Raw genomic sequence first — 115343 nt, forward strand, 5'->3', positions numbered from 1 at the left:
CCTTTGCACTCATAACGCATCCCCGCCATTCAGCGCCCGATCAGCAATGTGGCTCGCCGTGACATAGCCAAAAGTCATATTCGGCCCGTGGGTGATACCAGCTCCCGGATAGTTGCCCCCCATGATGCTGGCGCGATCGTTGCCCACGGCATACAACCCCTCGATAGTCGAGCCATCGCGCCTGAGCACCTCGCCGACCACGCTAGTGCGCACGCCGTCGAACGTACCCAGATCGCCCATAACAACTTTGACCGCGTAGAAGGGGCCGTTTTGCACTGGGGCCACACATGGGTTGGGTCGGTGCTCGGGGTCAGCCAAATAGCGGTTAAAAGCTGTTTTACCACGGCCAAATATAGGGTCCTCGCCGCGCACCGCGTCCCGGTTGTAGGCTTGTATCGTGGCCTCAAGTCCCTGCGAATCTATGCCCGCTTTGTCCGCCAGTTCTGCTAGCGTAAGGCCCTCGATCAAATAGCCATTGCGCAAAAAGCGGCCTATGGGCATTGGAGCGGGCTTGACATAGCCCATGCCGTACTTGGAGAGAGTGGCCTTGTCACAGACCAGCCACATGGCGGTTTCTGCCAATCCAACGCAAGCCTCTATCATGGCCACCCCTACGTCGTGGTAGGAGTTGGATTCATTGGTAAAGCGTCGACCGTTTTGCAGCACACCAATGACGCCGGGTTTGTAGCGATCCAGCAAATGGGGGAACACGCCCACTTCGCCGTCCCCTAAATCGACCTTACTCACAGGCATCCAGGCTGCTGCGTCTTTGAGGCGAATATCCACCATACCGCCAGCAGCCTCGGCCATTCTTACGCCATCACCGGTATTACCGACTGGCGTTGGGGACAGATGCTCGTGGCCCCGGCGCACATGTGGATAGGCTTGAGCAATACGCTTTGCATCGTGGGGAAAGCCACCAGCGGCTAGTATCACACCATGACGGGCAACGATGCGCCGCTCACCACCCTCCGTGGCTGCAAGGACGCCGACAGCACGATCACCCTCCATCAGCACCTGCTTGGCTGGCGTATTGGTCAGTATGGGAATACTCAGGTCCAGTGCTGACTGTGCCAAACGCGCAGCAAGCGCATTGCCACTGGTCACGTTGATGCCACGCCGGTACAGCAGCAACTCCTTCATGTGCGTCGCCAGTCTCTTCGAAACGTACAAGAACGAAGTCAACGATTTGGTAGCACGGAAGAAATGCTTGAGATCGGCATTAGATGAGTTGAACATCATGCCCATAAAGGTAATGGTCTTGAGCGGCGGCTTAAGCCGCTGCATGTCCTTGCCTAGACCGCGGATGTCATAAGGCTTGGCCAAGATAGAGCGGCCGATGTCCACGCCGCCTGCAGCGTCGGGGTGGTAGTCTGGGTAGAGCGTGGGCACAAACTGCATGGCCGTTTCGCGCTCAAAGAATTCCACCATCTTCGGCCCTTGCTCAATAAAGACGCTGACCGCAGCCTCGTTGTAGTGTTCACCGGTCTCGCCCATCAGGTAGCGACGAACGTCCTGCACCTTGTCTGCCATGTTCTGTTTACGGCCATGGCTACTGAGAGGGATCCACAACACGCCCCCTGACAGCGCAGTAGTGCCCCCGAAGACCGGCTCTTTCTCCAGCACAACCACATCCAGTCCGCGTTTTCGCGCCGTCACTGCAGCGGCTAAGCCAGCTGCGCCGCTGCCCACGACCACCACATCGCATTCGATTGCATTCGACATTGATCTACCTTCCTGATCAGCGTGCTTGGCTAAAGCCGGGGCGTGGCACCATGTCCATCAACTTGGACGACATGCCGCCATCAACCATAATTTCGGCCGCATTTACATAGCCTGCGCGCGGGCTGGCCAAGAAAGCCACTGCATGGGCGATGTCCTCGGCCTCTCCCACACGACCGCTGGCGGTAGCCGCAGAACGCGCCTGTTCCACACCAGGCTGTGCATAGAAATCGGCCGACAGCGGAGTGCGGATCATTCCGGGGCTGATTACATTGCTTCGAACCGCATCAGCCCCCCATTCCACGGCTAACTGGCGCGATAGCAGACACACGCCGGCCTTGGCAGCGCTGTAGGCACCACTGTGGCTTTGCGGAAAATGTCCAGCAATAGAAGCCACATGCACCAGGCTAGCGCCACCGTCTCCTCGATGCGAACGCAGCTGCGCACCAAAGGCCTTGGCAGCCAGCCAGTACCCCGTTAGATCAACGGACAGCACTAGATTCCAATCATCCAGCGTCAACGTCTCAAGAGAGCCAGCGCGTAACACGCCCGCGTTGTTTACCAGCGTATGGGCCGCACCCAGTTCGCTCTCTATTTGAGATGCAGCTGCCTGCAGTTGCTGCTCGTTCGATGTATCGCAGGCTACGGCGGCCACCTGTCGCCCCTGCGCTTTTAGTTGTTGCGCCAGAACCTGCAGCGCGTCAGCATTCTTGTCAATCAGGGCTAGGCGTGCGCCCTGCTTAGCCAGTACCTCAGCAACTGCGCGGCCGATGCCGCTGGCTGCACCCGTTACCACGCAAACCCGGTTCTGTAGTTGCAACCAGCCGGCTTGATCCGTTTCCATCGTCATAGCGACTCCCTTTGAATCCGAAGAATCGCATTCTCTGAGTCCCGGTACGCGAAGTCCTTTGACAATTCATGCAAACAACCGGACTTTTCGTGCGCAGTTATTTCATCACGGGTAATCCCTATAAGCATTACAGCGCATCAGATAGGACATTTCATGCATGACACGTCACTCTACTCCCAGCAGCCGCACGCGCCGTATCCCCAACTACGCAATGTATGGCGACAACGCGCCGGCGGGCGGCAGCAATATGTTTAACTTCGAGTGGATACCCGAGCGCTCCCCGTTGTATGGCTGGGAGATCGACCCTCACGAGCATCAGTCGCTAATCCAGATCCTGCTCATTACAGAGGGCCAGGGCAGCGCATTGTTAGACGATGTACGCTGGCCTCTGCGCGCACCAGCCCTAGTAGTTGTGCCCGAAGGCCGCGTCCACGGATTCGAGTTCAACCCACAAGTCAACGGGGTTGTGGTGACAGCAGCACAAAAACCGCTGGAGGCAATGGCACGGATAGTCATGCCCGATCTGCTGTCCACGCTGCGCAAGCCGCTGGCCATCAACCTGCCTGAGCATGGCCGCTACACGGCGGGCCTGATGCCGTTGTACCTAAGCATAGAGCAGGAATGGCGTCTGGCGGCGACGGGACAAGTCGCTGCAGGCCTTTCACTTATCACCGCGCTGCTGGTGCAGGTGGCGCGGCTCAATGAAACGCTGGGATCGGCAGCCTGGCCAGCACTTTCGCGCAAGTCTCTCCAGTTGGAGAAGTTCAGAAACCTTATCGATGAGCACATACGCCACCGATGGAGTGTGGCGCAGTATGCTGAGCAGTTGGGTGTCAGCGCGGGTCAGCTTTCCCGGCTCACTCGCGAAAGCTTGGGAAAATCTAGCATCGACCTGATTAATGAGCGTGTCCTCATCGAAGCACAACGCGAGCTGATCTACACCAACGCAAGCATCAAACAGATCGCCGATGGCCTTGGCTTCGAGGATGAGAGTTACTTCGGTCGATTCTTCCGTAAGCACTTGGGCGTGAGTCCACAGGCCTACAGAATGCAGGAACTTGAACGCCTATCGCAGGATTAAGAGACGTAAAGAAGCAGCCCTAAAACGGGGCTTTAAGAGGGACTGCATCAGGTCTACACGAACTTATCGTTGCACACAGAAGAGGTCTTCGAGCAGGGTGGACGTCGCTCCTAGAGGAAGCTCGCTTCAATTTTCAGGCACTGAATTTGGCATCAAAGCTCTTGCTTGACCAAGGACATGAACTACTTGTTCTCACATGGCTTGGGGATTCTGCCAACGAGACACTGGCTTGTTTTATGAACCAGCGAGGCTTTTCCGCCGCTCTCTCTGGCCCAGGCATTGAGGTGGTGAAAGGCTGTCATTCCATTGACGACATACTTGACGCACTCTTAGACGCAGCGCTCGTTGAGCAGCCATCGGCTAGCGATTTGCTGGAGGCGGCGAGAAATCTCGAAAGAGAGAAGTGGGACTGGGCACTACCTCCAGAACTGCTCAAGAAGCATACGCAAGTCTGAACCTAGACATTGAAGCAGCCAAGGAATGGGTGACCTCAAATTTCTCAGGAGGTTGAGGGCGGCCTCAAATCTCAAGCGCAACACTGAGAATAGAGGCTCCCATGAAACCTTCAAAGTATCAACAACTGAGCGAATCCGAGAGGTAGATGATTGCCATCTCTCTGCAGAAAAAAGCTCCACATCTGAGCGATCAGTTGCCAAGCGATGGATCGAAGCTTTTACAGGAGCCACATAAGGCGACATTGGGCGAGCGTCGGGTCGGGGTCATGTAGCGGTCGCTCGTAAGTCTGCCGGCGACTGACTCTAACCAGCCTGTACCTTCCGTTCGTGATCTCACTGTGCACGGCTGCTTCTGGCCGGTAGCACTAGTTCAAGTACCTCGCTGACAGCCGACTTCTCCGGTCATGCTCACGTATTAGGGTGTCTGTTTCCTGGCGCATCCGGGCACTCTCACTACCAGTCATGAGCGGCCCTTCACGCCGACGTAACTTTGTGGCACATCAAGTCTGGCAGCACTCAGGCGATGAAGCAGGACCTATTTGGAGACCTACCCCAATCCGGTCTTCAATCAGCGTGGACTCATTACCGAGTATCCAGCGACAGCACCTATGTCAGTTAGAAGGCGTAAAGGCTGTGCAGGTTCACGACCTCCCCCTCCTGCTTGCGCGCGAGAGCCGCAAAGTGGATGAGGTGTAGCGGGTGAAGAACAACAAGAGATCTGAGTATTGGCCGTTGAGCGGCAGTAGACCGCATGAAACTTGACGCACATCAAGAGCAGGCGTCCATCGGTAAGAGTCTCGAAAGTTACACCTGATAACATTGTTTTTCTTCAAACAAAAGAAGAAAAACCCTTGACAGAAACCTCCCAATCTTTCCAGCGCCGCAAGGATTTTCTCTGCCTCACCGTTCAGGACGAGCATGCTATGCGCAGCCTGCACGATGCCCTTGGCAACCAGGCACACGGCTTCGTGGAAGGCTTCTATCGTCACCTGCTTTCCTTTCCTGAGATGCGTGCACTGCTGCCGGACGACGAGGCACTGGACCGGCTCAAGGCGCTACAAATGCGTTACTTTGTCAGGCTCACGGCAGGTACTTATGACGAGGCTTATGGAGATGAGCGCCAACATGTGGGTTTGGCTCATGCGCGTATTGGACTATCGCCCGGCTGGTATCTGGGCGCCTACAGTCACTACCTCACCGAACTCCTACCGCGAATCACCAGGCTGCCCGGACTGACGCCAGAGCAGCGTAACGATGCAATCCAGGCATTGATCAAAGTGGTCTTGCTGGACATCGGACTGGCCATCGATAGCTACATCACACATCGCGATACGCTGATCGCCGAACTTCGAGACTACGGCGCAGCTTTCGCGCACCTGCCCCACGGCACGCTCGTGGTCACGGATGAGCTGGATGTGGTGTTTGCCAACCAGGCCTTCGCACAACTCGCAGGCCAAACACCAATGGCGCTAGCGAAAGGAGACCCGCTACCGGCCTTTATGGATGTAGGCAGCTTACCTGCACTGGTGAAGCAAGCGCTACAGCATCAACATGCCAAGGGAAGGTCGCAACTGCATTTCCACGCTCAAGCATTGGCGATCCCGGTTTCCATCACCGTCCACTCTCTGCAACAGCCCGACGGCCACGCGCAGCCACGGCTGCTGATCACCGTCGAAGATCTGCGCAAGCAGGAGCAACTCAATCGTGACTTGCTCAATGCCCAGGAGGTGGCCAACATCGGTACCTGGCTCTCATACTTTGACGGCAAGCCTTCCCTCACGCCTCAAGCGGCACGTATCCTTGGTTGGCCAGTAGGCCAGCCTTTCGAATTTGCCGATTTACTTGGCTGCGTGCATGCAGAAGACCGCGCATACGCAGATGCACAATGGAAAGAAGGGCTTGCCACCGGCCGTTACGCGTTCGAAATGCGCATCCAGGATGGAACCAGCGTCCGCTGGGTGGATGCGCTGGGCACGATCGAGCGTGACGCGACCGGCAAGCCGGTCCGGGGCTACGGCACGCTACTCGACATCACGGAACGCAAACGGACCGAACAGCGCATGAAGAAGCTGGCATTCTTTGATGCGCTCACAGGGTTACCTAATCGCTTTCACGGCATAGATTTGGCTCAACGCCTGCTCGACATCGCAGGCCAACGAGGTCAGCAGGCCACGGTGCTGTTCGTTGATCTCGACCGCTTCAAGGAGATCAATGACTCTCAGGGCCATTTAGTGGGAGACGACTTGCTTGCTGAAGTGGCAAGGCGGTGCGAACGCACGCTCGGAGGAGACGGTGTGGTGGCTCGCCTGGGTGGCGATGAATTTATGTTCGTGCGCACACTCGCCGAAGGCAACGATGCTATGGCTTTGGCCCATGAAGTCTGCTCAACATTGGCAAGCCCCTTGAGGGTGGACGATCTTTGCTTTGAAGTAAGGGCAAGCGTCGGAGTAGCCCTTTACCCCATGCACGGTCACAGCGTAGACGAGTTGCTCCAGCGTGCCGATATCGCAATGTACCAAGTCAAGACGCAAGGCGGCGGCAATTGCCAACTCTACGATGCACAAATGGGCCACCGGCTCCAGCGGCGCATCGCACTTGGAGCAAAGCTGGAGGAGGCTCTCGCGCAATCACGCTTGGAATTGCACTTCCAGCCCAAGATAGCCATAGACTCGTATGCGTTATACGGCGTGGAAGCGCTCGCACGTTGGCACGACGAAGAATGGGGCTGGGTGAGCCCTGCCGAGTTTATCCCCGTCGCTGAGGAGCGCGGCCTCATCATCGCGCTCGGCGACTGGAGTTTGGACGCAGCAGCTCGTCAGTGGCGTGCCTGGAGTTCTGCCGGCATAGCGCAGCCCCCTGTGATTGCTGTCAACGTATCGGCTGCGCAGATGATGAGTGACGCCTTCTCCGAGCGTGCCTTGGCGATCATGCGCACGCACGACGTGAGCCCACGATTTATCGAATTGGAGATTACTGAATCGGCTCTGATGCATGACCCAGCCAAGGCTAAGCGTGTTGCCTCCCAGCTAGTGGAACAGGGCTTCACGCTATCCATCGACGATTTCGGAACTGGCTACTCCTCCCTGGCGCGACTACAAAGCTTTCCCGTTTCTCGGCTCAAGATCGACATGTCTTTCGTGCGCGGCATGCTCAGCGAGCCTGGCAGTCTCGCCATCGTGACAGCGGTAATCGGCCTAGCCCATGCGCTGAAGCTACGGACGGTGGCCGAAGGTGTGGAAACACAAAGCCAACTCGAAAAACTGCGCGACCTGCACTGCGATGAAGTGCAGGGCTATCTTTTCTCGAAGGCTGTTCCAGCAGCCGAGTTGGCGCGCGACTGGCTGCCCCTTTAGTCCTTCCAAAAAACCATAAAAAAGAATGCCTTATGCGGATCAATTTGCCCGCCACAACCAATGAGTTCACGTTTCCAGAGAGAAGCACTCTGGTCTCAGTCACGGATACCAAAGGTCGTATCACTTACTGCAACCCCGCATTCGTTCACGTGAGCGGTTTCGCACACGAGGAGCTACTGGGCCAGCCCCACAACCTGATCCGCCACCCTGACATGCCTGCTGAGGCCTTCCGCGATTTGTGGCAGACCATATCGACAGGCCTTCCTTGGACGGGCCTCGTGAAAAACCGCCGCAAGAACGGAGATTTTTACTGGGTACAGGCCAACATCACGCCATTGCGTGACGGCGAGCAGATCACGGGTTTCCTGTCGGTGCGCACGCTTCCTGTGCGCGAACATGTGCTTGTCGCAGAAAGGCTCTATGCCACCATGCGTGCCGAGGCGGAAGCTGGATGTGCCGTCCATACGCTACACCATGGTGTCGTACTGCGCCAGAATCTGAGTGGCCGCTTGAAGCGGCTACTGGCTCCTTCTACGTTTGTGCGCCTGCTGCTGGTACTGATGCTAGCTGTAATGCTTCCGCTACTGCTCACGTGGCTGAATGTCCCCTGGCTAGTCACGGGCAGTGCGGCCTTGTTGGCAGTGGCTGTGTCGTCTTTTCTGACTCACTCGCTGGCTATCGCGCCGCTGCAAGAACTTGTGCACGATGCCAATCAGCTGGCCTCTGGAGACCTGTCGCACGCAGTGCGTACAGGTGCCAGCGGCAGCGTCGGTAATCTTCAACGCGCACTGTTTCAACTGAGTGTGAACTTGCGCACTGTGGTGAGCGACGTGCGCCAGGAGGTAGGGCACCTGGAGATTGCCGTGCAGGAAATCGCCAGCGGCAACCACAACCTGTCGTCCCGCACCGAAACTCAAGCCAGCAGCCTGGAGCAGACTGCCGCATCCATGGAGCAGATTAATGGCACAGTGCATAACAGCGCCCTAGCCGCCAGCCGTGGCGCCTGTTTTGCAGAAGAAGCTTCGAGCATCACACAACGCAGCAACGATGCCGTGCAGGCCGTGGGCCAGACCATGCAGAGCATCGCTGAATCTTCACGACACATTGAAGACATTGTGCACCTCATCGAGGGCGTGGCTTTCCAGACGAACATTCTCGCGCTGAACGCAGCCGTAGAGGCGGCGCGTGCGGGTGAGGCTGGTCGCGGCTTTGCTGTGGTGGCTTCGGAGGTGCGCACGCTATCTGCACGTACCACTCAGGCAGCACGCGACATTAAGCAGCTCATCGGCAATTCGGCCGAGCGCGTGGCATCGGGCGCCGCGGCTACAGGCGAAGCGCGTGAGCGCATGGCCCAAGCATTGGCAGCTGTGCAACGCGTAAGTGCTGTGCTGGGCGAAATTAGTACCGCAGCCGTAGAGCAGCAAACCGGTATCTCACAGGTCAACGCTGCTGTGGCGCACATGGACTCGATCACCCAGCAAAATGCCGCGATGGTGGAGGAGCTGGCCGCAGCTGCGCAATCGCTGCGAGGTCAAGTACACGGTGTAAGCAACTCAATGCGCCTATTCCGTCTCGAGCGCGGCGAAGCGCCTTTGTCGCAAGCCAATGCCGTGGAGCTGCGGCAAATAAAACGGCTTCGGTAAATGAAAGAATAGGCAGGGTTTGCCTATCTGACTAGAGACCTTCCAGCCTGCCCACCCGTTCGAGAAACAGATTGTCGATTTCTATCCCGAAGTGACCCAGTGCCCCCGGTGGGAGCCGATAAAAACTTCGACTGGTTTCATGCCGTAAGCCCAAGGCTCTCTCGGTATTCGATGGGACTGACCCCATCCAGTGACGGGTTTGAAGCGAAGAGCGGAAGTTCAGGCAGAGCCCCTTGCAACGTCTGGTATCGGCAACAGCGGGCACAGGCGGGCTCAAGCACAGCGGCGCCTATCAGCGGCCTCAAGCCGTCGTTCGGAAGTCTGCGGTGGTCGACTCCTTCTGGCCGAAAGTACGAGTTTGGCCCAGCGCCACATTGCAGCCGTTGAAGACGGCCACCTGACCGCAGTTTTCGGTGTGGCCGTCAGCGGCAGCTTCAAATCTCCGTCTGTTCAGAGATCTCAAGGGCATCGTCGACTTCGATACCCAAGTACCTCACTGTTGACTCCAGTTTCGAGTGGCCGAGCAGTAACTGCACAGCGCGCAGATTCTTGGTACGGCGGTAGATCAGTGTCGCCTTTGTCCTGCGCATCGAGTGTGTCCCGTACTCCCTACGGTCCAGGCCTAGCTCGTCAACCCAGTGACCGAGGATTCGGGCGTACTGCCGTGTCCTCAGATGTGGCGATTCGTGTAGCCTGCTTGGAAACAGGAAGTCCTCTGATTTCAGCCCAGCCAGCCTGATCCAGGCTTGCAAGGCGTCACGGGCAGCCTGCGTGATCTCGAACTGCACTGGACGCTGAGTCTTGTGCTGCATGACGACAGCGCGCGATGCCACCTGGTCGCCGTGGCATACATCCCGAACCTTGAGGGCGACGAGGTCGCATCCTCGCAGCTTGCTATCGATGCCTAAGTTGAAGAGAGCAAGCTCGCGTACCCGGCCTTCCATCTGAAGCCTTACGCGCAGCGCCCAGATGTCCTTGAGCTTGAACGGAGCCTTCTGCCCGACGATCTTGCCCTTGTTCCACGGCTCGCGATGAGCGGTATTACCTGTGTATCCCATGATGGTCTCCCATCGAGTTGAGGGGCACACAGGATGCGCTGGCTTCGACTCGCCTGAGCGACTAGCGATGCTCGACTGCCACAGCCTTATGAATGTCAGCTTCCTGGCGTAGCCATGAATTCAAGATTTCGGCCAGAACCAGCCGTTGGAGAAATTCCCACAGGCAGCCGCTTCAGGCTGGTTACTGCCGTTCAAGTCCGCAAGACAAATGACTGCTGCTACCGAAAGCAGTCATTGCATCAGGACTTTAGAGAAGGTCAGCTCTACCCTTTAAAGCTGACAGTGGAATCTGACCATTGCCAAGTGACTGCTTTGCCGTGTGCTGACCTGGTGCTATCGACCCAGAGCCGACGTTGGCATGGCTTGTTTGGCTGTCTGCTGTGAAGAACGTTTCAGAGGCCTATAGCCATGACCCAGCCCGACAGCCCGGCCAGCAGAACCACTAATGCTGGCGGAACGCGCCCCACAGTCAGCAGCCCGAATGACAGCAATGCCAGCCCAAAATCCGACTTGCTATGGATCGCGCTCGTCCACACCGGGTCATACAGGGCGGATACCAGAATGCCTACCACCCCGGCGTTGATGCCGGCCATGGCTGTTTGAATGCCAGCGCGATGACGCAGCCCTTCCCAGAATGGCAACGCACCTATGAGCATGAAAAAGGCGGGGAGAAAGATAGTGGCCAGCAGCGCTAGACCACCAATCCAGCCATGCAGCGGGCCGTAGGCGACTGCGCCAAGGTAGGCTGAGAACGTGAACAATGGTCCTGGCACGGCCTGCGCTGCACCGTAGCCAGCCAAGAAGTCGGCATTGCTCACAATGCCGCTAGGCACCACCGCAGCTTGCAGCAGTGGCAAGACAACGTGTCCACCGCCGAAGACCAGTGCGCCGGAACGATATACCCCTTCCAGCAGAGCTATCGTGGACGAGCCCGTGACTGCTGCCCACAATGGCAATCCGACGAGCGGTGCAGCAAACAACAGCAGTGCAACAATGCCCAGCTTGCGCGAAACCGGGTAGCTATGTGCCTGGCCACCGCCAGGTTGAGCTATCTTTAATTGCCACCATCCCAGCAACCCCGCCACCGCGATGGCGGCAACCTGTCCCAGCGCCGAGGGCAAGATCATGGTCAGCAGTGCTGCCAGAATTGCGAGTGCAGCACGGGGTCGATCTGGACACAGTGACTTAGCCATACCCCATACAGCCTGCGCCACGATGGCCACGGCGACAACCTTGAGTCCATGTACCCAGCCAGACTGCGCCAGACCCTGGTATTCAGCGATGCCGAAGGCAAACAGGATCAATGCAATAGCAGACGGCAAAGTAAAGCCCGCCCAGGCTGCCAGCAATCCAGACCAGCCTGCGCGGCCTAGCCCCAGCGCCATTCCGACTTGGCTGCTGGCCGGTCCGGGTAGGAACTGGCACAGGGCTACCAGATCGGAATAGCTGCGGTCATCCAGCCAGCGGCGGCGCTCGACAAACTCCGATCGGAAATAGCCTAGGTGAGCGATGGGTCCACCAAAGGAGGTCAGGCCTAGTTTGAGAAAGGCGCCAAAGACTTCGGCAGTCGTTCCCCGCGCGGGAGTGGTTTCGTGCGACAAGGTGTTGGTGGAATCGGTCATTTGTGCATTGCCTCCCCGGTGAACTCCCGGATGCGCTCCTTGGCCAGCGCCAAGCCTTCTTTGCCCTTGCTCGTGATCGTGTAGAGCTTGCGCACCGTGCGCCCTTCGCGCTCCTGCCGCGAGACAAGGTAGCCGTCCCGCTCCATCTTGTGCAGCATCGGGTAGAGCGTTCCAGGAGACAGGCGGTAGCCGTGATGAGCTAGCTCGTCGATCATCCATTGCCCATAAATTTCCTGTTCGGCAGCATGGTGCAGCACATGCAGGCGAATAAACCCGGACAGAAGGTCGTGGTGCTCTAGTGTGTTTGGTGTTGGTTTTTTTGTCATATCGAATGTCGATATCGAGATTCGATGATAACTCTTGCATGAGCACTTAGTGTGTTTGGCCGATGTCCCTTCTTCCGATAGATCACGCGGGCTTTAAGGTCTGGCTTCTTAAGGCTGGCAGTTGGAGCTGTATCAGTTGGATGTAACTAGGACGGTACGGTAGGGTCTTCTGCCCAGGGGCCCTACTTTGAAAGACTGCTAATCGCCGACAGCACCTATTGGCGGACGGAGGTAGCGGACGCCCAGTATTCCGAGGACAGTCTGTTAGCAAGGGGCTGCTAGTTACCTGAAAGCAGCCATTGGAGAAGCGACCTTCTTGGCGCTCCGAATGACCGCTATCAGGCAGTGACAGGTAGTTCGCCCTGCTGACATGAGCAGTAGCAATCGCTGCAACGCCGACATAGATCTACGAAGCTTGGACGACCGCAATGGGTCGATAGCGCCACTTCATAGCAGGTGAGAGCGGACATTGAGCCTCATCTTGGCTAGCTTGCCCTCACTGTCCGCAACTCACCAGAAACCAGCCAGTGAGGGTTAGCTGCCGATGTACTCGGGATGACTGCTATCTGGCTGAAACCGGCGGTTCGGGCAGCCAACATGAACTGCCGCAACCGCTGCAACGCCGACATAGATCTACGAAGCTTGGACGACCGCAATGGGTCGATAGCGCCACTTCATAGCAGGTGAGAGCGGACATTGAGCCTCATCTTGGCTAGCTTGCCCTCACTGTCCGCAACTCACCAGAAACCAGCCAGTGAGGGTTAGCTGCCGATGTACTCGGGATGACTGCTATCTGGCTGAAACCGGCGGTTCGGGCAGCCAACATGAACTGCCGCAACCGCTGCAAAGCTGACTTAGCTAAGAGAGGACCGCTTCAGGCTGGTTCACGCCGGTCCCATCCTCTCATCCTCCCCCTACATCTGGACAAGCTTCCTCGCAGGAGCTCGCTATTGCTGCGGCCATATCTTGGGGAATTCGTGTTCCTCGTCACGAGTTGTGGACATATATCTGCCCAGCAGATCTTCCTCCCCCGTGGCGGAGATGATGACCCCAGGCTGCTGCATGAACTCTTCCTTCTTGCGCAGGTACCTAACCAGGTCCGGCACGGTATCCAGCTCCTCAAGAAGCAGGTCGACAGTCATCTCATCGAGGACATGCACGAAGCGCCGGCTCTCAAGCGGGTAGCCTATAGTGAAGGGGTTCTCCGCGTGGTCGGTCTTCCCGACGAGTTGGTTGAGCAACATGAGGCTGCCGGAGCTTCCACCTCCGAAGAAATGTCGCGCTGGCAGGTGCGACCCTCGGGTGACTGCGATGAGGTAGTACCGTGCGACGCTCGCGTCGGGTAACTCAATGGGCAACGGCGCTTGGCAAGTCTTGTCCAGGAAGATTCGTTTGGGAAATGCCTTGATGAACTTTTCGGCTCCCGCCAGTTGCCGGACGGATTTGTCGATGGCGTTTCGATACCACCGTGGCCAGGCAACGGAAACATCAACGTTGCTCTGGTAGGCGCAGTCCTTGTCCGAAAACAACAGCACGTCGTTGCCAAAGACGACTAGGAGGTCGCAGAGCTCCTTGCCATCCCCCTTGCCGTTGGCTCGCCCCTCGTCGGTGAAGACATTGGGATAGCTCCAGAGGCTCAGAAAGGCCTTACGTGCCAACCCCGCCAGCGCTCGCTCGGAGGCCGTCGTACCGTCTGCTGATGCTGCCTTCTCCCATGCCGTCTCTTGTGTCATGGATGACTAGCCCCCCGTCAATGCGCTGGGTCAGCTGCAGCGGCGGCCGCGGCGGCTTCTGGTGGAGGCTTCTTCTTCCAGAACTTTGCGTAGGAGGGGCCTTCCGACTTAGGCGGGTACTCTGGCTCGGTTACCTTGATGGGCGTAGGCATTGGGAAGTCAACGCCGACCAAGATTGCCTCCCCTTGACCCAGCGTGGGAAGGAAGGCTGCTGCACTACCGTCAAGATTGCCGCAGGCCTTTTCGACGATGTCGCGGTCGCGCTCGTTTATAAGGCGGTGCACGATGAACATACCCATCTGGCTCAACACATCCTCAGGGATGTCACGTGGGCGCTGCGTCGCAAGCAAAGTCGTCAGACCGTACTTTCGACCCTCCTTCGCAATCAGGCCGAATGCGTCGAGCGACACGCGGTTGGCTTCGTCACCGATGGACTTGCTCAAGAACTGGTGGGCTTCATCGAGAACCACCACCGTCGGCATCTCTTGGAACGTTCCGCTCCGAGCCAAGCCTAGAAGATGTCGCCCGATGGCGTTGATGAGCAGCTCGCGCGCGTGGTGCTCGAATGGCAAGTCGGCCAAGCTGATTCTCAGCACGGCATCGTCAGACGCAAAGAACGATTGAATTTCTTCCGTCAGCGCAGCGAACTGCTCCGGTGCGAAGAGGCATCGAAGCGCTGGCGACCGGCTGATGCTGTGAATCTTGGACACCAACGTGTCGCAGTACCCCCTAATCCGCTCATCAGGGGCACCCCAGACTAAATAGTTTGGCTCACGCGCCGTGCCACCACTCTCGTAGACGCACTCTTCGTACACCTGCCTTGCCAAGTGCTTGATTACATACCTCGCACCCTGCGCCTCGACCTGGGCCTCGTTCTTGTTCACTAGATAGTTGAACGTCTTCTTCTCTGCGTTCGCTTTCACGTACAGATGAGGCTCGTTGTCGCCGTTCAAGATGTAGTTTAGTTTCAGGCTGCGCAGGGCTTCCCGTAGTTTCGGAACCTGGGCGCCAGGTGACGGCTGGAAAATCGCGAACAGGTCCGTTTCGGTGAGGTCCCAGTACGGGAAGGCAACAAATTTGCGTATGTCCTCCGCACTTTTTGGTGCGCCGCCGAGATGCACAGAGCGAACGCCATTGGTGAACGTGTGGAACTCGCCACTGGGGTCCACGAGAAGAACCTTGCCTCCAAGCCTGGCGGCTTCCTGAATGATGCGAGCGACGGTCCAGCTCTTGCCGCCCCCGGTCGCTCCCAGTACCGCGCAGTGACGGCCAAACAAGTGGGCCGGGCTCACGTTGACCATCGTGCTCGGGTCATGCGGAAGCGTGGCAAGCTCGACGGCTCCCGCGCTGGAGACGGGCTGCCCCTCGACGATGTGCTTCACAAGAAGCGGATGAGCCGAGAAAACGTGCTGCCCAATGCGGGGATGGAACGGAATCCCTGAGATGACCTTGGCGGTCGCCAGCTCGAGAGTCGTCAGGAGCTGGACAAACCCGATGGGGTTGGCGTCTGAGGGAGCGCCTAGGGAGGGCTCGGCCTTGAGCCGCTCGTTGTCGGGCAGCTTCACCTCGGTGATGCGCCCCAGTACGGCAACCCCTTCGCCCTCTATGAAGATGAACTCGCCGACCTGGCCGCCGAGCACTGCGTATCCTGAGTATTGCCGGGGAGCGACGCCTGCAGCCTTCGGCAGATTGATGCGAGCACTGTCCGGCCCCACGAAGGTGACCGCACCAATGTATCGGCTGGGGTCAAACGGGCTTGTTGCGAGCCTGCCGGTCATCCTGCCTCCCGCATCAGTCGGATGCGCTCGTAGTGCTGCTCGAGGTCGGTTTCCGCCGCAATGTCCGGCATCAACGGAACGGATTGCTCAAAGGTGGCGGAAATGAGCGCCAGGCGGGCATCGCCGTGTTCAATCAAGTACCTGAGCTTTGACAGGTAGGGGTGCTTCGCATCGTTGCCATCCTGGACACCCTTTTCCTTATGTTCCCATGGACCAAGGCCAGGGTCACAGACCACGACCTTGAGATGCAGATTGGAATTGATGGCCGACAGTATTGGCTCAGCCAAATGGTTGTCATTGAATCCAAATCCTAAGACGAGAAGGCCGGTATCCGGCTGCCGCAATGCAGTTTGGAATGCCGACATCATCTCGAGATACGGTTGTTCGAATGACAACTCGTATTTTGTATTTCGCGGATAGATAAGCAGCGGCGACTCAGAGGCGGGGTTTTTTTCAATCTCCCCAGATTTCGTGTTCTTCGTCCAATCTACAGAGCCGTGAAGCTTGTAGAGATGGAAGACGTTCGGAATGAAATCGTGACTGTCTGGGCTGCTTTCTCGTTTCACGATGTCGTACGAGAAGTAGAGCGAGTCGAAGACTTGCGGCGTTGTATGCGAAAAGCCGTCAACGATTACGTAGCGCCCTTTGCGCGCGGCATACTCGAAGCACAGGTCATAGTTGGTTGTAAAGACTTTTGTGCGCAGCTTTCGCGTGGACCGCCGAACCAACCGGCGAAGAAAGTCAGCATGGAGGCCGACCTCGTCTTCAACATCCAAGAAGCGCACGCAATCGCGAACCGTTTGCTCGGCGGTGGCGATGAATCCCGTTATCAGAGCTTTGTCGTCGCCGTCTCCAAGGAACTCTTCGGCAATCTTGCAGTGCGAGAGCAGCGCTTCGATGTTCTCTCCCTTGGCAGCGGGGAAATGCGTTAGCGCAATGACCTTCTCAAAGAGCTCCTCGCGGTTTTCCTTGCATGCGTTCCACAGGTCAGCCATCGTGGGAGCGATGCGCTTCCCAGGCTGTGCTGCGCGTGGACCAGACGCCCCTGGAACTTTCGGCAGCACGTTCACATGTAGGGATGTGCCGAGCCCTGTGAGAACGACAAGGTTGGTGCACCTGAAGCAGTCGGAAAGGTTGCGGTTGATTTCTGCAAGTGCTGGGTCGGGAATGGTGCGTCCGTTGCCATCCTCCTGAGGGTCTTTAACTTCGCGCCACGCTCCCCCATTCCTGTAGGTCAATACTTGCATATCTCAATAAGCGTAAAAAATATCCAAAGTTCCGCGGGCCCAGAGAGCACAACGCGAGCTTCTGCCGATAAACGCCAAATACCGCATGGTAAGGGGCATCGGAGAAATGGTCCCACTCGTTTGAACAACGATCCCCTGTTGCTAAGCGAGACCCCTGCGGTCATGCAGCTTGCATTTGTGCAAACGACAGCGCTGCAAAGTAGGCCTCATCCGGTGTGGCTTGACCATGTGCCTGATGAGGTCGCTCGGCATTGTAGAACTGCAAGTATTGCGCAATCCCACTGCGTGCGGCACGCACGCTGAGATCGCGACGCTTCTCGACGATCGCCTGGCAGTTGTCAACCAAACCCGATGACGGACACAGTTTCCATGAATCCGCTGTCAGTTATTGAGGCAGCAATTCTGGAAGACGGCAGGCTGCAGCTCTTGACGAGGGTGCTGCTTAAATTCCACGGAGGTCGATGACCGCTTGGTGTAGCGTAGCGGGCGCTCCCTACTGCGCGGCCACCGACAACAATCGCGGCAAAGAAGAAGTAGCTTGTAAGGCTGCCCACAGCTGTTCTCCATAGCGATCAAAGGACTGCGGACTCAAGAAATCTGTCGAACTTTAGATCCGAAGAATCGCAGAATTTTAGTGGTGCGACCGTTGATAACAGGGAGTTCTTCCTTGTTGCGCCATCCAATGAGTTCCTGGACATTAGATTGTCCAAACTCGGCGAGTTTGTAGTCCTAGAGTCGCCCAATTCTCGATGTTGGAGCGGAAGCGGCGTTTGCTGAAATGGCCTTTGACCATGAGCGCTTCAGCGCGCGCTATATCCCGATCAAAACGGAGGTAAGCGCGTGAAGTACAGTTCAAACAAAGAACTCGACCAACTGATCCGACAGCTGGTTCGCCAAGGCTGGAGCTTTCGTCATGGTCGCAAGCATGGACGACTCACCCACCCTGACGGATGGCCAACGATGACCGTGGCCAGGTCACCCAGCGACTGTCGTAGCTTTCATAATTTCCGTCATGATTTACGCAAGGCTACCTCATCTTCCATGCCTGACTGAGCCTGCGCAATCAGCCAGCAGGTACTGGACGCCAAGCCCCCAGCCATTTCAAAAACTACTTCGAGCAAATAGGCGACTCTTTTCCCCATTACCACTTCGTCTCAGTGAAGCCAGCCTCAGATTCGCCTATCAGCCCCGTAATACACGCATTGCTTTGCCATGTGCCACACCGTACTTTCGATATTGATCCAAAGCTTCTTTATTTGACCTCAAACAGATAATTTTACTAATACTTTTATATAGTAAAATTTTCTATATATAACACGGAGAAACCAGAAATGGAAGTTAGATTTAGAGTTGCTGATAAAGATCCAGGTCAATTAGAAGATATCCTCGAAGCTTTTAAAAAGAAATGCTCTGCAGATGATCTTGAACAGATATTAAAAAACATGCATGCATACGCTAACGAAGGATTAAATGGAGAAGACTCAACACACTCCAATTACCTTGCAAATTTAATTAAAGGGAAAAAAAATACATACCAAACCTATTTAAATTTCATGGGGATTTGTTTTTATTATCATGACAAAAAATTAACAAACTCTGCTTGGTACTATTATTCCAAGGCTGAATACTTCAAAGGAATTCATGAATCTTGGAATTATATTAAAAAACACGAAGATGCCATTTATTTTAATAAAAATGAAAAAAATAATCCAGAGAAGGAACTCAGTGATCTAGACATAGAGATATCTAATTTTTTACAAGAAAAAATAATGATTCACAGAAGCAAAAAACCGTTAACCCTAATTCATTTATCGCATTTTATCGAAGATTCATTACAAGACGTCTATCTCATAATGAAAAATCATCAAAACAAAAAATCCAGACCAATAACAGATGGAGCAATCAGAAGGAGTATACATAGAATAATTAGAGATGATTCAAAATTAAATCGTCTAATTATTCCAATTTTAAAGTAAGGATAGTATTTTTTGCTAAATGTTTTTTATTACCAATTGGTTGATATATACCCCTGGTATGTGTTATCAAAATTCATTAAGCAATTATCATTAATAAGAAGCATTTCTTTTCTTCCATATTTTAATACTTTCAACTTCCCCAATACCAGAAGATTCCTTATTGCGATATCTAAAATATCTGACTTTCTTAATGATTTAGGCCCATACCTAAGAAGCTCTCCTTTCTCAATGAATTTACTTCCTGTTCTTTGACAACGACCTTGAATATATCTTAATAGCAGATCCACATCTTTTTTTATTCTCACCTCCAACGATTCCTCTCCAAATATTCTTTTAGCCTCATGAAGATGCCATCTAACCATTTCAATAGATGATTGAACAGCCCATGGCTGGATTTTATCTCCAGGCTCAGTGAAATATTGAAGAACAGCTGCGATGCGTATCACCAATTCACCGCTTCTACGCATAAATGCTCTAATTTCTTCCCACTCTCCATGATGATTTAAAACAAAATCAACATTTTTAATATATTGCTCCCACAATTCACACGCACTTTGATCAAAACAAACAACCTCTCTACTGATTTCAGTATTTTCTAACTCTCTAGCATATTTTTTCATTAATTCTCTTACACGTTGATGAAAACCATGCCTTTCCAAATTTTCCTCATTCGCAGGCAGTGGATTCCATCTATAAATTCCAGTGTGTGCAGAGGCTTGCGAAATCAGCATCCGGGGCATCAGTCCAGACTCGACAAGTAAATCACCTTTCTTGCTAAAAAAACGCTCAAAAGTAACATCCTGAGTCAGCATGCATAAAGCAACTCGCCTATCGAGTAATCTTGTAGTTCCTTGAGTTCTGCTCACTTCATTAATGGCAGATCCATCAAAGCGTTTACAAAAGTATGGCATGTCTAATTTATTAAAAATCAGAGCAGCTTCATCCAATGCATAAAACAAAGAAGATGCACCCTCTTTAAATATATCAATGACACCCTTACTTGTTGCATCCTCTATCAAAAATTGATGGTGTATCAATTCCTGATTCTCCCAGCCGGGAAAAACATGCTCGCTTATTTTTCCTCGCTCAAAGTCTTCAAATCCTTTCATCACTTTTTTAAGGATACTGGACTTCCTATCTCCGGACTTTGCAATCACAAAGGAAAATAGGCTAGTTGGCATAATTTCACCATAAGGTGTTTTTACATCAGCTACACCTTGAACAGCTGCAGACATACCTGCAAGCATTACCGGCACAACCATTTCATAGGACGACTGAGTAGCTGCAACTACACGGTCTGCGAAATCTCGCAACATTGCTGGCAGCACATGGACTGGGTAAGGTGAATTCTGAATTAGATAGCTCATTTTTTAATATCCATTACTAAAACCGATGGACGATGATCTCTTTGGACCTGGTTTGTTTTTGGTGAGGTTTTTCATTTTTGAGCAGCCGAAGGTTCTAAAACTCTCAGGAGCTCTCAATTTCATCGTGACATCAAGCTTCGTAAGGTAGCTAGCGTAGGTGCTTAGAATTTTGATCAGTTCCTCATCTCGGTAATCTATATTTCGCAAATATTTACTATCACGTTTACACATACCGAGCACATTCCACACATAGCTCTCATCTCCACAGACATGGCGATTCCAATCATCCGTTATTGCTCTTGAGTGATAGTAAGGATTCTGATGCTTTGACCCATTGAGCGCAATGAGCCAATGGATATGCAGCCCTTTATGGTATCCACACTTAATCTTCCAGGCGTAAAAAGATAAATCCTTACCGAACATCTTTTTCAGTCTTTTCAGCATGAGATTTCTTTTAATATCAACAACTACAAATTCTTCATTAATTTCTTGCTCGGTTTTTAGCCGAAATGGCATACGTGGTTGCTCTATATAAAAGCCCCAATCTATTCGAAGCAAAACGTTTTTACAGTTGATCTCCCAAGACTGAAGTGCCACTTTCATCAACTGGTGATAACGCTCATTTGCATTTCTATAAAAGCTTTTTACTTCTTCACGCAACTCATCTTTATTCAAAGCATCTTTTATCTGTACAACAAAATTATTTAATCCATCAATAATTTCATCTGTACGCTTACCACAAGCCATTTTGAAGTCACGCTCTCCATAAATTACAGGCTCTATGAATCCGATACTTTCAACACTCCCACCATTAGGAGCGGTTGCGGCAACGAAAGCACTGTAGGTCAATTTCATTAAAGGACTGTAATTAATGATAGCCGCGTACTCCTCATCCCATCCCAGCAGTCTAGACTGACTGGCATGATTGAGAATATTTAATATCTGCTGTCCTAAACCTGAAGCACGAGCCCTATAAGTTATACCGCTCTTCTTCTTAAAGAATGGCATTCTTTGGATATCTAATGAAGCTATATTAGCTCCAATGCTGTAATACATTAATTTCTCATGATAGTTTCTTCTATCGTCATAGCTGATAGTAAAACAAGAATCTTGTTTATTCTTAAGTACAAATCTTTGCAGATCAATGAACTTATCTCTTGCGGACATAATAACTCTTATTTCATTAGTAAGTAATGATAGATACATATATGTATCTAGAATACCTAATTAAATTTATTTCTTATCCTGAGGGAATACGGTATAAAACCTTGGTATTTATCCAATATTCCTCACAAGAAGATTAAATTCTTGTGAAAAATTAATTCAGCGATTTAGTACCCCGTTTTATCAACTCGATGTAGTTGAAGACATCCTGAAGCACCCAGCCCACAGCCTTCTCCCCTAGCTTGATGGGCAGGGGAAAGTCCTTGTCGTAGTACTTTGAGGACTTGTTGATCTTTAAGTACACCGTCGAGCGCGAGATGCCCAAAATTTGGAGCAACTTGGGCAAGCGGATCACGCTCATGTTCAGGTTGAAAGTGTCTGCTGCAGGTGTGCTGGCTTGGTTGTCATGCGTTGTGATTTCGCTCATTTTTCACCTCTGTTTTCAATGAGGTGAATTTCACCGGCAATCTCAGAATCAGCCTAACGCGTGACTCAGTAATTTTTTACAGCTTCACGTCTCTTGACTTTCCAGAAAAAACATGAAATACATATAAGTCATTGTTTTTATTTATTTTTTCACAAATTGAACGTAATTTCTCGTATCAATCGAGATCGGGCGAATGGGGCAAATATTTAGTTCCCTTCCTCTGAGAGTGCCAGGCGAAGGACATCATTCGCCCAGCCAGGTTTTTTTTATTGTCAGCAGATCTGTAGGGTTTTTATAAAAAATATCCCTTCCTTCGTCTAGCTGGAATTTGCTCCAAAAAACTTTCTGAGACATAGCAAAACTGAACTCAAAAATTCCTCAATCACATATGACTTAGGCGAGCACATCCATAGTGAGCTCCACCGGAATAAGACAATGAAATCATTGACTTATCTACTCAAATACAGTCTCAGAGGAAATCTATGAATCACGATGCAAGCTGCCCTGCCTGCGGAAGTCGCAAGGTCGCTCAACGCAATTGGGCTAAGAAGCTTTTTGGTGTCTTGGGCACTGCGGCGGGTGCCACCGGAGGCTTTGCCGGAACGATCAGAGGCGCCCAAATTGGTATGACCGCAGGAGCCGCAGCGGGCCCTGCAGGAGCTACTGCTGGTGGTCTGGCCGGTGCTGTTTTAGGCGGAATAGCAGGTAGTGCAATTGGCTGCGAGTTGGGCTCCAGCGTCGGCAAGAAAATCGACCAGCACATGCTTGACAACTTGGTTTGCACATCCTGCGGAAATTCATTTCCTGAAAAATCCGCCTAATTCATCCCCTATTTATCGAAAGTAATCAACATGGCACATCTCGTAGAAACAATGGCCTATACCGGCCAAACCCCTTGGCATGAACTGGGTCACGCCCTGCCTGCTAAGCAAAGCATCGATGTCTGGGCGCAGGCTGCCGGCATGGATTGGCGTATTCAGGAAACGCCAGTACGTTACCTCGCCTCTGATGGTCAGTCTGGCCTTTCAGGTCTTTATGCCGAACCCAAGGAGTTTCCCGAGCAGAAGGTGCTGTATCGCAGTGATACGCAAGCTCCTTTATCTGTTGTGGGGAGTCGCTACCAGGTGGTGCAACCTCGTGAGGTGCTAGAGTTCTACCGGGACCTGACCGAAGTCGCTGGCTATGAATTGGAGACCGCTGGCGTGCTTAAGGCTGGACGCAAGTTCTGGGCTTTGGCCCGTACTGGCAAGTCGGCGGCGCTCAAAGGCAATGACGTGGTCAATGGCTATTTGCTGCTGGCTACGTCCTGTGATGGAACGCTGGCTACGGTGGCCATGCCCACGACGGTGCGGGTGGTCTGCAACAACACGCTGACGATTGCTTTGCGTGATGGTGTGGGAGCCGTCAAGGTGCCTCATAGCACGGCTTTCGATGCTCAGGCGGTCAAGCGCCAGTTGGGTGTGGCAGTCGGTCAGTGGGACAGCTTTATGTACCGCATGAAGACGCTGGCCGAGCGTAAGGTCAAGACCCATGAGGCTATGAACTATTTCCTCAAGGTGATCTGCAACACCGATCAGCATTCCGATATGTCTGTGGGATTGACTAATGAGCGTGCTCTCAAGAAGGTGCAGATGCTCTATGAGGGCCATGGCCGTGGTGCTGAGATGCATGCATCCAAGGACACGGCCTGGGGCCTACTGTGCTCTGTGACCGAGTTCATTGACCATGAGAAGCAAGCCCGCAGCCAGGACAACCGCTTGGACAGCGCCTGGTTTGGCCAAGGTGCCGTGATCAAGCAACGTGCTCTGGATCATGCGCTGCAGCTGGTGGCCTGATGGGTTGACGCCATAGCGATGACTGACTGCAGATCTAGTTGTCCGTGTTTGGACGCATCACACCGTTTTTACGCTTTCTTTTTTCCACCCAACCAAGCCACCTTTTGAGGTGGCTTTTTTATGCCCGCAATTGGCGGGCCAGGAGATTTCGATGTCTGTGCATGTTCTCAAGAATGGCAATCTGGATGCTGGCTCTACCGCTCCCCACAACGCCCCCAACAACGCTCCACGCACGCCCCGCAAGGGCGCTGCTTTGCGCCTGGTCTCCACCAAAGACCTGGAGCGAGATGATTGGCTGGAGGTGCGCTGTACCGGCATTGGCAGCTCCGATGCCGCTGCAGCTATTGGCCTGAACCCCTACCAGTCCCAGCTGGAGTTGTGGATGCAAAAGACGGGCAAGGGTGATCTGCTGCCAGTCTTCGATCCGAATGATGACACCAGCCCCATGTTCTGGGGAACGATGCTGGAGCCCATTGTGGCGGCTCACTACACCAAGCGCACAGGCAACAAGGTGCGCAGAGTGAATGCGGTTTTGCAGCATCCTGAGCATCCTTGGATGCTGGCCAACGTGGATCGTGAAGTGGTCGGCTCTTCGGAGGTGCAGCTTCTGGAATGCAAAACTGCAGGTATCCATGGCGCCCGCCTGTGGCGGGACGGTGTTCCCGAGTATGTGCAACTGCAGGTGATGCACCAGTTGGCCGTGACTGGTTATCGTGCTGCTGACGTAGCTGTGCTGGTCGGCGGTCAGGAGCTGCGAATCTTCCGGATTGAGCGAGACGAGACATTGATTGCTCGACTGATTGAAATGGAGCACGCATTCTGGCAAATGGTGGAGAGCAAAACACCGCCTGCTGGGGATGGTTCGGAGAGTGCAGAAAAAGCCTTGCGTAGTCTCTATCCCAACAGTGCAGGCGATGACGTAGACATGAGTGATGACCCAGAGCTCAATGCCGCGTTTGAAGCCTTGCTGGCAGCACGTGAGCAACTCGATTCTGCACAGAAGCAGGAAGCACGCCTGCGCCAGGCCATCCAGATCCATATGGGAGAAGCTGGCAAAGCAACGTTTGCCTGCGGCGGCAGCGTGACATGGCGGCGCAGCAAGGATGGCCAAGTGTTCAATACGGCGCAGTTCAACAAAGACCATCCAGAGCTGGCCAAGGCCTATATGACCACGCGGGCTGGCGCTCGGCGATTTTGCGTCAATGAAACGTGAGCGGTGACTCACGGCCCTTTTTTATCCATCCCCCTCTGCTCTCTGCGGTTCACAGCCCCAGAGAGCTTTCTTTTTTGGAGCAAGACATGATCAAAGGTTTGATGATCACCCCGCCTGTGATTGGTAGGATTTCGATTGGCAAGGTGGTGGAGAAGAACGGCAAGCGTCTGCCAGAAAAGGACGATGAGTTCACCATCACCACGCAGGTGCAGCAGCGAGGCCAGTGGGTGCTACACCCTTTGGATGAGGCCTTGCGCCAGAGCCAAGCACCTGGTCAAGTTTTCGGCGGCATAAAAGAAGGCGCAGAGCCTTCCGATGTGCAAAGTGAAACGTCAGCAAGCGCTACCCAAACTCGCACAGGCAAACGCTCACTCAAAGACAAGATGGGTGTGGCAAATACGCCAACGGCTGCACCGAGCACTACAAGGCGCAAGCTGCGCAGCATCCCAGTGCGGGTGCTGTTCAATGATCCAGATTTGAACCTCCGAGCTGATTACTGCATGTTTGATCGCAGCACAGCTCGCCCGCTGTGCGTCGGTAATGGCGAGAGTTGCAAGCGCGTGACAGATAAAGGTCTGGAGGAGTTGGCCTGCCCTGGTCCCGATACATGCCGGTTTGGCATGGGCTATTGCAAGCCCTATGGCCGCTTGAACGTGAGTATTGGCGATAGCGATGAGCTGGGCAGCTTTGTGTTTCGCACCACAGGCTTCAACAGCATTCGCACTCTGGCAGCGCGGCTGCAATATTTCGCTGCAGTCTCTGGTGGCAACCTGGCCTGCATGCCGCTGGAGCTCAAGCTACGTGGCAAGTCCACCACGCAGTCGCATCGATCGGCCATCTATTACGCGGACTTGGTGGTGCGTACTGGTGCCTCTTTGAACGAGGCCATTGGGCAAGCCCACACCTTGGCAGCTGAGCGCTTGGCAGCCGGGTTTGATCAGTCTGCCTTGGACGGAGCCGCACGACAGGGCTTTGCCAATGGCAACTTTGAAGATGCGCCCGATGAGGGGGTTGAGATTGTGGAAGAGTTTTGTACCGAAGAGTGCGAAACACCCACCGCCCCTGCTACAGCTGCAGCCAATGAGCACTGGCCCCCTATCGCTCAGGCCAGTCAGCGAAATGGTACGCATAGTCCGTATCCGTAAAAGCAGTGACTGTGACGACCGTAGCACTTAAAGCAGTGTTTCTACACACCGTGATCGCTATAACGGTGTGCTTTTGCACTGTGGCCAAGCATGCTACGAATCGTAACCATTGCGTCCCATGGCAAGCAAACCAATGACCAATGCAGACCGCTCTCCAGTGCTCAAGGCATTTGGGCAGGCCGTGCGTGAGTGCCGAAGCGCGCGAGGGTTTTCTCAGGAAGGTTTTGCGCATTACTGCGGCTTGGACCGCAGCTACATGGGTGGCGTGGAGCGTGGTGAGCGCAATGTGACGCTCGCCAATATGGAGCGAATCATCGCCGCCCTGCACATGAAGCCTTCCGAGTTCTTCCTGGCGCTAGATGCACATTTCCGAGATATCTCCGTGCAGCTGAAAACGGCACATCTCAGTGGCTTCGCACCGAACTTCTTGCAGGAAATCCCCAGGAAATCACCATGAAGCAAAAAAGCTGCATATAGCATTTCTTTTTGAGGCTTATGCAGATTTTAAATTCTTATTTAAGATCAAATTTAAATAGAGGGATACATGAAAAAGCAATTAATTCTTAGCTCGCTTCTAGTATTAGCTGGTTGCAACTCAGCTCCAGGCAATAACGATATTGAAAACTCTCTCAATCAAAAATTTTCCTCTTGTCAGAATATTCAGGTTGTAGACATTCATAAAACCAATGGATACGAGGAGGATGGCCTTTACAAAGTTGAATTCACCTACGGAATTAAACTCAAAGATCCAAGCACTTTAAAATCTATGAAAGAAGAGTATCAAAAAATAGCTCAAGACATGGAAACCTGGAAACAGGAAAGATATGATCTCGTACTTAGAATGGATGAAAATGATGCGGTCAAGGAAAATCTCAGCGATATTGTAGAAGGATCCATGCCAAAAACAGCGGCCTTTTCTGCAGATGGTAAATCTTCTTACTTAACAGAAGAAGAAAGTAGTCAATACAATTTGGCAAAAGAAAAATGGCGTCAAAGCCCTGAATATCTTAAGCACGAAGAAATAAAAGCAGAAGACACAAAACTATTCAATCAACTGAGAGAATTAGAAAACAAGATGCCTAAAGCACATATTTACAGTGCAACAAAGGAATATGTAATCTCTCACTATATCAAAGGTTGCCCTCACGAAATCACCTTAAATATTCTAAGAGGTCTTAATTCCAAGCGAAGCGCTGCTGGATCTAAAGAAGACCCAGAACAGTGGTTTCAAGAATACACCTTAGAAAATCAAGCCACCATTGCAATGAGAAAAACTGAAAAAGGCTGGGTAGCAGCCAAATAAAACAATCCCGAACTGAATTATCTCAGTTCGGGATTAAGTTAATTTTTTCTTTAATCAGTGAATCAAATAACTATTAATAAATTAATTTTCTAATACTTTCTCCATCAAGCCATTAACATCTTTGAATTTTCCGTAAACTGCCGGATTTTCGCCGACAGCCAAAGCTTCAAAGTGCGCGGCCCCGCACTTGATCTTGCCGCCCTCACGGTCACGCAGATCTTCTTCAAACAGGCTGCTTTTCGTCTCAACCACAAAGTACAAACGCTCTTGCCCATCGCGTTCGATCAGCACGGCCCAGTCAGGGTTGTAAGTTCCTAAGGGCGTGGGCACCTTGAACCAGCCTGGCAGTTTCGCGTAAACCCTCGCATCCTCATTTTTCTCTAAGGCTTTAGCAAAGTCACGTTCAACGGCAGAGTCGTAGACCACGTGCTGGTACATAGACTTCTGCGTGTCCTGCACCAAGTTCTTCAGGACGTATCAGGTCCAGAACCCGGTCAGAGCCGGCATTGCTGATGAACTTCATTGTTCCTCATCCCCCGATGATAAGTTTCTTATGATCTGATTATCAAACAGAGGGGACGCAGAGAACGGATGCCTTTCTCAACATTGATCAAGAAGCACATGCCAATGCACGGATGCATCCAAGTTTCAGCCTACACTCTGATGCAACGCAACCACATTGGCCCCACCATTACGCAGTCGATCAAGGCAGTCAACTACATCGAAATGTTCTACAACTCGCAGCGCCGTCATTCGTCGGCAGCGGGGCTATCGCCCATCGAGTTTGAACAGCGCTTTTCCCTCCGGCTCAAGAGTGTCTAGCCAAGCCGGGACGATTCAAGGCTTGCCGAAACGCCTTCCTGGCGCGCCACCAGCGAGACGCTCATGTCGGGCTCATACGTCTTGCGAACCAAGGCGGCCTTCTCGGCGGCCGACCAGCGCCGCCTGCGCTGGTCTCGGGTGATGACCTCAATCGTCTCTGTATACCTAGTCATACGCAAAGTCCTATGTCTATCTAGAAGATAAGCGATGGACCATGCCCGGAGGTTCAGGGGCTAAGGTATCTGTACAGGGTTGCGATGATCACCATTGGCTCGCGGATTTGCTGGTGGACGACCCGATCATGGAGACCTTCCTGCGCATGTCAGTCGAAATTTCCCTGTGTCTCAGGAGAGACCTTGGCTCCGATGAGATAGACAAGCGACAGAAGCGCTGAGCTTACGGCCAGCACGTGGGGAATGTCCTTCGGCGAGGAGCTGATGAGGGACACCACAGTGGGCATGATGCCGCCGAGCGCAAAACCGATGTTCCATGACAAGCCCGTGCCGCTCGCGCGCATCTTAGCCGGGAAGCGTTCGTTCAGGAATATCATCACTGGAGCGATGATCCCTCCCCCTAGCAGCGAGATGGCGGTGGCGATTAGTGTGATCTGCGAGAGCGAGGAAGGCTTTGCGATCAACATGAAAAGGTAGGGCAGGAGCACCAGGCACAGCACGCCAAGGATGTAGAAGGTCTTCTTGCGGCCAATGTTGTCGCTGAGGGCGCCGAAGGCGAGCGCGCCGACAATGGTGCCTACTGAACTGATCATGAGGATGATGGACGCGTTCTCATGCTGCACGTTGGCCACGAGCTTCAGCAGCGTGGGTAGATAGCCTGCGGTGATGTAATAAGTGGCTCCTCCGCCAAACGTGATGAGCAGGTTGATTAGTAGCACGTTGCGGTATTCGCCCGTGAATAGGGTCTTAAGAGGCGAAACCTGCTTTTCAGCGGTGTTCTTCTGCTGGGCACGTTCGGCCTGAAGCTTCTTGAACGAGGGTGTTTCGTCCAGCTGCTTGTACATGAACAGGCCGAAGGCCGTGCTGATAAGGCCCGAGAAGAACATGACGCGCCAACCGATCTGATCGAACCGATCTCCGGGAAAGGCAATGGAGAGCGCGAAGTAGACGATGGATGCCATGAGCGCGCCCATGCCTGCGCCGCCACTTCCTACTAGGCCTGACATGAGGCCCCGATGACGCGGAGAGATAGATTCGGTACCGATGGTGTGCGTGGACGCAACGATGCCACCCACGAACAGGCCCTGCACGATTCGCAGTGCCAGAAAGATCACTGGGGCAAGAATGCCGACCTGATGGATGGTGGGCAACAACCCGAACGCCGCGGTGCTCAGACCCACGCCCACCATGGAGATGAGCAGCGCACGTTTGCGGCCATGCTTGTCGGCATAGGCACCGAACACTGCGGAGCCGAGCGGACGCACAAGCAGCGCGACGGCGAACGAGGCATACACGGCGGCCAACGACAGTGTCGGTTTGTCGGACGGGAAGAACAGCCGCCCGATGATGGGGGCGACATACAGAAGAATGAAGAGGTCAAATAGATCCAGCGCCCAGCCGAACGTCGAGGCGAGACCAGCCATGAAGGCCTTGCGCGATGGGACAGAGACAGAATCGTGCACCATGCTGGCGGCGGCGGTTCGCGGTGGATTACCTGAAGTCGTGTTCATGATGTCTCCTTTATAAGAATGTGTTTGCCCACGTGCACCCGCATGTATGGGGCGCACGTGGGATGCAATCGGTCAGAGACCGATCAGCGGCCTGTCCACTTCGGCTTGCGCTTCTGGTGGAAAGCCTCGACGCCTTCGCGGAAGTCCTCCGAGCTGCGCAGGCGGCTATAGCAGTGGCCTTCCAGCTCGATGGCGATGGACAGTGGAGAGTCTTCCGTGTCGTTGAGCAGCTTTTTGGCGGTGCGCTGGGCCAGGGGCGAGAACTCCAGCAGTTCTTTCACGAGCTTGTCGGTAGTGGCTTCGAGCTGGTCGTCGGCAACGCATTCAACGACGAAACCCCAGTCATAGGCCTGCTGTCCCGAGATGCGGCGCGAGCGCATCACGATGTCCTTGGTGCGCGCAATGCCCACCATGCTTTGCAGGCGAGCGGAACCGCCTGAGCCGGGGATCTGGCCGAGCTTCTGCTCTGGCAGCGCGTATTGCGCGGTAACACTGGCAATGCGGAAGTCGCAGGCCAGGGAGATTTCGAAACCCACGCCGAAACAGTAGCCGCGATTGGCTGCGATGACCGGCTTAGAGCAGCGCGCGGGCGCGGCAATGTTCCAGGCGAGCTTGGAGACGTGCTCGGGGCTTGCATCCAGGAAGCCGCGGATGTCGCCGCCGCTGGAGAAGTGTTCGCCTTCGGCGCGCAGCACGATCACGCGCACACGGTCATCCTCGTCCAGCGCCTCGAAGACCAGGCGCAACTGGTCTCGCTGCGGCATATCGATGATGTTGTAAGGCGGGCGCTTGAGCACGATGTCGGCGCGTTGGCCTTCGGCATCAATGCTGACGTCAAAGCCATTGAGTTGTTCGAGCTTGGTGTGTGCGGCGTGGTTGAGAACTGGCATGTGAAGGATCTCCTTTAGAGTGAATGGGTGGTTACCTGGGAAATGGAATGGGGAAACTGGAGGAGCAGTGGATCGATCAGTGATGTTTCTGGTCACCGCTTTCATCGCGCTGGTATTCGCCCGCGGTCAATTTGCGGCGCAGGACCTTGCCGACGGGCGACTTGGGAATTTCGCTCACGAAAACGTATTCACGAGGGCGCTTGAAATTCGCAAGATCCGTGGCGCGGCAATAGCTGTCCAGCGACTCGCTGTCCACCGTGTTCTTGCGCTTGACGAACGCCACCACACGCTGGCCCCAGCGTTCGTCGTGCAGGCCGGCAACAGCCACTTCATCGACGCCTGGATGCAGGGAGAGCACGGACTCAATATCGACGGGCGAGATGTTCTCGCCACCGCTGATGATCATGTCGTCCACGCGGCCAGTGACGTGCAGTTCACCGTCTTCGTCCAAATAGCCCGTATCGCCGGTGAAGTACCAGCCGCCACGTAACGATTTCGCGTTGGCGTCCGGCCGATTCCAGTAGCCTTCGAAGGCTTCCTCGCTGGCGAGATCGGCAATGATCTGGCCTTCGCTGCCGCGGGGAACGAGTTCGTCCGGGTTGCTTGCATCTAGGCGTACCAAGCGCAGGCGCGTGTTGATACCGGAGCGCCCGGCACTTCCCGGGTTCTTGCGCGCATCTGGGTTGAAGGCAACCGTGTAAACCTCGGAGCTGCCATAGTGGTTGACGAACAGATCTGGCTGGAACGCTTCTTCCAGGCGTAGCAGCAGTGCATCGTGCATAGGGGCACCAGCAAAGCCGAGCTTGCGTACACTGGAAATGTTGGTAGAGGCAAAGCTGGGGTGGGCCAGCATGTCGTGATAGAGCGTTGGCACGAGGTAGAGATTGCTGATGCGCTCGCGCTCGATGATCTGTAGTGCCACCGCCGAGTCAAAGCGCGGCAGGCAGATGAAGCGGCCGTCTACCAGTGCCATGGACAGCAGCGAGCGCACGCCCATAGTGTGGTAGAGCGGCATGACTCCCAGCGAGCGCTCGCCCACGCCGTACAGGTTCTGAGCAACATGGCCCAACGCCGCAGCGCGTTCGTGGCGATGGCGGCGCGGAACGCCCTTGGGTTTTCCGGTGGTGCCGGAGGTGTAGAGCATGAGCGAGAAGTCATCTGCGTTGGCCATGGGCCCCGCGGCCCAGACTGACGAAGCGAGCAACTCGCTGTACGAAATATCGGCGGCCGGACCGACACTGGCGCTGACGTCCACACCGATCCGCAGCACCCCCTGCGCGGCTTGCGACTCGATAACCGCTTGGGCACTGACCTCTTCGAATACCACGGCCTTGGCACTCGAGTCGCTCAGGCAGTAGTCGATCTCTTCCGGCTTGGCGCGCCAGTTCATCGGTGTGACGACAACGCCAAGGAACTGGCAAGCCCAGTGCAGCGTGGCGAATTCCTGACGGTTCTGCAGCACGACGAGCAGGTGATCACCATGCTTGAGGCCCTGACTGGCGAGGCCCTGAGCCACTCGCAGAATCTGTTCAAGCCATTCGGCGTAAGTCAGACGCAAATCACCATCGATGATGGCAACAGCGTTGGGGCTGCGCTCAACGCTCTGTAAAAAGGTACGGCCCAGATCAAGCATCAGATATCTCCTTGAATGTTGTTCTTTGCGTTGCTGGCACGCACGGCAGCAACGTCTAGCACGGCCTGCACGATGGGCGTATAGCCGGTGCAGCGGCATAGGTGGCCTGAAAGCATGTCGCGCACCTGTTGTTCGGTGGGGGAGGACACGCGCGTGAGAAAGTCGGAGCAGGACATCAAGATGCCTGCTGTACAGAACCCACACTGCAACGCGTGGTGGCGCTTGAAGGCGAGTTGCAGATCGTTCAGTTGCCCGTCTTCGGCAAGACCTTCCACCGTATCCACCGCCGCGCCATCCACCTGCACCGCCAGCGTGAGGCAGGAACGCCCGGCGGCACCGTTGATGCGCACGGTGCAGGCTCCGCACACACCGTGCTCGCAGCCCACGTGAGTGCCGGTTGCACCTAGTTCGTGCCGCAGAAAGTCGGACAGCAGCGTGCGTGATTCAGCGTAGCCCGTGCGCTGCACGCCGTTGAGCGTGCAGGTGATCTCCATGCGCTTGGCCCCGCATTGAGCGGCAGGCTTTTCTTCGCGGATCGCCATCGTCTGGTTGTGGTGCTTCATGCTTTGTCTCCCTGTGCGCGCTGCGTGGCGGTTGCAATGCAGCGCACGGCCATTTGCCGCACCAAGTGGCGGCGGTATGCGGCGCTTGCGTGGGCGTCGTCCTGGGCTTCCAGCGACCAGGCGAAGTCATTGATGGCGGATTCCAGCTCCACCTTGGCGAGGCGCGGCCACTCGATGACGGTGGGCCTGTCGGCAACGCCGCCAACACCCAAGCGGATGGCATTGCCGGAAACCGCTACCGCGCAGGAGGCAATGGCGAAGTCACCGTGGCGCAGCGAGAACTCGTCGAATGCGTAGCCCACACCGCTCTCGGCGAGCGGATAGCGCACGGCAACAATGAGTTCATCGGCGGCGCGAGCCGTCATCAACATTCCCTGGAAGAAATCACTGGCCGAGACCACGCGTTGGCCACGCTGCGATGCGAGAACAACCTCGCCGCCCAGCAACGCAAGACACAGCGGCAGCTCGGCGCTGGGGTCCGCATGCGCGACGGAGCCACATACCGTGCCGCGATTTCGCACCTGAAAGTGCGAGATGAACGGAAAGGCGTGCGTGAGCAGCGGCACTTCAGCCGCGAGGCTCTTGCGCCATTCGACACTGGCCTGCGTTGCCGCGGCACCCACTTCCAGGTATCTGCCTTGCACCTTCACATAGTCGAGCGGAGCACAGCGCGATACGTCCAGCAGCAACTGGGGCTGCGCCAAGCGCATGTTGAGAACGGTGATCAGCGATTGCCCGCCCGCGAGGATGCGGGCGTCTTCGCCATGGCGTGCGAGCAGGTCGCAGGCCTGTGCGGCGCTCTCAAGGCGCACATAGTCAAATGCAGCTGGCTTCATGATTGGCCTCCCATGCTGAGCATTGCGAGCAGCTTCTTGAACCAGCCGCCCGATGAGGGGGTCTTGACTGCCTGGCCGCTGGCCTGCCGTCCGAGCTGCTCGAAGAGCTGGCCCAGCACGATCTTTGCCGCGCCTTCAAGCATGCGGCCGCCGACCGCAGCCACCTTGCCGCTTACTTCGGCGCTGTAGTCATAGTGCAGCCGCGTGCCTTCGCCATCGGCCTCAAGCAGCACCTTGCCGCTGCCGCGTGCACTGCCAAGCGAGGAATTGCCGACACCGGCCAGGCGCAGCGAATGCGGCGGATCGAGCTCGGAGAGCGCGATCTCGGCCTCGTACCGGGCCTTGATCATGCCCACGCCCACAGTCACGTCGGCGCGATATCTGTTCTCGCTAATCGCCTGCAGCGAGTGGCAACCAGGGATGACTTTGGCGAGTGCGTCAGGGTTGAGCAGCACGTCGAAGACGACTTGCGGCGGGGCTGCGATCTGCACGACGCCCACAGCCGACAAGGCCTTGCCCTTGCCTCCATTGCCACTTTGGTTCCCGTTGCTGTTGCTGCCACCGGATGGCGCAGATACGATATCCCTCGCTGCACTTGCCAGCGCAGCAGCACCGCTGGCTGGCGGATCGTCGAAACCGATCAGCGCCATCATCTTGTCCGGCGTGAGCGGCAGGCGCAGGTCGCAGGGGCCGAGAGTGGGCGCGAGCGCGTCGGCCACGGCATTGGCCACACACACCGGCGTGCTCATGTTGTTGCCTTCGCCCAGGCCTTTGGCGCCCAGAGGAGTGAAGGGCGAGGGTGTCTCCAGGTGGACGATGACCGGGTCCGGCACCTCGCAGGTGGTGGGTACCAGATAGTCGGCAAAGGTGCCAGACTGAAAGCTACCGTCCCCTGCGTAGCGGAACTCCTCCATCAGTGCTGCGCCGAGGCCCTGTGCGAAGGCTCCGCGAATCTGGCCATCGGCCAGCGCCGGGTTGAGCAGCTTGCCTGCATCGTGTGCGGTCACATAGCGGTCGACGCGCACGCGGCCCGTGGCACGATCGATCTCCACCGCGCAGATGTCGAATGCGAAGCCGTAGGCGGCAGAGGTATTGACGCGGTCCTTCTCGTCAGGCGGCGTCAACTGCTCGGGTGTCCAGAACTCGGTCACGCGCAGGCCCGCCGCCACTCCTTCAGGCATCTGCCCAGGAGCCCAATGCCCGCTGCTCGCAGCGCGGGTGAAGGGCAGCATCCGGGGTTGGCCTGTGGGGTCGCCCACCTTGCCGTCCGCGAACACAACGGCACTCGCCTCGCACGCCAATTGGTGTGCGACGATGCGCGCCACCTTGTCACGCAGCTTGACCGCCGCAAGGTACACTGTGCCTGCAACGGCGCCCGCAAAACGGCTGGAATAGTTACCTGCTGCGACGGACCAGGCATCCTTCTGCGTGTCGAAATCCACGTTGACGGTGATCTGTTCCGGCTTGAGGCCGAACACGTCGGCAACCACCTGTGCGCAGACTGTCATGTGGCCTTGTCCCGCAGGAGCGGAAGCAATCACCACGGTCACGCCGCCCAGCGGGTCGATGCCCACCGTGGCACTGGCGATCGCGCCATTCTTGGGGCCGGCCTTGGCACGTTGCTCTGCCGTCATCACCGTGCTGATGTAGCCCATGTTGGAGATGGACGGTTCCACAATAGCTGCGAAGCCGATGCCGTACAGGCGCCCTTCGGCGCGTGCCTCGTTGCGGCGCTCCAGCAGTTCTTTGAGACCACCTTGCTCGCTTGCCATCTGTAGCGCGAGGGGGTAGTTGCCTGAGTCGAGCAGGGCTCCAGCTGCGGCGCGATAAGGGAAGGCTGCAGGATCGACGAAGTTGCGCTGGTAGAGCGTGAGCGGGTCGATCCCCAACTCAAGGGAGATGCGCTGCATCAGCCGTTCCAGCGCAAAGTACACCTGTGGCCCGCCAAAGCCGCGCACCAGACCTGCTGGCGTGCGATTGGTGAGCACCACACGGTTGCGCACCTTCAGATTGGGAATGGCGTAAGCACCCGTGAGGCAGCCATGCATGCGGTAGAAGGTGGCCGGCTCGGGCGCTCGCAGATAACCGCCCACATCGTCAAATTGGTCATATGAGAGCGCGCTGATGCGGCCTTGCGAGTCCACTGCCGCCTCGATCGTGCACTTGCGCCCCGTGGCCGAAGTCGCTGCGACCAGATGTTCGAGCCGGTCTTCCACCCATTTGACTGGTGCCTTGGCCTTGCGCGAGGCAAGGCACATGAGCACTACGTAGGGAAACACGCTCTGCTTGACTCCGAAGCTGCCCCCTGAGTCGCGCGGCAGGCGGTGGCGCAGGCGCGTGCCGGGAATCTTGAGCGCCATGGCCATGACGCTGTGCAGGGAGTACGGCCCCATGAAGTTGGAGCACACATCGTAGCCCTCATCCCCCGCGAGATGTTCGGCGACCACCACGGCCCCTTCGATCGGAGTGCAGGAGTTGCGCGGGTAATGCACGGTGAGGCCGATGCGGTGCTCTGCGGCAGCGAAAGCAACGTCTGGCTCGCCGTAGGCGAAGTTCCGGTCGCTCACCACGTTGCTGCCCGCAGCGGGGTGCAGTACGGGAGCGTCTTCGGCGACGGCGGACTCGATGTCTGCCGCGACCGGAAGCACCTCGTATTGCACGCGGATGAGCTCCAGCGCATCTTCTGCCACATAACGATCCGTGGCCACCACGACGGCGATGGGCTCGCCCACATAGCGCACACGGTCCTGCGCAAGGCACCAGTGCTCCATGGGAGACTTCACACCGACTACGAAGGGCTGGGTCCAGCGACGCACGTCTGCGCCCGTGAGCACGGCGCGCACGCCCGGCAGTACCTCAGCATCGCTGGTATCGATGCTGACCAGGCTTGCGTGGGCGTGTGGCGAGCGAAGGATCGCCGCTTGCAACGTGCCGGGCTTGACCGCGAGATCGTCACCATAGGAACCGCGCCCCGTCAGCAGGGCTATGTCCTCAAGACGCTCCTGACGGCGACCGACGAATGGCCCCTCGATCACAGCTTGTGTTTGCGTGCTGCTCATAGTCAGCACCTCGCCTGAATCGGTTGTTCAGGCTGCGCGATGTTTGCGCGAGTGAGCCGCATTTGTCTTCCTCCGTGTTCTGCCAGAGCGCGGTTGGGACGCGTTTCTGGGCAGGGAAACTGCTTTCGAAGCAGATGGAGGAACGATAAAAGCCAAGCCCGTAAATACCGTTACCGGGCCGTCTGAAGAATTACCGTGGAGTCTGATTTTTTTGTGCTTTGCAGGTCGCGTGGAGCGATACGCGAAATGACTCCGCGGCGTGCTCAGCGCAGGTCGACCACGTCAACCACTCGTCGGTACTCTTTGGGCGTAGTGCCCAGATGCTCACGGAAGAATCGAGTGAAATGTCCGGGTGCAGAGAAGCCCATATCATAGGCCAGATCGGCAATGGCGGTTTCACCACTGGTAAGCGAATCAATCGCAGACTCCATCCGTAGCACGTTGGCGTATACGCGCGGAGTGAGATTGGTGCTTTTCTTGAAGAGCTCGAAGAAATGCGCGCGCGACAACCCGCACTCGGTAGCGATCACATCCATGTCCAGGTTCTGCCCAGGACTAGCCCGCATCATGGCAATTGCTTTGCGGATGCGCACATCACTCTGCTGAAGACGCAGGCCGCTCAGAAGCGATTGATAGCTGCGCCACTCGGAGTTGCGTTCTATAGTCGCGATCATCAGGTTGAACAACCGCTCTTCAATTTCCGTTGGCGACAGTTCCACCGACAACAGCATGTCGCGCGCCAGTGCATCTGCCGCACGACGTGCAACGACAGGCAATGCCACGCATGGCTGTTGGAAGAAGTGCGGGTGCGCACTCACCATGAGCGTCTGCTGAATGGCAGCAAGCCAATTAGGCTCTATGTACAGGGCCAAGATGACGGTGCGCTCCACCTCGATCCCGTTGTGGTTGTAGGAGTGAGGCTCCCAGGCGTTCACGAGAATGGCGCTGTCGTTGGTGAGGGGCTGCGGCTGCCCGCGCACTGAAAAAAATGTGTCAGCCCCATAGGCCTTAATCAATACATGGCAGTGGTGGTGCGCATGCGCAACCAACAGCATATTCATGTCGAGCAGCGCAACGCGACCAAACTTACCTTGCAAAATTCTGAGTGCTGCCGACATGAGCTATCCGAGAATCTGTTGGAAAGAAGTGCATGGCTTGGCGGCTTTTTACCTATTATTTTCCAGATATGGAATAGGTATTTTTACCAAACACATATAAGTGGCGTTCGCTTTTGAGCCTTGCCGAAATCTGTCCACAGCTTACTGAACCGCCCCTGGATTCGAGGAGGGGGGATGCGGACAAAAACTTGGACTACCAGGAGGTAGTTCATGTACTCATACGAAGACAGGATTCGTGCAGTTGAGCTTTACATCAAGCTTGGCTTGCGTGTCAGAGCCACGATTCGCCAGTTGTGGTACCCAACCAAGAACGCATTGAAAGGCTGGTTTCAGCACTACCTGAAGCATCAGGATTTGCCATAAAGCCAAGCTCCAAGAGCACCGAAATATTCGCTGCAGCGAAGGCAGGTGGCTATTGCTCATTACCTCACCCATGATCGCTGTATTGCTGCAACGATGAAGGCTTTGGGTTATCCGGGTCGAGGAACGTTGACTGCGTGGGTTCGGCAAGACTGCCCCGAGACCAGCAAGATAGTAGGCAGGTCTTGGCCGGCTACAAAGCCTGATACTTTGATGTGTGAGGGCGTGGTGCAACTGTGTACCCGTCAATCAACTGCACAGGAGATTGCGGACAAGTTAGGGGTGTGTAGGGGGACCTTGTACAACTGGAAAAATCACTTGCTTGGCCCTTGTGCCCCTGCCTCGATGAAACACAGTCCAAAGCGATCGCCAGTGTTGGCTGAAGCAGCGCTCAGGCGCCAAGTTGAATCATTGCGCCAGGATGTTCGGCGGCTGAAGATAGAACGTGAGCTTCTCAAGCAGGCCCATGAAATCTTAAAAAATGGGGCTGACATTGATCTGCAAAGGCTGGCAAACAAAGATAAGGCTGTGCTAGTTGAAGCGTTGCACGGGCAGTATGAATTGCCAGAACTGCTTTGCCTTGTTGGCCTTGCTAGAAGCTCGTATTTTTACCATCGTGCCCGGCTGAAGCTGGCTGACAAATACGTTGATTTACGCCGAAGCATCACAGAGATCTTCGACAACAACTACCGTTGCTATGGATATCGCAGGGTGCAGGCATCCCTGCTCAAGGAGTGCACGGGCATCTCAGAGAAGGTGGTTCGTCGGCTGATGAAGCAGGAGGGCTTGCTCGTAGCCAAGCCCAAACGCCGCAGATATAACTCATACCTTGGAGAGATAGGTGCTGCCCCTCAAAACCTCATCAATCGAGACTTCCATGCTGCTGCGCCCAATGAGAAGTGGCTTACCGACATTACTGAATTCCAGATTCCTGCTGGCAAGGTTTACCTGTCGCCAGTCATTGATTGCTTTGACGGGTTGGTGGTGAGCTGGTCGATTGGAACTCATCCCAACGCAAATCTCGTCAACACAATGCTGGATGCGGCCATTGATACTGTTCAAGGCAGCGAGAGCCGCCCTGTGATTCATCCTGATCGTGGAGCTCACTACCGATGGCCTGGCTGGCTCTCGAGGGTCCATGATGCAAAGTTGGTTCGCTCGATGTCTCGTAAAGGGTGCTCACCAGACAACGCTGCGTGCGAAGGCTTCTTTGGAAGGCTAAAGATGGAGCTGTTCTATCCTAACAACTGGCAATCAACAACGATTGAGCAGTTCATTGAAGCTGTCGATACTTACATTCGTTGGTACAACGAAAAACGTATCAAGGTATCTCTGGGACGTTTAAGTCCTGTGGAATACCGGAACAAACTTGGCCTAGCCGCATAAAACCAGTCCAAGTTTTTATTCGCACCTCCCCGCACCTCCAGTGGGTCAATTCTGGGTGGAAATCAACACCCGCTATGTGATTCTGCGGTAGAGCCTGTGGTAGCTTGGGTTTGCAACGGGATCGAGTTCGATGGATATATCCGGATAGTTGCCCCCGGATACGTGCACCCGATCTCGCCCAGCATTTTTGGCTTCGTAAAGAAGCCGATCGGCCTCTCGCAGGGCTTGATCTAATGGCGTGTTGCTGTCGAGCGCTGAAATCCCGAAGCTCAGGGTCAACGTGTAGCCTGATGGGAGAACTTCATTGTTCAAGCGGAGGTCGCGCTGGATGCGAAGGGCAATGGCCTCGGCATCTTTCAGTGAAATCTCCGTCAGCAAAAGCACAAACTCTTCCCCGCCGAACCGTGCGACAAGGTCGTTCTCCCGCACGCTGTCTTTAAGAGTCATTGAAACCAGTTGCAGAACCTCATCGCCGCGCTTGTGACCCCAGGAGTCGTTCACGTGCTTGAAGTGATCTATATCGCAGGCCAGCACTGCCATCGGATAGAGCCGTGTGTCAGCGAGGCGCTGCTGGGCATATTCCTGAAAAGAGCGGCGATTCAGCAACTGGGTCAACGCATCAAGGTCTCGCTCACGTCGTAGCTTGTCTACCGTTTCCTTCGCGGCAATAGCAGTCATCACCAAGCTGAAGAGCAGCGCGAAGTTCAAGATGCTCACCAGCGTTAGGAGCCAGTAGGGCGACTTTGGCAATGACCGAAGATCCGAGTAGCCCAGCAGCCAGATCAAACCGGGCCGAGTAAAGGTATAGGTAGTGAATGCGATGCATAGCCAGAGCAGCAATTTATCGAGCCAGTGCAGAGAGCTCACCCTTGAGCGGACCTGCAGGATAGGGAGCAGTAGAACCAAGCCCGAGCCAATACTGAAGGAGCAGATGCGAGCCCAAGGAAACGGATTCTCCCAGCTGAAGTGATACACAACGGCTAAGGTGACAATGGAGATCTGTAGTGCAATGTGCGGATGCGTTGATACACACCACCTGTCCGCCCAACACTTCGCAAGACACCAGGCGCCGAGCAGATAGATGCTGCCAATCAATAGCGCATAGCGCGTGAGCACCTCCAGGGGAATCAGGGTTTGAGCAGCGAGGGGTAGTGCCGTGAGCGAATAGGCACAGGCTTGCCAAAACAGAAAGCGCTGGGATCGTTGGTTAAACCAAGCAACGATCAAGACGGCAGCAAGAACCAGAAGCGCCAGAGGTGGTGTTAGTACCAACAAGTCGTAATTCGCGAGCATCTGACCAGAGCCTCCCCGATCAATGAGCAATCATTTCAAACCTGAGCGTTAAACGGCAATCTGGAATCTCGATGCACGTGCTTTTGCTTTTTTTCACAAATTATTACACATGCGTAATCTGATAGATAGCTGTCAGACGAACTCTTGTTCTGCGCGCAAAAACTGCCAAAAGTCATCAAAAGCGGCCGCAGTTGCACGAATGAAAATCGTTCCAAATGCGTGCCCTGTTTTCACGACTGACGCTGTGTCCAGACCAGATTTTGACAACTCAGGCAACCACCTTTTTGACCTCCTGAAGCTGAACGTCCAGCCAGTCAGTCTTGATTGCCATCTCCTTGCACTGCAGGGCAGCTTCATGAAGGATGTAGGGCTTGCCGCGTAATGCAGTGCGCTTGGCAGTGCGCAGCCATGCAGCTTCATCGAACGGTTCTGGCGGCTTGCTGTCTGCCTGCTTTGCCTCATTCAGCAGGCCAGGCGCGATACCTGAGACGCGCCAGCCCTTATGCACGGACACTGCATCCGCCTTGGCCGCTAGACGTCGCTGGCGCTCGAGCTCCTTGGGCGCGCATGGACAGAATTCGCGCCCCGACTTGAATGCCTTGGCTTCTCCCATAGTGGCGATAGCCGCTGTAGCCGAGAGCAGGCCTACCCCGGGTATCGCCGCCACACGCTTCATGTCCACGTCAATGCGCAGGACCTCTGCAAGCCTCACCTCGATGGCCTTAATGTCTATCTGCAATTGCTTGATGCGCTGGGCCTGCTCGCGCAGGCTATTGACGGCATACTGTGGAATGCTCTTGGCAAGCGCCTCCAGTGCGAGTTCCAACTCGCCCGACAACGCCTTCTTGCCTCGCGCTAAGGTGGCTCAAAACTCATAGAGTAGCCCCCGCAACGCATTGATCTGCATGATCTTCATCCGCATCAACATCTCGCGCTGACGATGCAAGGTGAGCGTGGCTTGTTGCGCCAGCGTCTTCACGCCAACGAATTTGGTACCCGGCTGCTGGATCGCCAGTCAGATGGCGCGTGCATCTGTAGCGTCGGTCTTGTTGCCGTTCACGAATGGGCGCACGGCTTTGGCATGAATCAGCCGCACGGCATGGCCCTGCGCCGTCAACTCACAGGCCCAGTGGTGCGCTCCGCCGCAGGCTTCGATGCCGATCAAGCAAGGTGCACGGTTGGCGAAGTGCCCTAAAACCTTGGCCAGCTTGAGCTGCTCGTTGACAATCTCGCCTATGCTCATATCCACGGCGTGAAGTTGGAACACGCTTTTGGCGATGTCCAGTCCAATGACCTGCAGCACCGGCCATCTGACCGATGATTTGCCCCGCGCTTTGGGTAGTACAACGATGCATGACGGAACCTCGCTGGTGTTTGTGAAGACATTGGTCTATCAAGCCACGGACACTTTGATACCGTATCCATTCAAGAGCCCAGCTCGTCTAGCGAACAAGCACACTCCCAAAACGGTCACGCTGTTCATCTTTATGCTTCTGCGGCCTTTGAGCTGCCCGTAGGCAGGGAGGCATCCATTACATCTCCTGGTAGTCCAAGTTTTTATCCGCACCTCCGGCGGGTCAGTTCTGCGTGGAAATCAACACATTAACGTTTCATCGAAAGAGAGAGCAACGCTTATGCATAATGAATCTGGCCACACGGCCTTTGACAAGATGCGCTCCCAGTGGCGGTTGATGACGGTTTACGAGCGCTTCGAGCAGGTTGTTGCCATCACGCTGTCGGGCGTCATGTCGATGGTGATTGTGATTTCGCTGATTCAGTTGATTCGGCTCGTCTTCACGCTGCTCGTCATGGATGCACTGAATCCAGTGGATCATAAGGTTTTTCAGCTGGTATTCGGTGCCACCATGACGCTGCTGATCGCGATGGAATTCAAGCATTCGATCGTCAAAGTGGCGCTGCGTAAGGAAAGCATCATCCAGGTCAAGACCGTCATTCTGATCGCGATCCTGGCACTGGCCCGCAAGTTCATCATCCTTGACCCCGACGTTGATCCTGCCAAAGTGGCCGCCCTGGCGGGGACGGTACTGGCCTTGGGTCTGACCTATTGGCTCATGCGTGAACGCGACGACCGGAAGAGCGAGTAATTGGACCATGGCCCTTTATGGTCTAGACGGTCGACACGATGCCAGGTCGAGGCACCGCTGGCTCAATCGCTTTCAAACCGTGTTGCTGGTTTTGAACCTGGTGGGGATCGCGGCTGCCGTTGGCAGTCTGCTGTTGGGCGAGCATGGCCTTTGGCTGGTACTGGCAACATGCGCATTGACCCTGCTGATCGAACCTGTCGTCGCCTCCGCGATGACCTTGCTCCTGTATGGCACCAGTCCCTTGCGCAGCAATGAAGCCTCTGTAATCTGGTCGTTGCTGCGAGCGCTTACAACGCACGCCGGGTTGCCGAACACGCCGGTTCCGTACTATGTGTCCAGCGGCATCGTCAATGCCTTTGCCACCGGCTCCAGCCGCCTTGCCTCCATTGCCCTCACGGATGGCCTGCCCGGCTGGGGAAATCCGGAGCCGTCTTGGTTGCGCACGCATACGGCGGCAGAGGATCGTATCGCGCGCCTGATGGAGTTGGCGCCTCAGCCATCGCAGACCCTGCCGTTCCAAACGGATTATCTCGTGCCAAGGTCGTTCGCCCCGATCTGCCCACCACGCCGGGGCCTGAGCTGCCTTTGGCGCTAAATCACTCGAAAGGAGCCTCCGTCATGTCTTCCCCCGGTCCTTACCCACAACGCCCAGCTCCGGATCATTTCGTCCGGCGGTGGCTCGTCATCACTGCGTGCGTTGCAGCACTCATGCTGTTCTGGCAGTTCCTGCCCGCCATCGAAGCCTGGTTCAGCCCGCGCCAAGCCGCTGAGCGCACCGTCACGCCGCGTGGCGATCTGGCCGCTGACGAACAGGCCACCATCGAGCTGTTCGAGAAATCCCGGGCATCGGTTGTCTACATCACGACGTCCCAACTGGTGCGCGATGCCTGGACGCGCAACGTCTTTTCTGTGCCGCGCGGCACGGGTTCGGGTTTCATCTGGGATGACGCCGGTCACGTCGTTACCAACTTTCATGTGATCCAGGGGGCGTCGGATGCCACGGTCAAACTGGCCGACGGCCGCGATTACCAAGCCGCGCTGGTCGGCGTGAGTCCGGCCCACGATATCGCGGTGCTCAAAATCGGCGTCGGTTTTCAGCGCCCGCCCGCCGTTCCGGTCGGCACCAGCGCAGACCTCAAAGTGGGACAAAAGGTGTTCGCCATCGGCAACCCCTTCGGCCTGGATTGGACACTCACCAACGGCATCGTGTCCGCGCTCGATCGATCGCTACCCGGGGAATCTGGCGGAGTGACCATCGAACACCTGATTCAAACCGATGCCGCCATCAACCCCGGCAACTCCGGGGGGCCGTTGCTCGATTCCGCCGGCCGCCTGATCGGCATCAACACAGCGATCTACAGCCCTTCCGGTGCATCGGCTGGGATCGGCTTCGCCGTGCCGGTGGACACGGTCATGCGTGTGGTGCCACAACTCATCAAGACCGGCAAATACATCCGCCCGGCGCTTGGGATCGAGGTAGACGAGCAGCTCAACCGCCGATTGCAGGCGCTGACCGGCACCCAAGGCGTGTTTGTGCTCCGCGTCGCCCCTGGCTCGGCGGCGCAAAAGGCGGGCCTGAACGGTGTCACCGTGGGCCCCGAAGGCATCGTGCCGGGAGACCGCATCACCGGCATAGACGGCGCTCCCGTCGACGATGTCGCCAAGCTGCTGGCACGGCTTGACGACCGAAAGGTGGGGGATGTGGTTGTCTTGTCAGTTGAGCGGGCCGGTAAGCCAAGGGAGGTGCGCGTGGAGTTGCAACCTGGCGCCTGATCTGAAGTTGAGAACTTCTGGGGATCGGTAAAAAATAACGATGGATGCATCAAGTATTCGAGCCGCAGAAACTTGATGCCCTACACTTTGGTTGCCAAGGCTTTTTGCTTTTGGGCTCGGACCTCTTCTTTCGCTAGTCCTTATATCGGCAGCAGCCAGCAGCTCAGTTCTCTACGCACAGCAGAAGATCACGCTTGCATCTTGAGCCGCTGGTAAGTAGCGGCGGGCTGCCGTTCGCGGCCTAACCGTCACCTCAGGGCGTCTTACAGATAACCGTTATCCGAGTGCCCGCAGCTTTACCAAGCCAAGGGCAAGTATCAGGTGAACAGCTGACGCTGGCGGTGCGTAGAATTACAGCGGTGTCTCGAGGGTCTGCTGCCGGAGATTGCGACTAGGAATTTCCGAACCTGACTGAACTCGATATGGGAGGATAGCGCGGCCTCGGCACTATCTGAGCCTGAGACGATGTACGAGTTCGGCGGGCGGCGAAGCAAACCGAGGCAACTTATTAATTAAAGATCGTGATGGCGCACAACACCCGGTAGACGCCATCGATTCACAGCTTCGCAAGATCGAAGGGCAGAGCCTTGGGTATAAAGTGGCTCGTTTCTTCGATCTTCTGGGGCGGTGATTTACGCGACCTGCAGTGTCGGATAGTCTGTATAGCCCTTGGCGCCACCTGCGTAGAACGTGTTGGAGTCAGGCGCGTTCAGCGGTGCCTTGGCCCTGATGCGTGCGGGCAGGTCCGGGTTAGCGAGGAAGGCGGTGCCAAAGGCCACAGCGTCAAGCTTACCTTCGGCAATAGCTGCCTCTGCCTCATCAGCGCTGTAACCCATATTGCCCACCAACACACCCTTGTACTTTTCACGCGCTACGGGCATGACATCGGCCTTCTGCACGCCGAAGAAATCGGCGCGCATCACGTGCAGGTAGGCCAGCTTGAAGGCATTGAGCCTATCGGCCAGGAAGCCGATGAGGGCCAGTGGGTCACTGTCTTTCATGCTGTTGAAGCTGTTGAGAGGCGACAGGCGCAGACCCACACGTTCGGAACCGATCGCCTGGGTCACGGCAGTGAGTACCTCGAACAGCAAACGTGCACGGTTTTCCAGCGATCCGCCGTATGCATCGGTGCGCTGGTTCGGCGTGTCGCGCAGAAACTGGTCAATCAGGTAGCCGTTGGCGCCGTGTACTTCCACACCATCAAAGCCGGCGGCAATGGCGTTGCGTGCGCCTTGAGCAAACGCAGCCACGATGCCGGGAATCTCTTCGACGGTCAGGGGGTGGGGTACCGCGTGCGGCACCTTGCCTTGGGGCGTATGGATATCACCCTCAATGGCGGTGGCGCTGCTGGAGACAATGGGGGCGCCATCGGCAGCGCCAGGATAGGCTGCGCGGCCAGCGTGCCAGATCTGCATGAAGATGCGTCCGCCCTTGGCGTGCACCGCGTCGGTCACCGGCCTCCAGGCTGCAATCTGCGCGTCGTTGTAGATGCCTGGCTCATTGACGAAGGCCGATGTACCGGGCGCCACCATGGTGCATTCGGAAATCAGCAGGCCGCCGGTGGCGCGCTGGCTGTAGTACTCGGCCATCAGCGCGTTGGGCATGTGGCCAGCGTCGGCACGGGCGCGTGTCAGTGGTGCCAGAAGGATGCGGTTGGGCAGGGTGAGAGAACCTACTTGAAGTGGATTGAATAGCATGCGAATGAAAACCCAGATTAGTGAACAGAAAACAGCGGTAAAGCTAACAGTATTCCCAATACTCAGACCTTTGAAGGGTCACTGAAGACTGCTTTGGCACGGCTGGTGCTTTTGCACCCAACGCACGATGTAGTAGACGCAAGTGGGTAAGCCTTTGCTTCCGACAGTTTCGCGGCAGTCTCAAGCCGTACATGCACCAAACGCCTTTGGTCATCCACCGCGTCGCAACTCCCTGACACCCCGGCCCAGCTTGCGGCGCAACAGGGCCCGCAGGGTCACCCCATCCGAGTACCCGACCTGTGCAGCGACCTGGTCGACGCTGGCGTTTCCGGTGCGCAAGAGATGGACGGCATGCTCCACGCGCAGGTCCTGGAAATACGACAGTGGTGTCTTTCCCAAAACGCTTTGCAGCCGCCGCGCCAAGGTGCGCTCGCTTGTGCCCGCGGCGCTGGCCGCCTCGGCCAGCGAGAAACCCTGCGCGAGCCGACGTCTGGCCCAGCACTCGAAGCGCTCGACCATCGGGTCGGCATGCGCAAGGTGGTCGGGAATCACGAATTCGGCTTGCGAACTGCGTGTCTCGACCAGCAGATAGCGTGCCACCAGGGCCGCCAGCGCCGGACTGCGCCCTCGGATGATGCGCAAGGCCAAGTCGACGTGGGCCAAAGCGGCACCCGCGGTGGTGAAGCGTGTCGAGTTCACGATCATGCGTGACTCGTCCAGCGTGACGTTCGGATAGCGCTGCCGAAACATCGGCCCCAGCCACCATGACGTCGTCGCACGATGCCCATCAAGCAGGCCACTCTCTGCAAGCAAGAAACTACCGGAGCAAGCGGCACCAAGGTGCGCGCCAGCGGTGGACCACTGCTGTAGCGCCGCGACCGCGTCGGGCACGTCGGGGCGTGTGAGTCGAGCCGAGAGCGTGTCAGGCATCTTGTCGCCAAACGCTGGCACGAGCACGACGTCTGGTTCGGGCACACCATGCGCAGTGACCACGGGGACCGTCAAGCCTTGCGCCGTTCGGATGCGACGCCGCACGCCCACCAGCGTGAGCTCTATGCGAGAGGGGGCCTGTGGCAGCGAGCCCGCCATCGCATTGGCCAAGCCTACTGTGTCAGTGAGCGCCGCAAGCCCCAGATCAAACACGCCATCACAAACAAGGATGTGGAGTTTCATGGCAACAATGATATCAATGTTGTCATTATTGCCACTGGAGATGTCTGGCATGAAGACTTAGACTGCAGTCTCGTCGATCCCTTCACCCACTTCTCCATTTACCCAAAGGAATACAGCATGACCAAGCTCGCCCTGTTTGTTCGCCTCGAAGCTAAACCCGGCCAGGAGGCTGCGCTTGCCGACTTCCTGGCCAGCGCACTGCCGCTCGCCAACGCCGAGTCCGGCACCACGGCCTGGTTCGCATTGAAGTTTGGCCCCTCGACATTCGGTGTGTTCGATGCCTTCGCCGATGAGGCAGGTCGCCAGGCACATCTGAACGGCCAGATCGCCGCGGCCTTGATGGCCAACGCTGCGACCTTGCTCAGTTCTCCGCCCAATATCGAGAAGGTCGAACTGCTTGCAGCCAAACTGCCTGCATGACTACCCGGCCTTGACCCCATCAGGTCACGCGGCAGGATGGGGGGTCACACAGCCCTACGTGCGATCCCATCCTCCTTGCTGTCATTCTTGCAGTCCATGCTTCAGGTAGTGCTGATACCAGCCTTTCAATGCGTTCTTGGTTGGGTATCCCAACTGGCGAATCGTGGCTCTGACACGCAAGCCAAGCTTGATGTAAAGCTCAACTGCACGAATCCTGTCTTCGTATGAGTACATGAACTACCTCCTGGTAGTCCAAGTTTTTGTCCGCATCCCCGGTAGATCAATGTGTGAAAACAATTTAATGCAATTGCGGTGAATCGCCCAGTGTGCGCCAACGACCGCTACGCCACACCCCTCAGTAGGCTTACTCACGGCACCCGCTACGGAAGCTCGAACGAAAGCCATGGGCAGTTGCCGCGCGCCCAGACAATGTATTGCTTATTCTCTTTCAGGCAACCCTGCCACTTCCCAAGCCTGCTCAAAGTCATCCCACACTCCCCATCCAATCTCATCACCTTTGAAGCGAACCTGCCACATACGGTCAAGATAAGGCTGCTGCTCTGTAGATGGAAGCTTTTGGATATAGCCCAGCGCTTGGGAAAAAATTACACATAGCGAGTCATAGAAGCTTTTGTCTTCCGATGAGCACCGGTCAAGCGATACAAAAACTTCCTCGCAATAGAAGACACCCAACTCAGCCAATCCCTGAGGCTCACTTAAAGCCTTTTTGTAATCGACGATGGCTTTCTTGGCTTTGGCAACTGACAGCGGTTTTCTAAGATCACTTGGATTGATCCACTGTGTAATCGTGTCCTTATACGGAGCGAGGACATCACCTCCGCCCATTGCATAGCGTGCATGCAAAAACTATTGCGTATCCTTGCTTGAGGAGTACAAATCTTTGACCAACTGCAGTAGCTCAGTTTTTTCTAGGCCAACGAGGTGAGCTTTTAGATCACTCCAACCCACTTTTATCTTTGTCGTCATTTCTTCTTCAAGGACATTGCTTCGAATTCTGCAGCAAGATCGCTTTGCTATAAGCCGTAAAGTCGCCTAAGTGCTTGGTGATCACAGCCTCCACAATCGGTAGCTGCAGCGCTTGGTAGTCATGCACGGCAATATTGCGAAAACCCACCATTTTTTGCATGCTTGTGGCTAAGTCGTGCTCAATCCAGCCAGCTTGGGCCAACAAGGTGAATACGTCACGCGAGCTCTGTGGAATGCCAAGCCTTTCGCGGCGAATCAAGTGCTGCCCCATGTCCAGCGCGGCCTCACACGCCCGCTGCACGTTCAAGATGGCGGCATCCTGGCGTGTGTGGTCCGACGCAAACGTAGTTGGTGACTTTTCGTACTCTTCTTTGGCACGTATCACGCAGCGCTCAATGGTCGCAGCCTTGTTAATCAGTACGTCATCGACCATAGACTGTTCCTGTTGTTTGAATGTCTTTCAACAAATCTGCGCGCGCCTCATCCAACGCAGTTTTTTGACTAAGGATGAAGCTTTCATAGAGTGCTGCTTGGCTGTCTTTTGACCATAAACGCGTACCGGTGGTGATGATGCGGTATTGCATGACCGTGGATGCTGCTCTCAGGTCTAACAAGTCAACATCACACTTCACCAAGTTAGCCAAAGTGCTAGATAACTCCCACAGTGCATCTGCCGGTAAACGCTCATCCATCAAGAGCGCAATATCTAAATCACTATCTGCCGTTGCATGACCTGTGACCTGACTGCCAAAAACATACACAGCAGACAAGCTATAAATTGCTTCTCGAAGATGATCGACGATGCCTTGATAGTTCATGAGGGATTTTGATTTATACGCATTGGTCTTGATTTTTCACCGAATACACTGTACTAGCACGCGTTAACCCCTTGAGGCACCAGCTCTTGGACGCAAGAAGCTTGAGAGCGTACGTTCAGGGACCTTCTTGAGATCGTCTTCCGTTGAAGCCACGCCCACTACAAATGTTGCCCAAGCATTCATCAACTCACGGCGCTGCTCCAACAAGTCAGTACGGTGGTAAGCCGCTTCAACCTTGTCTTTGATCGTGTGCGCTAACGAACGCTCAGCCAGATCTCTAGAGTAACCGTGCTCACTGCACCAGTCACGGAAGCTCGAACGAAAGCCATGGGCAGTTGCCACGCGCCCAGGCACATCGCTTTCAACATTCAACCTGCGCAACAGCGAGGTGATAGCCATATCTGAAAGCTCTCCCCGCACTCTTACTGAAGGGAAAACCAAGCTTTCATGTTGACCCCGTTGCTGCTGAAGAATTTCCATAGCTCTTGGAGACAGCGGCACACGCTGGGTCAGCTTGGCCTTCATACGCTCAGCTGGCACGGTCCAAACTGCATTTTTCCAGTCTACCTCGGACCATGTCATGCCCCGTGCTTCCCCTGAACGGCATGCCGTCAGAATTACAAACTCAAGCAACTGCCGGGTTACATCGACACGCCCTTTTGTACGTAAGTTCTTCTGTACGAAAGCAGGGATCAGCCCCCAAGGCATTGCGGGGTGATGCTGCGTCCGTACAGCTTTGCCTGGCTGCTGTGGCAGAAGATGGGTAACTACGTCCACAGGGTTCGATTGACAGTGACCATGCGCCCACCCCCAAGCCATCACCGTATGGATTCTTTGCTTGACGCGACTCGCCGTCTCTGCCTTTTCCAGCCAAATGGGCCTGAGTACATCCGCAACATCAGCGGGCTGAATCTCAGCCAGTAGCTTTACTCCCACCTTGGGAAAAACGTATTCAGTCAGGGTGTTGATCCATTGCTGTCCGTGCTTTGGATTTTTCCAGCCCGGTAGCAAGTCTTTGTGCAAGATCTCAGCGGCTTCTTGAAAGGTCGGAGCCTTTACAGCCTCGTCTTCCAGCGCCTTCTCGGCCAAAGGGTCTTTCCCTTCCGCCAACGTCACCCTCATGGCAGTAGCGCGCTTGGCGACCTCTGCGATACCAATTTCTGGATACGAGCCCAGGCCTGCATTTCTACGCTTGCCGTTCACCGGGCTAACGTAGCGCAGCACCCATTTACCCCTGCCTTTGGTTTTAGTTGGATGCAGTGCCAATCCCGTCACTCCGCCGTGTGGAATTGCTGCACTGTCAGGTTTGATGTTTCGAGCTTTTGCGTCTGTGATGACAGCCATTGGAGACCTCTATCGGTATGCCATCCAGTATGCCATCGGTATGCCATTTGGTATGCCATTTCGCATTAGATAGAGTTGGACAACTTAAATCAAAACAAAACAAAAGTCATTAATTATCAATAACTTAAAAATTAAAATAAGAAGAAAAAAGATCTAGTTGGACGAATAATTAGCGGACACAGCCTCCGCCAAGATCTAGAGTAAGCTATTGATTTGTAACGATATTTTAAAGAAACAACATACCGTTATACGCTTGGTTATACGAAGTTACTTGCACAAAATATAGGCAAAAACTCCTTAACTACTCTGCACACAAAGCCCTGAGCACCAACCGCTCAGGGCTTTTTTCTGGTTCATCGCGCATTACCGGGGAAGGCTGCGCGAATCTTCAGAAAGAAATAGTCCTGATCGCGGTAGCCATAGGCCCGGCGCTTGATGACCTTGATGGTGTTGTTGATGCCCTCGACAACACTTGTGTTCAACGGATGCCGGCATCGGGCGATGATCCCGTGCAGGTAGCTTTGCAAGCGCTGAGCAAAGGTGCTCAGTGCTGTAATACCGCTTTGGCGCGCTTGCTCACACCAGTGCTGCCAGGCGCGATGCGCCCAAGCCGGACGACGGTAAAACCACAGCTGTTTTAGCTCATCGCGCAAGACGTATACCGCCATTAATGGCTCATTGGCCGCCAGCAGCTCCTTGAGCTGCACTGCTTGTTGAGCCTGCAGCTTGTTGCGATTGCGCAGTAGCAACCAGCGGCTGGACTTGAGCACCTTGCGCGCCAAGGGCTGTTGGCGCAGCAAGTTGGCCTGATCGACACGCACTCGGTCGATAACCTCCCGGCCATACTTGGCCACGACATGGAACAGGTCATAGACGATCTCGGCGTTGGGGCAGTTGGCCTGGATCTCCAGCTCGTAGGCAGTAGTCATGTCGATAGCAACCGCGCGAATGCGCTGGGCAACGCCAACGGGCAACTGCTCGAAGAACTGGCGGGCCGTCTCGCGTGAGCGCCCTTGCCCCACCCACAGCACCTGCCGGCTGATGGGGTCGATGACGACTGTGGCGTAGCGATGGCCCTTGTGCAACGCAAACTCGTCCATTGCCAAGTACTCGATCCGCTCCCATTGCGGCTGCGCGGTAGTGGCCAGCAATAAGGCCTTGTCGATGGACTTGACCGTGTGCCACCCAAGATCGAAGAAGGCCGCGACTGCCTTGATGCTGCTGCTGCGAAGCAACTGGCTGCACGCCTGTGCCAGACGGTCTGTGACGCGCTGGTAGCGACCGAGCCAGCTGAGTTTCTCCAGGCGCGGGCCACCACAGCTATCGCACCACAGACGCCGACGCGGCACATGCAGCACCACCTTGTACTCGAACAATGCCAGATCGCGCACGCGCCGTGTCGTGGTCTCATGGACTTGGCTGCACTGCGCACCGCAGCGCTCGCAATGCATGATGCTGGCCTGCGGCTTCAGATAGATCGACACGGTGCGGCTATCGCCCTGGGGCCACTGCACACGTTCAACCTCGTAGCCCTCCCAGCCGCCAAGAGCCTGCAATAACTTCGAGTCCAGCATTTGATTTGTTCTCCGATGTCAGCTTCGCTGCCGTCAGATTACAAAACGAACGGGCTCATCTCCACGGAATTCCTCGATGAACCTTTTTTCTTGCCTGAAACTCGGTGAGCATGCCTTTCAACAACTGCACATATTCCATCACCTGCAGCGCTGTATCCGTGGCCCAAGCCATCACCTCAACCTGGTCAAGACTTGAGGGCTTCCATAGCCCGTCACACCAGCAGCAACTGACTTCCCATTGGATGGCACTGATGCGCTCAAAAACTGGCGGCTGTAACTGCTCCGCTTTCCAGCGTTTAGCAATGTCCAGTTGCATATGAGCTGGTAGTACACCTTCACCTTGCAGCAGCAAACGCAGCCTCAGTCCTGATCTCCAGCCTTCTTGCCGCAGTTGCACCATGGTCAAGTTGGGCCACGCCGGTGCAGCACCAAACGCACGAGGCAGCTGAATCATCAGCATGGGCTGTCCTTGCCGCAGGTGCATGGCCAATGAAAGCGGCACAGGTTCTGTCATGCCCTGCACCTGCAGTTTGGCCAAGGTGGCGTTGGTTAATTGAGACTGCAAAGTGCGCTTCGCACATCGCCACCATACCAGCCGAAGCTCAGGCACATCGCCCAAAGCTTGGAACAGCCGCTCATGCCACGCGATGCGCCTTGCCAGAGTCTTGGCACTGAGGTCCATGGCCTCGGCCATTTCCTGAACCGCCAGCATGATGTGCCCATGCGCAGGGGCCTGGCCCAACACTCGCCTTGCAAACATCAGCACCCAGGGCACATCGCAGCGCCCGCTGTCCAAGTGCCACAGCAAAGCGTTGATCGTGCCTGTCGGCAGATGTTGTGTGCCTTGCAGGACAGCTTGCGCATCTGCCGTATCCCGCCACTGCAGCCAACTGGCGGCATTGGTAATGCCCTGGCCTTGCAAGAACGCGACAAGACTACGCAAACGCTGCACAGCCTTGATGACAAATGCCGGGGAGGCGATTTCACCTTGCCACAGCAACAGGGCCAACTCAGCATCTTCCTCAGGCCCATATTGTTGCAGCAGCACCTCCAACCGTGCCAAGCTGCCCAAACCCAATTGCGGCACCGCACACCGTGCAAAGGATTGCCATGCAGCGGTGCGCTGACTGATCGGCTCAACCGCCTGCAAAGCCGCATCGGCCAATTCCAGCACCAGGGCCGATTGCAGCTCCATACAGGGCTTGGCTGTATGCACATAGCGCCCAGCTTCGGCGCAGCCGTGAAGTAGCACGGCCACTGGTCACTGAATTCATGCAAAACAGGGGTTTCCACATCCAGGTCGGGCAAGGTCATCACCGCCGCCAGCAAGCGCCGATAACGGTGCCACCTCAAGTGATAAGGGTGCATGGTTGAACTTTCAAAATAGGCACGCCGCAACGGCACCTGAGCGCAGCCTTAAAGGCAAAACACTAGGCGCACCACGTGCACAAGGGAAATCAGGAAAAAGAGAGCGGGAAACTGAAGCCGAGGCTCAAGCCAGTTGGATGGCCGAGCCACGGCGGGCACGCAGACCCACTTGCACCACCTTTTCCAGGGTGGCTTTCTCGGACCAGCGGGCATTGGTGTTGCGTAGCTTTTTGCTGCCCCAATGCTCCAGCAAGGCATTCCAGGGGGTAAGCGACACACCGTCCATCAAGGGGTCTAGCACCAGCAAGGAATGTGGCTTGCCATCGGCATACATCACACCCACTGCCAGTACCCAATGGCTGTAGCTAGGTGAAGTGAAGCGCACCAGGCACACATGGTCAGACTCCAGTGCAGCCACTGTGCGGGCCTCGACATTGCGGCGCAGCTGACGGCACTGCAGTTGTTCAGAAAACGGTGCAAACTGCTCTCTGATGGCTGCACTGCTACAGCCGCTAAAGTACAAAGCTTGGCCCATGGCACTCACTTCCATCAGGCGGGCGTCAAGGTCACTTTCATACAGGGCATCGCGTGACACCTGGCCCAACAGCATCAAAGCCATCAGCACGCAGTGGTGTCCACAAGCCATGTCGTTTTCGCCCTGGCGCAGCAGCAGCTTGTTTTGATGGGCCATTGCACCCGAACGGCCAACACTCAGCTGCGAGTGCACCACAAAGTGCCGCCCCATCAGTACTCCTCGGGTAACAACAGCGTGGTGCTGCTACGGTCAGCCTCCGTAATGATCCACAAGCGTTCTGCCTTGGAAAGCACATACACCGACATCAGCCTGTAGCCGTACTGCAAAGCGTCAGCATTGCTTTGCCTGTCTTCGGCGCAGATATCGCCCCAATCACCCGAAACATGGCGTAGCACAAACGGTAGTGCTGTCAGTTGATGGGTTTCCAGAAGTTCCAATGCCCCAGGTGTGGCCAGTACCTGCCCCAAAGCAAACAAGGGCCTACCAACAGCCTTGTGTTGAGAACCAGGAGAGGGATCGTTCGGGCATGCGGTGGCCTGACTTGTATCAGTCATAGAAAACTCCAAAAGGGAAAAGTGGGAAAGAAGTGCCCTGTGCTGCCCAAGACTTCCCCAAGGCTCACGACCTCAAATTGACAGGCACGGCTACGCCGCACAAGCGTTCAAAACGCATATGCGAGCAAACTACCTGATCAAATCAGACGCACAAAACGGGGGGGAGGAAGCTCAGGACATCGAGCGAGAGAAACAGCTGATCAACAACCAAGCTACTTGGTTGCGCTGCGTGGCACCACTTATGATTATTCTAAATAATATTTAATATCGCATATAAAATATATTTGATATATTTGCATGGATATTTAAATTTTGCAAGGCATGCAAAATAAAAGCTTCAGGCTAAAACAGCCTTCCAAATTCTCTATGCCAATTCCTACTAATGTGACCCGTTGACACTAGCACATACCTGTAGAAGCTTATTTCAGCTATTGACATATAAGAACTTGGCGATTAATTATTCACCTGCCAGAACCTTGCACACCTGCAAGTTTCTATACACATACTCGTCCCATGAGTAAATTCGTACGAAGCGCTTTTTAAATTGAACATCAATCCGACAGACGTCTGGACGCTCCAGGTAAATAGAGCAGTGCTTTGTGGACTCCTCAAAATACCTGCATGTCCCATCACCACGGTCTAAAAAAAGAGTTTCATCGGATAATTGAACATTTTGGCAGCATCTGCCGCACTCAGTACATGGAAATTTCTGGATCACGGAGGTGTATGAGTTGAAGCAAGCGGAGAAAGATATAAAACTATCAACCGCTTGCTGAAGCGGCAATCGTCAGACGTTGATCGCTTCTGCGATTTCATTCACTCGCTTTTGTGTGGACAGCACGAGTTTTCCATCAGTATCCAAAATAGGAGTATCAATCATCGCCTTGATCAGCTGGGCATACTTTACGGTTTTGAAAACCACTTCACGGGATTCTTTGGCGAATGCCTTGAAGTCTTCACCATAGGTGTCAATCACGTCTTCAAGAGATTGCACAGCGCGACGGAGCTCGCGGTTGACCTTGCTGAAAGTGGTGTCTGCCAGCAACGCCACTTCTTGGATGGCTTTCAGAGAGGTCACCACGAGCTTAGCTTCCTCCTGGATCGTCTTGGCTTGTTCCAGGTTGCTTCGCGCTGTGTTCAGCGCTTCTTCTCCCTTGTTGCCCATGATATGACCAAAAATTGCTAATGCTGGGCCTGCAACAATACCGCCCAGAACCATCGTTCCTAGAGCCATTCCGCCCCCACCAGTTGCAATCGCGCCTCCGCCAAGCCATGCTAATGTGGCATTGGTTGCTGCTGCACCACCCAGCGTCGAAATTGCTGTTCCAGTGCTGGCAGTAGCCAACATCATGGTACCGTTGTATGCACCAAATGCGAGTGCAGCACCTCCTGAAACTCCTGCACCTAGACCCAGGCCAGCGTCTTTCAAAGCTTGATAGTCGCCGCGCAAACCACTTAAAGTCTTGTTAGAGAAGTCCTCCATTTTCAGCTTCTCTAGTTCTGGGGAATCAACTAGTTCAACGTTTTTAAGGCGTCCGAACGTAACCAGAAAATCCTCGATGACACCATCGAATGCGCGCAGCTTGCGCTTGCCATACTCTTCCAAAGTCTCGGAGGTCGATTGGCGCTGAACGTCGACCTCACGATTGGCCTTATCGACAGTAGTGCTGGCCTCTTTATTGATGTCGCTCGCGTTGCTTTGATCAATGGCACCACTGACACCTTTATACGCCCCATAGAGAGCTGTTCCAGCGGCGACCGCGCCAAGAATTATAGGTACTGGCATGTTGATTCCTCCTTAGTGTTTATTCAAGAACTAGATTGACGGAGCGTTTAATTTCCTTATGAAGAGCTAGTGCTTGAGCCAGCAATTCGTTGAAGGACTCACCGTCGATACCATACGCCACGCTGGCGACTTGCAGTAAATTTCGCTTTGAGTCTGTCAAAACTCCGCTGAGTCGCATTGCTTCAAAAAGGACGATTCGCGATTTTTTTTCTTCTGCGCGTGAGCTATTTATTGGCTCTGATGATATTTCTTCAGTGATGCCACCGTTTGAAGTAGGAAATGGCCAAGCTCCTTGAGGAGAAAGCCTACCAGGAGCAATCTTATCAAGTTCATGACTAATTATCTTTTGCAAAATAGCCGTTGCGACTTTAAGTCGCTCTTCGTTGTCATTCTGACGTGTAATACGAAGTCCACAGATCTCATCAAGCAATTTTTCGATGACTCCGGTGGAGTCTTTTTCATTAAAATCTTGATCATCTCCATAAATACCTACTGCATTTACCCACATTTCTTTTAGAGAATCGGATATTTTAAACGAGATGTCGCTGAGATCGGTATTTCCCGTAATTTCCTCTTCCGTCTTTCCATCCCATAACAGCGGAGCCTCAAAAGTTTGGAGTAAACGGATTATTTTTAACAATTCCCGCTTTTTTGTATTGGGAAGCGATTGTGCAAACATTTCTATCCTTTGAAAAAAATCAGGTATAAATTTAAAGCTTTAGCGTGTCTGAGCTCAGCATGAAATCTTCAAACTCTTGCATATTCTGAAATTGCAACTTCTGCCCCAGCAACTCAGCAAAATCATTGATAGCTGCGGACATCTCGTCTGCGCTGACGTTTGTATTTGAAATAAGCAACATGCCTAGTGCTTGCGTACCGCTATGTAGCTCAGGCAGCTCTTTTGCCAAAAAAGCATCAAGCTGTGCTTGCTCTGATGCAAGGCGATCGCGAGCCGCTTTCTCAATCGCTTGCGTGCGTTTGAGCATTTGTGCGGAAAGCTCTGCTCCACGCGCTGCATCTAGTGCGCTCTGATAAAAAAGCGACGACATTGCGTAGCCAATCATTCCGCCAATAGCGGCACCTACAACTGGAATAGGTATGGCTATTTGTCCTAGGGCAGCCATCATGCCCCCTGAGAGCATTCCTGAGCCTTTTTCACCCACTTCTATAAGCAGGTCAGCCTCCGTGATTTCGCCTGTCACGTAGCGTTTAACTGAGCTTCCCAAGGAAAGGCAGATGCTCACCGCAAGTGCTGGAGCGTTTGTGGCTGAAAGCGCTCGTAATGTGCCACTGCTGGACTGTTGCAGTGTTCCCTTAATGGCTGATCCAGCAAATCCAGTGGCGTAACCTAGCGTAGCTGCCTTGCCTGTGTCGGAGGCAACGGACACCATCACATCTTTTATATCCTTCTTACCTTGAGCACATTCAAAAATGTTGCGCAGCGTTGAAATGCATGTACCAACTGCTGCTCCATATTTGGCTGCTTCAACCCCTGCGCCATGGCTGGTGCGCGCGATATCTAGTGCTGTAGCCAGTTCGGGGCGCTTACGATAAAAAATCGCTTCGTCAGTCGTGAGCCCACTATCGCGGACGTTCTCTGCAAGCTGCTCATAGTTGTCGGCTTTTGCTCTTAATTCTGCAGCCACCTGAGGCTTTCCAGCACTTTCAACTTTAAGTGCTTGCTCACGCAACTCGCTAGCCTGTTTCTGGCAGTACTCTCCCGCACCCTCGAATTGCTCTGATGGCAACTCCAGCTTTACGCCTCGGTAACGTGCAAATTTGCCATCCTCCTTAGCGATACGCTCAAAGAGTTGATTGCGATCACCCACAAATTTCATCTGTGACTGGCTGCCTTCAACAATCTCGCCATTCAACACTTGCACACGATCTACTACATTGTGATTTCGACCATATTCCGGCAGATCGTCACTACGCCAAGTACGTTGCTCTGATCGCTCGATGATGGCCTTTGCATTGTCACGGCTGGTCGAGGCGATTTCTGCAGAAAAACCCGCTTGTTGCTTGATGTTCTTCGCTGCTTCAGCGGGATCGCTGTTGAGCTTATGCTTAGAGACCTCGGACAGCCCCTTAGCCATCTCTTGGCCGGTTTCGTTGTCCATCCCTGTGTAGCCTTTAACGAACTCAGCGTTCGCACTGCCATAGCGAGAAACTGTCTCGCTGCCAGCCATGCTCACACCTACTCGCTCCATTTCTCTTTGGCTACCGTGTTGAATATTTACGGCCTTCTTTTTATCGGAATTTTCGTTATTCACCCTGCCTCCTTCATATGACGCTGCTTACTGAGGTTTTTGAAACCAGTTTTCAGTCTTGATATGGGTTTGTTTTTAAAGACGGAGACGCACTAGACTCCCAGCGAAATAGTGCATGTCGTAAGCTCGACAACAGGTTCTCGTGCCATTCCGCAGGCTGAACAATCCGCACATGTGGCAACCAATACCGCACCACAGGTAGCAGCTGGTCGATGTGATTGATATGCGTGGTAACTAGCAACGAACCGTCACGATCTTGCCGTTGCTGCTGTTGAGGTAGCAACGGGCGACGAATAAAGTAATACGCTGCCTCTGGGGCCACACGCAACAGGACTTCCGTGGTCTCTTCAGTAAACCAAACGTCGTCCTTGGCGTCGATATATTCCTTGTGGTTGCTCTTTTGTACAAAGAAACTGCCTTGGTCTACCAGTAAGTTTTCGATCAAGCCAATGCTGAAATTTTTCAGCTTTGCACCTTCTTCCGCTGCCAGATACCACACACCGCTTTTGTGAATGAGCTTGTACGGCTGAACGTTGCGCTGTTTGCCCTTGTAACTAAAACTGCATGGGTGTTTTTGCTCGATGGCAGTTTGTAGTTGCACAAAGTCTTGGGTACGCGGACGCAAGTCTTCATGCGCAATTGCCTGCACATGCGTTGTGCGCTGCTGTTCAGGGGTATGAAGTTGTTCCAACAGATAGCGCAAGCTGTTATCCGGGAACAAGTGCTCCGTCCCCGACATACGTGCATAGCCATGCAAGTGCTTGGCTGGGATACTGCTTCGCGCAGTGCGCGTCAGTTGCCACTGACCATTGGCACTTCGCTCAACGATCCCGCACAGGCGCTCGCCAAGGTCGCGTTCAATGGTGCGCACATCCACTTGAAAATCTTGTGCAAGTTGGTGCTTGTCAACTGCATCACCTTGGTGCAGGCGCGCAAGAATTTGAGACAAGCGCTGTGCAAGTTTTTCGCCTTTTGATGCTGAGCTAGCCGAGGTTGAAGCAGACATTCAAGAGCTGGGAAGTAATTCAATGAATGTAACTATAGGTGGCTTTTGAGACAGGTTGTGTCGCACCCAGAATTTCAATACGCCAAGCTGGCTTGTGTGAATCAAGTTGGTTGTGGCTCACTACCTGTTCAGCACTCACAGCTTTGGCATTCATCCATGCCTCTAGGGCGCTAACTAGCTCAGTCAGCTTATGCTGCAGCGAGTTGCTGCAAACCATCAAATGAAGCAATGCCATACTGATCTGGTGCGCCAACGCCTCTTTTTTGCAAGCGTTATTAGGGCTGAGCGCACCACCCAAATCGCATTGCAATGCCGTACGCACACCCATTAGGCGCAACGTGTCTTGCACAGCCTTGGAGCTATTCAAATAGGAAGTACGTTCTGAAATTCTTTGCTTGAACTGCCCGATGCGACGCAGTGCTAACTGGTAGTACAAAGCGATGAAATCCCCATCCAGAGGATCTGCGCCATCAAGTGCCAGGATCCTGGGGCCGAAGTGCGCAAGTGCTGTTGATATTTCTTGGGACAAGTGAAGATCCAGTTCGCACTCACGTACCTGAAATCCTTTTAATCGTGCGTAGAGGTCTCTTATCACAGTATCGCTAGCTGGCATGGAGGCTCTTCCAATACAAAAAGCTGAAGGGAGTTCAAACTTTAGGTGTCGATAACGACAGCATGTGTCGCTTGAGCCTGCCCTGCGACTGCATCGAAGCTGAAGTTGAGTATCAGCAGCGGCGCTGTTGCATAAACCTGCATAAGGGTGAGCCTCCCCTTACCCCAGACGCAGTTATGCCACGCGCACAGCCTCAGGCGTTCCCAGGCAGGTAAACCTGTTGAGGATGGATGCACGGACCTGTAGCTCCGTGACCTGCCGATCGAAGTCTCGGGCCATCACCCACTCATCTGTAGAAGTTCCGATCTGATCTGACAGTTGCTCCCGTTTCGGACGGTACGGCTGTCAGATTAATTCAGCTCTTTTACCTTGTCGTCCCACACCTCCTTTGCATCCATCAGCGTTTGCATCGGCGTCCTGCCGCAGCACATCTTGCCCTGATGCGTGCGCTGGCTGTTGTAGTAATTGATCCAGTCGTCCAGATCCGTTTGCAGCTCGTCGATGGACCGGTAGATCTTGCGCCTGAACGTCACCTGGTAGAACTCCTGCAGGATGGTCTTGTGGAATCGCTCGCAGATGCCATTAGTCTGCGGGTGACGCACCTTGGTCTTGGTGTGTTCAATGTCATTGACGGCTAGGTACAGTTGGTAGTCATGCGTTTCGGCCTTGCCGCAATACTCCGTGCCCCTGTCGGTCAAGATTCGCAACAGCCCCATGCCTTGCTCGGCCAGGAACGGCAGCACCCGGTCATTGAGCAGATCAGCACCTGTGATCGGCGTTTTTGTGGTGTAGAGCTTGGCAGCGGCCCATTTGGAATAGGTGTCCACAAAGGTCTGCTGGTAGATGCGCCCGGCTCCCTTGATCGAGCCCACATAGAAGGTGTCCTGGCTACCCAGATAACCGGGATGGGCGGTTTCGATTTCTCCGCAGGCCAGCTCATCTTCACGCTTTTTCTCCAAGGCTGCCACCTGGGCTTCGGTGAGCACAGCGCCAGTCTTGGCGACCTCGGCCTCCAGGTTTGACAGACGCTGTTTGAAGCTGGCCAGTTGATGGCGCATCCAGATGGATGCGTACACCGGATGGCGACGCAAAGATGCCCCGCTGGCGTAATTCATTGCTGGCACGCAACTGTCCATGCGCTGGCTGCTCCAGGGCATAGGTAATAACGGTCGCTTCGATGGCGTCATCAACCCGGTTCTTGAGATTGGGCTTGCGCCTTGAAGTCTGGATCTGGGCCTCGACGCCGCCTTCTTCGTGGGCATGCTGATAGCGGTAGAAAGTGTCACGGGAGACGCCCATGACTTTGCACGCCTTGGAGATGTTGCCCAGCTCGCTGGCCAGGTTGAGCAGGCCGACCTTGTGCCGGATGATGGTTTGGTTGAAACTATTCATGAGGTTTCTCCGTTGGGCGCTTGCGCGCCCGGATTGATAAAGATTCGTACCCTTATCAAAACGGGAAACCTCACCTGTTGGCAAGGCACACTGTCAGATCAAGTCTGAACTTCTACAACTCATCCATCCGCTTGAAGCAGCCCATCTTGGCTTCCACCAGGCTGCGGCGCTGGTAACCGCTCCATTTCTTCCAGATCGTGCGCCCGAGCTTGCGCGTCGTTCTCAGGATCTCGTTGCGGGCCTGTGCTCCCGCTCTGGCATCGGTCCACGGCTTCGCATTGCGGCGAGTCGGGATGATCGCTGCGGCTTGCCAGCCTCGTGGCAAGTTTGGTGTCATAGGCTCCATCAGCACTTACCTAGCACACGGGCTCGTCAGGTGGCATCCGGGCCAGTAGTTCCGGCAGCATGGGCGCATCGCCAATGGCGTTGTCCGTGATTTCGATGGTGCGGATCTCTAGCGTTTGTGCATCAATACCTAGGTGAACCTTGCGCCGCTGTCGCCGATAGTCAGCGCCATGCTTCTTGGTCTTCCACTCCCCTTCGCCCAGCATCTTCACGCCGGTACTATCGATCAGCAGGTGCAGGCCCGTCTTGTTGGGACGTGCGGGGATGGTCACGCTCAAGGTCTTCTGGCGCCGACACAAGGTGGTGTAGTCGGGTACAGCCCAATCAAGCCTGGCGAGCCGCAAGAGACTCTCAGCAAGGCCTGTCGTTTGTCGCAGAGCTAGACCGAACATGCGCCTGAGCGTCAGGCAGAACTGGATCGCCGCCTCGCTGAACACAGCCGGCCGTCCGCTCCTGCCACTCGATGGAGCCTGCCATTGAAGGTCCGCATCAAGCCATACCATCAGCGAGCCCCGGCATCTGAGGGCAGCGTTGTACTCGGTCCAGTTCGTCGTGCGTTACTTCGCCCGCAGCGGCTTGCTCATGGGCTGCCAAGTCGCGGGATCTCGCATGCATGCCTCAGCCGATTTATGCAACAAGGCCCTTTGATCGCGGAATGACTGCGAATGCCGCCCCCCGCAGCTGGAAGTCTTGTTGCTGAGCCACTCAACTTTGAAGCATATAGCCAGATTCACGCCCCTGTCTGCCGTTGTGATGCACAACACCCAGCCTGCTTAGCTGTGCTACTACCTGCATGACGGTTCCCACACTGACAGGAGTCCCCCGAAGGTATAGCTGGCGATATATCTCATCTCTGCTGAGAGCGTGGGGAGCAGAACTCAGCAGGACTTGAAGCACACCAATTCTGGCGACGGTCGGACGCAGTCCTGCTGCCCTCAACCGTTGCATCAGGCTTACGCTCCTCAACTCTCGGGACCTTCCGGCAATCGCCTCCAGCCGCCTCCCAGGGCCCGGTATAGAGCGATGCTCGCCTGCAGACGCTCCTGACGGATCTGAACGGCCAGATCCCGGCTCTGATGGGCCACACGCTGCACATCCAGCAAGGTCTGCAGATTGTCCGCCCCGGCCTTGTATCGGCTTTCCGCCAGCGAAAGAGCCCTCTGGGCCTGAGCCACTTCCTCCGCCTGAACCACCGCCTGTCTTTCTGCGCCGTCCACCGCATTCAATGCAGTTTGAACATCATTGAAGGCTTGCAGAATGGCCTTGCGGTAGCCGATCACAAGCTCCTGCTTTTGCGCTGCAGCCAGTTCCCGGTTCGAAGCAAGTCGCCCTGCATCAAAGATCGGAGCCAGAATTCCCGCTGCCAGAGACGACAGGGGACTCTGCAACAGCCTGCTGAGCTTTTCGCTCTCGGAGCTCAGGCCCGCAGTCAGCGTCACGCGGGGCAGCATGGCTGCTCTGGCAGCGGCAAGATTCGCATCCGCCGCGAGCAGTTGAGCCTCCGCTTTCGCCACATCCGGCCTGCGTGTTATCAGATCCGCAGGCGTACCCTGGCGAACGCCTGGAATCGCCAGATTCGAAAGACTGGTCTCGCTCACAAGATCCGTAGTCCATTGCCCCGACAGCAGTGCCAGCACCGCGTGTGCATCTGCAATCTGTTTTCGGAGCAAAGCCACAACACGCTGCTGAGCAGCAACCTGGCCACGCTGCTGAGCCAGCTCCACGGAGGTCGCTGCCCCATAACGGGCTCTGGACTCGACCAGCTTCAAGAGCCGCTCGGAAATCTCCAGGTTGAGCTGGGCAATCGAGGCGCGCTCGCGCAAGCCCACACACTGGAGCCATGCCTGGGCGACTGAGGCAGTGACCGTCAGTCTCACGGTCTCACGGTCAAACACGCTGGCCTGCCTGTTGGACTCTGCGGCATCTCGCAAAGCACGCTGACGCCCCCAGAAGTCCAGCTCGTAGCTACTCGACAGGCCCACTCGCCAAGTGCTGGCGTCTCTTTCCGTATGACTGTCCATCGCTGCAGACCTTGTGGCCCCGAAATCTGCATTCAAATCCGGCACCAGGACCGCACGAGCATAAGATGCCCGGGCATCCGCCTGCTGCACTCTCGCGACGGCAGCCGCCACATCCAGACTTTGAGTACGGGCTTGCTCAACCAGTGCGCTGAGCTCCGGGCTGCCAAAGCCGTGCCACCACCCGGCGCTGACTTGTTCGTTTTCCGCCCCCTGCTCCTGCGTCCAGGCATGAGGAATATCGAGAGACACTCCCCAGGTCTCGTCACTGGATTGCGTTGTCGCGCATCCAGCCAGAGCAAGAGCCGCCAGCACTACGTTCCATTTGTACATGCCTACTCTCCCGCCAATGCTCGCACGGGCTCCAGACGCGCCGCCGTCCGGGCAGGCATGAAGCCAAAAACCAGGCCGGTGAACACCGCACAGGCAAATGCCCCCAACATGGCTTTCACCGAAAAAATCACAGGTACGCCCGAGACAAGAAGCGTCATCCCGATGCCCAGCCCCACAAGCAGACCAACGCCTCCACCCACAATGGTCACCATGCTGGCTTCCGTCAGGAATTGGCGCAGGATGTCACGCTGACGAGCCCCAACCGCCATGCGAATGCCTATCTCCCTGGTCCGCTCGCGCACCGTCATCAGCATCACGTTCATGACTCCGATACCGCCGACCACCAGCGAAACTGCTGCAATCAGCCCCAGCATCACGGCCATGCTCTGGCGAGTTGCTGCTTCGGCCTGAATACGAGCTGCTGCATTGCCGATGCCGAAGTCTTCCCGCCCCCCGTGCCGCGCCAGCAGAAGGCTGCGGATCGATCCCTCGGCTTCATGGACCAGCTCCGAGGAGCTGGCCTCCACAACCACGTAATCGGGCTGTGTCTGCGCTTGATAGACTCTCGCGCGCCCCGACTGATAGGGAATGAAGACCATGTCGTCATAGTCCTGGGCTCCGGAGTCAGCCCCACGCTCGCTCATGACGCCGATGACTTCGAACGCCGAGTTCCCGATGATCAGCTGCAGCCCCAGGGGATTGGCCACCTCCGGGAAAAAATGCTGGTGCGCCTTGTGGCCTATCACCACCAGCGGAGCCAGATCGCGGTCCTCCACATCCGTGAAGTAACGCCCCTGGGCCACCCTCCAGTGGTGAACCAGCGGCATCTCCTGGCTGGCTGCAAACACATAGACCTGCTTGTCGGCCTTGCCATAGCGCACCGTGACAGGGTCTCCGATGACGGGCATGACTCTGCGTATCGCCGGCAACTCCCGCATGGCGGCCAGATCGTCTTCGGTGATCTGGCCCGCTGGTCCACCGCTGGCCGGTGGTTTGCTGCCCATATAGAGAATGGCTGTTCCCATGGTGCCCATCTGCTCGACCACTTTGCGCCGTGCGCCTTCACCGATGGCCAGCATGACGATCACCGAGGCCACACCGATCACGATGCCCAGCAAGGTCAGACTGGTGCGTACCCGGTTCATGCGCATGCCCCGCCAGGCACTGCGTGCAGCTTCGGAAATCTCAGCCACCCAGGATATTGCCGACGTTGCGGTGTTGCGCTGCGGGGTCAGCGGAGGCACCTCTGCTCGGCTCTGAATACCATCGGGAGCGCTGTCATTGACGACGCGTCCATCGCTTATTTCGATGACACGCCTTGCCTGAGCCGCAACGTCGCGATCATGCGTAATCACAATGATGGTGTGTCCCGCATCTGCCAGCTCGCGCAGCAAAGCCATCACCTCGGCGCCACTATGCGAGTCAAGAGCCCCGGTCGGCTCATCGGCCAGGATGATGTGGCCGCCGTTCATCAACGCCCGCGCAATGGACACGCGCTGCTGCTGACCGCCCGAGAGCTGGTTGGGACGATTGCCCAGACGCGCCCCCAGCCCCAGAAGCTTGAGCAGGAGCAGGGCTCTTTGCACCCGCTGCTCCTTGGCCAGGCCTGCGTATATCGCAGGCATCTGCACGTTCTCCGAGGCACTTTCACTGGGAATCAGGTGATAGCCCTGAAACACGAAACCGAAGGCTTCGCGACGTAGCCAGGCCAGGGCATCCGAGTCCAGCGTGGACACATCCTTGCCTTGAAATTGATAGCAACCTTCGCTCGGTTTATCAAGGCAACCCAGGATATTCATCAAGGTGGACTTACCCGAACCGGAGCTGCCGACGACGGCCACATACTCTCCCGCGCGAATATCAAGATCAATGCCGTGCAACACGGTCACCGACGGCTGCTCGCCCACTCCGCCATAGTGCTTGCGAATGCCACGCAGCGAAATCAGCGGAACCTGATCCATCGCACTCACCATTGCAGCCACCGCAGACCGCCAGGAATCAGGGTTTCGCCGACGATGACCCGCTCGCCCTCAGCCACGCCGTCGAGCACCTGCACCTGATGGCGACTTCGTACTCCGAGCTTCACGTTTCGCTGCTCAGGCTGCCGCTTGGCTGTCAGCACCCGAACGCTCTGCGATTGCTGATCTTTCTCAGACTGAAGAGCTGTCAATGGAACCGTCAAGGCCTGCTGCGCACTGCCGGTCACAAAGACCACCTGGGCCGTCATTTGCGGCAGCAGTTCCGCGTCCTGGTTATCCACATCGAACAATGCCGTATAGGTCACGGCCTTGGTGGCCGCCGCAGGCGCCGCCGCATTGCCTGCGGCGGGGGCAACGCTGGCAGGCGGCGCAGGCAGCACCTGCCTCACCCGGCTGTTCCACCGGCGCGCCTGTTCCTGACCTGCACTCCCCAGAGTCGTGAAATACACGGACATGTCCGCTCTCACGCGCCGCACGTCGGCCTCCGATACATCCGTCCAGACCGTCATGGCAGTCAGATCGGCGATGCGCAAAATATTGGGTGTCTGATAGGTCGCATTCAGGGTCTGCCCTTCACGTGCATCGACGGACACCACCGTACCGGACATCGGTGCATAGATGCTGGTATAGCCCAGACGCGCTTCGTCAGCCTTGAGGCTGGCCTGTGTTTGCTGCATCTGAGCCTTGAGATGGTCGATGCGCGCCGCAGCCCCGGCGACCTGGGCCTCGGCAATCTGCACATCCTCCTGCCTTGTGGCCTCTTCGGCGGCCAGTTGCTGCTGTCGTTTCAACTGCTGACCGGCAAGCTTCAGCTGCGCCTGCTGCTCCGCGATCTGGGCCCGCAGGCTCGCCAGCGATGCTCTGCCTGCATCCACCGTGGCGCGCTGCACGCTGGGGTCGATCTCCACCAGCAATGCACCTTTCTCGACCCTGGCTCCTGGACTGACCAGCAAACGGGTGATCTGGCCCGAAACCTGCGCCCCTACATCCACATAGGTTCTGGGCTGTAAAGTACCGATGGCAGTGACGGTGGACTCCACATCGCCGCGCTGCACCGCAACACTTTGGTACTCGACCCTGGGCCGACTCCCCCACCACAAGGCAATACCTCCAGCACAGACCAGCAGCAGCCCGAGGCTGCCCCAGCGTTTGATTTGTCCCACCGTCATGAACGTTGCACTTTCCAGAAAACAATTCGCAGTCGCTGCTGAAACCCATGGCCACGGCATGAATTGGAGCGATTGAAGATCAGAAGCCTTGCGGGCTTCAAGGGATCCGTCACCAGAGGCAGCTGACGCCCCCCAGCAGCACCGTCACGGCGGCTGCAACAGCCAGGTGTCGAGCCGACCAGGAAAGCCCCGCGACCGTCGCGAGAGCCCCCAGACTCCAGAAGCCCAGCACGAGCAAGGTGCTGGCCGTTGCACTCCATCCGCGGATGCTCGGTAGCCAGACGGCCAGCAAAAGCAGTCCCCCCAACACACGCAGCGCCATACGATGCGCTGCCGGCACCTCGTCCAGAGATGCCAATTGCGCGTAATGGCGGTCCATGGCAAAAGCGAGAGCCGTCATGCCTCCCATCGAAAGAGCAAAGGCCTGCAAGGATGACTGCCACAAGGTCATGACAGGCTCCCCTGCTTCGCGGCACTTGCATCCGCAGCCACAGGCAGGTCTCTCGACAATTCACGAGCCGACAGTTCACGAGCCATTTGCTTTCGCGCAGGCTTCAGGTTCGATGCCTTGCGCATCCAGGCCCAGGCAGCAGCCGCCGCCACTCCGACAGCAACGGCGAAAAGCTCTACCCCCGCGCTCTCCCAGTCACCATCGAGAAGGTATGCAGCAAGTTGCTCTCCAGTCGTCACGAGATTCAGCAAGGGCAACAGAAGACAAAGCACAGCCAGCGCTGCCATCTGATCACGCCATGCCAGTGGCGGCGACCTCAGCAGCGCATGTGTGAGAGCCAGAATCCACAGCGCAAAGAACACCACCAACTCCCATCTGGAGCGTTGCGAGATTTCGACAGGCAGCAAGCGATTGGCCCACAAAAATCCCACACAGGCGATGCCCAGTCCCGTGATGGCCGCCACATTCGCTGCTTCAATCATCCGGTAGACCGCGGAGGTGCTGGAGCCAAACTCCCCATGATGCTTGGCGCGCCGTTTGACCATGAAGAGAATCGCCCCCGTGGCCATCATGGCGCTTCCGGCCAGCCCGAAAATGAAGTACAGCCACTTCAGCGGTCGCCCGCCATAAGTCGCCATATGCATCCCGCCGATCACCGATTGCGTAAGCGATGCCGCACCGCCATCCACACCTCCTGGCAAGCGCAACTGCTGCAACTCTCCAGTGGCGGCCGAGAACATGGCCATGCCGCTGCTGGGACTGAGACGCTTGCTCAGATCGTCGGCTTCATTCCATCCGTAAATGCCGATGCGTGCAGCTGCATCGCCCGGGTAATCAATCACCACCGCTCGCACCGCTTGCCCGATCAAGGCCTGCCCGCGCAGCACGAAGGACTCCAGATCCGGTACGGGCATGGCCTGACCCGAACGCTGTGGCTTGCCTGGTTCATTCAGCGCCACCTGGAAAGACTTGACGGCTTCGGCACTGCTGCCGAAGTAGGCCGCAATGCCGGCAGGCATGAAGGTCGCGCAGGATATGGCGATGCCTGTATAGGCGATCATGAGCTGGAAAGGAAGCGTCAGCACCGCCACGGCGTTGTGCATGTCCAGCCAGCTTCTCTGCCCTTTGCGAGCGCGGAAGGTGAAGAAGTCCTTGAAGATTCGTCTATGGGTAATCACTCCGCTGACCAGTGCCACCAGCATGGCAAGCGCGGCGATGCCCACAATCCAGAGTCCGAGCTGTCCTGCATGCAGCTGATAGTGGAAATCCACGAAATGATGGCCACCCAGTGTCTGGCGCACCTTGGGAACGTCAGCGGCATCCATGGCACTGCCGGACTTCGGGTCCAGCTGGGCCGCCGCATACTGTCCCTCGTGATCGAACCAGTAGACGCGTAAATCCCCGCCCCCTTGGGAGTCCGCAGGCCACAGCTCCCACATGTCTGCGCCAGGGTGCTGCCGCTCCATATAGGCCATGCCCCATTGCAGACGCTGGCTCAGGGAAGACTGCGCTTGCGGCACGGTGCCCGCCTGCCTGGCCTCTGCTTGTTCATGGGCATGATGCTCGGGGGTCATCCAATGGGTGATGGGCTCCTCGAAGACGGCCAGGGTCCCCGTCAGAAAAACGGCATACAGCAGCCAGGAGAACCACAGGCCGCACCAGGTATGCAACCATGCCTGTGCCTGCCGGAAGCTGCCTTTGCCTGCGCCCGATTCCTTCTTTGCCGGCTGCATCAGCGTCCCTTCAGAAAGATCAACGCTGCGGTGCCAAGAAGCATGCCGATCATCACGATGCCCAGCACGCTCCATATCCGCCGTGGCGATGCCGGAGAAAAAGCCCAAATCACGGCAGCCACGTACCAGAGCCAGCTGGACTGCATGCCCGCCAGAATGGTCTCCACACGAGATTGACTCATCGCACCACATAAAATCACCCAGGCACTGGAGACGGCATAGCCTCCCAGCACTGCAGCAGCCAGACGCGATCCCAGTCCCCAGTCAGAGCGACGCCCATCTGATTGCGACATTGCTACGCCCCGTCAGAAACGGCCCTTGAGCGACACGGTAACCGTACGCTTTTCGCCGTAGAAGTTGCCGTAACCCGCATAGCCGACCGTGCTGTAGTAAGTCTTGTCAAACAAGTTCCCCACATTCATCGCAAGGCTCCAATCCTTGTTGAACGCATAGGCCACACGAGCCGACCAGATGGCATAACCCGGGGAAGTGAAGTTGTACGGCGTCCAGGCTCCGTCATAACGGCCCGTTGCCGGGTTGTAAGCGCTGATGCCCGAAGCCCGGTAGTTCGAGCTCTGCGCCACCACACCGCCGCCCACGCTCCAGCCGCGCAAATCGCCGCTCAAGCGATAGTCCGCCCAGGCCTTGAACAGATGGCGCGGCGTGACCGTGCTGAACTGGGCGCTGTCCTTGCGTCTGTCTTCATTGCTGTTGTAGGTATAGCCCACCGCCAGCTGGAGATTAGGAGTGATTCGCCCCGTCATCTCCAGATCGATGCCCTGGCTCAGCTTGAAGCCGTCGCGGAAGTAGCAGCAACCGCCGCGCCAATCGGTCTGGGGGTAAGCGGGGTCGTAAACGGCCTCGCCTTTTTTATCAGTACGAAACAATGCCGCACTGGCAATCAGATTGGGGGTCAGCTCGCTTTTGACACCCAGCTCGTAGGTACGACCACGCACCGGATCAAGAGGCGTTCCAGGTAGCGGTGCAGAGAATTTTCCGGCCTGAGACTGATAGATCTCGGCGGTGCTGAAATACAGATTGGTGGACCTGGTCAGCTCATGCATCAGCCCCATATAGGGCACAAAGACATTCGACTCCCGGCTGCTGGCCGTGAGCGCACCGCTCATGTCATGCTGGGTATTGCGATCCTGCAGCACATAGCGTCCGCCAAGCACCACGGACCAACGCTCCACGGGACGTAGACGAACGGAGCCATAGAGGCCGCTCTTTTGCGCCTTGGTCTGCGAGCCACTGGTCCAGTCACCGAGCGGATAACCGGGGTCCTGCGGTGGAATCCGGTTGAATACGTCGGCCGGCCCCACTCTGGGCCACAGACTTCGATTGGTATTGCTGTTGCGGTGCTGATCGAAACCCAGGATCACATCGTGGCGCTGACCCAGGGCATCAAAGCTGCCCTGCAAATTGATATCGAAGCTGGTTTCACGCTCGCGTGACTTGGCTTGATGGATCCACCAGTCCGCCCCCTGCAGCGTGACGGGATCCGGCGAACTTTCGATCTCTGCGCCGTTCACGCCTTCATTGAAGCGGGTGTGTCTGAGCTGGGTCTTGAGCAGCCAGTCGTTGCCGAGCTGCTGCTCCAGCTTGGCAAAGACCGTGGTGTTTTCGCGATTGATCCAGTTCCAGGGCGCGCCAAAGTTGGTATTGCGCGCAAAGCCGATATCGCTGCCGTCCGCATAGCGCGGCAGGCTGGCATTGAAGCCCGTATTTCTGTCTTTCTGATAGCTGGCCCCCAGCGTGGCAACCGTGCTGGACGTCAGGTCCATCTCCAGCGCCCCATACAACATCTGCCGCTTGAGCTTGGATGGCGCGGCCATTTCCTTGCGGTCATGGTTCACGGCCACGAAACGGCCACGCAGAGTTCCGTTTTCGTTCAACGCACCCGTGGTGTCGAGCTCGGCGCGATAGTTGCTCATGGTTCCGCCGGAAAGCAGCACCTGCGTCTGACGTTTGGCCTGTGGCCTCTTGTAGGTGAAGTTCAGAACCCCACCAGCCTCACCTGCACCAAACAGGCCGTCGGCCCCGCGCAGCACACTGACGCTGTCGAACTGCGCCATGTCCAGGCTGCGACTGCCCGAGCGAGAGGAGCTGGCAGCACCGCCATCAAACCGGAAATTGGTGATATTCATGCCGCGGGACAGATAGGTCGTATCCAGCCAGGTCTCTTCGCGAGTGATTCCGGTGGTGTAGTTCATCACATCATCGAGCGTGCGCATGGCCTGATCGTCCATGCGCTGACGGGTTACCACCGTCACCGACTGCGGAACTTCACGCAGCGACTGCGCCGCCTTGCCGACCTCCACTCCGCCAGCCACATAGGAGTCCCTGGACTCTCCATATACATTGGGAATGGCCTTCTCCTGCACGGTCACTTCCGCAAGTGTCGATGCAGCATCCTCCTGTGCATGACTGACAAAGGGCAGCAGGCAGACCACACTGACGGCCGCAGCCGTGGCGTGAAGACGAAATGGCAAAGCCCCGACTACGGGGCAAAACGAACGTTCCAGCATGAGCGTTTCAAAGAAAAACCAGGGTGCTTTCTTCAGGCAAGAAGTGCCGAAGAACAAATGACGCTGTGGCTGGAACGGAGATACCGTATAGGGGCTGGCAGCAAAGAAACACAACGAGAATCAATCTCAGTTCTATTTCTTCGCGGATTGTAAAGCTCAGGTAAAAAAAATACCACTGTTTTGTAACACAGTAGCTCCTGTCTCTGCCGATGTATCGCTGCGCATCTGCCAGCCTGTTGTCTGACCGATATACAGCTGATGCTATTTACACACCGGCATCAAGCTGGCGTCACTGCCGCAACGATGCGGTCTGGCGCTACGTGGCGCCTCGCCCGGCGAGGTTCCGATTGATAAGTGGATTTTTGCGAAATGCCCCGTGCTTCTGGCGCATAGAAGATACATGGCATGAGCGTCACTCAATGGAGATAGCAGGCCCGCCTCCAAAGATGGCAGATGCGCATCGTGCACAAAGAAAAAGCCCCGGCTGCATAAACAACCGGGGCTTTTATATCTTGGCAGGGGAAGAAGGATTCGAACCTTCGCATGCTGGAATCAAAATCCAGTGCCTTAACCAGCTTGGCGACTCCCCTAAAGAGAAAGCGATTATAGCGCGGTTTTCTCAACTTTGAGAGAACTCCGGCGATCAGGGCCTGAAGGCGAAAATGCTCAGTGCCTGCCAGGCGCTTCCATCAGTCCAGCGTGACCTTGGCCTCGCGAATGACCTTGCCCCATTTGGCAGTTTCGGCGGCGATGAAACGATCGCACTCCTCCGGCGTCGAACCTTCTGCAAACGTGCCCATGGTCTGCTGCATGCGCTGGGAAATCTCAGGACTGCGAATGATGCGAGTGACTTCGGCGGACATGCGCTGCACGATCTCCTTGGGCACTCCTGCCGGTGCAATCATTGCTGCCCAGGTGCTGCCCATCAGGTCGGGGATGCCTTGCTCGGCAAATGTAGGTACATCGGGCAAAACCGCCAGTCGCTTGTCGCTGGCAACGCCAATCAGACGAATGCGACCGGCCTTGGCAGGCTGGATCAGATTGGGCGGAGGATCGAGGAACAACTGGATCTGACCGCCCATGAGGTCGGTCAGTGCCGGTGCGGCCCCCTTGTAGGGCACATGGGTCATATCCGTCTTGGTCAGCAGCTTCATCAACTCGGTTGTCAGATGCGCGCTGGAGCCGCTTCCCGAGGAGCCAAAGCTGACCTTGCCAGGATGTGCCTTGGCATAGTCAATCAGCTCCCGCGTGGTCTTGAACGGAGCATTGATGGACACTGCTGCAACCAGGGGCGAGATTCCCATCAGAGACACGCCGACCAGATCCTTGCCGGGGTTGTAGGGCAGCTTGGGATACAGCGTGGTGTTGGCCGCATAGGCGGCAATCACCACTCCGAACGTGTAGCCATCAGGTGCGGACTTGGCCACCTGATCCACACCGATGAGACTATTCGCGCCGGGCTTGTTGTCTATGACTATGGGTTGGCCCAGCGCTTTCTGCAAACCCACTTGCAGCAGACGAGCCATCTGGTCGGTGAAGCCGCCCGCCGTGTAGGGAACGACGATGCGTATGGGTTTGGAGGGCCAGGGGCTCTGAGCCCAGACCGAGGGAGCCAGCATGGCGGCGCCGGCTGCGGCGCTTGATTGAAGAAAGCTGCGGCGAGATGTCGAAGGCATGAATGTCTCTTGGTTCTTGCAAGGATAAAGCGCCGCGCGGCAGCGCGACAGGGAAGGGGATATACGTCTCAGTATCCGCGGGTCACGTCCACCAGGTTGAGCAAGGGCTCGCCCGCACGCAGGCGGCGCAGATTCTCCAGGCACTGGCGGGCCACGGTATCGGCCGAGGCCTGGGCCGCAATATGCGGAGTGACAAAGGCCTTGGGGTGCCCCCACACCTTGTTGCCGGGCTGGGGCGGCTCCTCGCGCAGCACGTCCAGCGCGGCGCCGGCCAGATGGCCTTCGTCGAGCAGGGCCAGCAGGTCGTCTTCCACCACCTGCTCGCCGCGCCCCACGTTGATGAAGTAGGCGCCACGTGGCAGCAGGGACAGGGTGCGGCGGTCCAGCAGGTCGCGCGTCTCGGGCGTGAGCGGCAAGGCGCAGACCAGAATATCGCTGCCGGACAGCAGCAGCTGCAGACCCTCGGCACCGCTGTGCGTGGCCAGGCCTGCAATGCTCTTGGCGCCGCGGCTCCAGCCTGCGACGGGGTAGCCGATGGCCTGCATGGCGCCGGCCACGAAGCGGCCGACCTCGCCCAGGCCCAGGATGCCCACGCGGCAGTCTGCGCTGGCGCGTACGGGGCGGCGCAGCCAGTCGCCGGCCTGCTGCTGGCGCGCGAACAGGTCCAGCTCGCGCGTGTGGCGCAGCGCCGTGCCGACCACATACTGGGCAATCTCCACATGCTGCTGCGGATCGACCGTGCGCGCCACGGGCAGGCCGGCCGGCAGGTCGGGCACGGCCAGCAGCTTGTCCACGCCCGCGCTGGGCGCGCACAGCAGCTTCAGGCCCGGATAGGCCGGCAGCACGCCCGGCTTGAGGCTCCAGGCGAGCATGGCCTCGACCGCATCGGCCGGTGCTTCGTCGCGATGGGCCCAGACCTGTACGTCGGGCGCCAGCGCTCGCAGCGAATCGACGATGGGTGCGCCCATGCTCGGGTGGATGTTGACCAGGATTCCCATGTTTCTATCAGTCCTTGTAACTTGGATCGAGACGGTCCAGGCGGCGCAGCAGGCCGGGCCAGGCGAGGCCTGCGCCCTTGCCCTTGGTGACCTGGCGCGACTGGTTGAACGCATCGGCAATGATGGTCTGCGGGATACGCATCAGCTCGCTGCCGCCCGACTGCGCGAGGATCTGGATGCGGCAGGCCGACTCCAGCGTGTACATGGCCAGCACGGCCTCGGCCACGCTTCGGCCGCAGGTCAGCAGCCCGTGGTTGCGCAGGATGAGGAAGTTGCTCGCACCCAGGTCATCGACCAGGCGCGGCTTCTCGTCATCGCGCAGGGCCACGCCCTCGTAGTCGTGGTAGGCCAGACGCACCAGCGGGAAGATGGACTGCTGCGAGATGGGCAGCAGGCCATCCTTTTGTGCCGACACGGCCACGCCGTAGCGAGTGTGCGTGTGCAGCACGCACTGCACCTCGGGCCGGCCGTCATGGATGGCGCTGTGGATGACGAAGCCGGCGGGGTTGACGTCGTACTCGGTCTCCATAAGCGGCCGGCCCTCGTGGTCCACCTTGACCAAGCTGGACGCAGTGATCTCATCGAACAGCATGCCGTAGGGGTTGATCAGGAACTGGCCGGGCTGGCCCGGCACGCGCGCCGAGATGTGGGTGAAGATCAGGTCGTCCCAGCCGAAGTGGGCAACCAGCCGGTAGGCGGCAGCCAGCTCGACGCGGGTCTGCCACTCTTCGGGCGTCACCTGACGGCGGACCTCGGACATTGTGGTGTCATGGCTCATGGGATTTGTCTCGTGATGGGCATCATGGAATGGAAGACAGGCTCAGCGCCCCGCCACGTACTGGTCGCGCAGCTCGCGCTTGAGCACTTTGCCAATGGCGCTTCGCGGCAGCTCTGCGATGAAGCGCAGGTCGGCCAGACGCTGGGTCTTGCCGGCTTGCTGGTTGTACCAGCCCATGATCTCCTCGGGCCGGGCCGGCTGGCCCGTGCGCGACACCACATAGGCCACAGGCGTCTCGCCCCACTGCTCGGAGGGCACGCCGACCACGGCCACGTCGTCCACGGCCGGGTGGGCGCGCAGCTGGGTTTCCAGGTCGCTAGGGTAGATGTTGAAGCCGCCGCTGATGATCATGTCCTTGCGGCGGTCGAACAGGGTCAGGAATCCGTCGGCGTCAAAACGGCCCACATCGCCCGTGCGAATGAAGCGCTTGCCCGTGGCATCGAACCATTCGGCCTCTCGCGTCTTGGCGGGCTGACCGTGGTAGCCGCTCATCATGCTGGCCGAATGGCCCACGACCTCGCCATCCTCGCCCGGGGCGACCTCGCGGCCGTCCTCGTCGATGAGGCGGATGTCATGGCCTTCGGCGGGCCGGCCCACGGTATGCAGCTTGTCCGGGTGCAGATGGGCTTCGAGGATGCAGGTGCCGCCGCCTTCGGTCATGCCGTAGAACTCGGTGAGGCTGCCCGGCCAGCGCGCCACCACATCTGCCTTGAGCTCGGCCCGGAACGGTGCGCTGGTGCAGAACTTGGCCTGAAAGCTCGACAGGTCATGCTCGCTGAACTGAGGCAGCGCCATGATGCGCTGGTACTGCACGGGCACCAGCATGGTGTGGGTGACGCGGTGCTGCTGGGCCAGTTGCAGGTAGCGGGCCGCATCGAACTTGGGCATCAGCACCACGCAGCCGCCACTGCCCAGCGTGGGAAAGAACACCACCAGCGTGGTGTTGGAGTACAGCGGCGTGGCCAGCAGCGTGGTGCCCTCGGGGCCGTAGCCGTAGACGCCGCCCCGGTTGATATGGGTCCAGCGCATGCCGTGCGACTGCACGATGCCCTTGGGCGTGCCCGTGGTGCCCGAGGAATAGATGATGTTGAACGGCGCGGCCGGCTCCACGCTCACGGGCGCGGGCTGCGCGCCTTCGGGCGCCAGCCAGTCGTCAAAGGCCCGGCCGGGAGCGGCGCCATCCAGCGAGATGCATTGCAGGGCGCTGTCGGCAGGCACCAGATCCTGGGCCGCCTTGTCGAGGAACAGGTGACGCGCCTGGGCATCGCGCAGCATGCAAGCCAGGCTCTCGGCTGTGGAGGATGGCGCCAGCGGCGCGACCACCACGCCCGCGCGCAAGGCGCCCAGGAACAGGGCGGCATAGCGCACCGAGTTCAAAGCGCAGATGGCAATGGCCTGACCCGGCAGCACACCTTCGCGCTGCAAGGCTGCGGCCACGCGGTCCATGAGGGCGTCGAGCTGGGCGTAGCTCAGGGTCTGCTGGTCGTCGCGCAGGGCCGCATGGGCAGGCTGCTGGCGCGCATGGCTGCGGATCAGCTCGGCCAGCGTGGTGAAGGGCGCATCGGGCGAAGGCAGGGTAACAGTCATGAGGGGCTCCGTTTCAGGAATTCACGAATCTCAAGCGAACTGCGCCTGCGAGCCCCCGGCCCTGCAGGCGCTTGGGCAGACGGTGGCTTATTTGGCAGCCAGACCCAGGCGTTCGATCAGAACCTTGTCCTTGGCAAAGGCCTCCCTGGCCCATTGCGCATAGTCGGCGCCCGAGCGGTACCAGACGTCCTGGTTGAGCTGCTTTAGCACCTCGACATGGCGCGGATCATCCATGGCCTTCTTGAAGGCATCATGCAGCTTGCGCACCACCGCCGGGTCCATGCCCTTGGGACCTGCCAGACCGTAGGGCGAAGTGGAGACCACGCCATAGCCCAGCTCCTTGGCCGTAGGGACATCGGGCCAGCGCTGGGTGCGCTTTTCGCCAAAGGTCATGAGCAGACGCATCTGGCCGCCATTCACATAGGTGTCCCAGCCCGAGGCATCGCTTTGCGCGGCCACATGACCGCCCAGCAGGGCCTGCTGCAGGTCGGCGTTGCCCTTGAAAGGCACATGATTGAGAGTGACCTTGGCGTTCTCGGCCAGTTCCTCCATCAGCAGATGCGGCGAGGAACCTATGCCTGTGGAGCCGTACTCGATCTTGCCGGGAGTCTTGCGTGCGGCAGCAATGTACTCGTTGAAGCTCTTGTAGGGAGAGTCCGAGCGCACCGTGAAACCGAAGGTATATCCCGAGACACCGATGATGTAGGTGAAATCGGTGACCGGGTTCCAGGCGGTTTTTTGCATATGTGCCATGCGCAGCATGGACATGGGGAACTGGGTGATGGTGTAGCCGTCGGGCTTGGCTGTGCGCGCCATGGCGCCGGGACCCAGCGTGCCGCCTGCGCCGGGCTTGTTCTCGACGATGATGGGCTGGCCCAGCTGCTTGCCCGCGATGTCGGCCAGCGTACGCATATGGCGGTCGGTGGGGCCGCCGGCCGGGAACGGCACGATCAGCGTGACGGGCCGCGCGGGATAGTCGCCGGACTGTGCCCAGGCTGATGCGCCAGTGCCAGCAGCAGTGAAAAAGGCGGCTGTGGCAAGCACCAGGCTGCGGCGGTCAAGGGAAATCTGCATGTCTTGTCTCCTGAATCTCTGAACCAGGTGGGGCCGGGGCACATGCCTTGTGTGCCGCTCTGGCCAGGGCCCGGACACCTGTGTCCGGGCCGCGCATTGCTATGGCAACGCTTAGATCGCCTTCACCAGCTCCGGCACTGCCTGGAACAGATCGGCTTCCAGACCGTAATCGGCCACCGAGAAGATCGGTGCCTCCGGGTCCTTGTTGATCGCCACGATCACCTTGGAGTCCTTCATGCCCGCCAGATGCTGGATCGCTCCCGAGATGCCGCAGGCAATGTACAGCTGCGGCGCCACGATCTTGCCCGTCTGGCCCACCTGCAGGTCGTTGGGCGCGTAGCCCGCATCGACAGCCGCACGGCTGGCGCCGATGGCCGCACCCAGCTTGTCGGCCAGAGGGGTGATCACTTCGGTGAACTTCTCGGCCGAGCCCAGAGCACGGCCGCCGGAGACGATGATCTTCGCTGCCGTCAGCTCGGGACGGTCGCTCTTGGTCACTTCGCGGCCCACAAAGGCGCTCTTGCCGCTGTCGGCCACGGCAGCCGCCGTTTCCACCGCCGCCGAGCCGCCAGTGGCAGCCGCTGCGTCAAAGCCCGTGGTACGCACGGTGATGACCTTGACGGCATCGGCGGACTGCACGGTGGCAATGGCGTTGCCCGCGTAGATGGGGCGCTCGAAGGTGTCGGCAGAGTCGACCTTGGTGATGTCGCTGATCTGGGCCACGTCCAGCTTGGCGGCCACGCGAGGGGCTACGTTCTTGCCCGAGGCGGTCGAGGGGAACAGGATGTGGCTGTAGTTGCCGGCACCATTTCCAGCAAGTGCCAGCACCTGGGCCGCCACGTTCTCGGCCAGGCCGTCCTTGAGGCTGGCGCCGTCGGCATGGATGACCTTGGAGACTCCGGCGATCTGGGCGGCTGCAGCGGCGGCAGCGGCTGCACCTTCGCCAACGACCAGCACATGCACATCACCGCCGCAGGCCTTGGCGGCCGTCACGGTGTTCAGGGTCGCGGTCTTGATCGAAGCGTTGTCGTGTTCTGCAATAACGAGAGAAGTCATTTCAGTCGTCTTTCTCTAAAATTTTTCATGATGCCTGCATCACCCGCGGCCGGCTAATCTGGCGCGGCGCAAGTGCAGGACACCGAGGAAGGGCCGCCCCGCACCGAGGGTGTCGTCCCCCTGCGGGGGATGACGCGAAGCGGCTCAGGGGGCCTTAGATGACCTTTGCTTCGTTTTTCAGCTTGTCGACCAGGGCGGCCACATCGGCCACCTTGACGCCAGCGCCACGCTTGGCGGGCTCGGAGACCTTCACGGTCTTGAGGCGGGGCGTCACGTCCACACCCAGGTCTTCGGGCTTGAAGGTGTCCAGCTGCTTTTTCTTGGCCTTCATGATGTTGGGCAAGGTGACGTAGCGGGGCTCGTTCAGGCGCAGGTCGGTGGTGATGACGGCGGGCGTGGACAGGGCCACGGTTTCCAGGCCGCCGTCCACTTCGCGGGTGACGTTGACCCGGGGCGCGTCAGCCTTGTCGCCGGCGACTTCGACCTTGGAGGCGAAGGTGGCCTGGGGCAGGTCGGCCAGGGCCGCCAGCATCTGGCCGGTCTGGTTGGCATCGTCGTCGATGGCCTGCTTGCCGCAGATGACCAGACCGGGTTGCTCCTTGTCCACCAGGGCCTTGAGCAGCTTGGCCACGGCCAGAGGCTGCAGCTCGACATCGGTCTCGACCAGGATGCCGCGATCGGCACCGATGGCCATGGCCGTGCGCAGGGTTTCCTGGCACTGGGCCACGCCGCAGGAGACGGCGATGACTTCGGTCACCACGCCTTTTTCCTTCAGGCGCACGGCTTCTTCGACGGCGATTTCGTCAAAGGGGTTCATGCTCATCTTGACGTTGGCGATGTCCACACCCGTGCCGTCCGACTTCACGCGGACCTTGACGTTGTAGTCCACGACACGTTTGACGGGTACAAGGATTTTCATGAGAAAGCTCTTTCCTGGTTTTGAAGAGTGAAAGGCTTAGCGGGCCAGGCCCGCGAGCCGCTCGTTGATCAGTGCATGGGCCTGGTCCATGATGCCGGCGATCAGCTGCGCCACCGTAGGCACATCGTTGATCAGGCCGGCCACCATGCCGCAGGACCAGACGCCCGCGTCCATGTCGCCGTCGTGCATGATGCGCGGATAGACGCCGGCCACTTCGGGCGCGATGTCGGCAAAGGTGATGGCCGCGCCCAGCTCGCGCTCCTTTTGCAGCAGGCGCTCGGTCGCCGGGTTGGTCAGCACGCGTTCGGTGTTGCGCAGCGGGCGCATGACCAGGCGGGTGTCGAGCTCGCTGGCCGCCACGATGGCCTGCTTGACGTTGGCGTGTACAGGAGCCTCTTTCGTAGCGATGAAGCGCGTGCCCATGTTGATGCCCTCGGCGCCCAGCGCCAGCGCGGCCACCAGCGAGCGGCCGTCTGCCATGCCGCCCGAGGCGACAAAGGGAATCTTCAGCTCTTCTGCCGCGCGCGGCAGCAGGATGAAGTTGGGAATATCGTCCTCGCCCGGATGGCCGCCGCATTCGAAGCCGTCCACGCTGATGGCGTCGCAGCCGATGACCTCGGCCTTGAGCGCATGGCGCACCGAGGTGCACTTGTGAATCACCTTGATGCCGGCTTCCTTGAGCGCGGGGAGCCATTTCTGCGGGTTGTTGCCGGCCGTCTCGACCACCTTGACGCCGCCTTCGATGATGGCCTTGACATAGCCCGGGTAGTCAGGCGGGTTGACCGAGGGCAGAAAGGTCAGGTTGACGCCAAAGGGCTTGTCCGTCATCTCGCGGCAGCGCGCGATCTCGCGTGCCAGCAGCTCGGGCGTGCGCTGGGTCAGGCCCGTGATGATGCCCAGCCCCCCTGCGTTGGAGACGGCAGCGGCCAGCTCGGCCAGGCCTACATGGTGCATGCCTCCCTGGATGATGGGGTGCTCGATGCCAAAGAGTTCGGTGATTCGTGTCTTCATGTCCGTGTTACTCCACTGCAATGCCCTTGTCGCGGATCAGTTGGCCCCAGCGCGTGTAGTCCTGCTGGATGCGCTGACCCAGTTGGGCGGGATTCTGGAAGGTGGCGATGGCGCCCGCGTGGAGCAGCTTGTCCTGGATGTCCTTGTCGGCCAGGATCTGCTGGACTTCTGAGGCGATGCGGTCCACCACGGCCTTGGGCGTACCCTTGGGCGCGAGCAGACCGCCCCAGGAGACGGCGTCGTAGCCCTTGATGCCCTGCTCGGCAATGGTCCTGGTGTCAGGCAGCATTCTCACGCGCTGGGGCGAACCCACGGCGATGGCGCGCAGCTTGCCGGCCTGGATGTGGGGCAGCGCGGCCACGAGGTCTGCATACATGATGGGCACCTGGCCGCCGATGGTGTCGGTGATGGCGGGCACGCCGCCCTTGTAGGGCACATGCTGCATGTCGAAGCCGGCCATCTGCTTGAGCAGTTCCATGCTCAGATGGCCGAAGCTTCCGGCGCCCGAGCTGGTGTAGTTCAGCGGCGACTTCTGGGCTTTGGCGTGGGCGATCAGACTCTTGAGGTCGGTAACGTCGGGCAGCAGCGCAGGATTGACCACGATGACGATGGGCAGGTCATAGACCGTAGCCACGGGCGTGAAGTCCTTGACGGTGTCGTAGCCCGCCTTCTTGTACAAGTGCGGCGCCAGCAGCGTGGGCGTGGCCAGCATCATCAGCGTGTAGCCGTCGGCCGGACTCTTGGCGACCTGCACGGCCGCGATGGAGCCCGAGGCGCCGGGGCGGTTCTCCACCACCACGGTCTGCCTGAGGCGCTCGCCCAGCTTCTGGCCCACGATGCGCGATGCGGTATCGGTGGGTCCACCCGCAGGGAAAGGCACGACCAGGCGCAGCATCTTGCTGGGCCAGTCGGTCTCGGCCAGCGCGCCGCCGGCCATGCCGGCCAGCAGCGGCGCTGCGGCCAGGGCCAGAACGCTGCGCCGGGTGGCTCCGGCCTGAGGTGCGGTATTGCGCGTGTACATGAAGTCTCCTCTCAAAGCTGCCCAGAGCGTGCTCTGAGTCGTCGGTGGTGGCCCGCTACCGCAGGCCAGGTAAATCAGTTGTCCATGGCGCTCGCGCCGCCTGCAGCCCATGAAATCGGCACGGCCCAAAGCCAGTGACAGCAAGCAAGGGCCTGAGCCGGCCACGCCGCCCCGCAGCGAGGCTGTCGCCGGCCGCCCGTATGCCCCCTTCAAGGGGGAAGGCGCGAGGCCGCCCAGGCGAAGCGACTCAGGGGGTTCAATCAAGCTTCGCGCCGGCTTGCTCGACCAGCACCTTCCAGATCGGCATATCGCGCTGGTAGTTGTCACGGAAGGCCTGGGGGCTGTTCATCATGGGGATGAAGCCGGCGCCTGTAATGCGCTCCAGCACCTTGGGGTCCTTGATGATTTCACGCAGATGGCCGTATAGCTGGTCCACGACCTCCCTGGGCGTGCCGGCGGGCGCGCCCATGGCCACCCAGCCGTAGATCGAATAGGCGTCGTCGGTCACGCCCTGCTCGAAGATGGTCGGCAGCTTGGGCAGGATTTCCATGCGCTCCTTGCCGGTCACGCCGATGGCTTTGAGACGGCCCGACTCAATGAAGGGCTTGGTGTTGAGCGCGCTGGAAAAGCACAGCTGCAGCTGGCCGCCGATCAGCTCCTGGATCATGGGTGCCTCGCCCTTGTAGGCCGCGTGGTTCATGTCGGCATCCATGGTCTTGCTCATATAGGCACCGGCCAGATGGGCATACGAGCCCACGCCCCAGGAGCCGTACGAAAGCTTGCCCTTGTGCGCCTTCACATAGGCCAGCAGCTCCTTCATATTGTTGGCAGGCACCGAAGGATGGACCACCAGCGTGACGGGCGCCGCGGCGATCTGGCTGATCAGCGCGATGTCCTTTTGCGGTTTGTAGGGCAGTTTGGTATAGAGGAACTGGTTGATCAGCATGGAGGTGCTGAGCGACAGCAGCAGCGTATGTCCGTCGGGCGCTGCCTTGGCCACGGCCTCGGTGCCGAGGATGCCAGCCGCACCGGCCTTGTTGTCCACCACCACGGGCTGGCCCAGGCGCTTGGCCAGCACCTCGCCGATGGTGCGCGCCATGATGTCGGTGGCACCGCCCGCGTTGAAGGGCACGACCACGCGGATGGGCTTGCTGGGCCATGCCGGCTTGCCGGCCTGTGCGAAGGCGCTGCTGGCGCCCGTGGTCAGCAGGCTGCCGCCGCCGATGGCGGCGAGTCCTTGCAGAAGATCGCGGCGTGTGACTGGGATGCTCATGGTTTGTCTCCTATGAAGTCGCTGTCTTTGTTTGCCGTCTTGTGCGGCCTTCAAACTTGCTTTTCAGTTATTTTTGGCTCTATGAGATGCCCGCTGCCTGTGAGCCTGACACGGCCCAACGCAGCGACACCGAGCAAGGGCCTATGCCGGCCGCGCAGCGGCTCAGGGGTGCTTCATGAAGGCTCCTGGGGCAGCGTGAGAACGCCCCTGGCTTGCAGGTCCTGCAGTTGCGCATCATCGAGCGTCAGCAGGCGCTGCAGCACTTCGCGCGTGCCCTCACCCAGCGTGGGCGGTGCATGGCGGATGGGCAGGCGCTGTCCGTCCAGGCGATAGGGCGGCGCGAACACGGGCGTGGTGCCGACCACGGGATGGGGCATGTCGCGCAGCAGACCGCTGCGGCGCGTGCGCTCGCTGGTCAGGGCCTCGTGCAGGCCGGCCACACGGCCGCAGGGAATGCCGGCTGCCGTCAGGCGCTCCAGCAGCAGATCGCGCGGGAAGCTGCCAATCAGTGCCTTGAGCATGGGCAGCAACTCCAGCCGGTTCCTGGCCCGGTTGACGTTGGTGGAGAAGCGCTGGTCCTCGACGATGTCGGGGCGCATGATGACCTGGCGGCAGAACTTGTCGAACTGGCTGTTGTTGCCCACGGCAATGATCAGCGGGCCGTCGGCGGCCTCGTACATGCCGTAAGGCACGATGGATGGATGGGCATTGCCGTAGCGCTCGGGATCATGGCCCAGTTGCAGGGCATCCAGGCCGTAGTAGCCGGTGACCGTGATGCCGCTGTCGTACAGTGCCATCTCGATGAGCCGGCCCTTGCCCGTGCGCTCGCGGCGGAACAAGGCGGCCAGCACGGCCTGGGCTGCATACATGCCAGTTACCAGGTCCACCACGGCCACGCCGAATTTGAGCGGCGGCATGCCTGCCTCGCCATTGAGTGCCATCAGGCCCGCCTCGCCCTGGATCACCAGATCGTAGCCAGGGCGCTTGGCCTCGGGGCCGCTGCTGTCGTAGCCAGCCACTGCGCAGTAGATCAGGTCCGGCTTGATGGCCTTGAGCTGCTCGTAGCCCAGGCCCAGCTTCTCGGCGCCGCCGGTCTTGAAGTTGTGGATGAGCACGTCGAACCGAGGCAGCAGAGCATGGAGGATCTTCACGCCCTCGGGCGTTTGCAGATCCAGCGTGATGGACCGCTTGTTGCGGTTCATGCTGTTGTAGTAGGTGGTCTCGGTCTTGCCGATGCGAATGCCCCAGTCACGCGTGTCATCGCCGCGACCCGGGTGCTCGACCTTGACCACTTCGGCGCCGAAGTCGGCCAGTACCATGCCGCACAGCGGCCCGGCGAAGACGCGGGACAGATCGAGTACTCGCACCCCCTCCAGCGGGAAGTCGATGTCCTGGTTCTGTTCGGTATTGCTGTCGGCCATCTGCCTTGTCTCCTTGGAAAATCTTGGTTTCGTCGAACGCTCAAGCACGCAGTTTGGTGAAATCGGCGCTGCGCTTTTCGAGAAAGGCGGCAATGCCTTCACGGGACTCCTCGCTACCTTGCGAGTTCACCATGTGCTGCGCTTCCAGCTCCAGCTGCTGCTCCAGCGTATTGCGCGGCGCCTGGCGGCACAGGTCCTTGATCAGTGCCATGGCCCGGTCCGGGCCGGTAGCGATCTGGGCGGCCAGCGCGATGGCATCGACCAGCGCCTGGCCGGGCTCGGCCAGGCGGTTGACGGGGCCCAGAGCGTGCATGCGTTCACCGCTGATGCGCTCGCCGGTCAGACACAGCTCGGTCAAGACCTGCCGCGAGACGAACTCGGCCAGAAAGGCCGTGGCGCCGCCATCGGGCGTCAGTCCCACTTTCACATAGGCCACGGAGAACAGGCTGTCGCGGGCGGCCACCAGCATATCGCAGGCCAGCGCCAGCGACAGACCCGCGCCCGCTGCCGCGCCTTCGACGGCGGCGATGACGGGTTTGGGGCAGTCGCGCACGGCGCGAATCAGATCGTGAAGGCCTTCGAGCTTTTCTCGGCGCTGCTCCACGGGCAGTTCGCGGCGCCTGGCCAGTTGGCGCAGATCGCCACCGGCGCAGAAATGCCCGCCCTCGCCCGTGAGCACGACCGCCCCCACGCCGGCATCGGCCGCAGCATCCGCCAGCGCGGTCGTGACGGCCGCGTAGAACTCGGGCGACAGCGCATTGCGCGCAGCCGGGTTGTTGTTGCTCAGCACCAGCACGGCACCTTCGCGGCGAATCAGCAAAGCGTCACTCATTGATGTTCTCCATGTCTAGTGAAACCGCAGCACCTCAGGCGCTGAAGTTCATGCCTGGGTCAAGGCCATGAAACGCGCCAGGTGATGGTCCTCGTCGCCAAACTGGTGGTCGATCATGATCAGTCGCTTGGCGTAATGCGCCAGCGGCAGCTCCCAGGTCATGCCGATGCCGCCATGCATCTGTATGCTTTCCTCGGCCACCAGGGTCCCCACGGAGCCCACGGTGTACTTGGCGGCAGACAGCATCTTCTCGCGCTCGGTGCCCTGGGCATTGTCGATGGCATCGGCCGCATTGATGACGGCAGAGCGCACCTGCTCCACCTCCAGCAGCAGATCGGCCATGCGGTGCTGCAGCGCCTGGAAGCTGCCGATGGCCACGCCGAACTGCTTGCGCGTCTGCAGATACTCCAGCGTGTTCTGCTTGGCCACATCCATGGCGCCCAGCGCCTCGGCAGCCAGTGCCAGCAGGGCAAAGCCCTGCACATGCTCGAGCACGGCATGGCCCTGGCCCTCGGCACCCAGCAGCGCCTCCTCGGCCAGCTGCACATTCTCGAAAGTCAGCTCGGCGGCACGACCGCCTTCCATGCGGCTATAGCCACGCTTGGCAATCCCGGCGGCGTTGCCGTCGACCAGGAACAGGCTGATGCCGGCAGTATCGAACATGCCGCCTGCGGTGCGCGCGGACACCAGCAGCAGATCGGCTTTTTCGCCAAAGGCCACCACGCTCTTGGCGCCGTTGAGCACCCAGCCCGTGGCGCTCCTGGCCGCCGTGGCCGTGACCTTGTTGAGCTCGTAGTGGCTACCCGGCTCATCGTGTGCCAGGGTGGCGATCACGCCTCCTGCGATGATGTCTGCCAGCTGGCGCTTGTGCGCTTCGGTGCCGGCCGCAATCAGGGCCTGGCCCACGACCAGCGCACCCAGCAGCGGCTCGGCCACCAGGCCGCGGCCCAGCGACTCGAACACCACGCTGATGTCAAAGCCCGAGCCACCAAAGCCGCCCTCCTCTTCGGGGAACAGTGCGCCGATCGCGCCCAGCTCGGCAAATTGCGCATACAGCGCGGGGCTGTGACCTTCTGCGCCATAGGCCAGTTGGTTGCGCTGCTCGATGCCGTATTGCTCGGCCACAAAGCGGTTCAGGCTGTCCGCCAGCATGCGGCGGTCTTCGGTGTGTGTGAAGTTCATGACAAATTCTCTCTACCCAATCGAACGAATCGGTGTCGCATGCCACCGCCCGGTTCGCCAGGGATGCCCGGCAAGGGCCTAGGCCGGCCGCACCGCCCCGCAGCGAGGGCGTCGTCCCCCTTGGGGCGTCCGGCTAGGGGCGCCCGGCTAGGGGCGTCCGTCTAGGGGGCGCCCGGCCAGGGGAAGGCGCGGGGTCGCCCAGACGAAGCGACTCAGGGGGTTACAGGTTCACAGGCCCAGAATCATCTTGGAGATGATGTTCTTCTGGATTTCGTTGGAGCCACCGAAGATCGACAGCTTGCGGTAGTTGAAGTAGTTGGCCGAGGCCGTGGCGGCTTCGTCGATGCCGCCCACGGGCGCCTGGTCATAGCCTTCGTACTGGGCCTCGTCGATATAGGGCACGGCATACACGCCCATGGCGCGGCGGATCAGAGACAGGATTTCCTGGCGGATCTCGGTGCCTCGGATTTTCAGCATGGAGCTTTCCGCACCGGGCACGCCGCCACCGGCCACGGCCGCGATCACACGCAGATTGGTGGTCTTCATGTTCTCCAGATCGATCTCGACGCGCGCCATGCGGGCGGCGAACAATGGGTCCTGGTTCAGCGGCTGGCCGTTCTTGTGCACCTTGGCGGCGATGACCTTGAGCTTGGCCAGGGCCGAGATGCAGAAGCCCACGCCCGCAATGCCGGTGCGCTCATACGTCAGCAGATACTTGGCATAGGTCCAGCCCCGATTCTCCTCGCCCACCAGATTCTCGACCGGCACCTTCACATCGGTGAAGAAGACTTCGTTGACTTCCTTGTCACCGTCCAGCGTGCGGATGGGACGCAGCTCCACGCCGGGACTGTTCATGTCCACCAGCAAAAAGCTGATGCCGGCCTGGGCCTTGGCTTCGCGGTTGGTACGCACCAGGCAGAAGATCATGTTGGCGTGCTGGCCCTGGGTGGTCCAGGTCTTCTGGCCGTTGACGATGTAGAAGTCTCCATCGCGCACGGCCGTGGTCTTCACCGAGGCCAGATCGGAGCCCGCTCCGGGCTCGGAATAGCCCTGGCACCACCAGTCCTGCCCGCTCAGAATGCGCGGCAGCCAGTACTTTTTTTGCTGCTCGTTGCCGTACTTGATCAGCACCGGCCCCAGCATGTTGACGCCGAAGGGCACGATGCGCGGGCCGCCAGCCAGGGCGCATTCGGTGTCGAAGATGAACTTCTCGACCGCTCCCCAGCCCGGACCGCCATGCTCCTGGGGCCAGTGATTCGCATACCAGCCGCGCTCGTTGAGAATGGCATGCCATTCATCCTGATCGGCCTTGCTCAGACGCTGGCCGGCCTTGACCTTGGCCGAAATATGACCGGGCAGCTTTTCCTTGAGAAAGCTCTGCACCTCGGCGCGAAACGCCTCTTCCTGGGGGGTGAATTGCAAATCCATTGCTGTTTCCTGGTGATCCATGGCTCATTGCGCCTTCGCAGCCTCTGACACCGGCACACTCTGAACCAGAGATGCCGAGCAAGGGCCTGGGCGGCCCCGCCGCCCCGCAGCGAGGCTGTCGTCCCCCTTTGGGGGAAGGCGCGCAGCGCCTCAGGGGGTCTTAGTAAATCTCGAACAGGCCCGCAGCGCCCATGCCGCCGGCGATGCACATGGTCACCACGCCCCACTTGACCTTGGGGTTGCGGGCCTTGCGGCGCTGGCCTTCGAGCAGGATGTGGCCGGTCAGGCGTGCACCCGTCATGCCGAAGGGGTGGCCGATGGCAATCGCGCCGCCGTTGACATTCAGACGTTCGTTGGGAATGCCCAGCTGACGCTGGCAATACAGGGCCTGCGAGGCAAAGGCTTCGTTCAGCTCCCAGAGGTCGATGTCATCCACCGTGAGGCCGTGACGCTTGAGCAGCTTGGGCACGGCAAACACGGGGCCTATGCCCATTTCGTCAGGCTCGCAGCCGGCCACGGCAAAGCCGCGGAAAGCGCCCAGGGGCTTGAGGCCCAGACGCTCTGCCAGCCTGGCTTCCATCACCACGCAGGCGCTGGAGCCGTCGGACAGCTGCGAGGCATTGCCGGCCGTGATGAAGTTGCCCGGGCCCTTTACAGGCTCCAGCCTGGCCAGCCCCTCCAGCGTGGTACTGGCGCGGTTGCAGTTGTCCTGCGTGGCCACCACGTCGCGGTAGGTGACTTCGCCGGTTTCCTTGTTCTTCTCCATCATGCGTGTGGAGCAGGCAATGATCTCGTCCTTGAACAGATCGGCGGCCTGGGCCGCTGCCGTGCGCTGCTGGCTTTGCAGCGAGAACGCATCCTGGTCTTCACGCGTGATGCCATAGCGCTTGGCCACCACATCGGCGGTGTCGATCATGGCCATGTACAGCTCGGGCTTGTGCTCCACCAGCCAGGGGTCCATGTCGGTGGGCAGGTTGTTGCCGGCCCGGATGCCGGAGATGGTCTCGATACCGCCGGCCAGCATCACGTCCACGCCCTCGGCCACGACGCGACCCGCCGCAATGGCGATGGATTGAAGACCCGAGGCGCAAAAACGCGTGATCGTGGTGCCGGCGATCGACAGCGGCAGCCCGGCGCGCAACACGGTCTGGCGACCCAGATTGCGGCCCTGGAAACCGTCGGGGTTGCCGCAGCCCAGAATCAGGTCCTCGATCATTTCGGGATCGACTCCCGAGCGCTCCACCGCCGCCTTGACGGAGAAAGCTGCCAGCTGGGCGGCGGGAGTGACGTTGAACTCGCCGCGATGCGACTTGGTCAGCGGTGTGCGGGCGGTGGAAACGATAACGGCTTCACGCATGGTGCTTGTCTCTGTGAATGTTGAAAACTATTTTTGATAGCTTCAAGCGCTTGTCATTACTTGCTTTCAGATATTTTTCATACTGAAATCAATACAAATAAAGCGCTAGCAGCTACTTATTTTGATTAATCGCTCAAAAACTGGCACACCCCATCGGCGGACTGCCGAGCAAGGGCCTAGGCGGCCCCGCCGCCCCGCAGCGAGGGCAGTGTCCCCCTCCCGCGAAGCGAGAGAGGGGGAAGGCGCGGAGCGCCTCAGGGGGTGTTACTTATTCAGGCTTTCGAAGTTCCTGCCCTCGGCCACCAGCTTCTGCAGCAGCGGCGCGGGCTTCCAGAACAGCGCGTCTTCCCTGGCAAAGGCCTCGATATCGGCCAGCACCTTGGGAAGGCCCTGCATATCGGCCCATTTCATGGGGCCGCCGCGGTGACGCGGAAAGCCGTAGCCGGAGATAAAGGTCACGTCCACATCCAGCGGGCGCAGTGCAATGCCCTCGCCCACCACCTTGGCGCCTTCGTTGACCATGGCAGCCATGTAGCGGCGCATGATTTCCTCGGCCGTGAACGAACGCGGTGTCACGCCCTTCTTGGCGCGCTCGGCATCCACAATGGCCAGCACTTCAGGGTCGGGCTGACCGATGCGCGCACCTTGCGGGTAGAGATAAAAGCCGCGGCCCGTCTTCTGGCCGAACCAGCCGTTTTCGCAGATGCGGTCGGCAATCTCCACATAACGGGCCTTGGGGTCGCGCGTGGCAGCACGGCGCTTGCGTGTGGCCCAGCCGATATCACCGCCGGCCAGGTCGGTGACCTGGAAGGGCCCCATGGCAAAGCCGAAGCCGCGCACGGCCTCGTCGATCTCGTAGGGGCTGGCTCCGTCTTCCATCAGGTAGTCGGCGGCCTGCTTGTAGGTGGCCAGAATGCGGTTGCCGATGAAGCCGTCACAGACGCCGGCGCGCACCGGCACCTTCTTCATCTTCTTGGCCAGTTCGAAGGCCGTGGTCACCACATCGGGCGCCACCTTGGCGGGCACGACGATCTCCAGCAGCTTCATGATGTTGGCCGGGCTGAAGAAGTGCAGACCGATCACGTCCTGCGGGCGGCTGGTGACGGCGGCAATCGCATCGATGTCCAGATACGAGGTGTTGGTGGCCAGCACGGCGCCGCTCTTGCAGACGCGGTCCAGTTCCTTGAACACCGCCTTCTTGACCTCCAGGTCTTCGAAAACCGCCTCGATCACCAGATCCACGTCGGCAATGTCGTCATAGCGGGTCGATGGCGTGTAGCGCGCCATGATGGCGGCCTTGGCCTCTTCGCTCATGCGGCCCTTGGCGATCAGGCCGTTGTAGACCTTTTCCACATTGGCCTGGCCGCGTGCGATGGATTCGGCATCGCGCTCGATCATGGTCACGACCAGGCCGGCATCCAGTGCCGAGACGGTGATGCCCGCGCCCATGGTGCCGCCGCCGATGATGGCGATCTTGCTGAAGGCGCGCGGCTGGGCGGCGCGGGCCTCGGGAATCTTGGCCGTCTCGCGCTCGGCAAAGAAGGCATGGATCAGACCGGCGCGCTGCGGGCTGTCGATACAGGCCAGAAACTGGGCACGCTCGAACTTCAGGCCTTCGGCAAAAGGCAGATCCAGAGCGGCCTGCACGCAATCGATGATCTTCAGCGGCGAGAACAGGCCACGCGACTTCTTGGCGGTGTCGGCACGCAGCACATCGAGTTCCGCCTGGGCCGCGGCCTTGTCGGCCAGACGGCCCGGCGTGGCGCTGACAGGACGCAGCGGCGCGCCCTGGGTCAGCAACTCACGCGCATAGGCGAGGCCGGCCGCCATGGGGTCCGTGCCCTCTTCCAGCTTGTCCACCAGGCCGGCTGCCAGCCCGGCTTTGGCGCCGATCTGCTGGCCGCTGAGCATCAGCTCGGTCGCCGCCTTCACGCCCATCAGGCGCGGTGCACGCTGCGTGCCGCCGGCGCCGGGCACCAGACCCAGAGAGACCTCGGGCAAACCCAGCTTCGCGCCAGGCAGCGCCAGGCGGTAATGCGCCGACATGGCGATCTCCAGACCGCCACCCAGTGCCGCGCCATGAATCACGGCCACCACGGGCTTGCTGCAGGCCTCGATACGGTTGCAGACATCGGGCAGGAAGGGCTGGACCGCAGGCTTGCCGAATTCGCGGATATCGGCACCAGCGATGAAAGCCTTGCCCTGACCCACGATCACCACGGCCTTGACCGCGGCGCTGGCATCGGCCTGCTCCATGGCTGCCATCACACCCTGGCGCACGGCAGCGCCCAGCGCATTGACGGGCGGATTGTTGACGCTGACGAGCAGGACGTCACCGTCTTGCTTGAGTTCAACGACAGAAGTGCTGGCTTCGGCGGTCATGCATGTCTCCTGAATCTCTTTATGGAATGGGCTTTATTTTTACGACGACAATGTTTTCTAACAATCCCATGAATCATTGACAGACTGTCAAAGAAAATTAGACAAATACGCCATGGACTCCCAATCGCTGACCCTGCTGGTCGAAATCATTGATAGCGGCAATCTCAGCCAGGCAGCGCGCAAGCTCAAGATGACGCGTGCCAATGTGAGCTATCACCTGACCCAGCTGGAAAAGGCGGCGGGAGTGCAACTGGTCAAGCGCACCACGCGCCGCGTGGAGCCCACCGAGATCGGCATGCGTCTTTACGAACATGGGCGCAACATCCACAACGAAATGCTGGCCGCACGCGAGGCCATCACGGCGCTGGGCCAGAGCCTGCAGGGCCGCGTGGGCATCAGCGTGCCCAGCGGCTACGGCCAGATCGTGATGAGCGAATGGCTGATCGAGTTCAAGCGCCTTTATCCGGGCATCGTGCTCGACGTGCTGTTCGAGAACCGGGCCGACAATCTGCGCGACGATGTGGACATCATCGTGCGCGTGATCCAGGAGCCGCCCCTGTCCCTGGTGGCGCGCAGCCTGGGCACGGTGCGCTACCTGGCCTGCGCCTCACGCGAATATGCGCAGACCCACGGCCTGCCCAAAACCCTGCATGCCCTGCGCGCCAGTCCGCTGATCACCGCCGGAGTCACGGGGCGGCAATTGCGCCTGGCCGCCTATCTGGGCGCCGAGCGCCACGAAGTGATGCTGGAGCCCACCATGATCTCCGAGCATTTCCCTTTTCTGCGCGACGGCATCCTGGCCGGTCTGGGGGTAGGTCTGGTGCCCGACTATGTGGTGCAGGACAAGCTGGCCACGGGCGAGGTGCTGAGCACGCTGGACGAGTACCGGCTCAGCATCTTCGGCACCCATATGTATCTGCTCTACCTGCCCAACCGGCATCAGACCAAGGCCGTGCGCACCTGTATCGATTTTCTGCTGGCCAAGGCCCAGCCCGAGGCAACCCAGCTGGCCGCGATGCCCCAGCCCTGAGCGGCAACGCAAGACGCCAGCGACCAGGCTGGCGTTTTCATTCGGACAGCGCTCTCAGGACAGGCTGCGATTCAGATTCTGCTGGCGCCAGCTGCTGGGGCTTTGCTGAAAATGCTTGCTGAACCAGCGCGTGAACGAGCTGTTCTCGGCAAAGCCGGCCTGGGCTGCCGCTTCACTCACCGACAGCTGCGGATTCTGCAGCGCACGCAGCGCTGCCTGGCTGCGCACGGCGTCCAGCGTTTCCTGAAAGCTGGTGTTCTGGGTTTCGAGGTGCCGCTGCAGCGAGCGGGCCGTATAGCCAAGCGCGCCGGCCACATGGGCAATGCTGTGGCGGCCGTGGGGCAGCAGCGACTGCAAGGTGCTGCGCACCTGCTGCTCCAGCGATCTGGCCATGGGCCGCGGTGCATGGCTCTCCATCAGGCTGCGGGCGTGGCTCTCCATCAGGCTGTCGTGATCGGCATCGATGGCCTCCAGATCCTCGTTGCTCACCACGATGCCATCGAAGTCCGAGCCGAACACGATCTCGCTGCCCAGCACGCGGCGATGGCTCATGGTGCTGCCCGGTGCGCTGTGCGAGAAGTGGATGCTGGCCGGGCTCCAGTGCTTGCCCAGCTGATAGCGGCACAGGCTCATCAGCGCCGTGATGCCCAGCTCCACCGGGTGGCGACCCGGGTTCTCGCGCTCGGTATCCAGGTTCAGCTGAATGATGGAATAACGCCCCTGGGTCACCACCTCCGTGCCCACGGTGGTGCTGATCATGTGGTCGTAGTCCTTGAAGGTCTTGAGCATGCTGGAGAGGCTGGCCTGGTGCTGCAGCAGCAGGCTGATCGGCCCGAAGTCGGACAGACGCCAGTGCGATCCCATGAGCAGGCCCAGCGAAGCATGGCCGGCCTGGGCGGACGAAGCCTCGAGCAACTGCGCAAACGCAGCCTCTGGAACCATGAGGTCGGGAGAGCTCAGACAGCTGTGATCCAGCCCCACCTGGCGGAACATGCGCAGCGGATCGATGCCGAGCTCGTTCGCCACCTTGGCGTACTTGCACAGGCTCACACTTCGGATACGGGGCTTCATCGTGACCTGGAAAACGGTTGACCCGGGTCCTGCACAACAGGCCCGGATTTCATGGACGGAGACAGGACCTGGGGTCATTTGCCATTTCGGGCGTTGATGTTTATCAATATCAAGACAAGCAGTCAATCAATGGATACCAGTAGATCGCGACAGATATGACGGTTCGGCGCGCAGATGCGTCCACTTCATGACGACCCGGGCCCGCCCTAGGGTTTTCCTTGCACCCACCCAAGAGGGCAACAAGCTGACGCGTTTGGTCAAGCCCTGCGGCTGTTGCTGCGCCGAAAATTTTTCCATCAGACGGCGGCGCCCTGCATCAAGGCCTTGCCGGGTACTTAGGAGAAGACCATGAAAGTCGAACAACTGACCTGCAGCATCGGCGCTGAGGTTTCCGGCATCCACCTCGGCGATGCGTCCCGCGACAAGGGCCTGGCCGAGGAAATTCGTGCCCTGCTGCTGCAGCACAAAGTGCTGTTCTTCCGCGATCAGGACATCACGCGTGCCGAGCATGTGGGCTTTGCCCGCCACTTCGGCGATCTGGAGGACCACCCCGTGGCCGGCAGCGACCCCGACCACCCCGGTCTGGTGCAGATCTACCGCAGCGAAAAGCGCGAAAACTACGAGAACACCTATCACACCGACGGTCAGTGGCGCGAGAACCCGACCATGGGCTGCGTGCTGCGCTGCATCGAAGGCCCTGCCGTCGGTGGCGACACCATCTGGGTCAACATGGCCGAGGCCTACCGCAACCTGCCCGAGGACATCAAGCAAAAAATAGCCGGCCTCAAGGCCAAGTCCAGCATCGAACACGGCTTCGGCGCCGTCATGCCCGAAGAAAAGCGTCTGGAGCTGGGCCGCCTGCATCCTCCGGTCGAGCATCCCGTGGTGCGCACCCATCCCGAAACCGGCGAGAAGATTCTCTACGTCTGCAGCTTCACCACCCACTTTGCCAACTACCACACGCCCGAGAACGTGCGCTATGGCCAGGACAAGACGCCCGGTGCCAGCATGCTGCTGAACTATCTGATCAGTCAGGCGGCCATCCCCGAGTACCAGGTGCGCTTTCGCTGGAAGCCCGGCAGCGTCGCCATGTGGGACAACCGCTGCACCCAGCATTACGCCGTGCAGGACTACTGGCCCGCCGCGCGAAAGATGGAGCGTGCTGCCATCATCGGCGACAAGCCCTTTTGACAAGCCTTTCTGACAAGCCTTTTTTGACGGGCCAATCCCAGCCGGCGCCGCCGCACCCCGGCGCCGCGACATGGCGCACAACATTTGGCAAAACGCCTGTGCTGCATAAAAAACAATAGCTAGCATCGCCTGACTGACATCGAGGATAGAGACATAGCTGCCTGAAACGCTTTGAAAACAAGCGCAGGCAGCTATTATTTTTTGCCATCACCCGCAACATGGATGCGCGCCCAACCGGGCCCTGCCCTGTCTTGCGCCAATCTCGCCCTGAAGCCGGAACGCAGAACCCAGACCCGGGAGGGGGCGACAGCGTCGCCAGGTGCAGCCTGTCATTGCTGTGCCCCCTGGCGTGCGGAGACTATGTCAGGCCTGCCCTCACCCTGGCCAGGGCCATTTTCCGGGCCCGCCAGAAATCATCCTGGCATGAAAAAGGCCTCCATCGCGGAGGCCGTTTTTTGCGCATGTCGGTTCAGCAGAGACCGCTTGCAGGCGAGGTCGTGATCGCCTTGCCTGCAAGCCTGCCCCGGAAGATCAGGAGGTCTTCCTGAGAAAACCCTGGTTGGCGCCGGGCCGGTTGGGCGCAAAACCGTTGGCGGCCAGGCTTTCCTCCACGCTGTCGTAGAACACGCCGATCTTGCTGATCTCGCGCGCCTGCCTGGCGGTGGCGACAGGACGACCGAACTCGCGCGAGATGCGCACCAGCTGCTCGATCTGCGAGACGGTGCTGGCCTTCTCTGTGCGTGTCTGGTTCCACAGACAGTCCTCGGTGCCGCAGCGCACATGCAGACCGGCGGCGATGCCCCACATGTTCACGGGCAGCACGTTGCGCACATTGCTCTCCACGGTCAGCACGGCGCCATCGGGCACGGCGCGCACAAAGTTGGCCAGGCTGTACAGGCTGGGCGTGTCCATGCCGCCGGCAATCGCCACCCAGTTCATGACCAGCGGGCCCATGTAGAAGCCACGGCGCATCAGGCGCTCCACCGACTCGAAGCTGTTCAGGTTGTAGCACTGGAAGGCGCTCTGGATGCCGGCCCTGGTCAGGCGGCGCACATGCTCTTCCACCCAGCCCGGCTGCGCGGGCACGGTCATTTCCTTGTAGGCATTGAACAGCGTGGGATTGGCGCGCGAGGTGCCCGCAAAGTCCGCATCTTCGGCCTGGTCGGTCACGTTCATCTGCGAGGTGTTCACCGTCACGGTCACCTGATCGGGCACCGGGTCCAGATCGGCCAGCATGTGGCGGGTGTCGTCGGAGAGCCATTTGGCCGCCTGACCTTCGTCCTCGGGAGCAAAGCTGATGGAGCCGCCGACCTGGATGATCATCTCGGGCACGGCCTTGCGCACGCCGGCGATCAGTTCGTTGAACTTGGACAGGCGCTTGCTGCCCTTGCCGTCCAGCTCGCGTACATGCAGGTGCAGCACCGTGGCGCCCGCGTTGTAGCAGTCCACGGCTTTCTGAATCTGCGCCTCCATGGTGACGGGGATGTCCTCGGGAAAGTCCGAAGGCAGCCAGCCCGGGGCATAGGGTGCCGCTGTGATGATCAGGGGTTGCTGGTTTTCGGGGAACAGATGGCCGTCGAGAAAGTTCATGACATGTCTCCAAGTGAATGCGGGCTCCGACGCACAGCCACGGCCGCGGCTTGCCCGCCCTGAGCAATGCCGCCAGGCATTCAAAAGACATGGGCAACAGCGGCCGGCAGGCACCGGGTCGTCGAAATTGAAAGCAATTTCACTGTAGGAGAGCTGTCTGCAAAGCGTTTGCCCCAGGACGCTCAAAGCTTGGCAAAGTGCGCCAGCGCACGCGGGCGCCCCGATGCCTGCTTGCACCGGACCGGCCCGTCGGCCTGCCGCCGCCTTGCTATCGCAGCGGGCCGCCTAGCCGCGCCAGGCAGCCTCGATGGCGGCGATATCGATCTTCCTCATCTCCATCATGGCTTCAAAAGCCCGCTTGGCGGCGGCGCGGTCCGGATCGGCAATGGCCGTGGTCAGCACGCGCGGCGTGATCTGCCAGGACAGCCCCCAGCGGTCCTTGCACCAGCCGCACTGGCTTTCCTGGCCGCCATTGCCGACGATGGCGTTCCACAGGCGATCCGTTTCCTCCTGACTGTCCGTCGCGACCTGAAACGAAAACGCCTCGCTGTGCTTGAAGACAGGGCCGCCATTCAGGCCCAGGCAGGGAATGCCCATGAGCGTGAATTCGACCGTCAGAACATCGCCCTGCTTGCCGGACGGGTAGTCGCCCGGCGCATGGTGAACCGCGCCCACGGCGCTGTCGGGAAAAGTCCGGGCGTAGAACCTGGCGGCTTCCAGTGCCTCGCTTTCGTACCAGAGACAAATCGTGTTTTTGCTGACCATCTTGGCTCTCCTGAACAGGGACTGATGAATGTCTGCAAACCCGCAGACCGCGAACCCCTCTCTATCGAGGCACCGGTGCGCCGATGCGTCGATGCACTGGCGGCATTCGGTGTCCGTGCATTGAAGCCCCATTTCTGCGCCGCTTCAATCCCCAAGTCGGCAGGCGCGTCCCATCTCCACGCAAACAGCATGGCTTCCCGGCTCTGGGCATGGCCCCGGATCGGATCAGTCCATAGCGGCGCAGCCGGCTTCCGGGGCGGGCCTTCATCCGGGGCAGGCCTTCTCCCGGGACGGGCCTGTCCCTGCCGCCGTATCTCGGGCCAGCAAGTCGCCGCCCGGCGCAGGCCGAGCCTGCCTCGGCTAGCGCACACCAGAGCAACAGCGTCTGCTTTATATCAAGTGAACTTCTTTTATTTTTGTCTAGTCATATAATTGACTACACATATATAAGACTGACTCTTGAAACCTACGTCATGAAATTCACTCTGAACGGCCAGGAAGTGGACGCGCAAAGCGCCACTGCCGACACACCTCTTTTGTATGTGCTGCGCAATGACATGCAGCTCAACGGCCCCAAGTTCGGCTGCGGCCTGGGCGAATGCGGTGCCTGCGCCGTGCTGATCGACGGCAAGGTGGCGCGCTCCTGCTCCGTGCCCCTGAAGGCGGTCGACGGCAAGAAGGTCACCACGCTGGAAGGCCTGTCGCCTGACGCCAGCAAGGCCGCCAACGCGCAGGCCCTGCAGGACCGCGCCGTGCTGGATGTCAGCGCCGCCGAGACAAAGGCGCCTGCCACCGCACGCACCTACACCCTGCATGTGGTGCAGCAAGCCTTTGTCGATGCACAGGCTGCGCAGTGCGGCTACTGCACCAACGGAATGATCATGGCGCTGGTCGCCCTGTTCAACCAGCAGCCCAAGGCCAGCGACGAAGAAATCAGGCACGCCCTGTCCGGCCATCTGTGCCGCTGCGGCACCCATGTGGAAATCATGCAGGCCGCCGCGCGCGCCCGCGAGCTGATTGCCAAGGGCCACAGCCCGGCCCTCCCCGCCGCCGGCGCATCCACTACCGCAAAGGCTGCCTGATCATGAAATTCTTCACCAAAGACAATCACGCTCAACTGACCCGTCGCCAGCTGCTCAAGGCCGGCGGCATGCTGATGGTCGGCTCCGTGGCAGGCGGCCATCTGCTGATGGCCCAGACCGCCCCCGAAGCGGCTGCCAAGGGCGCTTTCCCCATTCCCTCGGCCAAGCTGGTGGACAGCTTCATCGCGATTGGCGCCGACGGCTCCGTCACGGCCTACAACGGCCACGTGGACCTGGGCACGGGCGTGCGCACGGCTCTCGGCCAGTTGGTGGCCGACGAGCTGTATGTGGACTTTGCCGCCGTGACCATGGTGCTGGGACACACCGCCCGCACCCCGGACCTGGGCCCCACCATTGCCAGCAACACCATCCAGGTATCGTCCCTGCCCATGCGTCATGCCGCAGCGCAGGTGCGCCAGCTGCTGATCAAGCTGGCCAGCGAAAAATCCGGTGTTCCCGCCGAGCGCATCACCACCCACAAAGGCTTTGTCATCGCCGGCGGCAAGCGCTACGGCTATGGCGAGCTGGTTCAGGGCCAGGATCTGCAGATCGAGGTCGACGACAAGATCGAGCTGCGCAAGTCCGGCTTCGAGTACATCGGCAAATCGGTGCAGCGCGTGGACATCCCCAACAAGGTGCTGGGCGCGCTGACCTATATCCATGACCTGCGCGTGCCCGGCATGCTGCACGGCCGCGTGATCCGTCCTCCCTACACCGGCGCCGATGCCACGGCGCCCCTGGGCTCCAGCCTGGTGTCGGTGGACGAGAAGTCCATCGCCCATCTGCCCGGCATCGTCAAGGTCGTGGTCAAGGGCGACTTCGTGGGCGTGGTGGCCGAGCGTGAAGAGCAGGCCATCGCTGCCATGCGCCAGCTCAAGGTCACCTGGAAGGAATGGAGTGGCCTGCCCGATATGTCGCTGAGCGGCCTGCATCAGACCCTGGTGGACCACGCCAAGACAGACCGCGTGCTGCAGGAAGACGAAGGCGCGCTGCAGGCGATCGAGCAGGTCAAGACTGCACTGACCCGCGACTATGTCTGGCCCTATCACGCTCATGGCTCCATCGGCCCGTCCTGCGCGATTGCCGAAGTGGGCGACGGCCAGATCCAGGTCTGGACCGGCTCGCAAAACCCCCACGACGTGTGCAAGGACATTGCCAAGCTCATGGACGTGAATGCCGACAACATCAACGTCACCCGCCTCGAAGCCTCCGGCTGCTACGGCCGCAACTGCGCGGACGACGTCTGCTCGGATGCGGTGCTGATGTCTGCCGCCGTGGGCAAGCCCGTGCGCGTGCAGCTGATGCGCGAGCAGGAAGCCGGCTGGGAGCCCAAGGGCACGGGCCAGCTGATTCGCGTGCGCGGCGGCCTGGACGAGCAAAACAATGTGGCCGCCTATGAGCTGCGTACCTGCTACCCCTCGAACAACGCCTCGGCGCTGGCTCTGATCCTCACGGGCAAGGTATCCGCCAAGACCGAAGCCCAGCAAATGGGCGACCGCACTGCCATTCCGCAGTATGAGTATCCCAAGATGCGCGTGATCTCCCAGGACGCCGTGCCCATCGTGCGCGCCTCGTGGATGCGCGGCGTCTCCGCCCTGCCCAATGTGTTCGCCCATGAGTCCTGGATCGACGAATGCGCTTACCTGGCCAAGGCCGACCCCATCGAGTACCGCCTGCGCTATCTCAAGGACCCCCGTGCCGTGGCGCTGATTGCCGAGGCCAAGAAGCAGTGCAACTGGCAGGAAGGCCCGGCGCGCCGCAATGCGGCAGCTGACGATCAGCGCCTGGTCAAGGGTCGCGGCTTTGCCTATGCCCGCTACTTCCACAGCAAGTTCCCCGGCTACGGTGCGGCCTGGGCAACCTGGGTGGTCGACGTGACCGTGGACCGCGAAACCGGGGAAGTCAAGGTCGACAAGGTCTTTGTCGCCCAGGACACCGGCGCCATGGTCAACCCCGCAGGCGTGCGTCATCAGGTGCACGGCAACGTGGTGCAGTCCACCAGCCGCGTGCTCAAGGAGTTCGTCACCTTCGACAAGAGCGGCGTCACCTCCGTGGAATGGGGCGGCTACCCCATCCTGCGTTTTGACGAGCTGCCCGAGATCGACTCGCTGCTGGTCGAGCGTCCCAACGAGGCACCCATGGGCGCCGGCGAATCGGCCTCCGTGCCCAGCGCCGCCGCCGTGGCCAACGCCATCTTCGACGCCACCGGCGTGCGCCTGCTGGAAGTGCCGTTCACGCCCAGCCGCGTGCTGGCCGCGCTCAAGGCTGCCAAGAGCGGCGCCGCCTCGTCCAAGTGACTCCACCGATAAAGAACATAGATATGCGAACGTTCCAAAAGATTCTGGCGGGCGGTGCGGCTGTAGTGGTCGTGCTGGCTGCCGCCGGCCTGGCACTCACCCATCAGGGCGAGATTGCGCCCCAGTCAGCCATTCCTGCTGCCGACTTCACACCCCAGCAGATTGCCAAGGGCAAGCTGCTGGCCGCCATGGGCGACTGCGCTGTCTGCCACACTGCGCCCAACGGCAAGACCAATGCGGGCGGTCTGGCCATGCCCAGCCCCTTCGGCACCATCTACACCAGCAACATCACGCCCGATCTGCAGACCGGCATCGGCAGCTGGAGCTATGAAGCCTTCGAGCGCGCCATGCGCCACGGCGTGGACCGCGAAGGCCAGTACCTCTACCCCGCCTTCCCCTACACGGCCTTCAGCCGCGTGACGGATGAGGACATGAAGGCCTTGTACGCCTTTCTGATGAGCGAGCCCGCCGTGGAGAACCAGCCGCCCGAGACAGCGCTGAACTTCCCCTACAACGTGCGCCGCGGCATTGCGGCCTGGAACTGGCTCTACCTCAAGCCCGGCGTCGTCAAGGACGATGAAAAGCAGGCTCCCGAGTGGAATCGCGGTGCCTATCTGGTCGAAGGCCTGGGTCACTGCAGCGCCTGCCACACACCGCGCAACGGCCTGGCTGCTGAAAAAACGGGTGAGTTCCACCTGAGCGGCGGCAGCGCCGAAGGCTGGGATGCTCCCGCCCTGACGGACAAGACGGCCTCGCCCCTGCCCTGGACCAAGCAGGATCTGGTCGACTATATGAAGACCGGCTTCTCTGCCCGTCACAGCGTGGCAGCCGGCCCCATGGCTCCAGTGGCCCACGGCCTGTCGCAGCAAAGCGATGCCGATCTCGACGCCATTGCCAGCTATCTGATGAGCTACCGCAAGGCCGACGCCGCCCCTGGCGATGCCAAGGCACTGATAGCGGAAAAAACCGCCAAGCCCAAGCTGGCACTCGATGCTGAAGGCTACCGCCTGTACCAGGGCGCCTGCATGGCCTGCCACAAGGCAGACCCCTCGGGCAGCAGCTTCGGCGTGCGTCCCCAGCTGGCGCTGAGCACCAGCCTGCACTCCGCATCGCCCGACAACGCCATCATGGCCGTACTCGAAGGCGTGCAACATCCGGCGCATGCCGACCTGGGCACCATGCCGGCCTTCCGCCATGCGCTCAGCGATGCAGAGATCGCCACCCTGCTCAACACCATGCGTGTCCAGTACGGCGTGGACGAGTGGAAGGACCTGCCTGCCAAGGTAGGCCAGTTGCGCAAGCAGACCCAGGCGCATTGACAGCAGGCGCTGCCAAAGCGCTGCACAGCTCTGCACAAGCCGGCCTTCCCTGTCCTTCAGGCCTCGGAAGGCCTTTTTACGGGTGATCATTTACGGGTAGCGCCGCTACCCGGTGCCCGCCTGATGCTTCAAAATTGCAGCGAGCGAGAGAAACAGAGAAAGCAAGCAATGGACAATATCGACGTCTTGGTACTCAAGGCATTGCGCGACTGGCGTTCGGCCGGTCAGCACGCCTTGCTGGCCACCGTGGTACGCACCTGGGGCTCGTCCCCGCGCCCAGTGGGCTCCATGATGGCCTTGCGCGAGGACGGTCGCGCCATTGGCTCGGTATCCGGCGGCTGCATCGAGGACGATTTGATAGCCCGCCACACCAAGGCCCTGAACCAGAGCCTGGGCATTCCCGACGGCCCGCCGCAGCTGGTGCGCTATGGCGTGAGTGCCGACGAAGCCCACCGCTTCGGTCTGCCCTGTGGCGGCACGCTGGAGCTGCTGCTGGAATTCAACCCCGATGCGGCCAGCCTGCAGCAACTGGTGGCCGATCTGGAAGCCGGATCACTGGTGAAACGCAGCGTCGACTGCAGCAGCGGCGAAGTCCGCCTGCAGACGGCCGAGCACCCCGACGCGCTGGAGTTTGACGGCCAGCAACTCGTCAACCACCTCGGCCCCGGCTACCGCATGCTGCTGATCGGCGCTGGGGCCCTGGCCGAATACCTGGCCACCATGGCCTTGTTCAACGGCTTCACGGTCACCGTCTGCGACCCGCGCGAGGAATACATGGGCAGCTGGTCGGTGGCGCAGGTCAGCACCGTCACCGACATGCCCGACGATGCGGTCATGGCCTTCAAGCCCGATGCGCGCAGCTGCATCGTCGCCCTCACCCACGACCCCAAGCTCGACGACCTGGCCCTGCTCGAGGCCCTGCACAGCCCGGCCTTCTATGTGGGCGCCATCGGCTCGCGCCGCAACAACCACGCAAGGCGCGAGCGCATGATGGAGCATTTTGGCGAGACCGAAGCCTCGCTGGCCAGGCTGCGCGGCCCCATCGGCCTCTATATCGGCAGCAAGACTCCGGCAGAGATCGCTGTGAGCGTGATGGCCGAGATTCTGGCCGTGAAGAACGCCGTGCCGCTGCCCCAGGCCATGTCGGTGGAAGTGGCCAAGCACGAGCATGACATTGCCATGAACGAGGCCGGCACGCATTGCGCCATTCCGCAAATCCTCCAGCCGGGCTCTGCGCACTGATATCCGGCAGTTCAGGCCCGCAGCGCAAAGTCCACGGCCGCTGCAGCATGCAAGGCCGTGGTGTCCAGCACCGGCAGCACGCTGTCTTCGCTCTTGATGAGCAAGCCGATCTCCGTGCATCCCAGCACCACGGCCTGCGCCCCACGGGCCGCCAATGACTCGATGGCACGCTGATAGAGCTTGCGCGACACATCGCTGATCTGGCCCGCGCAAAGCTCCTCATAGATGATGCGGTGCACCTGCGCGCGCTCGGCCTCGCCCGGCACCAGCACCTTCAGGCCGAACTGCTGCTCCAGCCTCTCGCGCATGAACGGCTGCTCCATGGTGAAGCGCGTACCCAGCAGCCCCAGCACCTGCACACCGGCTGCGCGCGCAGCCGCCCCGACCGGGTCGGCTATGTGCAAAAACGGAATCGACACGGCTGCCGCCACCTGATCCGCCACCTTGTGCATGGTGTTGGTGCAGAGCAGCACGCAGTCGGCGCCTCCGGCTTGCAGGCGACGGGCGGCATCGGCCAGCAGCGCCGCCGCGTCATCCCAGCGGCCTTCATGCTGGGCCTGTTCGACAGGGCCGAAGTCCACGCTGTACATCAGCAGCCTGGCCGAGCGCAACGCGCCCAGACGGTCCCGGACACCCTGGTTGATCAGGCGGTAGTACTCGGCGCTGGACTCCCAGCTCATGCCGCCGATCAGGCCTATGACCCCATGCGGCCCGGCGCTTGTTTGCAGGTTTTGATTCATGAGCAGCAGTGTGACGCCGGCTGCCCGCCATCGTCTATCATGAAATTTCAGCCCGCCATGAAGACCCACCTGATTCAGCCTTCGGCAACCGATATGCCAGCCGCGCAGATCCATTTGCTCGGCCGCGCCGCCTACAGCAGCCGCGACCCGGTGCGCATGCATGCGCTGGGCATTGCGCTGCAAAGACAGCAAGGCGTGCACGCGATTGCCTCCGACAGGCGCGTGGACTTCGACACCTGGCCCGGCACCCTGAGCTATACGCCGCCGGGGGTGGAAGTATTTTCCGAATCGGCCACCGGCGGTGAATATCTGGTGCTGCGCTATGCAGCCCATGAGGCCGACGCGCCCGGGCCGTCGCAGCGCATCTCGCGACATGGCCAGCGTGCGGCCTTGCAGATGGCACAGCATCTGCGCCTGCTGCTGCTCAATCCTCGGCCTGACGCCCTGGCCATCGAGCAGGCTGCGCTGCAGTTCATGGCCTGCCGGGATGGCAGCGACTGCGAGGCAGACGCCCGCCCCGGTGCCAGCTATGCGCGCGTGCTGGACCGCATTGCCGCCGAGTTCGAGCGGCAGCTGAGCATTGCCGATCTGTCCGCCATGGTGGACACCAGCCCCTTGCGCTTTCTGCGTGAGTTCACACGGCTCACGGGCATGACGCCACATGCCTGGATCACGGAGACCCGGCTGCAGGCTGCCCGCGCCATGATTCGAGGCGCCGATCTGCCCCTCACGCAGATCGCGCTGGAATGCGGCTTCAACCACCAGTCGCATATGGGCCATGTGTTTCGCAAACACCTGGGGCTGACGCCTGGCCAGTACCGGCAACAGCAGGGCCGGAAACAAACACTCGATCCTTGAATCACCTGCCTGCACGCAGGCAATTCACATACGGTTTCATTGCCGGACACACAAAGTGCGGCCGGCGGCCCGCATCACGCCTCAAGCAGCATTCAGGCAGCGTACCATTGCCGCCTCAATGACGACCGCCAAGAAAAAGAAAACGCCTGCGCGCAAGCGCGGCACCGCTTCCAAGACTGCTCGCTACAGCCTCTCCCGCATCAGGCGCTTTGCCCTGTCTGCGGGAGCCGCGGCACTGGCCAGCTTCCAGATTGCCAGCTGCAGCTTCAATCCCAGTGTTTCTGCCGAAAGACTGCTGGGCCAGGCGCTGGCCGCCCTGCATATCCCCGCACTCGATGCACTCGGCCAGACCCTGCAGGCCTTTCGCAAGAACGGCTGGCCGGATCTGGATGGCCTGCATTCCGGCTCCGGCGCCCACACGCCCAGCGTGGGCGGCAAGGTGGACAAGGCCGATGTCACGGCCACGGCCCTGCCCACGCACTTTGCCCGCTGCCCGCAGTTCTTTCCCGGCGGCAAGGCTCCGGCCCTGCAGTTGCAACCCCGTGAGCGCGAGCTGTGTTTTTCGGGTTTTGCCGTGCTGCACAACGGCAGTACCAAGACCCCGGTGTTCGTCGCCGAGCGCCTGAATCGTCAGGTGCTGCAGCAGGCCCAGGGCTTGCAGCGCAGCGACAGGTTCTATGCCGACGCCCGCCTGCCGCGCGCCGAGCGCTCCGAGCTCGACGACTACAAGCGCTCCGGCTTCTCGCGCGGCCATATGGCCCCGGCGGCCGACATGAGCACGCCCGAGGCCATGGCCCAGAGCTTCAGCCTCGCGAACATGGTGCCGCAGAACCAGGTGCATAACGCTGGCGCCTGGAGCCAGGTGGAACAGGCCACGCGCAAGTATGCGCTGCGCGCCCGGGGCGATGTCTTTGTCTTCACCGGCCCGGTGTTCAGCAAAAACGCCTCCACCATCGGTGAGAGCAAGGTGGCGGTGCCCGATCACCTCTTCAAGCTGGTCTATGACGCCAGCACCGGCAAGAGCTGGGTGTACTGGCAGGCCAATAGTGCCGACACCCGCATGGGCCCGCCCATCAGCTACGAGGAGTTCACGCGCCGCACCGGCATGCCGCTGCTATCGGCAGTGCATCTGCCGCAAGCATAAAAAATGAGCTGACTACGCAATTCATTCAATGGTTTCAATGACATTCAAACTTGAAATCATTGAATGACGAGCGCAGAAAGCTCACTTTTCAATAGCTACACAGCTCCGCAAAGACTGCGGGACTCAAGCCGGCTCGCCCGCCAGCCGTCGCACCACCCCGGATAGCCGCTGGGCCTTCTGGCGGGTGCGCTCATTGGCCATGCCCGTGAAGCCACGCTTGCTGGCCGTGTGGTGCAGCGTATGGCCGACCTGCCGGCGGTACAGCGCACGCGCCCGGTCGCGCATGGTGCAGGCACGCTGCAGCTGCAAGCGGTGCTGGGCCGGGCTCAGCCTGACCAGGGAGGCATCGGACCGGGAAAGGTCGTAGAACTCACACTAGAAAGTGATGACCTTGTCGGCCGCCAGCGTCCAGTCGGCCAGTTCAGGCAGAGTTCCTATTTCCAAGCCTGCAATCAGTGTCAGATCGGCCAGGCCTCGCGCCAGTGCACAGGTACGGCACAGCCTGACGCTCACGCCCTCGGCAACCAGATGCTCGACCATGGCCTGCAGACCGCTGCCAGCGCCATCGTGCTGATTGGGCAGGCCGACCACGGTGGCGTCGGACATCAAAAAGACTTTTACCTCAGGCCTGGCATCATGGCCGCGCAAGGCTGTCGCCACGCGCAGCGCCGACAGGCAGCGCTCGCTGCCATAGGGCGCGGCGTGAACGATGATGACGATTTTTTGTGTCATGGCGAAATCTCAAACAATGATGCAGGGCACAGCGCCTAAAACCGGCACAACCCGACAAGGGGACAGCAAGCCAGCGCCGCCGCGCAGCGAGGCTGTCGTCCCCCTCCGCGAAGCAGAGAGGGGGAAGGCGCTCAGCGCCTCAGGGGGTGTTACTTCCTGATCAGGTATCGAATCGTCGGCCCGTCCTGCTGAATCTCCAGCACCTCATAGCCGTGGTTCCTGGCATCCAGCGGAATATTGTTGATGGACTGCGGGCAGTCCGAGACCACTTCCAGAATCTGGCCCGGCTGCAGGCTGGGCATGGCTTCCAGCGTGGCGACGGCGGGGTATGGGCAGGGCTCGCCCAGCATGTCGAGGCGGAAATCGGGAAGGTATTTGGAGTCACTCATGATGGATTCCTTGAGATTCAGGCAATGCGGGCCGCAGCAGCGGCCAGACGGGATTTTTTGGCAAAGAAACGCTTTTCCCACCACAGCACCAGAGCCAGCGAGATACCCAGCATCACATAGGTCAGCAACAGGCCGCCCTGCGGGCCCAGCGCCTTGAGCAGATTGACCTTGTCGTAACTGGTGGCCAGCACGGGCGAGATGTCGTCCCAGACCAGCGCAAGCAAGGTCGATCCGATCACATTGCCCAGACCCACCCACCAGTAATGCACCTGGCCTTCGACGGCACGGTACATCCAGCCGGTTTCACAGCCGCCGGCCAGCACAATGCCGAAGCCGAACAGCAGGCCGCCGATGACGGCATTGGGGCCGGCCCAGAAAATCTTGGGGTCCATGCCCAGCTGCACATAGCTGTAGATGCCGATGGTGCCCACGGCCATGCCCGCGATGATGGCCTTGGCCATCTGAGTGCGGCCCGTGATCCACAGATCGCGAAAGGCCGATGTAAAGCAAACCTGGGCGCGCTCGATGATCAGGCCGAAGGCCAGACCGAACAGAATCGCCATGCCCAGCCTGGGCGCTTCAGCAGCCTTGCAGATGCCCCAGACCACACAGGCCAGGAACAGCGCCACGCCGATGCGAAAGCGCCGCCTGGCCTGGGCCTCGCTTTGCTCCAGGGGCTTGGGTGCCGTCACTTTCTGCAGCTTGACGGGAATCCGGAACATCGGCAGCAGACTGACCTTGGCACCGGCCAGCGAGCCGATGGCCGTGGCAATGGCGAAGAACCAGGCATGCAGCGAAAACTGCGGAATGCCGGTAAAGAACGCAGCCAGATTGCAGCCCATGGCCAGACGCGCGCCAAAGCCCGCGATGATGCCGCCCACAATGGCCTGAAACACGCGAATACGGTGATTGGGCAGGCGCAGCTTGATGTTGTTGGCCCAGAGCGCAGACGAGAAGCAGCCGACAAACATGCCGATGATCATCAGCCCGTCCACGCGTGTGAGCGGCGTGCCTTGCAGACCAATGACCTTGAAATAGCCCCAATCGGAGAGATCGACACCGAGGAACTGCAGGATATGCCCGCCCCAGCGGGTGAATTCACCGGTCACGGCCCAGAAGGTGCCGGTAATGCCGAAGTAATATGCAGAAAGGACGCCGGCCGCAATCACTGCGGGCACGGGCGACCAGAAACGCACCAGATATTGGTGCTTGAAATCTTGCCAGCTCATTGCCTTGCTTCCTGCCACGCGAAACCGCATGGACGTTTTTCCAGTCGCACCAGCAAAAAAGACGCAAAAACCATTGGCTTTTGCGTCTTCAGCAAGCTGGTGGATGGCTACAAAAGTGGCCCGCTCAGGGGCTAAAAATCAGGGTTAACCCTTGATTCAAACATGGCTGGCGATTATCCATCTGCACTCTGGCACATGCACAAGGCAGCTGTGCTTACCTTACCTTGCTGCTGCGCCACCTGCAGGTGCAGCTGGCTCCACGGCCGCGGCTGCGCTAGCAACTGCAGAGCCGTGCTGCCAGCTGACGGGCAGCAAGGCGTCCAGCCAGTGCATGCGCCAGGCCAGCAACGCGGCGGCTGCCACCAGAGCCAGCACACACAGGCTGTTGCGCAGGCCGTGACTGTCCGCATAAGGGTCGGCAATATTGCGCTTGGCGTTGACCGGTACCTTGGCCGTCTGCGACAGGCTGCGACCCAGGCCCAGGTTGATGTTCATGCGGCCATTGATGGCCCAGCCGCTGGCATCCAGAATCGGCCCCAGGCTGCGCTGACGCAGCTTGAGCCAGGCAATCAGCATGCTGGGACCGGAGATGGCCAGGATAAGGCCCAGTATGGCCACCGGAATCCACGGCCCCAGTTCGATGAACTTGCCGAAGATGCCAACGATCACGGCACTCAGCGAGCCCAGTGCCACGCCGATGGCGGCCACCGTACCCACATCGGTCTTGCGCGCGGCGGCAGGTGCCTGGGCCAGGTCCTTGGGTGCCGTCACCAGCTTGGTCGCGTTGTCGCTGAGGCTGGTATTGACCACATCGTTCTTGGCTGCGGCATGCTTGGCGACCTGCTCCTCGATCAGGCGCAGGAACTTCTTGTAGGGCGAGAAGAAGGCCTGGCCGATGCTGGTCGGGTTGTCGATGAGCTTGACGATGGTGGCGTCCCAGTCATTGCCCGCACGGTCGTAGAACACGCCGTTGCGTCCCACGAACAGAAAGTCCACATCTCCTGCCGTGAAGGCCGCGACGATCGTCTTTTTCTGCCCTTCGCGCTTGCATTCGCAGTAGGCCAGATAGGTTTTGGCCATGGCGGCCAGCGTGGAGTGGGCTGCAGCATCGGCAACCTCCACGGTCAGATCGCAGCTGCGGCCGTCCAGGAACAAGGTTCCGGCCTGAAAGGCCGCGCCTTCGCGGCGATAGAAGCGGGAGAAGGAGACAAAGTTGTTAAGCAGCTCCAGCAGATCGCGCTGCAGGCGGATCAGCTTTTCCAGGGCCATGGCCTGCACGGCATGCTCTTTTTCGGCATCGTCATGGTCCAGCAACTGCATCACTGCGTCTTTCAACCCGCTGGACAGCAACTGCTGAATTTCAACCTCGCTCACTGCGCCCAGCGGCGTGGCCGGGCACTCTGACAACCATTGCTGGCATTGCGCCAGCATGGTCTTGAGCTGATCCCACTGCACCTCGGTCAGCGCCGCCAGCGCTTCGCCGAACACCGGTTGCACGGCCTGCTCGCGCAAGGTCTGCAAGGCAGCAGCCCAGGCGGGGTTGACGCCATTCACCAGCGGCAGGCTGCGCTCGCCGGTCACTGCGGCCAGCGGCAGCGCGGCCAGAGACTCCGATGCATTGCTGAGCACTTGCGTCCCCAGAGCGGCATAGCCTTCTTCCGTGGGGTTGAGCGGTGCCCGTGCATTGGCATCGAACTCCACCAGTCGCGTGCGGGCAAAAAAGTCATCGACTTTGGCCTGCACCGCGTTCACGGCCTCGGCCGCCGCCAGCGCCTGCGCGCGCGGCTGCAGATTGCAACCCAGCTCTGCCGCCCGGGCAAACCAGTTCTGCAGACTTTGCACGTCTTCCCAGAAGGCCTCGGCCTTGCTGCGATCGATGCCGGGCACGCCATCGCTGCCGTCCACCGCACCGTAAAGCTCCTGAATGCGCGCAATCAGACCGGCCAGGGCCTCATCGCCTTCCGCCGTGGCTGCACTAACGACGCCGTCGCCATTGAAGCGCAGGGCCTGCAGCGAGGCCATGCGCTCCTGCACCTGGGCCAGCGTGATGGCTGGGGCATCGGGCAGGCCCGCAAGCTCCAGCACGCGCCTGGCTTCTGCCAGCAACAGCGCACCTTCTTCCGTCGCATCGTTGATGCTGTTCAGCTGCAGCACATCGCCGCCATCGGCCAGAACCTGCGGGTCACGCACTCTTGCCACGGCCCATTCACAGGCGGCCACCAGCTCCGGAGGACGAATACGGCCGTCCTTGCTTTCGTCAATCAAATCCAGCGTTGCGCTGTCGAACTCGATACCTCTGGTGGGACAGGCCAGAGCCACCCACAGCTTCTGATCCAGCTCACCAATATGGGCAATGTCCTGGCCCGTGCGAATCACCACCTGGTCCACCTCGCCGGCGCGGAAAAACTGCCACTCGTACTGCTTGTGCATGAAACTACCAACTCCCAGGCAAGGATTGCCCTTGTCAAAGCGCATGGCAACCAATGGTTGCCTGCACTATCCGCTATCAAAAGCGAGGAGTTTAAAAGTCATTTGCACCGTCTGAATGGTGACATTTGTGAACTCTTGCGCTCCTTGGGGCCGGTTTGCACTCCCTCCCTCTGCCTTGTTGCGCCATCTTGATGGGCTGCTTGTTTTCTTTAATAAAGTACTTTTTTAGATACTTTATTTGCTACACTGCCCCGCAAAACCGCGCCTATGACTGCTACGTCCACCGCCTCCCAATCTCGCGACAAGCTGCACCTGCAGCTGGCCCGGCTGTTTCGCAACAAGATCGCGACGGGAGAGTGGCCCATCGGACAAAGCATTCCCACGGTCGAAGAGCTCGAGGCTCTGCACAGCGTCTCGCGCACCACGGTGCGCATGGCCGTACATGGGCTGATCGATGAAGGCCTGCTGGAGACCCGCAAGCGCGGCGGCACCAAGGTCGTGAGCCAGCCCTACAAGCCCCCATCCTTTTTGCTGCCCACGACCTGGCAGGAACTGGTGGCCTTTGGCGAACAGATTCAGCAGACCACGCTGCAGCAAGCAAATGACTGTGTGCCGCCCATTCCGGCCGGCTTTCCTTCCCCTGGCGAGCTGGCCCCTGCCTATACCTATTTTTTGCGCGTGCACAAGCACGGCGATGCACGCTTTTGCCTGTCCGAGCTGTACCTGGAACAAAACCTCTACCCCAGGCTGCAGGAACAGCTGGAGCGCACCACGCTGGCTCAGGCGCTGGGAAATGATCCTGCGCAGATCGCCACGGCCCGCCAGTACCTGAGCGTAGCCCCGGCCGACGAGCTGATTGCCGAGCATCTGGGCGTGCCGCTGGGCACGCCGCTGATGCAGGCGCTGCGCTGGGCCTGCAATCCACAAGGCTTGATCGTCTACTGGGCCAAGGTACGCTTCATCAGCGAATATGTGCATATCGAAATGGACCTGCTCAAATGACCACCGCCCTGCCCCAAGTCCGGCAGCGCTCCAGGCCCCATAGCGGCCGTGTGGCCTGGATCACCGGCTCCACCAGCGGCATAGGCTGGGCCATTGCCAGACAGCTGGCCAGCGAAGGCGCCGCCATTGCCCTGCATGGCAGAGCCCAGGCGTCTGCCAGCACCGGTGCACAGCTGGCCGAGCTGCAGGCACTGGGTGTGGCAGCCCGCTATTACGCGCTCGACCTGACTGACGGCGAAGCCATTGCCCCCCTGGCCCGGCGTATTGCCGCCGAGCTGGGCGCGGTGGACATTCTGGTCAACAACGCGGGCATGCAGCATGTGGAATCCGTGCTCAGCTTTCCGCCAGACCTATGGAACACCATGCTGGCCCTCAACCTGAGCGCATCGTTTCACACCATACAGGCCTGCACGCCGGCCATGCTGGAGCGCGGCTGGGGGCGCATCATCAATATGGCATCCGTCAGCGGCCTGGTCGGCGTGGCCCACAAGCCCGCTTATGTGGCCAGCAAGCACGGCCTGCTGGGCCTGACCAAATCCGTGGCGCTGGAGCTGGCCACCACGCCCGTGACCTGCAACGCCATCTGCCCCGGCTGGGTGCTCACGCCGCTGGTTCAGGCCCAGATCCAGGCCCTGGCGCTGCGCGAAAACCTGGACGAGCCCACAGCCCGGACCAAGTTGCTGGGAGCCAAGCAACCCTCGCAGGCTTTTGTAACGGTGGAACAGGTTGCGGCGCTGGTCAGCTTTCTGGCCAGCGACAACGCCGCCCAGGTGCGTGGCGCACAGTGGAATATGGATGGAGGCTTTACCGCGGCATGAAAGCTCCACAAGCCAGATCCCATCGATCAGTCATAGATCGGTCATAGATCAACGGCTGGCAGCGCACAGCAGATAAGCGCTGCAGCCTGTTTTTATTCAAATCGTTTAAGGAGACGAACATGGCATTGAACGAAACCCACGACGCCGGCCTGCAAAGCTGGGTCGCCAGCGCCAACACGGGCAGCAGCGACTTCCCCATCCAGAACCTGCCGTTTGCAGTCTTTCGTCGCAAGAGCAGCAGCGAGGCTTTTCGCGGCGGCGTGGCGATTGGTGACCAGGTGCTGGACATGGCGGCCGTTCGCGATGCCAAGGCGCTGGGCGGCGATGTGCAGGCCCAGGTCGAAGCAGCGGCGCAGGGTCAGCTCAACCGCTTGATGGCCATGGGCCCCGCGTCTTGGTCGGCCCTGCGCCTGGCCCTGTCGCGCGCCCTGCGCGCCGGCGCTGCCCAGGAAGCTGCCCTCAAGGCCTGCCTCGTGCCCCAGGCCGATGTGGAATACAGCGTGCCCGCACAGGTGGGCGACTACACGGACTTCTACACCTCCGTGCATCACGCCACCAATGTGGGCAAGCTGTTCCGCCCCACCAACCCGCTGATGGAAAACTACAAGTGGGTGCCCATCGGCTACCACGGTCGTGCTTCCAGCATCCGCGTCTCTGGCGTGGACTTCAAGCGCCCCAACGGCCAGCTCAAGGCCCCCGATGCCGACCCCGTGCTCAAGCCCTGCAACCGCCTCGACTATGAGCTGGAGATGGGCATTTACGCAGGCTCGGCCAATGCCTGGGGCGAGGCCATCGGCATCAAGGATGCCGAAAACCATATCTTCGGCCTGTGCCTGCTCAACGACTGGTCGGCACGCGACGTTCAGGCCTGGGAATACCAGCCACTGGGCCCATTCCTGTCCAAGAACTTCGCCACCAGCATCTCGCCCTGGATCGTGACGCTGGAAGCGCTGGAGCCCTATCGCACGGCCTTTGTCCGCCCATCCGAGGACCCACAGCCCCTGCCCTACCTCAGCTCCGAGGCCAACTCGCAGTGCGGTGCGCTCGATGTGCAGCTCACGGTCGCCATCCAGACCGAGAAGATGCGGGCCGAAGGCAAGGCCGCCGAACAGATCACCCGGACCAGCTACCGCCACGCCTACTGGACCATGGCCCAGCTGATTGCCCACCACACCGTCAACGGCTGCGATCTGCAGCCCGGCGACCTGCTGGGCACGGGCACGCTGTCCGGCCCCACCATGGACCAAGCCGGCGCCCTGCTGGAAATCACCGAAGGCGGCAAAAAGCCCTTGAGCCTCAGCAATGGCGAAACCCGTACCTTCCTGCTCGACGGAGACGCCGTGGTCTTTACAGGCTGGTGCGAAAAGCCTGGAGCCGCGCGCATCGGCTTTGGCGAATGCCGCGCCACCGTGCTGCCCGTGCACCAGGCCTGAGCGCGCCTCGGCCATCCCCCAAAGAACCGGCCTGGCGCCGGTTTTTTGTTGGGAATCTGCCTTCGGCCTACTC

96 protein-coding genes, 1 tRNA gene and 8 pseudogenes (1 of these 105 running past the window's edge) are annotated in these 115343 nt (G+C 58.9%); 27 read left to right on the forward strand and 78 right to left on the reverse strand.

What is annotated here, in order from left to right; genetic code table 11:
* The 3 genes in view from NOX35_RS20775 to NOX35_RS20785 are tightly spaced (at most 16 nt apart) and all read right to left on the reverse strand, a layout consistent with a single transcriptional unit that may run on beyond the window.
* Positions 1-13 carry the 5' portion of an NIPSNAP family protein gene (locus NOX35_RS20775; protein ID WP_256494573.1) on the reverse strand. It extends 317 nt beyond the left edge of the window, so only the first 13 of its 330 coding nucleotides appear in the window; its start codon is at positions 11-13; its stop codon lies off the left edge, out of view.
* Complete coding sequence (locus tag NOX35_RS20780) at positions 10-1725, reverse strand: FAD-dependent oxidoreductase (RefSeq protein ID WP_256494574.1); 1716 nt, start codon at positions 1723-1725, stop codon at positions 10-12. Before NOX35_RS20780 ends, NOX35_RS20775 begins: the two co-directional genes overlap by 4 nt.
* Positions 1726-1741: 16 nt before the next feature.
* Positions 1742-2572, reverse strand: a complete 831-nt coding sequence (locus NOX35_RS20785) for an SDR family NAD(P)-dependent oxidoreductase (protein WP_229228507.1) — start codon at positions 2570-2572, stop codon at positions 1742-1744.
* 157 nt (positions 2573-2729) lie between these two features.
* On the opposite strand from NOX35_RS20785, the gene NOX35_RS20790 reads away from it, so the two are divergent.
* The 3 genes from NOX35_RS20790 to NOX35_RS20800 all read left to right on the forward strand — a co-directional run bounded on the left by NOX35_RS20790 (position 2730) and on the right by NOX35_RS20800 (position 9104).
* Entirely contained in the window at positions 2730-3653 is a 924-nt protein-coding gene (locus NOX35_RS20790) for a helix-turn-helix domain-containing protein (protein ID WP_256494576.1), read from the forward strand.
* A gap of 1306 nt (positions 3654-4959) precedes the next feature.
* Positions 4960-7461, forward strand: a complete 2502-nt coding sequence (locus tag NOX35_RS20795; RefSeq protein WP_256494577.1) for an EAL domain-containing protein — start codon at positions 4960-4962, stop codon at positions 7459-7461.
* A gap of 32 nt (positions 7462-7493) precedes the next feature.
* Complete coding sequence (locus tag NOX35_RS20800; protein WP_256494578.1) at positions 7494-9104, forward strand: PAS domain-containing methyl-accepting chemotaxis protein; 1611 nt, start codon at positions 7494-7496, stop codon at positions 9102-9104.
* A gap of 434 nt (positions 9105-9538) precedes the next feature.
* Here the strand turns inward: NOX35_RS20800 and NOX35_RS20805 are convergent, their stop codons facing one another.
* The 7 genes from NOX35_RS20805 to NOX35_RS20835 form a co-directional block, all read right to left on the reverse strand.
* On the reverse strand, positions 9539-10162 hold the full coding sequence (locus NOX35_RS20805; RefSeq protein WP_256494579.1) for a tyrosine-type recombinase/integrase: 624 nt from the start codon (positions 10160-10162) through the stop codon (positions 9539-9541).
* A gap of 392 nt (positions 10163-10554) precedes the next feature.
* Positions 10555-11784 (reverse strand): chromate efflux transporter, encoded by a 1230-nt coding sequence (gene chrA / locus NOX35_RS20810; RefSeq protein WP_046462827.1) that lies wholly within the window; start codon positions 11782-11784, stop codon positions 10555-10557.
* The gene (locus NOX35_RS20815; RefSeq protein ID WP_003052407.1) at positions 11781-12110 is read right to left on the reverse strand and encodes a PadR family transcriptional regulator; all 330 of its coding nucleotides are present in this window, start codon (positions 12108-12110) and stop codon (positions 11781-11783) included. Before NOX35_RS20815 ends, chrA begins: the two co-directional genes overlap by 4 nt.
* A gap of 947 nt (positions 12111-13057) precedes the next feature.
* On the reverse strand, positions 13058-13843 hold the full coding sequence (locus NOX35_RS20820; protein WP_253233510.1) for a hypothetical protein: 786 nt from the start codon (positions 13841-13843) through the stop codon (positions 13058-13060).
* Positions 13844-13860: 17 nt separating this feature from the next.
* The gene (locus NOX35_RS20825; protein WP_256494580.1) at positions 13861-15621 is read right to left on the reverse strand and encodes an ATP-binding protein; all 1761 of its coding nucleotides are present in this window, start codon (positions 15619-15621) and stop codon (positions 13861-13863) included.
* Positions 15618-16868: an SIR2 family protein gene (locus NOX35_RS20830; RefSeq protein WP_253233512.1), complete on the reverse strand. Its 1251-nt coding sequence runs from the start codon at positions 16866-16868 to the stop codon at positions 15618-15620. The genes NOX35_RS20825 and NOX35_RS20830 overlap by 4 nt, the downstream gene beginning before the upstream one ends.
* Before the next feature lie 160 nt (positions 16869-17028).
* On the reverse strand, positions 17029-17214 hold the full coding sequence (locus tag NOX35_RS20835) for an integrase core domain-containing protein (protein WP_371878500.1): 186 nt from the start codon (positions 17212-17214) through the stop codon (positions 17029-17031).
* A gap of 985 nt (positions 17215-18199) precedes the next feature.
* Here NOX35_RS20835 and NOX35_RS20840 point away from each other — a divergent pair.
* Positions 18200-18844: a hypothetical protein gene (locus NOX35_RS20840; RefSeq protein WP_256494581.1), complete on the forward strand. Its 645-nt coding sequence runs from the start codon at positions 18200-18202 to the stop codon at positions 18842-18844.
* A gap of 29 nt (positions 18845-18873) precedes the next feature.
* Here NOX35_RS20840 and NOX35_RS20845 read toward each other — a convergent pair whose 3' ends face one another.
* The 3 genes from NOX35_RS20845 to NOX35_RS20855 all read right to left on the reverse strand — a co-directional run bounded on the left by NOX35_RS20845 (position 18874) and on the right by NOX35_RS20855 (position 21802).
* Entirely contained in the window at positions 18874-20211 is a 1338-nt protein-coding gene (locus NOX35_RS20845) for a DUF3987 domain-containing protein (RefSeq protein ID WP_256494582.1), read from the reverse strand.
* Positions 20212-20214: 3 nt separating this feature from the next.
* Entirely contained in the window at positions 20215-21378 is a 1164-nt protein-coding gene (locus NOX35_RS20850; protein ID WP_256494583.1) for an inovirus-type Gp2 protein, read from the reverse strand.
* Positions 21379-21529: 151 nt separating this feature from the next.
* Positions 21530-21802, reverse strand: coding sequence for an AlpA family transcriptional regulator (locus NOX35_RS20855; protein ID WP_256494584.1), 273 nt, complete (start codon positions 21800-21802; stop codon positions 21530-21532).
* A 482-nt stretch (positions 21803-22284) separates the two neighbouring features.
* On the opposite strand from NOX35_RS20855, the gene NOX35_RS20860 reads away from it, so the two are divergent.
* The 6 genes from NOX35_RS20860 (at position 22285) to NOX35_RS20885 (ending at position 27298) form a co-directional block, all read left to right on the forward strand.
* The gene (locus tag NOX35_RS20860) at positions 22285-22623 is read left to right on the forward strand and encodes a hypothetical protein (RefSeq protein WP_080944541.1); all 339 of its coding nucleotides are present in this window, start codon (positions 22285-22287) and stop codon (positions 22621-22623) included.
* 30 nt (positions 22624-22653) lie between these two features.
* Positions 22654-23637 (forward strand): DUF932 domain-containing protein, encoded by a 984-nt coding sequence (locus NOX35_RS20865; RefSeq protein ID WP_256494585.1) that lies wholly within the window; start codon positions 22654-22656, stop codon positions 23635-23637.
* Between the two features lie 151 nt (positions 23638-23788).
* On the forward strand, positions 23789-24850 hold the full coding sequence (locus NOX35_RS20870) for a YqaJ viral recombinase family protein (protein ID WP_256494586.1): 1062 nt from the start codon (positions 23789-23791) through the stop codon (positions 24848-24850).
* A gap of 86 nt (positions 24851-24936) precedes the next feature.
* Positions 24937-25995: a phage capsid protein gene (locus tag NOX35_RS20875; RefSeq protein WP_256496953.1), complete on the forward strand. Its 1059-nt coding sequence runs from the start codon at positions 24937-24939 to the stop codon at positions 25993-25995.
* Between the two features lie 133 nt (positions 25996-26128).
* Entirely contained in the window at positions 26129-26452 is a 324-nt protein-coding gene (locus NOX35_RS28845; protein WP_314354091.1) for a helix-turn-helix transcriptional regulator, read from the forward strand.
* An 87-nt stretch (positions 26453-26539) separates the two neighbouring features.
* The gene (locus tag NOX35_RS20885; protein ID WP_256494587.1) at positions 26540-27298 is read left to right on the forward strand and encodes a hypothetical protein; all 759 of its coding nucleotides are present in this window, start codon (positions 26540-26542) and stop codon (positions 27296-27298) included.
* A gap of 81 nt (positions 27299-27379) precedes the next feature.
* Here NOX35_RS20885 and NOX35_RS20890 read toward each other — a convergent pair.
* Positions 27380-27769 (reverse strand): annotated as a pseudogene (locus NOX35_RS20890) (restriction endonuclease subunit R); the annotation flags it as partial.
* 243 nt (positions 27770-28012) lie between these two features.
* Here NOX35_RS20890 and NOX35_RS20895 point away from each other — a divergent pair.
* Positions 28013-28120 (forward strand): annotated as a pseudogene (locus NOX35_RS20895) (IS3 family transposase); the annotation flags it as partial.
* Between the two features lie 17 nt (positions 28121-28137).
* On the opposite strand, the pseudogene NOX35_RS20900 reads toward NOX35_RS20895, so the two are convergent.
* The 8 genes and pseudogenes from NOX35_RS20900 to NOX35_RS20935 form a co-directional block, all read right to left on the reverse strand.
* Positions 28138-28293 (reverse strand): annotated as a pseudogene (locus NOX35_RS20900) (transposase); the annotation flags it as partial.
* Positions 28294-28442: 149 nt separating this feature from the next.
* Positions 28443-29804 (reverse strand): MFS transporter, encoded by a 1362-nt coding sequence (locus NOX35_RS20905; protein WP_256494590.1) that lies wholly within the window; start codon positions 29802-29804, stop codon positions 28443-28445.
* An 83-nt stretch (positions 29805-29887) separates the two neighbouring features.
* Positions 29888-30694, reverse strand: coding sequence for an enoyl-CoA hydratase/isomerase family protein (locus NOX35_RS20910; protein ID WP_256494592.1), 807 nt, complete (start codon positions 30692-30694; stop codon positions 29888-29890).
* A 76-nt stretch (positions 30695-30770) separates the two neighbouring features.
* Complete coding sequence (locus NOX35_RS20915; RefSeq protein WP_256494593.1) at positions 30771-32327, reverse strand: AMP-binding protein; 1557 nt, start codon at positions 32325-32327, stop codon at positions 30771-30773.
* Positions 32327-32869, reverse strand: coding sequence for a (2Fe-2S)-binding protein (locus tag NOX35_RS20920; RefSeq protein WP_371878555.1), 543 nt, complete (start codon positions 32867-32869; stop codon positions 32327-32329). Before NOX35_RS20920 ends, NOX35_RS20915 begins: the two co-directional genes overlap by 1 nt.
* 17 nt (positions 32870-32886) lie before the next feature.
* Complete coding sequence (locus tag NOX35_RS20925; protein ID WP_256494595.1) at positions 32887-33726, reverse strand: xanthine dehydrogenase family protein subunit M; 840 nt, start codon at positions 33724-33726, stop codon at positions 32887-32889.
* Positions 33723-36785 carry a molybdopterin cofactor-binding domain-containing protein gene (locus tag NOX35_RS20930; protein ID WP_256494597.1) on the reverse strand — a complete coding sequence of 1021 codons (3063 nt, stop codon included), beginning with the start codon at positions 36783-36785 and terminating at the stop codon, positions 33723-33725. Before NOX35_RS20930 ends, NOX35_RS20925 begins: the two co-directional genes overlap by 4 nt.
* A 263-nt stretch (positions 36786-37048) precedes the next feature.
* Positions 37049-37903: an AraC family transcriptional regulator gene (locus NOX35_RS20935; protein WP_256494598.1), complete on the reverse strand. Its 855-nt coding sequence runs from the start codon at positions 37901-37903 to the stop codon at positions 37049-37051.
* A gap of 210 nt (positions 37904-38113) precedes the next feature.
* Between NOX35_RS20935 and NOX35_RS20940 the strand changes: the two are divergent.
* Positions 38114-39649 (forward strand): annotated as a pseudogene (locus tag NOX35_RS20940) (IS3 family transposase).
* Between the two features lie 72 nt (positions 39650-39721).
* Here the strand turns inward: NOX35_RS20940 and NOX35_RS20945 are convergent.
* The gene (locus NOX35_RS20945; RefSeq protein ID WP_256494600.1) at positions 39722-40942 is read right to left on the reverse strand and encodes a GGDEF domain-containing protein; all 1221 of its coding nucleotides are present in this window, start codon (positions 40940-40942) and stop codon (positions 39722-39724) included.
* Positions 40943-41513: 571 nt separating this feature from the next.
* Positions 41514-42297, reverse strand: a pseudogene (locus tag NOX35_RS20950) (IS110 family transposase); the annotation flags it as partial.
* A 279-nt stretch (positions 42298-42576) separates the two neighbouring features.
* Here NOX35_RS20950 and NOX35_RS20955 point away from each other — a divergent pair.
* The 3 genes from NOX35_RS20955 to NOX35_RS20965 are packed head-to-tail and all read left to right on the forward strand — an operon-like array spanning position 42577 to position 44820.
* A complete protein-coding gene (locus tag NOX35_RS20955) occupies positions 42577-43047 on the forward strand; it encodes a phosphate-starvation-inducible PsiE family protein (RefSeq protein ID WP_019042303.1) in 471 nt (156 codons plus the stop codon).
* 7 nt (positions 43048-43054) lie between these two features.
* Positions 43055-43642 (forward strand): hypothetical protein, encoded by a 588-nt coding sequence (locus NOX35_RS20960; protein WP_253233587.1) that lies wholly within the window; start codon positions 43055-43057, stop codon positions 43640-43642.
* 23 nt (positions 43643-43665) lie between these two features.
* Positions 43666-44820, forward strand: coding sequence for a S1C family serine protease (locus NOX35_RS20965; RefSeq protein ID WP_083036868.1), 1155 nt, complete (start codon positions 43666-43668; stop codon positions 44818-44820).
* A 632-nt stretch (positions 44821-45452) separates the two neighbouring features.
* On the opposite strand, the gene NOX35_RS20970 is transcribed toward NOX35_RS20965, so the two are convergent.
* The gene (locus NOX35_RS20970) at positions 45453-46517 is read right to left on the reverse strand and encodes an alkene reductase (RefSeq protein WP_253233586.1); all 1065 of its coding nucleotides are present in this window, start codon (positions 46515-46517) and stop codon (positions 45453-45455) included.
* 210 nt (positions 46518-46727) lie between these two features.
* The gene (locus tag NOX35_RS20975; RefSeq protein ID WP_253233589.1) at positions 46728-47690 is read right to left on the reverse strand and encodes a GlxA family transcriptional regulator; all 963 of its coding nucleotides are present in this window, start codon (positions 47688-47690) and stop codon (positions 46728-46730) included.
* A 117-nt stretch (positions 47691-47807) separates the two neighbouring features.
* On the opposite strand from NOX35_RS20975, the gene NOX35_RS20980 reads away from it, so the two are divergent.
* Positions 47808-48110, forward strand: a complete 303-nt coding sequence (locus NOX35_RS20980) for a putative quinol monooxygenase (protein ID WP_007182542.1) — start codon at positions 47808-47810, stop codon at positions 48108-48110.
* A gap of 81 nt (positions 48111-48191) precedes the next feature.
* Here NOX35_RS20980 and NOX35_RS20985 read toward each other — a convergent pair whose 3' ends face one another.
* From NOX35_RS20985 to NOX35_RS21190, 43 genes and pseudogenes are all read right to left on the reverse strand, one after another.
* A complete protein-coding gene (locus NOX35_RS20985) occupies positions 48192-48344 on the reverse strand; it encodes a transposase (protein ID WP_256494601.1) in 153 nt (50 codons plus the stop codon).
* Positions 48345-48548: 204 nt separating this feature from the next.
* A complete protein-coding gene (locus NOX35_RS20990) occupies positions 48549-48974 on the reverse strand; it encodes a hypothetical protein (RefSeq protein ID WP_253233585.1) in 426 nt (141 codons plus the stop codon).
* 130 nt (positions 48975-49104) lie between these two features.
* Positions 49105-49530, reverse strand: a complete 426-nt coding sequence (locus tag NOX35_RS20995) for a DUF86 domain-containing protein (RefSeq protein ID WP_253233584.1) — start codon at positions 49528-49530, stop codon at positions 49105-49107.
* Positions 49520-49915 carry a nucleotidyltransferase domain-containing protein gene (locus NOX35_RS21000; protein ID WP_253233583.1) on the reverse strand — a complete coding sequence of 132 codons (396 nt, stop codon included), beginning with the start codon at positions 49913-49915 and terminating at the stop codon, positions 49520-49522. Before NOX35_RS21000 ends, NOX35_RS20995 begins: the two co-directional genes overlap by 11 nt.
* A gap of 63 nt (positions 49916-49978) precedes the next feature.
* The gene (locus NOX35_RS21005; RefSeq protein ID WP_253233582.1) at positions 49979-51259 is read right to left on the reverse strand and encodes a site-specific integrase; all 1281 of its coding nucleotides are present in this window, start codon (positions 51257-51259) and stop codon (positions 49979-49981) included.
* A 353-nt stretch (positions 51260-51612) separates the two neighbouring features.
* On the reverse strand, positions 51613-52833 hold the full coding sequence (locus tag NOX35_RS21010) for an ISL3 family transposase (RefSeq protein ID WP_256494602.1): 1221 nt from the start codon (positions 52831-52833) through the stop codon (positions 51613-51615).
* A gap of 55 nt (positions 52834-52888) precedes the next feature.
* On the reverse strand, positions 52889-54028 hold the full coding sequence (locus NOX35_RS21015) for a hypothetical protein (protein ID WP_256494603.1): 1140 nt from the start codon (positions 54026-54028) through the stop codon (positions 52889-52891).
* A gap of 297 nt (positions 54029-54325) precedes the next feature.
* Positions 54326-54892 (reverse strand): hypothetical protein, encoded by a 567-nt coding sequence (locus tag NOX35_RS21020; protein ID WP_256494604.1) that lies wholly within the window; start codon positions 54890-54892, stop codon positions 54326-54328.
* Between the two features lie 53 nt (positions 54893-54945).
* The gene (locus NOX35_RS21025; protein ID WP_256494605.1) at positions 54946-55290 is read right to left on the reverse strand and encodes a type I restriction endonuclease subunit M; all 345 of its coding nucleotides are present in this window, start codon (positions 55288-55290) and stop codon (positions 54946-54948) included.
* A 457-nt stretch (positions 55291-55747) separates the two neighbouring features.
* Positions 55748-56008, reverse strand: coding sequence for a YkgJ family cysteine cluster protein (locus NOX35_RS21030; protein ID WP_256494606.1), 261 nt, complete (start codon positions 56006-56008; stop codon positions 55748-55750).
* 69 nt (positions 56009-56077) lie between these two features.
* Complete coding sequence (locus tag NOX35_RS21035) at positions 56078-57076, reverse strand: hypothetical protein (protein WP_182284101.1); 999 nt, start codon at positions 57074-57076, stop codon at positions 56078-56080.
* A gap of 19 nt (positions 57077-57095) precedes the next feature.
* Positions 57096-57755 carry a hypothetical protein gene (locus NOX35_RS21040; RefSeq protein WP_256494609.1) on the reverse strand — a complete coding sequence of 220 codons (660 nt, stop codon included), beginning with the start codon at positions 57753-57755 and terminating at the stop codon, positions 57096-57098.
* A gap of 31 nt (positions 57756-57786) precedes the next feature.
* On the reverse strand, positions 57787-59349 hold the full coding sequence (locus NOX35_RS21045) for a hypothetical protein (RefSeq protein ID WP_256494611.1): 1563 nt from the start codon (positions 59347-59349) through the stop codon (positions 57787-57789).
* A gap of 49 nt (positions 59350-59398) precedes the next feature.
* Positions 59399-60352: a YafY family protein gene (locus tag NOX35_RS21050; protein ID WP_256494612.1), complete on the reverse strand. Its 954-nt coding sequence runs from the start codon at positions 60350-60352 to the stop codon at positions 59399-59401.
* A gap of 19 nt (positions 60353-60371) precedes the next feature.
* Positions 60372-60965, reverse strand: coding sequence for a hypothetical protein (locus NOX35_RS21055; protein ID WP_182284109.1), 594 nt, complete (start codon positions 60963-60965; stop codon positions 60372-60374).
* Between the two features lie 174 nt (positions 60966-61139).
* Positions 61140-61253, reverse strand: a pseudogene (locus NOX35_RS21060) (IS5/IS1182 family transposase); the annotation flags it as partial.
* 62 nt (positions 61254-61315) lie between these two features.
* A pseudogene (locus NOX35_RS21065) lies at positions 61316-62357 on the reverse strand (IS481 family transposase).
* Positions 62358-62475: 118 nt separating this feature from the next.
* Positions 62476-63286, reverse strand: a pseudogene (locus NOX35_RS21070) (IS5 family transposase); the annotation flags it as partial.
* 121 nt (positions 63287-63407) lie between these two features.
* Positions 63408-63650, reverse strand: coding sequence for a transcriptional repressor (locus tag NOX35_RS28850; RefSeq protein WP_371878501.1), 243 nt, complete (start codon positions 63648-63650; stop codon positions 63408-63410).
* A gap of 14 nt (positions 63651-63664) precedes the next feature.
* Positions 63665-65053 carry an efflux transporter outer membrane subunit gene (locus tag NOX35_RS21075; RefSeq protein ID WP_256494613.1) on the reverse strand — a complete coding sequence of 463 codons (1389 nt, stop codon included), beginning with the start codon at positions 65051-65053 and terminating at the stop codon, positions 63665-63667.
* 2 nt (positions 65054-65055) lie between these two features.
* Positions 65056-67014 (reverse strand): ABC transporter permease, encoded by a 1959-nt coding sequence (locus NOX35_RS21080; protein ID WP_269780059.1) that lies wholly within the window; start codon positions 67012-67014, stop codon positions 65056-65058.
* Positions 67015-67019: 5 nt separating this feature from the next.
* A complete protein-coding gene (locus NOX35_RS21085) occupies positions 67020-68201 on the reverse strand; it encodes an efflux RND transporter periplasmic adaptor subunit (RefSeq protein ID WP_256494614.1) in 1182 nt (393 codons plus the stop codon).
* Between the two features lie 109 nt (positions 68202-68310).
* Positions 68311-68652, reverse strand: coding sequence for a DUF3325 domain-containing protein (locus NOX35_RS21090; protein WP_182284119.1), 342 nt, complete (start codon positions 68650-68652; stop codon positions 68311-68313).
* A complete protein-coding gene (locus tag NOX35_RS21095) occupies positions 68649-70385 on the reverse strand; it encodes a PepSY domain-containing protein (RefSeq protein ID WP_256494615.1) in 1737 nt (578 codons plus the stop codon). Before NOX35_RS21095 ends, NOX35_RS21090 begins: the two co-directional genes overlap by 4 nt.
* Positions 70385-70678: a hypothetical protein gene (locus tag NOX35_RS21100; protein WP_256494616.1), complete on the reverse strand. Its 294-nt coding sequence runs from the start codon at positions 70676-70678 to the stop codon at positions 70385-70387. Before NOX35_RS21100 ends, NOX35_RS21095 begins: the two co-directional genes overlap by 1 nt.
* Positions 70679-70690: 12 nt before the next feature.
* Positions 70691-72913, reverse strand: a complete 2223-nt coding sequence (locus NOX35_RS21105; protein WP_256494617.1) for a TonB-dependent siderophore receptor — start codon at positions 72911-72913, stop codon at positions 70691-70693.
* A 513-nt stretch (positions 72914-73426) separates the two neighbouring features.
* A tRNA-Gln gene (locus NOX35_RS21110) sits at positions 73427-73503 on the reverse strand.
* Positions 73504-73602: 99 nt separating this feature from the next.
* Positions 73603-74589 carry a tripartite tricarboxylate transporter substrate binding protein gene (locus NOX35_RS21115; RefSeq protein ID WP_182284127.1) on the reverse strand — a complete coding sequence of 329 codons (987 nt, stop codon included), beginning with the start codon at positions 74587-74589 and terminating at the stop codon, positions 73603-73605.
* A gap of 68 nt (positions 74590-74657) precedes the next feature.
* Positions 74658-75587 (reverse strand): glyoxylate/hydroxypyruvate reductase A, encoded by a 930-nt coding sequence (locus NOX35_RS21120; protein WP_256494618.1) that lies wholly within the window; start codon positions 75585-75587, stop codon positions 74658-74660.
* A gap of 7 nt (positions 75588-75594) precedes the next feature.
* Positions 75595-76365: a class II aldolase/adducin family protein gene (locus NOX35_RS21125; protein ID WP_256494619.1), complete on the reverse strand. Its 771-nt coding sequence runs from the start codon at positions 76363-76365 to the stop codon at positions 75595-75597.
* Between the two features lie 42 nt (positions 76366-76407).
* Positions 76408-77952, reverse strand: a complete 1545-nt coding sequence (locus NOX35_RS21130) for a class I adenylate-forming enzyme family protein (protein ID WP_256494620.1) — start codon at positions 77950-77952, stop codon at positions 76408-76410.
* 87 nt (positions 77953-78039) lie between these two features.
* Positions 78040-79026 carry a tripartite tricarboxylate transporter substrate binding protein gene (locus NOX35_RS21135; RefSeq protein WP_256494621.1) on the reverse strand — a complete coding sequence of 329 codons (987 nt, stop codon included), beginning with the start codon at positions 79024-79026 and terminating at the stop codon, positions 78040-78042.
* Between the two features lie 111 nt (positions 79027-79137).
* Positions 79138-80082, reverse strand: a complete 945-nt coding sequence (locus NOX35_RS21140) for an electron transfer flavoprotein subunit alpha/FixB family protein (protein WP_057093223.1) — start codon at positions 80080-80082, stop codon at positions 79138-79140.
* A gap of 154 nt (positions 80083-80236) precedes the next feature.
* Complete coding sequence (locus NOX35_RS21145) at positions 80237-81001, reverse strand: electron transfer flavoprotein subunit beta/FixA family protein (RefSeq protein ID WP_182284139.1); 765 nt, start codon at positions 80999-81001, stop codon at positions 80237-80239.
* A gap of 36 nt (positions 81002-81037) precedes the next feature.
* Positions 81038-82012, reverse strand: a complete 975-nt coding sequence (locus tag NOX35_RS21150) for a nitronate monooxygenase family protein (protein ID WP_182284141.1) — start codon at positions 82010-82012, stop codon at positions 81038-81040.
* Between the two features lie 7 nt (positions 82013-82019).
* Positions 82020-83033, reverse strand: a complete 1014-nt coding sequence (locus NOX35_RS21155) for a tripartite tricarboxylate transporter substrate binding protein (RefSeq protein ID WP_182284143.1) — start codon at positions 83031-83033, stop codon at positions 82020-82022.
* Positions 83034-83289: 256 nt separating this feature from the next.
* Positions 83290-84306, reverse strand: coding sequence for a tripartite tricarboxylate transporter substrate binding protein (locus NOX35_RS21160; RefSeq protein ID WP_256494628.1), 1017 nt, complete (start codon positions 84304-84306; stop codon positions 83290-83292).
* Between the two features lie 173 nt (positions 84307-84479).
* Complete coding sequence (locus tag NOX35_RS21165) at positions 84480-85727, reverse strand: CaiB/BaiF CoA-transferase family protein (RefSeq protein ID WP_256494629.1); 1248 nt, start codon at positions 85725-85727, stop codon at positions 84480-84482.
* A gap of 40 nt (positions 85728-85767) precedes the next feature.
* The gene (locus NOX35_RS21170) at positions 85768-86559 is read right to left on the reverse strand and encodes an oxepin-CoA hydrolase, alternative type (protein WP_256494630.1); all 792 of its coding nucleotides are present in this window, start codon (positions 86557-86559) and stop codon (positions 85768-85770) included.
* Positions 86560-86607: 48 nt separating this feature from the next.
* Positions 86608-87741, reverse strand: a complete 1134-nt coding sequence (locus NOX35_RS21175) for an acyl-CoA dehydrogenase family protein (protein WP_256494631.1) — start codon at positions 87739-87741, stop codon at positions 86608-86610.
* A 228-nt stretch (positions 87742-87969) separates the two neighbouring features.
* Positions 87970-89169, reverse strand: a complete 1200-nt coding sequence (locus NOX35_RS21180; protein ID WP_256494633.1) for an acyl-CoA dehydrogenase family protein — start codon at positions 89167-89169, stop codon at positions 87970-87972.
* 160 nt (positions 89170-89329) lie between these two features.
* Positions 89330-90526, reverse strand: a complete 1197-nt coding sequence (locus NOX35_RS21185) for an acetyl-CoA C-acyltransferase (protein ID WP_182284154.1) — start codon at positions 90524-90526, stop codon at positions 89330-89332.
* Between the two features lie 264 nt (positions 90527-90790).
* Positions 90791-92908 (reverse strand): 3-hydroxyacyl-CoA dehydrogenase NAD-binding domain-containing protein, encoded by a 2118-nt coding sequence (locus NOX35_RS21190; RefSeq protein WP_256494634.1) that lies wholly within the window; start codon positions 92906-92908, stop codon positions 90791-90793.
* Between the two features lie 112 nt (positions 92909-93020).
* Here NOX35_RS21190 and NOX35_RS21195 point away from each other — a divergent pair, with 112 nt between their 5' ends.
* Entirely contained in the window at positions 93021-93938 is a 918-nt protein-coding gene (locus tag NOX35_RS21195; RefSeq protein ID WP_182284158.1) for a LysR family transcriptional regulator, read from the forward strand.
* Positions 93939-93992: 54 nt separating this feature from the next.
* Here the strand turns inward: NOX35_RS21195 and NOX35_RS21200 are convergent, their stop codons facing one another.
* On the reverse strand, positions 93993-95009 hold the full coding sequence (locus tag NOX35_RS21200) for an AraC family transcriptional regulator (protein ID WP_232538011.1): 1017 nt from the start codon (positions 95007-95009) through the stop codon (positions 93993-93995).
* Positions 95010-95357: 348 nt separating this feature from the next.
* Here NOX35_RS21200 and NOX35_RS21205 point away from each other — a divergent pair, with 348 nt between their 5' ends.
* Positions 95358-96200, forward strand: a complete 843-nt coding sequence (locus tag NOX35_RS21205) for a TauD/TfdA family dioxygenase (protein WP_182284160.1) — start codon at positions 95358-95360, stop codon at positions 96198-96200.
* 531 nt (positions 96201-96731) lie between these two features.
* On the opposite strand, the gene NOX35_RS21210 is transcribed toward NOX35_RS21205, so the two are convergent.
* Both NOX35_RS21210 and NOX35_RS21215 read right to left on the reverse strand, forming a co-directional pair.
* Positions 96732-97790, reverse strand: coding sequence for a 3-keto-5-aminohexanoate cleavage protein (locus tag NOX35_RS21210; protein WP_182284162.1), 1059 nt, complete (start codon positions 97788-97790; stop codon positions 96732-96734).
* A 285-nt stretch (positions 97791-98075) separates the two neighbouring features.
* Positions 98076-98555 carry a VOC family protein gene (locus NOX35_RS21215; protein ID WP_182284164.1) on the reverse strand — a complete coding sequence of 160 codons (480 nt, stop codon included), beginning with the start codon at positions 98553-98555 and terminating at the stop codon, positions 98076-98078.
* 473 nt (positions 98556-99028) lie between these two features.
* Between NOX35_RS21215 and NOX35_RS21220 the strand changes: the two genes are divergently transcribed.
* The 4 genes from NOX35_RS21220 (at position 99029) to NOX35_RS21235 (ending at position 104495) form a co-directional block, all read left to right on the forward strand.
* Positions 99029-99637 carry a (2Fe-2S)-binding protein gene (locus NOX35_RS21220; protein WP_003072903.1) on the forward strand — a complete coding sequence of 203 codons (609 nt, stop codon included), beginning with the start codon at positions 99029-99031 and terminating at the stop codon, positions 99635-99637.
* A 2-nt stretch (positions 99638-99639) separates the two neighbouring features.
* Entirely contained in the window at positions 99640-101934 is a 2295-nt protein-coding gene (locus tag NOX35_RS21225; protein WP_256494635.1) for a xanthine dehydrogenase family protein molybdopterin-binding subunit, read from the forward strand.
* A 23-nt stretch (positions 101935-101957) separates the two neighbouring features.
* Positions 101958-103253, forward strand: a complete 1296-nt coding sequence (locus tag NOX35_RS21230) for a cytochrome c (protein WP_256494636.1) — start codon at positions 101958-101960, stop codon at positions 103251-103253.
* A 168-nt stretch (positions 103254-103421) separates the two neighbouring features.
* Positions 103422-104495: an XdhC family protein gene (locus tag NOX35_RS21235; RefSeq protein WP_182284172.1), complete on the forward strand. Its 1074-nt coding sequence runs from the start codon at positions 103422-103424 to the stop codon at positions 104493-104495.
* Between the two features lie 11 nt (positions 104496-104506).
* Here the strand turns inward: NOX35_RS21235 and NOX35_RS21240 are convergent, their stop codons facing one another.
* Entirely contained in the window at positions 104507-105235 is a 729-nt protein-coding gene (locus tag NOX35_RS21240; RefSeq protein ID WP_256494638.1) for an aspartate/glutamate racemase family protein, read from the reverse strand.
* 57 nt (positions 105236-105292) lie between these two features.
* On the opposite strand from NOX35_RS21240, the gene NOX35_RS21245 reads away from it, so the two are divergent.
* Positions 105293-106093 carry a helix-turn-helix domain-containing protein gene (locus NOX35_RS21245; protein ID WP_182287283.1) on the forward strand — a complete coding sequence of 267 codons (801 nt, stop codon included), beginning with the start codon at positions 105293-105295 and terminating at the stop codon, positions 106091-106093.
* Positions 106094-106211: 118 nt separating this feature from the next.
* Positions 106212-107237, forward strand: coding sequence for a DNA/RNA non-specific endonuclease (locus NOX35_RS21250; RefSeq protein WP_256494640.1), 1026 nt, complete (start codon positions 106212-106214; stop codon positions 107235-107237).
* A gap of 123 nt (positions 107238-107360) precedes the next feature.
* Here NOX35_RS21250 and NOX35_RS21255 read toward each other — a convergent pair whose 3' ends face one another.
* The 5 genes from NOX35_RS21255 to NOX35_RS21275 all read right to left on the reverse strand — a co-directional run bounded on the left by NOX35_RS21255 (position 107361) and on the right by NOX35_RS21275 (position 112017).
* Positions 107361-107546, reverse strand: a complete 186-nt coding sequence (locus NOX35_RS21255) for a hypothetical protein (RefSeq protein WP_256494641.1) — start codon at positions 107544-107546, stop codon at positions 107361-107363.
* Positions 107547-107612: 66 nt separating this feature from the next.
* Positions 107613-107969 carry a DsrE/DsrF/TusD sulfur relay family protein gene (locus tag NOX35_RS21260; protein ID WP_256494642.1) on the reverse strand — a complete coding sequence of 119 codons (357 nt, stop codon included), beginning with the start codon at positions 107967-107969 and terminating at the stop codon, positions 107613-107615.
* Positions 107970-108118: 149 nt separating this feature from the next.
* Positions 108119-108358, reverse strand: a complete 240-nt coding sequence (yedF, locus tag NOX35_RS21265) for a sulfurtransferase-like selenium metabolism protein YedF (RefSeq protein ID WP_182284179.1) — start codon at positions 108356-108358, stop codon at positions 108119-108121.
* Between the two features lie 17 nt (positions 108359-108375).
* A complete protein-coding gene (gene yedE, locus NOX35_RS21270) occupies positions 108376-109617 on the reverse strand; it encodes a selenium metabolism membrane protein YedE/FdhT (protein ID WP_256494643.1) in 1242 nt (413 codons plus the stop codon).
* A 189-nt stretch (positions 109618-109806) separates the two neighbouring features.
* Positions 109807-112017: a hypothetical protein gene (locus NOX35_RS21275; RefSeq protein WP_256494644.1), complete on the reverse strand. Its 2211-nt coding sequence runs from the start codon at positions 112015-112017 to the stop codon at positions 109807-109809.
* 267 nt (positions 112018-112284) lie between these two features.
* Between NOX35_RS21275 and NOX35_RS21280 the strand changes: the two genes are divergently transcribed.
* The 3 genes from NOX35_RS21280 (at position 112285) to fahA (ending at position 115270) form a co-directional block, all read left to right on the forward strand.
* On the forward strand, positions 112285-113019 hold the full coding sequence (locus NOX35_RS21280; protein WP_182284185.1) for a GntR family transcriptional regulator: 735 nt from the start codon (positions 112285-112287) through the stop codon (positions 113017-113019).
* Positions 113016-113837, forward strand: coding sequence for a 3-hydroxybutyrate dehydrogenase (locus NOX35_RS21285; RefSeq protein WP_256494646.1), 822 nt, complete (start codon positions 113016-113018; stop codon positions 113835-113837). The genes NOX35_RS21280 and NOX35_RS21285 overlap by 4 nt, the downstream gene beginning before the upstream one ends.
* Positions 113838-113956: 119 nt before the next feature.
* Positions 113957-115270, forward strand: a complete 1314-nt coding sequence (fahA, locus tag NOX35_RS21290; RefSeq protein ID WP_256494647.1) for a fumarylacetoacetase — start codon at positions 113957-113959, stop codon at positions 115268-115270.
* Positions 115271-115343 lie beyond the last annotated feature (73 nt).

The organism is Comamonas sp. C11 (assembly GCF_024496285.1).
GTDB lineage: Bacteria > Pseudomonadota > Gammaproteobacteria > Burkholderiales > Burkholderiaceae_C > Comamonas > Comamonas testosteroni_F.

What these genes read in the sequence shown, in the direction of transcription:
- NOX35_RS21025 (WP_256494605.1), bottom strand. Translation starts at nt 55,290, where the DNA reads ATGACTGATACAAGTCAGGCCACCGCATGCCCGAACGATCCCTCTCCT.
- NOX35_RS20935 (WP_256494598.1), bottom strand. Translation starts at nt 37,903, where the DNA reads ATGTCGGCAGCACTCAGAATTTTGCAAGGTAAGTTTGGTCGCGTTGCG.
- NOX35_RS20825 (WP_256494580.1), bottom strand. Translation starts at nt 15,621, where the DNA reads ATGACCGGCAGGCTCGCAACAAGCCCGTTTGACCCCAGCCGATACATT.
- NOX35_RS20910 (WP_256494592.1), bottom strand. Translation starts at nt 30,694, where the DNA reads ATGCCAGTTCTCAACCACGCCGCACACACCAAGCTCGAACAACTCAAT.
- NOX35_RS21160 (WP_256494628.1), bottom strand. Translation starts at nt 84,306, where the DNA reads ATGAGCATCCCAGTCACACGCCGCGATCTTCTGCAAGGACTCGCCGCC.
- NOX35_RS20850 (WP_256494583.1), bottom strand. Translation starts at nt 21,378, where the DNA reads ATGTCCGCAAGAGATAAGTTCATTGATCTGCAAAGATTTGTACTTAAG.
- NOX35_RS21130 (WP_256494620.1), bottom strand. Translation starts at nt 77,952, where the DNA reads ATGACTGTTACCCTGCCTTCGCCCGATGCGCCCTTCACCACGCTGGCC.
- yedF (WP_182284179.1), bottom strand. Translation starts at nt 108,358, where the DNA reads ATGAGTGACTCCAAATACCTTCCCGATTTCCGCCTCGACATGCTGGGC.
- NOX35_RS20865 (WP_256494585.1), top strand. Translation starts at nt 22,654, where the DNA reads ATGGCACATCTCGTAGAAACAATGGCCTATACCGGCCAAACCCCTTGG.
- NOX35_RS20960 (WP_253233587.1), top strand. Translation starts at nt 43,055, where the DNA reads ATGGCCCTTTATGGTCTAGACGGTCGACACGATGCCAGGTCGAGGCAC.
- NOX35_RS20905 (WP_256494590.1), bottom strand. Translation starts at nt 29,804, where the DNA reads ATGAACACGACTTCAGGTAATCCACCGCGAACCGCCGCCGCCAGCATG.
- NOX35_RS20955 (WP_019042303.1), top strand. Translation starts at nt 42,577, where the DNA reads ATGCATAATGAATCTGGCCACACGGCCTTTGACAAGATGCGCTCCCAG.
- NOX35_RS21175 (WP_256494631.1), bottom strand. Translation starts at nt 87,741, where the DNA reads ATGAACTTCACACACACCGAAGACCGCCGCATGCTGGCGGACAGCCTG.
- chrA (WP_046462827.1), bottom strand. Translation starts at nt 11,784, where the DNA reads ATGACCGATTCCACCAACACCTTGTCGCACGAAACCACTCCCGCGCGG.
- NOX35_RS20980 (WP_007182542.1), top strand. Translation starts at nt 47,808, where the DNA reads ATGACCAAGCTCGCCCTGTTTGTTCGCCTCGAAGCTAAACCCGGCCAG.
- NOX35_RS21235 (WP_182284172.1), top strand. Translation starts at nt 103,422, where the DNA reads ATGGACAATATCGACGTCTTGGTACTCAAGGCATTGCGCGACTGGCGT.
- NOX35_RS20780 (WP_256494574.1), bottom strand. Translation starts at nt 1,725, where the DNA reads ATGTCGAATGCAATCGAATGCGATGTGGTGGTCGTGGGCAGCGGCGCA.
- NOX35_RS21095 (WP_256494615.1), bottom strand. Translation starts at nt 70,385, where the DNA reads ATGCAGCCGGCAAAGAAGGAATCGGGCGCAGGCAAAGGCAGCTTCCGG.
- NOX35_RS21210 (WP_182284162.1), bottom strand. Translation starts at nt 97,790, where the DNA reads ATGAACTTTCTCGACGGCCATCTGTTCCCCGAAAACCAGCAACCCCTG.
- NOX35_RS20945 (WP_256494600.1), bottom strand. Translation starts at nt 40,942, where the DNA reads ATGCTCGCGAATTACGACTTGTTGGTACTAACACCACCTCTGGCGCTT.
- NOX35_RS21125 (WP_256494619.1), bottom strand. Translation starts at nt 76,365, where the DNA reads ATGAGCCATGACACCACAATGTCCGAGGTCCGCCGTCAGGTGACGCCC.
- NOX35_RS21190 (WP_256494634.1), bottom strand. Translation starts at nt 92,908, where the DNA reads ATGACCGCCGAAGCCAGCACTTCTGTCGTTGAACTCAAGCAAGACGGT.
- NOX35_RS21205 (WP_182284160.1), top strand. Translation starts at nt 95,358, where the DNA reads ATGAAAGTCGAACAACTGACCTGCAGCATCGGCGCTGAGGTTTCCGGC.
- NOX35_RS28850 (WP_371878501.1), bottom strand. Translation starts at nt 63,650, where the DNA reads ATGCAACGGTTGAGGGCAGCAGGACTGCGTCCGACCGTCGCCAGAATT.
- NOX35_RS20800 (WP_256494578.1), top strand. Translation starts at nt 7,494, where the DNA reads ATGCGGATCAATTTGCCCGCCACAACCAATGAGTTCACGTTTCCAGAG.
- NOX35_RS21000 (WP_253233583.1), bottom strand. Translation starts at nt 49,915, where the DNA reads ATGAACTATCAAGGCATCGTCGATCATCTTCGAGAAGCAATTTATAGC.
- NOX35_RS21220 (WP_003072903.1), top strand. Translation starts at nt 99,029, where the DNA reads ATGAAATTCACTCTGAACGGCCAGGAAGTGGACGCGCAAAGCGCCACT.
- NOX35_RS20970 (WP_253233586.1), bottom strand. Translation starts at nt 46,517, where the DNA reads ATGCTATTCAATCCACTTCAAGTAGGTTCTCTCACCCTGCCCAACCGC.
- NOX35_RS20920 (WP_371878555.1), bottom strand. Translation starts at nt 32,869, where the DNA reads ATGGCGATCCGCGAAGAAAAGCCTGCCGCTCAATGCGGGGCCAAGCGC.
- NOX35_RS20840 (WP_256494581.1), top strand. Translation starts at nt 18,200, where the DNA reads ATGGAAGTTAGATTTAGAGTTGCTGATAAAGATCCAGGTCAATTAGAA.
- NOX35_RS21245 (WP_182287283.1), top strand. Translation starts at nt 105,293, where the DNA reads ATGAAGACCCACCTGATTCAGCCTTCGGCAACCGATATGCCAGCCGCG.
- NOX35_RS21100 (WP_256494616.1), bottom strand. Translation starts at nt 70,678, where the DNA reads ATGTCGCAATCAGATGGGCGTCGCTCTGACTGGGGACTGGGATCGCGT.
- NOX35_RS20885 (WP_256494587.1), top strand. Translation starts at nt 26,540, where the DNA reads ATGAAAAAGCAATTAATTCTTAGCTCGCTTCTAGTATTAGCTGGTTGC.
- NOX35_RS21145 (WP_182284139.1), bottom strand. Translation starts at nt 81,001, where the DNA reads ATGAAAATCCTTGTACCCGTCAAACGTGTCGTGGACTACAACGTCAAG.
- NOX35_RS21005 (WP_253233582.1), bottom strand. Translation starts at nt 51,259, where the DNA reads ATGGCTGTCATCACAGACGCAAAAGCTCGAAACATCAAACCTGACAGT.
- NOX35_RS21200 (WP_232538011.1), bottom strand. Translation starts at nt 95,009, where the DNA reads ATGAAGCCCCGTATCCGAAGTGTGAGCCTGTGCAAGTACGCCAAGGTG.
- NOX35_RS21165 (WP_256494629.1), bottom strand. Translation starts at nt 85,727, where the DNA reads ATGGCCGACAGCAATACCGAACAGAACCAGGACATCGACTTCCCGCTG.
- NOX35_RS20790 (WP_256494576.1), top strand. Translation starts at nt 2,730, where the DNA reads ATGACACGTCACTCTACTCCCAGCAGCCGCACGCGCCGTATCCCCAAC.
- NOX35_RS20915 (WP_256494593.1), bottom strand. Translation starts at nt 32,327, where the DNA reads ATGCTTGATCTGGGCCGTACCTTTTTACAGAGCGTTGAGCGCAGCCCC.
- NOX35_RS21225 (WP_256494635.1), top strand. Translation starts at nt 99,640, where the DNA reads ATGAAATTCTTCACCAAAGACAATCACGCTCAACTGACCCGTCGCCAG.
- NOX35_RS20785 (WP_229228507.1), bottom strand. Translation starts at nt 2,572, where the DNA reads ATGACGATGGAAACGGATCAAGCCGGCTGGTTGCAACTACAGAACCGG.
- NOX35_RS20805 (WP_256494579.1), bottom strand. Translation starts at nt 10,162, where the DNA reads ATGGGATACACAGGTAATACCGCTCATCGCGAGCCGTGGAACAAGGGC.
- NOX35_RS20860 (WP_080944541.1), top strand. Translation starts at nt 22,285, where the DNA reads ATGAATCACGATGCAAGCTGCCCTGCCTGCGGAAGTCGCAAGGTCGCT.
- fahA (WP_256494647.1), top strand. Translation starts at nt 113,957, where the DNA reads ATGGCATTGAACGAAACCCACGACGCCGGCCTGCAAAGCTGGGTCGCC.
- NOX35_RS20995 (WP_253233584.1), bottom strand. Translation starts at nt 49,530, where the DNA reads ATGGTCGATGACGTACTGATTAACAAGGCTGCGACCATTGAGCGCTGC.
- NOX35_RS20855 (WP_256494584.1), bottom strand. Translation starts at nt 21,802, where the DNA reads ATGAGCGAAATCACAACGCATGACAACCAAGCCAGCACACCTGCAGCA.
- NOX35_RS28845 (WP_314354091.1), top strand. Translation starts at nt 26,129, where the DNA reads ATGACCAATGCAGACCGCTCTCCAGTGCTCAAGGCATTTGGGCAGGCC.
- NOX35_RS21055 (WP_182284109.1), bottom strand. Translation starts at nt 60,965, where the DNA reads ATGCCAGCTAGCGATACTGTGATAAGAGACCTCTACGCACGATTAAAA.
- NOX35_RS21195 (WP_182284158.1), top strand. Translation starts at nt 93,021, where the DNA reads ATGGACTCCCAATCGCTGACCCTGCTGGTCGAAATCATTGATAGCGGC.
- NOX35_RS21285 (WP_256494646.1), top strand. Translation starts at nt 113,016, where the DNA reads ATGACCACCGCCCTGCCCCAAGTCCGGCAGCGCTCCAGGCCCCATAGC.
- NOX35_RS21115 (WP_182284127.1), bottom strand. Translation starts at nt 74,589, where the DNA reads ATGCCTTCGACATCTCGCCGCAGCTTTCTTCAATCAAGCGCCGCAGCC.
- NOX35_RS20815 (WP_003052407.1), bottom strand. Translation starts at nt 12,110, where the DNA reads ATGACAAAAAAACCAACACCAAACACACTAGAGCACCACGACCTTCTG.
- NOX35_RS21040 (WP_256494609.1), bottom strand. Translation starts at nt 57,755, where the DNA reads ATGTTTGCACAATCGCTTCCCAATACAAAAAAGCGGGAATTGTTAAAA.
- NOX35_RS21140 (WP_057093223.1), bottom strand. Translation starts at nt 80,082, where the DNA reads ATGACTTCTCTCGTTATTGCAGAACACGACAACGCTTCGATCAAGACC.
- NOX35_RS21090 (WP_182284119.1), bottom strand. Translation starts at nt 68,652, where the DNA reads ATGACCTTGTGGCAGTCATCCTTGCAGGCCTTTGCTCTTTCGATGGGA.
- NOX35_RS20875 (WP_256496953.1), top strand. Translation starts at nt 24,937, where the DNA reads ATGATCAAAGGTTTGATGATCACCCCGCCTGTGATTGGTAGGATTTCG.
- NOX35_RS21105 (WP_256494617.1), bottom strand. Translation starts at nt 72,913, where the DNA reads ATGCTGGAACGTTCGTTTTGCCCCGTAGTCGGGGCTTTGCCATTTCGT.
- NOX35_RS21150 (WP_182284141.1), bottom strand. Translation starts at nt 82,012, where the DNA reads ATGAAGACACGAATCACCGAACTCTTTGGCATCGAGCACCCCATCATC.
- NOX35_RS21120 (WP_256494618.1), bottom strand. Translation starts at nt 75,587, where the DNA reads ATGGGAATCCTGGTCAACATCCACCCGAGCATGGGCGCACCCATCGTC.
- NOX35_RS20870 (WP_256494586.1), top strand. Translation starts at nt 23,789, where the DNA reads ATGTCTGTGCATGTTCTCAAGAATGGCAATCTGGATGCTGGCTCTACC.
- NOX35_RS21170 (WP_256494630.1), bottom strand. Translation starts at nt 86,559, where the DNA reads ATGAGTGACGCTTTGCTGATTCGCCGCGAAGGTGCCGTGCTGGTGCTG.
- NOX35_RS20975 (WP_253233589.1), bottom strand. Translation starts at nt 47,690, where the DNA reads ATGAAACTCCACATCCTTGTTTGTGATGGCGTGTTTGATCTGGGGCTT.
- NOX35_RS21250 (WP_256494640.1), top strand. Translation starts at nt 106,212, where the DNA reads ATGACGACCGCCAAGAAAAAGAAAACGCCTGCGCGCAAGCGCGGCACC.
- NOX35_RS21010 (WP_256494602.1), bottom strand. Translation starts at nt 52,833, where the DNA reads ATGCTGGACTCGAAGTTATTGCAGGCTCTTGGCGGCTGGGAGGGCTAC.
- NOX35_RS20925 (WP_256494595.1), bottom strand. Translation starts at nt 33,726, where the DNA reads ATGAAGCCAGCTGCATTTGACTATGTGCGCCTTGAGAGCGCCGCACAG.
- NOX35_RS21180 (WP_256494633.1), bottom strand. Translation starts at nt 89,169, where the DNA reads ATGGATTTGCAATTCACCCCCCAGGAAGAGGCGTTTCGCGCCGAGGTG.
- NOX35_RS21080 (WP_269780059.1), bottom strand. Translation starts at nt 67,014, where the DNA reads ATGGATCAGGTTCCGCTGATTTCGCTGCGTGGCATTCGCAAGCACTAT.
- yedE (WP_256494643.1), bottom strand. Translation starts at nt 109,617, where the DNA reads ATGCGGTTTCGCGTGGCAGGAAGCAAGGCAATGAGCTGGCAAGATTTC.
- NOX35_RS20830 (WP_253233512.1), bottom strand. Translation starts at nt 16,868, where the DNA reads ATGCAAGTATTGACCTACAGGAATGGGGGAGCGTGGCGCGAAGTTAAA.
- NOX35_RS21035 (WP_182284101.1), bottom strand. Translation starts at nt 57,076, where the DNA reads ATGCCAGTACCTATAATTCTTGGCGCGGTCGCCGCTGGAACAGCTCTC.
- NOX35_RS20845 (WP_256494582.1), bottom strand. Translation starts at nt 20,211, where the DNA reads ATGAGCTATCTAATTCAGAATTCACCTTACCCAGTCCATGTGCTGCCA.
- NOX35_RS21015 (WP_256494603.1), bottom strand. Translation starts at nt 54,028, where the DNA reads ATGGAGCTGCAATCGGCCCTGGTGCTGGAATTGGCCGATGCGGCTTTG.
- NOX35_RS21280 (WP_182284185.1), top strand. Translation starts at nt 112,285, where the DNA reads ATGACTGCTACGTCCACCGCCTCCCAATCTCGCGACAAGCTGCACCTG.
- NOX35_RS21020 (WP_256494604.1), bottom strand. Translation starts at nt 54,892, where the DNA reads ATGGCCCATCAAAACAAGCTGCTGCTGCGCCAGGGCGAAAACGACATG.
- NOX35_RS21050 (WP_256494612.1), bottom strand. Translation starts at nt 60,352, where the DNA reads ATGTCTGCTTCAACCTCGGCTAGCTCAGCATCAAAAGGCGAAAAACTT.
- NOX35_RS21085 (WP_256494614.1), bottom strand. Translation starts at nt 68,201, where the DNA reads ATGACGGTGGGACAAATCAAACGCTGGGGCAGCCTCGGGCTGCTGCTG.
- NOX35_RS21075 (WP_256494613.1), bottom strand. Translation starts at nt 65,053, where the DNA reads ATGTACAAATGGAACGTAGTGCTGGCGGCTCTTGCTCTGGCTGGATGC.
- NOX35_RS21275 (WP_256494644.1), bottom strand. Translation starts at nt 112,017, where the DNA reads ATGCACAAGCAGTACGAGTGGCAGTTTTTCCGCGCCGGCGAGGTGGAC.
- NOX35_RS20930 (WP_256494597.1), bottom strand. Translation starts at nt 36,785, where the DNA reads ATGAGCAGCACGCAAACACAAGCTGTGATCGAGGGGCCATTCGTCGGT.
- NOX35_RS20820 (WP_253233510.1), bottom strand. Translation starts at nt 13,843, where the DNA reads ATGACACAAGAGACGGCATGGGAGAAGGCAGCATCAGCAGACGGTACG.
- NOX35_RS21230 (WP_256494636.1), top strand. Translation starts at nt 101,958, where the DNA reads ATGCGAACGTTCCAAAAGATTCTGGCGGGCGGTGCGGCTGTAGTGGTC.
- NOX35_RS21240 (WP_256494638.1), bottom strand. Translation starts at nt 105,235, where the DNA reads ATGAATCAAAACCTGCAAACAAGCGCCGGGCCGCATGGGGTCATAGGC.
- NOX35_RS21260 (WP_256494642.1), bottom strand. Translation starts at nt 107,969, where the DNA reads ATGACACAAAAAATCGTCATCATCGTTCACGCCGCGCCCTATGGCAGC.
- NOX35_RS21155 (WP_182284143.1), bottom strand. Translation starts at nt 83,033, where the DNA reads ATGTACACGCGCAATACCGCACCTCAGGCCGGAGCCACCCGGCGCAGC.
- NOX35_RS21135 (WP_256494621.1), bottom strand. Translation starts at nt 79,026, where the DNA reads ATGCAGATTTCCCTTGACCGCCGCAGCCTGGTGCTTGCCACAGCCGCC.
- NOX35_RS21215 (WP_182284164.1), bottom strand. Translation starts at nt 98,555, where the DNA reads ATGGTCAGCAAAAACACGATTTGTCTCTGGTACGAAAGCGAGGCACTG.
- NOX35_RS21185 (WP_182284154.1), bottom strand. Translation starts at nt 90,526, where the DNA reads ATGCGTGAAGCCGTTATCGTTTCCACCGCCCGCACACCGCTGACCAAG.
- NOX35_RS20965 (WP_083036868.1), top strand. Translation starts at nt 43,666, where the DNA reads ATGTCTTCCCCCGGTCCTTACCCACAACGCCCAGCTCCGGATCATTTC.
- NOX35_RS20985 (WP_256494601.1), bottom strand. Translation starts at nt 48,344, where the DNA reads ATGTACTCATACGAAGACAGGATTCGTGCAGTTGAGCTTTACATCAAG.